This window comes from Neorhizobium sp. NPDC001467, assembly GCF_050275975.1.
In the GTDB taxonomy this organism is placed as follows: Bacteria; Pseudomonadota; Alphaproteobacteria; order Rhizobiales; family Rhizobiaceae; genus Neorhizobium.
In genome coordinates this window covers 1-114,272 of sequence record NZ_JBNNPS010000011.1, presented here as the reverse complement: position 1 = coordinate 114,272, position 114,272 = coordinate 1, and the positions used below count along the sequence as shown (strand labels likewise).

107 protein-coding genes, 2 tRNA genes and 2 riboswitches are annotated in these 114,272 nt (G+C 60.5%); of the genes, 52 read left to right on the top strand and 57 right to left on the bottom strand.

Annotated elements, in window-relative coordinates; genetic code table 11:
- Positions 1–237: 237 nt before the first annotated feature.
- Together uvrA and ACQKKX_RS18300 are read left to right on the top strand one after the other, a co-directional pair.
- The gene (uvrA, locus tag ACQKKX_RS18305; RefSeq protein ID WP_427572678.1) at positions 238–3,159 is read left to right on the top strand and encodes an excinuclease ABC subunit UvrA; all 2,922 of its coding nucleotides are present in this window, start codon (positions 238–240) and stop codon (positions 3,157–3,159) included.
- Positions 3,160–3,202: 43 nt separating this feature from the next.
- Positions 3,203–4,006, top strand: a complete 804-nt coding sequence (locus tag ACQKKX_RS18300) for a DUF72 domain-containing protein (RefSeq protein ID WP_427572677.1) — start codon at positions 3,203–3,205, stop codon at positions 4,004–4,006.
- Between the two features lie 9 nt (positions 4,007–4,015).
- Here ACQKKX_RS18300 and ACQKKX_RS18295 read toward each other — a convergent pair whose 3' ends face one another.
- Positions 4,016–5,491 (bottom strand): NAD(P)H-hydrate dehydratase, encoded by a 1,476-nt coding sequence (locus ACQKKX_RS18295; RefSeq protein WP_427572676.1) that lies wholly within the window; start codon positions 5,489–5,491, stop codon positions 4,016–4,018.
- Between the two features lie 328 nt (positions 5,492–5,819).
- Here ACQKKX_RS18295 and ACQKKX_RS18290 point away from each other — a divergent pair, with 328 nt between their 5' ends.
- The 4 genes from ACQKKX_RS18290 (at position 5,820) to hspQ (ending at position 9,106) form a co-directional block, all read left to right on the top strand.
- Complete coding sequence (locus ACQKKX_RS18290; RefSeq protein ID WP_427572675.1) at positions 5,820–6,158, top strand: P-II family nitrogen regulator; 339 nt, start codon at positions 5,820–5,822, stop codon at positions 6,156–6,158.
- Positions 6,159–6,218: 60 nt separating this feature from the next.
- Positions 6,219–7,628 (top strand): type I glutamate--ammonia ligase, encoded by a 1,410-nt coding sequence (gene glnA / locus ACQKKX_RS18285; protein WP_427572673.1) that lies wholly within the window; start codon positions 6,219–6,221, stop codon positions 7,626–7,628.
- 117 nt (positions 7,629–7,745) lie between these two features.
- Positions 7,746–8,666: a DMT family transporter gene (locus tag ACQKKX_RS18280; RefSeq protein ID WP_427572671.1), complete on the top strand. Its 921-nt coding sequence runs from the start codon at positions 7,746–7,748 to the stop codon at positions 8,664–8,666.
- Positions 8,667–8,776: 110 nt separating this feature from the next.
- Positions 8,777–9,106 carry a heat shock protein HspQ gene (gene hspQ, locus ACQKKX_RS18275; RefSeq protein WP_427572669.1) on the top strand — a complete coding sequence of 110 codons (330 nt, stop codon included), beginning with the start codon at positions 8,777–8,779 and terminating at the stop codon, positions 9,104–9,106.
- 87 nt (positions 9,107–9,193) lie between these two features.
- Here the strand turns inward: hspQ and ACQKKX_RS18270 are convergent, their stop codons facing one another.
- The 5 genes from ACQKKX_RS18270 to ACQKKX_RS18250 form a co-directional block, all read right to left on the bottom strand.
- The gene (locus tag ACQKKX_RS18270) at positions 9,194–10,222 is read right to left on the bottom strand and encodes a TAXI family TRAP transporter solute-binding subunit (RefSeq protein ID WP_427572667.1); all 1,029 of its coding nucleotides are present in this window, start codon (positions 10,220–10,222) and stop codon (positions 9,194–9,196) included.
- Positions 10,223–10,357: 135 nt separating this feature from the next.
- On the bottom strand, positions 10,358–11,380 hold the full coding sequence (locus ACQKKX_RS18265; protein ID WP_427572665.1) for a TAXI family TRAP transporter solute-binding subunit: 1,023 nt from the start codon (positions 11,378–11,380) through the stop codon (positions 10,358–10,360).
- A 222-nt stretch (positions 11,381–11,602) separates the two neighbouring features.
- Complete coding sequence (locus ACQKKX_RS18260) at positions 11,603–12,631, bottom strand: TAXI family TRAP transporter solute-binding subunit (RefSeq protein ID WP_427572663.1); 1,029 nt, start codon at positions 12,629–12,631, stop codon at positions 11,603–11,605.
- A 43-nt stretch (positions 12,632–12,674) separates the two neighbouring features.
- The gene (locus ACQKKX_RS18255; protein ID WP_427572661.1) at positions 12,675–13,568 is read right to left on the bottom strand and encodes a hypothetical protein; all 894 of its coding nucleotides are present in this window, start codon (positions 13,566–13,568) and stop codon (positions 12,675–12,677) included.
- Positions 13,569–14,024: 456 nt separating this feature from the next.
- Positions 14,025–14,663 (bottom strand): invasion associated locus B family protein, encoded by a 639-nt coding sequence (locus ACQKKX_RS18250; protein WP_427572659.1) that lies wholly within the window; start codon positions 14,661–14,663, stop codon positions 14,025–14,027.
- Between the two features lie 274 nt (positions 14,664–14,937).
- On the opposite strand from ACQKKX_RS18250, the gene ACQKKX_RS18245 reads away from it, so the two are divergent.
- Genes ACQKKX_RS18245 through ACQKKX_RS18235 form a run of 3 tightly spaced genes read left to right on the top strand, consistent with a single transcriptional unit; the run spans position 14,938 to position 18,415 of the window.
- Entirely contained in the window at positions 14,938–16,743 is a 1,806-nt protein-coding gene (locus tag ACQKKX_RS18245; protein ID WP_427572657.1) for an extracellular solute-binding protein, read from the top strand.
- A gap of 46 nt (positions 16,744–16,789) precedes the next feature.
- Complete coding sequence (locus ACQKKX_RS18240) at positions 16,790–17,461, top strand: DsbA family oxidoreductase (RefSeq protein ID WP_427572655.1); 672 nt, start codon at positions 16,790–16,792, stop codon at positions 17,459–17,461.
- A gap of 3 nt (positions 17,462–17,464) precedes the next feature.
- Positions 17,465–18,415 (top strand): DMT family transporter, encoded by a 951-nt coding sequence (locus ACQKKX_RS18235; protein WP_427572653.1) that lies wholly within the window; start codon positions 17,465–17,467, stop codon positions 18,413–18,415.
- 262 nt (positions 18,416–18,677) lie between these two features.
- Here the strand turns inward: ACQKKX_RS18235 and mfd are convergent, their stop codons facing one another.
- Positions 18,678–22,217 carry a transcription-repair coupling factor gene (gene mfd, locus ACQKKX_RS18230; RefSeq protein WP_427572652.1) on the bottom strand — a complete coding sequence of 1,180 codons (3,540 nt, stop codon included), beginning with the start codon at positions 22,215–22,217 and terminating at the stop codon, positions 18,678–18,680.
- Positions 22,214–22,543 (bottom strand): succinate dehydrogenase assembly factor 2, encoded by a 330-nt coding sequence (locus ACQKKX_RS18225; RefSeq protein ID WP_427572650.1) that lies wholly within the window; start codon positions 22,541–22,543, stop codon positions 22,214–22,216. The genes mfd and ACQKKX_RS18225 overlap by 4 nt, the downstream gene beginning before the upstream one ends.
- 92 nt (positions 22,544–22,635) lie before the next feature.
- Here ACQKKX_RS18225 and recG point away from each other — a divergent pair, with 92 nt between their 5' ends.
- Positions 22,636–24,741 (top strand): ATP-dependent DNA helicase RecG, encoded by a 2,106-nt coding sequence (gene recG / locus ACQKKX_RS18220; protein ID WP_427572649.1) that lies wholly within the window; start codon positions 22,636–22,638, stop codon positions 24,739–24,741.
- On the opposite strand, the gene ACQKKX_RS18215 is transcribed toward recG, so the two are convergent.
- The 9 genes from ACQKKX_RS18215 to pcsA form a co-directional block, all read right to left on the bottom strand.
- Complete coding sequence (locus ACQKKX_RS18215) at positions 24,719–25,417, bottom strand: DUF502 domain-containing protein (RefSeq protein WP_427572647.1); 699 nt, start codon at positions 25,415–25,417, stop codon at positions 24,719–24,721. The two genes, recG and ACQKKX_RS18215, sit on opposite strands and share 23 nt — an antisense overlap.
- A gap of 12 nt (positions 25,418–25,429) precedes the next feature.
- Entirely contained in the window at positions 25,430–25,933 is a 504-nt protein-coding gene (locus ACQKKX_RS18210) for a GNAT family N-acetyltransferase (RefSeq protein WP_427572645.1), read from the bottom strand.
- Complete coding sequence (gene glmS, locus ACQKKX_RS18205; RefSeq protein ID WP_427572643.1) at positions 25,930–27,756, bottom strand: glutamine--fructose-6-phosphate transaminase (isomerizing); 1,827 nt, start codon at positions 27,754–27,756, stop codon at positions 25,930–25,932. The genes ACQKKX_RS18210 and glmS overlap by 4 nt, the downstream gene beginning before the upstream one ends.
- Before the next feature lie 293 nt (positions 27,757–28,049).
- On the bottom strand, positions 28,050–29,408 hold the full coding sequence (glmU, locus tag ACQKKX_RS18200; RefSeq protein ID WP_427572641.1) for a bifunctional UDP-N-acetylglucosamine diphosphorylase/glucosamine-1-phosphate N-acetyltransferase GlmU: 1,359 nt from the start codon (positions 29,406–29,408) through the stop codon (positions 28,050–28,052).
- Positions 29,409–29,562: 154 nt separating this feature from the next.
- Positions 29,563–30,636, bottom strand: a complete 1,074-nt coding sequence (locus ACQKKX_RS18195) for a BMP family ABC transporter substrate-binding protein (RefSeq protein ID WP_427572639.1) — start codon at positions 30,634–30,636, stop codon at positions 29,563–29,565.
- A gap of 50 nt (positions 30,637–30,686) precedes the next feature.
- The gene (locus tag ACQKKX_RS18190) at positions 30,687–31,601 is read right to left on the bottom strand and encodes an ABC transporter permease (RefSeq protein WP_427572638.1); all 915 of its coding nucleotides are present in this window, start codon (positions 31,599–31,601) and stop codon (positions 30,687–30,689) included.
- A gap of 1 nt (position 31,602) precedes the next feature.
- Positions 31,603–32,688 (bottom strand): ABC transporter permease, encoded by a 1,086-nt coding sequence (locus tag ACQKKX_RS18185; RefSeq protein ID WP_427572637.1) that lies wholly within the window; start codon positions 32,686–32,688, stop codon positions 31,603–31,605.
- Positions 32,678–34,264 (bottom strand): ABC transporter ATP-binding protein, encoded by a 1,587-nt coding sequence (locus ACQKKX_RS18180; protein WP_427572635.1) that lies wholly within the window; start codon positions 34,262–34,264, stop codon positions 32,678–32,680. Before ACQKKX_RS18180 ends, ACQKKX_RS18185 begins: the two co-directional genes overlap by 11 nt.
- A gap of 147 nt (positions 34,265–34,411) precedes the next feature.
- Positions 34,412–35,164: a phosphatidylcholine synthase gene (pcsA, locus tag ACQKKX_RS18175; protein WP_427572706.1), complete on the bottom strand. Its 753-nt coding sequence runs from the start codon at positions 35,162–35,164 to the stop codon at positions 34,412–34,414.
- A gap of 139 nt (positions 35,165–35,303) precedes the next feature.
- Here pcsA and ACQKKX_RS18170 point away from each other — a divergent pair, with 139 nt between their 5' ends.
- Positions 35,304–36,515 (top strand): UbiH/UbiF family hydroxylase, encoded by a 1,212-nt coding sequence (locus ACQKKX_RS18170; RefSeq protein ID WP_427572634.1) that lies wholly within the window; start codon positions 35,304–35,306, stop codon positions 36,513–36,515.
- Positions 36,516–36,547: 32 nt separating this feature from the next.
- On the opposite strand, the gene ACQKKX_RS18165 is transcribed toward ACQKKX_RS18170, so the two are convergent.
- The 4 genes from ACQKKX_RS18165 to ACQKKX_RS18150 form a co-directional block, all read right to left on the bottom strand.
- Positions 36,548–37,306, bottom strand: coding sequence for a cytochrome c biogenesis CcdA family protein (locus ACQKKX_RS18165; RefSeq protein ID WP_427572632.1), 759 nt, complete (start codon positions 37,304–37,306; stop codon positions 36,548–36,550).
- 316 nt (positions 37,307–37,622) lie between these two features.
- Positions 37,623–38,144 carry a DUF3597 domain-containing protein gene (locus ACQKKX_RS18160; protein WP_427572631.1) on the bottom strand — a complete coding sequence of 174 codons (522 nt, stop codon included), beginning with the start codon at positions 38,142–38,144 and terminating at the stop codon, positions 37,623–37,625.
- A 209-nt stretch (positions 38,145–38,353) separates the two neighbouring features.
- Positions 38,354–38,429, bottom strand: a tRNA-Lys gene (locus ACQKKX_RS18155).
- A 102-nt stretch (positions 38,430–38,531) separates the two neighbouring features.
- Positions 38,532–38,792, bottom strand: a complete 261-nt coding sequence (locus ACQKKX_RS18150) for a DUF2171 domain-containing protein (protein WP_427572629.1) — start codon at positions 38,790–38,792, stop codon at positions 38,532–38,534.
- A 211-nt stretch (positions 38,793–39,003) separates the two neighbouring features.
- Here ACQKKX_RS18150 and ACQKKX_RS18145 point away from each other — a divergent pair, with 211 nt between their 5' ends.
- Genes ACQKKX_RS18145 through ACQKKX_RS18135 form a run of 3 tightly spaced genes read left to right on the top strand, consistent with a single transcriptional unit; the run spans position 39,004 to position 42,217 of the window.
- Positions 39,004–40,299 carry an efflux RND transporter periplasmic adaptor subunit gene (locus ACQKKX_RS18145; RefSeq protein ID WP_427572704.1) on the top strand — a complete coding sequence of 432 codons (1,296 nt, stop codon included), beginning with the start codon at positions 39,004–39,006 and terminating at the stop codon, positions 40,297–40,299.
- 6 nt (positions 40,300–40,305) lie between these two features.
- Positions 40,306–41,022: an ABC transporter ATP-binding protein gene (locus tag ACQKKX_RS18140; protein ID WP_427572627.1), complete on the top strand. Its 717-nt coding sequence runs from the start codon at positions 40,306–40,308 to the stop codon at positions 41,020–41,022.
- On the top strand, positions 41,012–42,217 hold the full coding sequence (locus tag ACQKKX_RS18135; RefSeq protein ID WP_427572625.1) for an ABC transporter permease: 1,206 nt from the start codon (positions 41,012–41,014) through the stop codon (positions 42,215–42,217). Before ACQKKX_RS18140 ends, ACQKKX_RS18135 begins: the two co-directional genes overlap by 11 nt.
- Positions 42,218–42,376: 159 nt before the next feature.
- Here ACQKKX_RS18135 and sufA read toward each other — a convergent pair whose 3' ends face one another.
- The 8 genes from sufA to ACQKKX_RS18095 form a co-directional block, all read right to left on the bottom strand.
- Positions 42,377–42,769: a Fe-S cluster assembly scaffold SufA gene (gene sufA / locus ACQKKX_RS18130; protein WP_427572624.1), complete on the bottom strand. Its 393-nt coding sequence runs from the start codon at positions 42,767–42,769 to the stop codon at positions 42,377–42,379.
- A gap of 73 nt (positions 42,770–42,842) precedes the next feature.
- Complete coding sequence (locus tag ACQKKX_RS18125) at positions 42,843–43,217, bottom strand: SUF system Fe-S cluster assembly protein (RefSeq protein ID WP_206825510.1); 375 nt, start codon at positions 43,215–43,217, stop codon at positions 42,843–42,845.
- Positions 43,218–43,232: 15 nt separating this feature from the next.
- Positions 43,233–44,471: a cysteine desulfurase gene (locus tag ACQKKX_RS18120; protein WP_427572703.1), complete on the bottom strand. Its 1,239-nt coding sequence runs from the start codon at positions 44,469–44,471 to the stop codon at positions 43,233–43,235.
- 181 nt (positions 44,472–44,652) lie between these two features.
- Positions 44,653–45,927: a Fe-S cluster assembly protein SufD gene (sufD, locus tag ACQKKX_RS18115; RefSeq protein ID WP_427572623.1), complete on the bottom strand. Its 1,275-nt coding sequence runs from the start codon at positions 45,925–45,927 to the stop codon at positions 44,653–44,655.
- 22 nt (positions 45,928–45,949) lie between these two features.
- On the bottom strand, positions 45,950–46,705 hold the full coding sequence (gene sufC / locus ACQKKX_RS18110; RefSeq protein WP_427572701.1) for a Fe-S cluster assembly ATPase SufC: 756 nt from the start codon (positions 46,703–46,705) through the stop codon (positions 45,950–45,952).
- Complete coding sequence (locus tag ACQKKX_RS18105) at positions 46,698–46,955, bottom strand: hypothetical protein (RefSeq protein WP_427572621.1); 258 nt, start codon at positions 46,953–46,955, stop codon at positions 46,698–46,700. Before ACQKKX_RS18105 ends, sufC begins: the two co-directional genes overlap by 8 nt.
- A gap of 3 nt (positions 46,956–46,958) precedes the next feature.
- Positions 46,959–48,428: a Fe-S cluster assembly protein SufB gene (sufB, locus tag ACQKKX_RS18100; RefSeq protein ID WP_427572620.1), complete on the bottom strand. Its 1,470-nt coding sequence runs from the start codon at positions 48,426–48,428 to the stop codon at positions 46,959–46,961.
- 180 nt (positions 48,429–48,608) lie between these two features.
- Positions 48,609–49,775, bottom strand: a complete 1,167-nt coding sequence (locus tag ACQKKX_RS18095; RefSeq protein WP_427572619.1) for a cysteine desulfurase family protein — start codon at positions 49,773–49,775, stop codon at positions 48,609–48,611.
- Between the two features lie 224 nt (positions 49,776–49,999).
- On the opposite strand from ACQKKX_RS18095, the gene ACQKKX_RS18090 reads away from it, so the two are divergent.
- The gene (locus ACQKKX_RS18090; protein ID WP_427572618.1) at positions 50,000–50,677 is read left to right on the top strand and encodes an alpha/beta hydrolase; all 678 of its coding nucleotides are present in this window, start codon (positions 50,000–50,002) and stop codon (positions 50,675–50,677) included.
- Positions 50,678–50,771: 94 nt separating this feature from the next.
- Here ACQKKX_RS18090 and ACQKKX_RS18085 read toward each other — a convergent pair whose 3' ends face one another.
- Together ACQKKX_RS18085 and ACQKKX_RS18080 are read right to left on the bottom strand one after the other, a co-directional pair.
- Positions 50,772–51,929, bottom strand: coding sequence for a diguanylate cyclase (locus ACQKKX_RS18085; RefSeq protein WP_427572617.1), 1,158 nt, complete (start codon positions 51,927–51,929; stop codon positions 50,772–50,774).
- 90 nt (positions 51,930–52,019) lie between these two features.
- Positions 52,020–53,147 (bottom strand): anhydro-N-acetylmuramic acid kinase, encoded by a 1,128-nt coding sequence (locus tag ACQKKX_RS18080; RefSeq protein ID WP_427572615.1) that lies wholly within the window; start codon positions 53,145–53,147, stop codon positions 52,020–52,022.
- A gap of 94 nt (positions 53,148–53,241) precedes the next feature.
- Here ACQKKX_RS18080 and tyrS point away from each other — a divergent pair, with 94 nt between their 5' ends.
- Positions 53,242–54,495 (top strand): tyrosine--tRNA ligase, encoded by a 1,254-nt coding sequence (tyrS, locus tag ACQKKX_RS18075; RefSeq protein WP_427572613.1) that lies wholly within the window; start codon positions 53,242–53,244, stop codon positions 54,493–54,495.
- A gap of 60 nt (positions 54,496–54,555) precedes the next feature.
- Here tyrS and ACQKKX_RS18070 read toward each other — a convergent pair whose 3' ends face one another.
- Positions 54,556–57,963, bottom strand: coding sequence for a DUF3971 domain-containing protein (locus tag ACQKKX_RS18070; RefSeq protein ID WP_427572611.1), 3,408 nt, complete (start codon positions 57,961–57,963; stop codon positions 54,556–54,558).
- Positions 57,964–58,077: 114 nt separating this feature from the next.
- On the opposite strand from ACQKKX_RS18070, the gene bcp reads away from it, so the two are divergent.
- The 11 genes from bcp to ACQKKX_RS18015 all read left to right on the top strand — a co-directional run bounded on the left by bcp (position 58,078) and on the right by ACQKKX_RS18015 (position 69,845).
- The gene (gene bcp, locus ACQKKX_RS18065) at positions 58,078–58,554 is read left to right on the top strand and encodes a thioredoxin-dependent thiol peroxidase (protein ID WP_427572699.1); all 477 of its coding nucleotides are present in this window, start codon (positions 58,078–58,080) and stop codon (positions 58,552–58,554) included.
- A gap of 24 nt (positions 58,555–58,578) precedes the next feature.
- Positions 58,579–59,430 carry a ferritin-like domain-containing protein gene (locus ACQKKX_RS18060; protein ID WP_427572610.1) on the top strand — a complete coding sequence of 284 codons (852 nt, stop codon included), beginning with the start codon at positions 58,579–58,581 and terminating at the stop codon, positions 59,428–59,430.
- 149 nt (positions 59,431–59,579) lie between these two features.
- Positions 59,580–60,959 (top strand): M23 family metallopeptidase, encoded by a 1,380-nt coding sequence (locus ACQKKX_RS18055; protein ID WP_427572608.1) that lies wholly within the window; start codon positions 59,580–59,582, stop codon positions 60,957–60,959.
- Between the two features lie 208 nt (positions 60,960–61,167).
- Positions 61,168–62,709, top strand: coding sequence for a DEAD/DEAH box helicase (locus tag ACQKKX_RS18050; protein ID WP_427572606.1), 1,542 nt, complete (start codon positions 61,168–61,170; stop codon positions 62,707–62,709).
- Between the two features lie 10 nt (positions 62,710–62,719).
- Positions 62,720–63,148 carry an NUDIX domain-containing protein gene (locus tag ACQKKX_RS18045; RefSeq protein WP_427572604.1) on the top strand — a complete coding sequence of 143 codons (429 nt, stop codon included), beginning with the start codon at positions 62,720–62,722 and terminating at the stop codon, positions 63,146–63,148.
- A gap of 118 nt (positions 63,149–63,266) precedes the next feature.
- Positions 63,267–63,671, top strand: a complete 405-nt coding sequence (locus ACQKKX_RS18040; protein WP_427572603.1) for a hypothetical protein — start codon at positions 63,267–63,269, stop codon at positions 63,669–63,671.
- Between the two features lie 79 nt (positions 63,672–63,750).
- Complete coding sequence (gene secD / locus ACQKKX_RS18035) at positions 63,751–66,294, top strand: protein translocase subunit SecD (protein WP_427572602.1); 2,544 nt, start codon at positions 63,751–63,753, stop codon at positions 66,292–66,294.
- 181 nt (positions 66,295–66,475) lie between these two features.
- Complete coding sequence (locus tag ACQKKX_RS18030; RefSeq protein ID WP_427572600.1) at positions 66,476–67,180, top strand: SDR family oxidoreductase; 705 nt, start codon at positions 66,476–66,478, stop codon at positions 67,178–67,180.
- 354 nt (positions 67,181–67,534) lie between these two features.
- Complete coding sequence (locus ACQKKX_RS18025) at positions 67,535–68,308, top strand: amino acid ABC transporter substrate-binding protein (protein WP_427572599.1); 774 nt, start codon at positions 67,535–67,537, stop codon at positions 68,306–68,308.
- Positions 68,309–68,412: 104 nt separating this feature from the next.
- On the top strand, positions 68,413–69,093 hold the full coding sequence (locus tag ACQKKX_RS18020) for an amino acid ABC transporter permease (protein ID WP_427572597.1): 681 nt from the start codon (positions 68,413–68,415) through the stop codon (positions 69,091–69,093).
- The gene (locus ACQKKX_RS18015; protein ID WP_427572595.1) at positions 69,090–69,845 is read left to right on the top strand and encodes an amino acid ABC transporter ATP-binding protein; all 756 of its coding nucleotides are present in this window, start codon (positions 69,090–69,092) and stop codon (positions 69,843–69,845) included. The genes ACQKKX_RS18020 and ACQKKX_RS18015 overlap by 4 nt, the downstream gene beginning before the upstream one ends.
- A 36-nt stretch (positions 69,846–69,881) precedes the next feature.
- On the opposite strand, the gene lipB is transcribed toward ACQKKX_RS18015, so the two are convergent.
- The gene (lipB, locus tag ACQKKX_RS18010) at positions 69,882–70,622 is read right to left on the bottom strand and encodes a lipoyl(octanoyl) transferase LipB (protein ID WP_427572594.1); all 741 of its coding nucleotides are present in this window, start codon (positions 70,620–70,622) and stop codon (positions 69,882–69,884) included.
- 189 nt (positions 70,623–70,811) lie between these two features.
- On the opposite strand from lipB, the gene ACQKKX_RS18005 reads away from it, so the two are divergent.
- The 10 genes from ACQKKX_RS18005 (at position 70,812) to fghA (ending at position 79,088) form a co-directional block, all read left to right on the top strand.
- A tRNA-Leu gene (locus ACQKKX_RS18005) sits at positions 70,812–70,896 on the top strand.
- Positions 70,897–71,082: 186 nt separating this feature from the next.
- Positions 71,083–72,006 (top strand): hypothetical protein, encoded by a 924-nt coding sequence (locus ACQKKX_RS18000; RefSeq protein ID WP_427572593.1) that lies wholly within the window; start codon positions 71,083–71,085, stop codon positions 72,004–72,006.
- Positions 72,007–72,079: 73 nt separating this feature from the next.
- Positions 72,080–73,000, top strand: coding sequence for a DMT family transporter (locus ACQKKX_RS17995; protein ID WP_427572591.1), 921 nt, complete (start codon positions 72,080–72,082; stop codon positions 72,998–73,000).
- A gap of 100 nt (positions 73,001–73,100) precedes the next feature.
- On the top strand, positions 73,101–73,817 hold the full coding sequence (locus ACQKKX_RS17990; RefSeq protein WP_427572590.1) for a hypothetical protein: 717 nt from the start codon (positions 73,101–73,103) through the stop codon (positions 73,815–73,817).
- Between the two features lie 128 nt (positions 73,818–73,945).
- Positions 73,946–75,229, top strand: a complete 1,284-nt coding sequence (locus tag ACQKKX_RS17985; protein WP_427572588.1) for a hypothetical protein — start codon at positions 73,946–73,948, stop codon at positions 75,227–75,229.
- A gap of 44 nt (positions 75,230–75,273) precedes the next feature.
- The gene (locus tag ACQKKX_RS17980; RefSeq protein ID WP_427572587.1) at positions 75,274–75,888 is read left to right on the top strand and encodes a GNAT family N-acetyltransferase; all 615 of its coding nucleotides are present in this window, start codon (positions 75,274–75,276) and stop codon (positions 75,886–75,888) included.
- 106 nt (positions 75,889–75,994) lie between these two features.
- Complete coding sequence (locus ACQKKX_RS17975) at positions 75,995–77,122, top strand: S-(hydroxymethyl)glutathione dehydrogenase/class III alcohol dehydrogenase (RefSeq protein ID WP_427572585.1); 1,128 nt, start codon at positions 75,995–75,997, stop codon at positions 77,120–77,122.
- 5 nt (positions 77,123–77,127) lie between these two features.
- Complete coding sequence (locus ACQKKX_RS17970; RefSeq protein ID WP_427572697.1) at positions 77,128–77,586, top strand: GNAT family N-acetyltransferase; 459 nt, start codon at positions 77,128–77,130, stop codon at positions 77,584–77,586.
- Positions 77,587–77,637: 51 nt separating this feature from the next.
- On the top strand, positions 77,638–78,090 hold the full coding sequence (locus ACQKKX_RS17965; protein WP_427572584.1) for a YaiI/YqxD family protein: 453 nt from the start codon (positions 77,638–77,640) through the stop codon (positions 78,088–78,090).
- A 164-nt stretch (positions 78,091–78,254) separates the two neighbouring features.
- Positions 78,255–79,088 carry an S-formylglutathione hydrolase gene (gene fghA / locus ACQKKX_RS17960; RefSeq protein ID WP_427572582.1) on the top strand — a complete coding sequence of 278 codons (834 nt, stop codon included), beginning with the start codon at positions 78,255–78,257 and terminating at the stop codon, positions 79,086–79,088.
- A 58-nt stretch (positions 79,089–79,146) separates the two neighbouring features.
- Here the strand turns inward: fghA and ACQKKX_RS17955 are convergent, their stop codons facing one another.
- From ACQKKX_RS17955 to crcB, 6 genes are all read right to left on the bottom strand, one after another.
- Positions 79,147–79,530 carry a DoxX family protein gene (locus ACQKKX_RS17955; protein ID WP_427572580.1) on the bottom strand — a complete coding sequence of 128 codons (384 nt, stop codon included), beginning with the start codon at positions 79,528–79,530 and terminating at the stop codon, positions 79,147–79,149.
- 120 nt (positions 79,531–79,650) lie between these two features.
- Positions 79,651–80,148: a hypothetical protein gene (locus tag ACQKKX_RS17950; protein WP_427572578.1), complete on the bottom strand. Its 498-nt coding sequence runs from the start codon at positions 80,146–80,148 to the stop codon at positions 79,651–79,653.
- Positions 80,149–80,207: 59 nt separating this feature from the next.
- Positions 80,208–81,014 (bottom strand): ATP12 family chaperone protein, encoded by an 807-nt coding sequence (locus tag ACQKKX_RS17945; protein ID WP_427572576.1) that lies wholly within the window; start codon positions 81,012–81,014, stop codon positions 80,208–80,210.
- Between the two features lie 7 nt (positions 81,015–81,021).
- Entirely contained in the window at positions 81,022–81,675 is a 654-nt protein-coding gene (locus ACQKKX_RS17940) for an HAD-IA family hydrolase (protein ID WP_427572574.1), read from the bottom strand.
- Entirely contained in the window at positions 81,672–82,661 is a 990-nt protein-coding gene (locus ACQKKX_RS17935; RefSeq protein ID WP_427572572.1) for an RluA family pseudouridine synthase, read from the bottom strand. Before ACQKKX_RS17935 ends, ACQKKX_RS17940 begins: the two co-directional genes overlap by 4 nt.
- 99 nt (positions 82,662–82,760) lie before the next feature.
- A complete protein-coding gene (gene crcB, locus ACQKKX_RS17930) occupies positions 82,761–83,138 on the bottom strand; it encodes a fluoride efflux transporter CrcB (protein WP_427572570.1) in 378 nt (125 codons plus the stop codon).
- Between the two features lie 115 nt (positions 83,139–83,253).
- Between crcB and ACQKKX_RS17925 the strand changes: the two genes are divergently transcribed.
- Positions 83,254–83,529 (top strand): hypothetical protein, encoded by a 276-nt coding sequence (locus ACQKKX_RS17925; RefSeq protein WP_427572568.1) that lies wholly within the window; start codon positions 83,254–83,256, stop codon positions 83,527–83,529.
- Positions 83,530–83,597: 68 nt separating this feature from the next.
- Here the strand turns inward: ACQKKX_RS17925 and ACQKKX_RS17920 are convergent, their stop codons facing one another.
- On the bottom strand, positions 83,598–83,855 hold the full coding sequence (locus ACQKKX_RS17920) for a hypothetical protein (protein WP_427572567.1): 258 nt from the start codon (positions 83,853–83,855) through the stop codon (positions 83,598–83,600).
- A 148-nt stretch (positions 83,856–84,003) separates the two neighbouring features.
- A riboswitch (glycine riboswitch) is annotated at positions 84,004–84,088 on the top strand.
- Between the two features lies 1 nt (position 84,089).
- Positions 84,090–84,176: riboswitch (glycine riboswitch) on the top strand.
- A 99-nt stretch (positions 84,177–84,275) separates the two neighbouring features.
- Between ACQKKX_RS17920 and gcvT the strand changes: the two genes are divergently transcribed.
- The 6 genes from gcvT to ACQKKX_RS17890 all read left to right on the top strand — a co-directional run bounded on the left by gcvT (position 84,276) and on the right by ACQKKX_RS17890 (position 90,921).
- Entirely contained in the window at positions 84,276–85,412 is a 1,137-nt protein-coding gene (gene gcvT, locus ACQKKX_RS17915) for a glycine cleavage system aminomethyltransferase GcvT (RefSeq protein WP_427572565.1), read from the top strand.
- Positions 85,413–85,492: 80 nt separating this feature from the next.
- Positions 85,493–85,855 carry a glycine cleavage system protein GcvH gene (gcvH, locus tag ACQKKX_RS17910; protein ID WP_427572563.1) on the top strand — a complete coding sequence of 121 codons (363 nt, stop codon included), beginning with the start codon at positions 85,493–85,495 and terminating at the stop codon, positions 85,853–85,855.
- A complete protein-coding gene (gene gcvP / locus ACQKKX_RS17905; protein WP_427572561.1) occupies positions 85,852–88,716 on the top strand; it encodes an aminomethyl-transferring glycine dehydrogenase in 2,865 nt (954 codons plus the stop codon). Before gcvH ends, gcvP begins: the two co-directional genes overlap by 4 nt.
- Before the next feature lie 440 nt (positions 88,717–89,156).
- The gene (locus ACQKKX_RS17900; RefSeq protein ID WP_427572560.1) at positions 89,157–89,366 is read left to right on the top strand and encodes a cold-shock protein; all 210 of its coding nucleotides are present in this window, start codon (positions 89,157–89,159) and stop codon (positions 89,364–89,366) included.
- 209 nt (positions 89,367–89,575) lie between these two features.
- Positions 89,576–89,827: a 30S ribosomal protein S21 gene (gene rpsU, locus ACQKKX_RS17895; RefSeq protein ID WP_427572695.1), complete on the top strand. Its 252-nt coding sequence runs from the start codon at positions 89,576–89,578 to the stop codon at positions 89,825–89,827.
- A 425-nt stretch (positions 89,828–90,252) separates the two neighbouring features.
- Positions 90,253–90,921 (top strand): DUF922 domain-containing Zn-dependent protease, encoded by a 669-nt coding sequence (locus ACQKKX_RS17890; RefSeq protein ID WP_427572694.1) that lies wholly within the window; start codon positions 90,253–90,255, stop codon positions 90,919–90,921.
- 4 nt (positions 90,922–90,925) lie between these two features.
- On the opposite strand, the gene dusA is transcribed toward ACQKKX_RS17890, so the two are convergent.
- Positions 90,926–91,963 (bottom strand): tRNA dihydrouridine(20/20a) synthase DusA, encoded by a 1,038-nt coding sequence (dusA, locus tag ACQKKX_RS17885; protein ID WP_427572558.1) that lies wholly within the window; start codon positions 91,961–91,963, stop codon positions 90,926–90,928.
- Between the two features lie 159 nt (positions 91,964–92,122).
- Between dusA and ACQKKX_RS17880 the strand changes: the two genes are divergently transcribed.
- From ACQKKX_RS17880 to ACQKKX_RS17870, 3 genes are all read left to right on the top strand, one after another.
- A complete protein-coding gene (locus tag ACQKKX_RS17880; RefSeq protein WP_427572557.1) occupies positions 92,123–92,809 on the top strand; it encodes a fumarylacetoacetate hydrolase family protein in 687 nt (228 codons plus the stop codon).
- A gap of 23 nt (positions 92,810–92,832) precedes the next feature.
- A complete protein-coding gene (locus ACQKKX_RS17875) occupies positions 92,833–93,360 on the top strand; it encodes a gamma carbonic anhydrase family protein (RefSeq protein WP_427572555.1) in 528 nt (175 codons plus the stop codon).
- Positions 93,361–93,507: 147 nt separating this feature from the next.
- Complete coding sequence (locus ACQKKX_RS17870) at positions 93,508–94,740, top strand: GGDEF domain-containing protein (RefSeq protein ID WP_427572554.1); 1,233 nt, start codon at positions 93,508–93,510, stop codon at positions 94,738–94,740.
- A gap of 6 nt (positions 94,741–94,746) precedes the next feature.
- On the opposite strand, the gene ACQKKX_RS17865 is transcribed toward ACQKKX_RS17870, so the two are convergent.
- From ACQKKX_RS17865 to ACQKKX_RS17855, 3 genes are read right to left on the bottom strand one after another with little or no spacing between them, the layout of a single operon-like run.
- A complete protein-coding gene (locus ACQKKX_RS17865) occupies positions 94,747–95,160 on the bottom strand; it encodes a Fur family transcriptional regulator (RefSeq protein ID WP_427572552.1) in 414 nt (137 codons plus the stop codon).
- A complete protein-coding gene (znuB, locus tag ACQKKX_RS17860) occupies positions 95,157–95,984 on the bottom strand; it encodes a zinc ABC transporter permease subunit ZnuB (RefSeq protein ID WP_427572550.1) in 828 nt (275 codons plus the stop codon). Before znuB ends, ACQKKX_RS17865 begins: the two co-directional genes overlap by 4 nt.
- Complete coding sequence (locus ACQKKX_RS17855; protein WP_427572548.1) at positions 95,977–96,927, bottom strand: ATP-binding cassette domain-containing protein; 951 nt, start codon at positions 96,925–96,927, stop codon at positions 95,977–95,979. The genes znuB and ACQKKX_RS17855 overlap by 8 nt, the downstream gene beginning before the upstream one ends.
- A gap of 178 nt (positions 96,928–97,105) precedes the next feature.
- Here ACQKKX_RS17855 and znuA point away from each other — a divergent pair, with 178 nt between their 5' ends.
- The gene (gene znuA / locus ACQKKX_RS17850; RefSeq protein ID WP_427572546.1) at positions 97,106–98,134 is read left to right on the top strand and encodes a zinc ABC transporter substrate-binding protein ZnuA; all 1,029 of its coding nucleotides are present in this window, start codon (positions 97,106–97,108) and stop codon (positions 98,132–98,134) included.
- A 97-nt stretch (positions 98,135–98,231) separates the two neighbouring features.
- Here znuA and ACQKKX_RS17845 read toward each other — a convergent pair whose 3' ends face one another.
- The 10 genes from ACQKKX_RS17845 to ACQKKX_RS17800 form a co-directional block, all read right to left on the bottom strand.
- Positions 98,232–98,579: an RcnB family protein gene (locus ACQKKX_RS17845; RefSeq protein WP_427572544.1), complete on the bottom strand. Its 348-nt coding sequence runs from the start codon at positions 98,577–98,579 to the stop codon at positions 98,232–98,234.
- Positions 98,580–98,744: 165 nt separating this feature from the next.
- Positions 98,745–99,779 (bottom strand): L-glyceraldehyde 3-phosphate reductase, encoded by a 1,035-nt coding sequence (mgrA, locus tag ACQKKX_RS17840; RefSeq protein ID WP_427572542.1) that lies wholly within the window; start codon positions 99,777–99,779, stop codon positions 98,745–98,747.
- A 115-nt stretch (positions 99,780–99,894) separates the two neighbouring features.
- The gene (gene gndA / locus ACQKKX_RS17835) at positions 99,895–101,331 is read right to left on the bottom strand and encodes an NADP-dependent phosphogluconate dehydrogenase (RefSeq protein WP_427572540.1); all 1,437 of its coding nucleotides are present in this window, start codon (positions 101,329–101,331) and stop codon (positions 99,895–99,897) included.
- A 196-nt stretch (positions 101,332–101,527) separates the two neighbouring features.
- The gene (locus ACQKKX_RS17830; RefSeq protein ID WP_427572538.1) at positions 101,528–102,466 is read right to left on the bottom strand and encodes a lipid A biosynthesis lauroyl acyltransferase; all 939 of its coding nucleotides are present in this window, start codon (positions 102,464–102,466) and stop codon (positions 101,528–101,530) included.
- 4 nt (positions 102,467–102,470) lie between these two features.
- Entirely contained in the window at positions 102,471–103,499 is a 1,029-nt protein-coding gene (locus ACQKKX_RS17825) for a zinc-binding dehydrogenase (protein ID WP_427572536.1), read from the bottom strand.
- Between the two features lie 179 nt (positions 103,500–103,678).
- On the bottom strand, positions 103,679–104,965 hold the full coding sequence (locus ACQKKX_RS17820; protein WP_427572534.1) for a beta-ketoacyl-ACP synthase: 1,287 nt from the start codon (positions 104,963–104,965) through the stop codon (positions 103,679–103,681).
- Positions 104,966–104,976: 11 nt separating this feature from the next.
- Positions 104,977–106,173, bottom strand: coding sequence for a beta-ketoacyl-ACP synthase (locus tag ACQKKX_RS17815; protein WP_427572532.1), 1,197 nt, complete (start codon positions 106,171–106,173; stop codon positions 104,977–104,979).
- Positions 106,174–106,204: 31 nt separating this feature from the next.
- A complete protein-coding gene (locus ACQKKX_RS17810; protein WP_427572531.1) occupies positions 106,205–106,678 on the bottom strand; it encodes a 3-hydroxyacyl-ACP dehydratase FabZ family protein in 474 nt (157 codons plus the stop codon).
- Positions 106,679–106,700: 22 nt separating this feature from the next.
- A complete protein-coding gene (locus tag ACQKKX_RS17805) occupies positions 106,701–106,985 on the bottom strand; it encodes an acyl carrier protein (RefSeq protein ID WP_112730324.1) in 285 nt (94 codons plus the stop codon).
- Positions 106,986–107,126: 141 nt separating this feature from the next.
- Entirely contained in the window at positions 107,127–108,086 is a 960-nt protein-coding gene (locus ACQKKX_RS17800; protein ID WP_427572530.1) for a nucleoside hydrolase, read from the bottom strand.
- Between the two features lie 146 nt (positions 108,087–108,232).
- Between ACQKKX_RS17800 and ACQKKX_RS17795 the strand changes: the two genes are divergently transcribed.
- Positions 108,233–109,051 (top strand): TSUP family transporter, encoded by an 819-nt coding sequence (locus ACQKKX_RS17795; RefSeq protein ID WP_427572528.1) that lies wholly within the window; start codon positions 108,233–108,235, stop codon positions 109,049–109,051.
- Here ACQKKX_RS17795 and cobU read toward each other — a convergent pair whose 3' ends face one another.
- Positions 109,052–109,579 (bottom strand): bifunctional adenosylcobinamide kinase/adenosylcobinamide-phosphate guanylyltransferase, encoded by a 528-nt coding sequence (gene cobU, locus ACQKKX_RS17790; protein WP_427572526.1) that lies wholly within the window; start codon positions 109,577–109,579, stop codon positions 109,052–109,054. It abuts the gene before it with no gap.
- A gap of 574 nt (positions 109,580–110,153) precedes the next feature.
- Between cobU and ACQKKX_RS17785 the strand changes: the two genes are divergently transcribed.
- Complete coding sequence (locus ACQKKX_RS17785; protein WP_427572524.1) at positions 110,154–111,149, top strand: glycine betaine ABC transporter substrate-binding protein; 996 nt, start codon at positions 110,154–110,156, stop codon at positions 111,147–111,149.
- 194 nt (positions 111,150–111,343) lie between these two features.
- Positions 111,344–111,694, top strand: a complete 351-nt coding sequence (locus tag ACQKKX_RS17780) for a hypothetical protein (protein WP_427572522.1) — start codon at positions 111,344–111,346, stop codon at positions 111,692–111,694.
- Positions 111,695–111,786: 92 nt separating this feature from the next.
- On the opposite strand, the gene ACQKKX_RS17775 is transcribed toward ACQKKX_RS17780, so the two are convergent.
- The gene (locus ACQKKX_RS17775) at positions 111,787–111,948 is read right to left on the bottom strand and encodes an entericidin (RefSeq protein ID WP_427572521.1); all 162 of its coding nucleotides are present in this window, start codon (positions 111,946–111,948) and stop codon (positions 111,787–111,789) included.
- Positions 111,949–112,107: 159 nt separating this feature from the next.
- Here ACQKKX_RS17775 and ACQKKX_RS17770 point away from each other — a divergent pair, with 159 nt between their 5' ends.
- Positions 112,108–112,887 (top strand): formyl transferase, encoded by a 780-nt coding sequence (locus ACQKKX_RS17770; RefSeq protein ID WP_427572519.1) that lies wholly within the window; start codon positions 112,108–112,110, stop codon positions 112,885–112,887.
- 12 nt (positions 112,888–112,899) lie between these two features.
- Here ACQKKX_RS17770 and ACQKKX_RS17765 read toward each other — a convergent pair whose 3' ends face one another.
- Positions 112,900–113,838 (bottom strand): LysR family transcriptional regulator, encoded by a 939-nt coding sequence (locus ACQKKX_RS17765; protein WP_427572517.1) that lies wholly within the window; start codon positions 113,836–113,838, stop codon positions 112,900–112,902.
- Positions 113,839–114,272: the final 434 nt, after the last annotated feature.

The window sequence follows — 114,272 nt, the reverse complement described above, 5'->3', positions numbered from 1 at the left end:
TCACCTTAGACTATCCGGGCGGTGCGATGCGACCTCGAGCACGGTAATCCACAAGCAAAAGTCGGAACCGGCAATTCGCGTTTCGGTCCCCTCAAAAATTGTTCTTTATTTGTTCTAGTTTATTCCTATAGTCAAGTCAACGGAATCGGGAACGACCTGCGCATGGTGTCGTTTCCACCTCGACACCTGAATTTCAGTCACTACATAGGGAGCCATCCCTCCCATCAGGCTTTGGCAATGAGCGAACTCAAGACGATCTCCATTCGTGGCGCGCGTGAACATAATCTCAAGGGTATCGATCTCGATCTGCCCCGAAACTCGCTGATCGTGATGACCGGCCTGTCCGGGTCGGGCAAGTCGTCTCTCGCCTTCGACACGATTTACGCTGAAGGCCAGCGGCGCTATGTCGAGAGCTTGTCGGCCTATGCCCGGCAGTTCCTCGAAATGATGCAGAAGCCGGATGTCGACCAGATCGACGGCCTGTCGCCCGCAATCTCGATCGAACAGAAGACGACCTCCCGCAACCCGCGCTCGACTGTCGGCACCGTGACCGAAATCTACGACTATATGCGCCTCCTGTTCGCGCGCGTCGGCACTCCCTATTCGCCCGCGACGGGCCTGCCGATCGAAAGTCAGACGGTCAGCCAGATGGTCGATCGCGTCCTCGATTTCGAGGAAGGCGCCCGCCTTTACATCCTTGCGCCGATGATCCGCGGTCGCAAGGGCGAGTACAAAAAGGAACTCGCCGAGCTGATGAAGAAGGGCTTTCAGCGCGTCAAGGTCGACGGCCAGTTCTACGAAATCGCCGACGTGCCGCCGCTCGACAAGAAGTACAAGCACGATATCGACGTCGTCGTCGACCGCTTGGTCGTGCGCGCCGATATTGCCGCCCGCCTGGCCGACAGTTTCGAGACTTCGCTGAAACTCGCCGACGGGCTGGCAATCGCGGAATTTGCCGACAAGCCGCTGCCCGCCAGCGAAACGGCGGCCGGCGGTTCGGCCAACAAGTCGCTCAACGAGACCCATGAGCGTGTGCTGTTTTCCGAAAAATTCGCCTGCCCGGTCTCCGGTTTCACCATCCCGGAAATAGAGCCGCGCCTTTTTTCGTTCAACAATCCCTTTGGCGCCTGCCCGACCTGCGACGGTCTCGGCTCGCAGCAGAAGGTGGACGAAAACCTGATCGTGCCGGAACCCGGTCGCACACTGAAGGACGGCGCCATTGCGCCATGGGCGAAATCCTCGTCGCCCTATTACAACCAGACGCTCGAAGGGCTGGGAAAGGTGTTCGGCTTCAAACTGTCCGATCGCTGGGAAAAGCTGTCCAGAGAGGCACAGAAAGCCATTCTGCAGGGCACCGAGGAGAAGATTGAATTCAGCTACGCCGACGGCGCCCGCTCCTACAAGACGACCAAGACATTCGAAGGCATCGTGCCGAACCTCGAGCGCCGCTGGAAAGAGACCGACAGTGCCTGGGCGCGTGAGGAGATCGAGCGCTATATGTCGGCAGCGCCCTGCCCGGCCTGCGCCGGCTATCGGCTCAAGCCCGAAGCCCTCGCGGTGAAGATCAACAAGCTGCATATAGGCCAGATCACCGAGATGTCGATCAAGACGGCGCGCGACTGGTTCTCCGCCCTGCCCGACCATCTGAACGCCAAGCAGAACGAGATTGCGGTCCGCATCCTCAAGGAAATTCGCGAGCGTCTGCAGTTTCTCAACGATGTCGGCCTTGATTATCTCAGTCTGTCACGTAATTCCGGCACTTTGTCGGGCGGCGAAAGCCAGCGCATCCGGCTGGCATCGCAGATCGGATCGGGCCTCACCGGCGTTCTTTATGTTCTCGACGAACCGTCGATCGGCCTGCACCAACGCGATAATGCCCGCCTGCTCGAAACGCTGAAACATCTTCGCGATATCGGCAATACCGTGATCGTCGTGGAGCATGACGAGGATGCGATCCTGACGGCCGACTATGTCGTCGACATCGGTCCCGCTGCCGGCATTCATGGCGGGACCGTCGTTGCCGAAGGCACGCCGAAGCAAGTCATGGCCAATCCGAAATCCCTCACCGGGAAATACCTGTCCGGCAAGCTCGGCGTGGCTGTACCTGCCGAGCGCCGCAAGCCCAAGAAGGGCAAGGAAATCAAGGTTGTCGGCGCGCGTGGCAACAACCTTAGGAATGTCACGGCGGCCGTTCCGCTCGGCGTCTTTACGGCCGTCACAGGCGTATCGGGTGGCGGCAAGTCCACCTTCCTCATCGAGACGCTGTACAAATCTGCGGCGCGCCGCGTCATGGGCGCGCGCGAAATTCCGGCCGAACATGACCGCATCGACGGTTTCGAACACATTGACAAGGTCATCGATATCGACCAGTCGCCGATCGGCCGCACACCGCGTTCGAATCCCGCCACCTATACTGGCGCCTTCACGCCGATCCGCGACTGGTTTGCCGGCCTGCCCGAAGCCAAGGCGCGCGGCTATGCGCCGGGCCGCTTCTCGTTCAACGTCAAGGGCGGTCGCTGCGAGGCCTGCCAGGGCGATGGCGTCATCAAGATCGAAATGCACTTTCTGCCCGACGTCTATGTCACCTGCGATGTCTGCCACGGCAAACGCTACAATCGCGAAACGCTGGACGTGCATTTTAAGGGCAAGTCAATCGCCGACGTTCTGGACATGACGGTCGAGGAAGGCGTGGAGTTCTTCTCTGCCGTTCCGGCCGTGCGCGACAAGCTGCAGGCGCTGTTCGATGTCGGCCTCGGTTACATCAAGGTCGGCCAGCAGGCGAACACGCTTTCGGGTGGCGAGGCGCAGCGCGTCAAGCTCGCCAAGGAATTGTCGAAGCGGTCGACCGGTCGCACGCTTTACATTCTCGACGAACCGACGACGGGCCTGCATTTTCATGATGTGGCGAAGCTGCTGGAAATGCTGCATGAACTGGTCAACCAGGGCAATTCCGTTGTTGTGATCGAACACAATCTCGAAGTCATCAAGACCGCCGACTGGGTGATCGACATCGGTCCCGAAGGGGGCACGGGCGGCGGCGAGATCGTCGCGCAGGGCACGCCGGAACAGGTGGTCAAGGAGAAGCGGTCCTATACCGGTCAGTTCCTGAAGGAACTGCTGGAACGACGGCCGGCCAGGAAGGTCGAAGCGGCGGAGTGATCCGCCGCGACGCACGTGCATTAGCTACTGTCTGGGGGATTTGATGGGCAAGAACGGCACGATACGCACCGGGATTGGTGGCTGGACCTTCGATGCATGGGAAGGCACGTTTTACCCCGAGAAGCTGGCGAAGAAACGCCAGCTGGAATATGCGTCCAGCAAGCTTTCTGTGATCGAGGTCAACGGAACCTATTACGGTTCGCAGAAACCGGAAACCTTTGCCAAATGGGCGTCGGAAGTGCCGGATGGGTTTATTTTTTCCCTCAAGGCCAGCCGGTTCACGACCAATCGCAAGGTTCTCGCCGAGGCGGGTGAATCGATCGATAAATTCCTCGGCCAAGGGCTGGTCGAGCTCGGCGATCATCTCGGGCCTCTGCTGTGGCAGTTTGCGCCTACCAAAAAGTTCGAGCCGCAGGATTTCGAAGCCTTCCTGAAACTGCTGCCGGACACGCTCGAAGGTCTGCCGTTGCGCCATGTCGTCGAAGTGCGCCACGAGAGTTTCAAAGTGCCGGAATTCGTCGCGCTGTTGGAGACGTACAACGTCGCTCCCGTCTGCGCCGACCATTTCGACTATCCCATGATTGCGGATGTTACTGCCGACTTCGTGTATGCGCGCCTGCAAAAGGGCTCGGACGATATTCCCACCTGTTACGACGATAGCGATATGAAGAAGTGGGCCGACCGGCTCAAGACCTGGGCTGCAGGCGCTGTGCCCGCCGATCTGCCGCTGGTCGATGACGGCCGCAAGGTGAAGAAGCAGCCGCGCGACGTTTTCGCCTTCTTCATCCACGAGGGCAAGGTGAATGCGCCTCAGGGCGCAATGGCTATGGCCGACCTTCTGAAATAGCGCTCATCCTTACGGCAGGGTGACGCGTGCATGCTCTGCCAGGTCCTCCGCCGTCATGCCAGGGCTGGCCCTGAGCGCTGTCTCGCCATGCATATGGACGGCAGCAGCCGCGGCCTCGAATGACGCAACGCCCTGCGCCAGGAGCGCGCCGATCATGCCGGCAAGGACATCGCCCGAACCGGCCGTGGCCAGCCATGAGGGCGCATTGTCATTGATATAGGTGCGCCCATCCGGGGCGGCGATCACGCTGTCGGCGCCCTTGTAGACGATCACGGCATGGGCGCGGCGTGCCGCCACCCTCGCCTTCTCCACCTTGCCCAACTCCTTGTCGGCGGCAATGTCGGGAAACAGGCGCGAAAATTCACCTTCATGCGGCGTCAGCACCAGGCGCGTGTCGCCGGTCGCGAAAAGCTCGAAGAGAACCTGCGGTTCGGCCCTAAAGGCGGTGATGCCGTCGGCGTCAAGCACCAGCGGCGTGTCTCTAAGTACGCCGACGAAATCGCGCGCCCGTTCGCCGACCCCAAATCCCGGACCCAGCACGCAGGCTCCGATCCTTGCCGTCCCAAGCCAGTCCTTCAAGGCTGTGGCATTTTCCACCGCACGCAACATCACCGCAGTCAGCGACGGAGCGTTGACGGCCATTGCGTCCAACGGCGCTGCTATCGTCACGAGCCCTGCGCCGCATTTCAGGCCAGCGCGCGCGGACAGGCGTGCGGCACCCGTATGTGAGGGGCCACCGGAAAACACCACCAGATGTCCGCGCTTGTACTTGTGGGTCTCGGTGGCCAGTCGCGGCAGATGTGGAATCCACAGTCTGGGGTCGTTTCGACGAAGATCGCCCGCCTGAGCCGCGACCACGCGGTGAGGCATGCCGATGTCGAAAACCGTCAATTCGCCGCACAATTCCCTTCCCGGCATCAGCAGGTGGCCGGGCTTTCTTGCCATGAAAGTTATCGTTTGCGCGGCAGAAAAAGCCGTTCCGAGCACGGATCCGGTAAGGCCGCATACGCCTGAAGGCAGGTCTACGGCAATCACAGGCGTGCCCGATCGGTTGACGGCGTCGATGACCGTCTGGACGTCGGGCGACAAGGCGCGCGACAGGCCTGCACCGAAAAGTGCGTCGACAACAACGTCGCCGGCAATGGGACGGTACTCAGACAGCGGTCTTGACGTTCCGGCAAAGGCAAGAGCGGCGCGGCGCGCATCGCCCTTCAGGTCATCGACACCTGCCGATGCATGAAGATCGACCGTCGCCCCGGCCTCCTGCAAAGCGCGTGCGGCGACATAACCGTCGCCGCCATTATTGCCGGGGCCGCACAGTACGACGAAGCGCAATGCTTGCGGATAGCGTTGCAGCGCCAGGGCCGCGACGGCCTGCCCGGCACGCTCCATCAACTGGTAGGACGGAATGCCGCCGGCTGCCGATGCTGCATCGGCCGCTGCCATTTCGTGCGGGGTTAGGATCAAAGTGTCGAGATCGGCCATGCCCTATGCTGCCCCGACTTGTAACAGGAAAACAACTGAAATTTGGTACGCCTCCTGCGCAATTAATGGGCATTTGCCTGTAGATAAGCGCTCCGATGCTGCGCATCGGCTGATGGCTTGCCCTTTCAGCTTTGAGCGGCGAAAGAGTGGCATCTGCCACGGGGACCGGCGAAGGCGAGACCTGCTCAGCAAGAACGCTCTTGGCGTACGCCGCCAGTTAAGGCTAGGATATTAAAGGCGTCAGGCCCTTGGATTGGCATGATACCTGCATTATCAAGGCATGGCGGGGAATGCCTGCTCCCAGGCAGAAGCGGAGAGATATTTTTTCATGAAGAAGATCGAAGCGATCATCAAGCCTTTCAAGCTCGACGAGGTGAAGGAAGCCCTTCAGGAGGTCGGCCTGCAAGGCATTACCGTGACGGAAGCGAAGGGGTTTGGCCGCCAGAAGGGCCATACCGAGCTTTACCGCGGGGCCGAATACGTGGTGGATTTCCTGCCGAAGGTGAAGGTCGAAGTTGTTCTGGGCGACGAGAACGTCGAAGCGGTCATCGATGCGATCCGCAATGCAGCCCAGACTGGACGCATCGGCGACGGCAAGATATTCGTCTCCAACGTGGAAGAAGTGGTCCGTATCCGTACCGGCGAGACCGGTATCGACGCGATCTGATAACGCCCGGTCCGACCAAGGACCGGCACCTCATCATTCTCACATCCAAGGAAAGATCCCATGACGACCGCAAGCGACATCATGAAACAGATCAAGGAAAACGACGTCAAGTTCGTGGACCTGCGCTTTACCGATCCCAAGGGCAAGCTGCAGCATGTCACCATGGACGTTGCCGCCGTGGACGAAGACATGTTCGCCGATGGCGTCATGTTCGACGGCTCCTCGATCGGCGGCTGGAAGGCCATCAACGAGTCGGACATGGTGCTGATGCCGGACCCGGCGACCGTTCATATGGATCCCTTCTTTGCCCAGTCGACCATGGTCGTGATCTGCGACATTCTCGATCCGGTTTCCGGCGAAGCCTATAATCGCGACCCGCGCGGCACCGCCAAGAAGGCCGAAGCCTATTTGAGGGCGTCAGGCGTGGGCGACACGGTTTACGTCGGTCCCGAGCCGGAATTTTTCGTGTTCGACGACGTCAAGTACAAGGCCGACCCTTACAATACCGGCTTCAAGCTCGACTCGTCTGAACTGCCCTCGAATGACGATACCGATTACGAAACCGGCAACCTCGGCCACCGTCCGCGCGTCAAAGGCGGTTATTTCCCGGTTCCGCCGATCGACAGCCTCCAGGACATGCGTTCCGAAATGCTGACCGTTCTGGCCGAAATGGGCGTCGTCGTCGAAAAGCACCATCACGAAGTCGCGGCTGCCCAGCACGAGCTCGGCGTCAAGTTCGACACACTGGTGCGCAATGCCGACAAGATACAGATCTACAAGTACGTCGTCCACCAGGTCGCCAACGCCTATGGCAAGACGGCGACCTTCATGCCGAAGCCGATTTTTGGCGATAACGGTTCGGGCATGCACGTGCACCAGTCGATCTGGAAGGACGGCAAGCCGACTTTCGCCGGCGACGAATATGCCGGCCTTTCGGAAAGCTGCCTCTATTACATCGGCGGCATCATCAAGCATGCCAAGGCGATCAACGCCTTCACCAACCCGACGACCAATTCCTACAAGCGTCTGGTCCCGGGTTATGAGGCGCCGGTCCTGCTTGCCTACTCGGCCCGTAACCGTTCGGCCTCCTGCCGCATTCCGTTCGGCACCGGCCCGAAGTCCAAGCGCGTGGAAGTGCGTTTCCCGGACCCGCTGGCCAACCCCTACCTCGCCTTTGCCGCCATGCTGATGGCCGGCCTCGACGGCATCAGGAACAAGATCCATCCGGGCAAGGCCATGGACAAGGATCTCTACGACCTGCCGCCTAAGGAGTTGAAGAAGATCCCGACGGTCTGCGCTTCGCTGCGCGAAGCGCTCGAAAACCTCGACCGCGACCGCAAGTTCCTGACCGCTGGCGGCGTCTTCGACGACGACCAGATCGATGCCTATATCGAACTGAAGATGGTCGAGGTGATGCGTTATGAAATGACCCCGCATCCGGTCGAATTCGACATGTACTATTCGGCGTGATCTGACCGACTTAATAGCGCGTGCGGCTCAGCTCGCATGCCGGCAACGGCGGGATGAAAGGTCCCGCCGTTTTCGTGTAACCATCCGGACTTCCTTCAATTTATTTGCCGGTGCAGCATGCCCGATCAGACAAAACCCGATGCGGCGCGCCCGCTTGACTGGGTCATTTTCGCACTGGTGCCGCTGTTCTTCTCGACAAATATCATTTTCGGCCGCGGCATTATCGGCGACGTCGCCCCCTATACGACCGCCTTCCTGCGCTGGACCGGCTCGACCCTGGTCACCCTGCCCTTCATTCTGGCGGACCGCCGCGCGGTCTGGACATTTGTCACCCGTCATCTCCTGCTTTGGTTGCTGCTCGGCGGCCTCGGCATGGGAGTATGCGGCGGCGTCGTTTACTGGTCGCTGAACTACACGACGGCTGCCAATGGCACGCTGATCTACACGACGTCGTCGCTGTTCATCATCCTGTTTCAATGGATGTTCGCAGGCCGCACCATCGGGTTGCGCGAACTGGTGGGCATGGCGATCGCGTTCGCGGGTGTCATGGTCATCGTGCTGCGCGGGGACCTCGCAGCGCTATTGCGGCTTCAGTTCAATATCGGCGATCTCGGTATCCTGGTCGCAGCCATTTCCTTCGCCGTCTACTCGATCCTGTTGCGACAACCCGCATTGCAAAAGCTGAAGCCTCTGTCGCTGTTCGGCGCCATTGCGCTTTCCGGCGCGTTGGTGCTTTTACCGGCCACGACGTACGAGGTCCTAACGGGCGCGCCATTGGCGGATGCGCCGATGGACTGGGCCAAGATCGCCGGCATGGTTGCCTTCGCTTCGCTTGCCGCATTCTATTGCTTCCAGCAGACGGTGCGTGTGTTCGGCCCGGCTCAGGCGGGCGTCACGCTCTATCTGATGCCGCCGGTTTCGATTGTCATGGCCATCGTCTTTCTTGGCGAAAGTTTTGCAGCCTATCATGCACTGGGCATTGTCTTCGTGCTCGGCGGTGTCATCCTGGCGACGGTGCCGGCAAAGAGCGCTTCGTAGGAAACGCCAGGCATTTCGGTATCCAGCGGGAGCCTTTTGGCCGCTGAGGCATTGCCCTTGCAGCGTAGGGACGGAGTGACCACATAATGCTGCGAAAGGAAGTTCGCGCCATGAAACAACGCAACGCAAAATTCACCATCGGCGAAGTCGTTCGCCATAAGGTTTTCCCGTTCCGGGGCGTCGTGTTCGATGTGGATGCCGAATTCGCAAACTCCGAAGAATGGTGGAACGCGATACCGGCAGATGTCCGCCCCGACCGGGACCAGCCCTTCTATCACCTGCTGGCTGAAAACGATGAGCAGGAATACGTGGCCTATGTTTCGGAACAGAACCTCGTCCATGACGAAAGCCCGGAGCCGCTGCGCAGCGACAAGGTCATGCGCATCTTCGACTGTAGTCCATCGGGAGAGTTGAAGCCGAAATCCATCCTCGCGCACTGATATCCCGTCATGCGCGAGGTGGGAAAGATGCAATGAGAGCCGGCGCGGAATATGCACCGGCTCCGGTCTGACAGGTTCGCCGACCTGTCAGTTTCGTAGGCGCTTGCCCAACAGGTCGAGATATTCCTGGTTCTGGGTGCTGTTCGAGGCCTGGCTGCAGGACACCTTGTAACTAGGGTCCAGTCCGCGCCGAACGCACATGCCGATTTCCCAGCCCTTGGGTATTTCTGTCAGGTCGACAGCCTTCCACTTCTGGTGGCCGGTGCGGCGCAGTTCGTCAATGTTGTCGACGATCAGGTTGGTGAAGTCCGCCACGGTCTTGCAGGCGTTCTGGTAATACGCGTTCTTTTCCGTTCCGTACTCATATGTCATCAGCAAGGTTTTGACGCTGACGGTCTGGACATCGGTTTTCTGAAACGGATAGGTGCCGCCCGCAAGCGTCGCTACCTTGTAGCTCGAACGCAGCACGTCGTCGGTAATCGGCACCAGATGGAAGTCTTCATCAAGCCGGCCGTCGCTGAGGAGCGCCAGCGGTGCGCCGCCAACCCGGACCATGGCGTCGATTTCGCCTTGCCGCAGCAGTTCCACCATGTCGTTGCCGGAGCCTCTGACACGTTCTCCGACCTGGATGCGCAGGATGTCGAACATCAACTGTGACGTCAGATAGGCCGAACCGTCAGCTTCGCCGACGCCGACCCGCTTGCCGCGCAGATCCTGAAGCGTACGAATGCCCCGTCTTGCGACCACATGGACTTCCGCGTCATAGAGCGGAAACATGATGCGCATGCCCTGGATGGCCTGGCGGACGTCGTTATTTTCGCCCTTGTAGCTGTTCAGATAGTTGAGGATGTCCGCATCGACGATACCGAATTGGGTATTGTGACGATTGCGCACGCCGAAGAAGTTTTCGAGCGAACCCTTGGAGCCGACGACATTCATCGGCATCGCGCATCGGTTACCGAGTTCGGCGATATCCTTGGCAATGGCAAGCTGGGTGCCACCGCCGCCGGACGCCATGATATTGCGGTCCGCCTCCGCCGCCCGCGCCCAACACGGTGCCAGCATGCTGCCGGCGACAGCTAGCGCAACGATACTCCACGATCCGTACTTCATCATCATCCCCTCCAGGTCAATGCGACGGTCGCGCCGTCGGCTTTGCATCCGTTCTTTCTGCGGCGACGTCACCGCCCTTTTCTTTTCCCATGTCCTTCGTTGCGGAGCCGTCCCAGTCCTTCTCCGCCATGAGCGCGCCTACCTTTGCAGACGTTCGCGCAGCAAGTGAAGATACTGCTGGTTGTCGCTGCCATTCGCAGATTGCGTGCACGAAACCTTGTAATTGGGATCGAGCCCCTTGCGCACGCACATGCCGATTTCCCAACCCTTCGGAATTTCGGTCAGATCGACATCCTTCCATTTCGGGTGACCGCTCTGGCGCAACTCGTCGATATGGTCGATGATGAGGCTGGTGAAGTCTGAAACGGCCTTGCACGACGTGTTGTAGTAGGCATTCTTCGCCGTACCGTATTCATAGGTCATCAGCAGGGTCTTCACTGCGACCGTCTGCACGTCCGTTTTCTGATACGGATACATCCCGCCAGGAATGGTCACGGACTTATAGCTTGCCTTCAGCAACTCGTCGGTGATCGGCACAAGGTGGAAGGAATTGTCGAGCCGCCGGTCGTTCAGCGCAGCGATCGGCGCGCCGGCAATGCGCATGATGGCATCAATCTCCCCGCTTCTCAACGCCTCGATCATTCTATCTGTCGAGCCCGTCAACCTTTCGGCGACCGGGATGCGCAGGATGTCGAACATCAGCTGCGAGGTGAGGTAGGCCGTGCTGTCTTTTTCGCCAACGCCGAGACGCTTTCCCCGCAAATCCTGCAGGCTGTTGATCCCCGCGCGCGCGATCACATGAACTTCCGCATCATAAAGCGGCAGCATCACACGCATGCCCTGGACCGAGTCGCGCACGTCGCTATTTTCGCCCTTATAGCTGTTCAGATAATTGAGCAGATCGGCATCGACGACACCGAACTGGGTGTTGTGGCGGTTGCGCACGCCAAAGAAGCTTTCAAGCGCGCCCTTGGATTCGACCACCGTCATCGGCATGCCGCAGGCATCCCCGAGCTTGGCAATATCATGGGCGATCAGACCTTGGGTCGAGCCGATGCCGGCCGCCATGATCTGACGTTCCGGTTCCTGTCCCGAGGCAAGACCGGGAGCAAGGGCGCACAGGCTGGTGAGTGCAAGGACGTGAAGTGCGGCGACTTTCATGAAAGGTCCTGATGTCAGTAGTGGCCGGCAATCTTGGCTCGGCCTAGGTTTGAAACGGGCGGCAGCTTCCAGATGCGGGCTAGCATGACGCCGTAATACGGTCTGCAATTGCGAATGGTTCGGAGAGACCTGGCGGCAACTGGCAGGCTGTGCTGAACAAGGTCAGTTCGGCCGGAGATCATGCCGGTTTTGCCGCCGAATGATCGACGCGCCGGACGCGCGTCAACGCTGCTTTAAACGCTCGTGAAGCAGATCGAGATACTGTTCGTTCTCCGCGCTTTCTGCCTGTTGCGCGCAGCTCACCTCGTAGGTGGGCTCCAGGCCCTTGCGCACGCAGGTGCCCACTTCCCAGCCCTTGGGAATTTCCGTCAGGTTGAGCGTCTTCCATTTCGGATGGTGACCGACCCGGCGCAACTCGTCGAGATTGCCGACGATAAGGTTGGTGAAATCGGCGACCGCCTTGCAGGAGTTCTTGTAATAGGCGTTCTTCTCCGAGCCGTATTCGTAGGTCATCAGCAGCGTCTTGCTGGCAATTGTCCGCACCCCTGCCGGCTGGAAGGAGTAGGTACCCGCGGGCAGGGTCACCGGCTTGTAGCTGGCATGCAGGACCTCATCCGTGATCGGCACCATGTGAAAGGAGCTGCCCAGACGCCCGTCCATGAACATAGGCATGGGCGCATTGCCGACCTTCAGCAGCGCATCGATTTCGCCCTGGCGCAGCAGTTCGATCATTTCGTCGGCCGACCCGGACACCCGCTCCGCCACCTTGATGTGGAGGATGTCTAGAATGAGCTGCGACGTCAGATAGGCCGTGCCGTCCTTCTGACCCACTCCGAGACGTTTCCCACGCAGGTCATGCAGGCTATTGATACCTTCGCGAGCAACGACATGCACTTCCGCATCATAGAGCGGCAGCATGATGCGCATCCCTTCGATGGCTTGACGCACGTCGGCATTGCTGCCGCGATAGGCGGAAAGATAGTTGAGAATATCGCTGTCAACGATGCCGAACTGCGTGTTGTGACGGTTCCTGACACCAAAGAAATTCTCGAGCGAACCGTGGGAGTCCAGAACATTGAGCGGCAGACCGCACCTGTCGCCGAGTTCGGCGATGTCGCGGGCAATCAGCGTCTGGCTGCCGCCCTCCATCGAGGCCATGATATTACGGTCGGCCTCCTGAGCCCCCGCGGCGCCGGAAAACAGACCGGTGACAACGGCGATCGCAATCGAATTAAAAGCTGCAAACTTCAAAATCATTCCCCCTTGGCCGTGACGCGGACCCGCGCCAGACCGATCAGCAGTCGCTGTCGAGATCCCTTACCAGGTTCCTGAGTGGTACGACCGGCACAGGCGTGCCGAACACGCGCTCGAGGCTGACGGATACACACGCCCCCGCGACCAGATCCCCTTTCAGGCCGCTGCGCTGCGATGCCGACAGTGTATCGAGCCCAGTCGCCCGACCGAGAGCGGTTTCGACCTCGCCATCCCTGCGAGGCATCTTGGCGGATTGAACACCGGTCGTATCTTCGGCCTCATCCCTGCGATCGGACAGCGCTGCACTCCGGCTCGCCGTATCCTCGATGATGCGCTGCAGGGCAACGGAATCATCCGTGGCGCGCGCTCGGCGCGGCTCGGCTGGAGAACTCGATGAAGGTTCCGCCTGGGGCTCTTGAGACGGCGTGTCAAAAGCCGGGTTTGCGGCCGGTGCGACGTATGAAAGCGCGGCCTGCCCCTGTTGGTCGAGATTCGAGACCGCAACCGAGGTCGCGGCCTTGCTCGCAGCCTGGGTTGCCGCCTGCCGCATCTCGCCCAGTTCGTTCGTCCGTTGCTCGACCGCCTGTTCCGCCTGCTGACGCAGCCGCGTTTCGTCGCTTACTTGGTCGCGAAGCGCCTCCACCTGCATCTGCAGTTCGGCTGCCTTGGCGACGGCTTCCCGCGCCTCGTTTTCCCACCGTCCCTTCTCGAGTGCGGCGCGGCTGTCCTCGCCGGTCTTCGCACTTTCACTGGCGACCGGCGCCGGTATCGCCAGCGCCGCAGTCTGCGATGGTGGCTGGGTGAGGAAACTCGCCACAGCCGCCCCCGCGATAAACGCGACCGGAACCGCAAGAGCCCAGGTAACCGCGCTGAAACCAAGGAAGCGGCTGGAACCGCCCTCTACTTCGTCTACTTCATCCCAACGAGTACGCAACTGGATAACCCTTTTCTAATCGGGCCGTTTTCTACCGATATGTTACTTATTCAGCAACTTCGAATTCCCGCAATTACGGCCAAAAGACTTATTAAGCGTAAACAGGGTTAGTGCGGCCCTGTTGTTTAGGGAACACTTAAAGTAAAGTCAGTAAAAATACGGAAACTCTTCGCGGAATAGTGAAATGAACTAAGGCGAAACAGCTTGAGGTTGCTATTAACATTACCATAACGATCAGCACGTTGACGCTACTACGTTTCTGTTGCGGCTGATATCGACTTTTCTGTGGCCGGGAGGAAAACTCGCCCGCGGGAAGACTGCGGTATCGGCCATGTTGGTGATGCGCCCGACCTGCCGGGAGCGCCCGATGGCGGAAGCCGCAAGAACAAAAAAGGGACGCCCGTATCGGACGTCCCTTCTGGATTTCGGTTGGTGTCGCAGCGGCGCTGCGAAAGCTTACTGACCCTGCTTGGCGGCGTTCTGCGCGTCCTCGAGCTTCTTGCGGGTTTCTTCTGCCTTCTTCTGCATGCCTTCCTGCAGGGACCGCTGGCTTTCGGCAACCTGCGATTCCGAGATGGCCGGACCATCGTAGACGCCGGTGAAGCCGGAAAGCGTGATCTTGATCGGGTTCGGAGCGCGACGGAAGTTGACGGAAGTGAACACGACTTCGGTGCCCTTCTTCAGCGCAGCGAGGTTGGCGTCCGTCAGCGGCGCTTCGGCGATGCACTTGTCCGGCAGGCAGACCGTGTAATCGAGCTTCTGACCCTTGCCGCCATCGATCTGCATGGTGATGCCCGGCGGCAGCAGGCGCGCGGTCGGAACCGAGACCTGCATGATCTTGCGGGTTTCCTTGCCCTGTAGCGTCATCAGACCGACAGCGGTGATGAGCTGGCCGTTCTGGGCGAGCTGGACGTTCTGTACGACACAAAGGTCGTTCTCGCCCTGCTTGGCGCAGGTCTTGTACCACTGACCGGGAGCCGGACCGCCGGCTGCCGGGGCCTGCTGAGCGGAAGCGGCAAAAGGCGCTGCAACCGTGCCGACCGTCAGAGCCAGAGCCGACAGGGCCCGCGTAATCTTGAGTGCGTTAAGCGTCATAACGAAATCCGTCTCCTGAAATCCGTCCGAGAGCGAAGAAGCCGCTCGATATCGGGTTGCCTTCCTGCGTTCACCTGTCGTTCAAATGAGGCATTTGAATGACCCTGCGGGTTGGAGCAACCTGTTACAATGCGGTTTCGACGATATCCAGTACCCGAGGTAACTTTCTTCGTGCCACCGCTTATCTGCGGCGGGTTTGATTTGGTTTCCGACGCATCAATGGTCTATTTTGCGCAGAATCAACACGACCGATCCCGCAATGAAAGCCGTCTGAATGCGCCGACCGTCAGCCCTTCTTCTCGCGTTCCTGTTTGCCGGGGCCGCCAGTGCAGAACCGCTTCACGGCATCGCCATGCACGGAAAGCCCGCCCTGCCCGCAAACTACGCGCATTTCCCCTACGTCAACCCCGACGTCAGGAAAGGCGGACGCATTGCATACGGTGTGGTGGGGACGTTCGATAGTCTCAACCCGTTCAACCTGAAGAGCATCCGCACGACAGCACGCGGCATGTGGGATCCCTCCTTCGGCAATCTCGTCTACGAATCGCTGATGACGCGGTCGGCCGACGAACCCTTCAGCCTTTACGGCTTCCTGGCCGAGAGCGTCGAGTGGGATGACGATCGCACCTTCGTACAATTCAATCTCGATCCTCGCGCCAGATGGTCGGACGGCGAGCCGGTCACGCAGGACGATGTAATCTTCTCGTTCGAACTGCTGCGCGATCGGGGTCGTATCCCGTTTTCGCAGCGCCTGGATACCGTCAGCAAGATGGAAAAGGTGGGCGAGCATGGCGTGCGCTTCACCTTCAACGACAAGGCGACCCGCGAAACGCCGCTTATTCTGGCGACGGCTACGCCGATCCTGCCCAAACACGCGATCAATGCGGAAACGTTCGAGCAATCGACGCTGCAGCCTCCCATAGGGTCGGGCCCCTACCGCGTCAAAGCCGTCTCGCCGGGAGAACGCATCGTCTATGAACGCAATCCCGATTATTGGGGCAGGGACATTCCCTCCAAAGTCGGTTTCGACAATTACGACCAGATCACCATCGAATATTTCCTTCAGGACAGTACGCTGTTTGAAGCCTTCAAGAAGGGAGTAATCGACATTTACCCTGACGGAAGCCCGACGCATTGGACGCGCGCGTATAATTTTCCAGCCGTGACCGACGGCCGCATCGTCAAGGATGCATTTGCGCCGCAACTGCCGACAGGCATGCTCGGTTTCGTCTTCAACATCCGCCGACCTCTGTTTTCCGATGTCCGGGTTCGTGCCGCGCTGTCGTTTGCCTTCGATTTCGAATGGGCCAACAAAAACCTCTTCGACGGAGCCTATACCCGCACCGAAAGCTTTTGGCAGAACTCGCAGCTATCGGCGCTCGCGACCCCGGCCGATGCGCGGGAACTGGCGCTGCTGGGCGAGGCGAAAGACCGCATCGAGCCGGAGATCCTGAACGGCACCTATCGCCTGCCCAAGACCGATGGCAGCGGCGGCGACCGAACGGTTCTGAAGAAGGCCGTCGATCTGCTGGGCACGGCCGGCTATACGATCCGTGACGGCCGCATGGTCGACGGCAACGGCCGTCCGCTTGCTTTCGAGGTGATGACGCAGACCCCTGACCAGGAAAAGCTGGCCATTGCCTATCAGCGCAGCCTGCGGCTGATCGGGGTCGCGATGACCATCCGGACCGTTGACGATTCGCAGTATCAGAGCCGGTCGCTCACATTCGACTACGACATGATCATCAAATCCTACCCGTCTTCGCTGTCGCCGGGCGTGGAGCAGTTGGGCCGCTGGAGCTCGGTTGCTGCGGGTGCCCAGGGTAGTTTCAACTATGCCGGAACGGCGGATGCCGATCTCGACCGGATCATGAGTGCGATGCGGCTTGCGCGCGACACCGAGGATTTTCAGGCCAGCGTGCGCGCTTTCGACCGCTTGCTCCTGTCGGGCCACTATCTCGTCCCGCTCTATCACGTGCCTCAGCAATGGGTGGCGCGGTGGAAACATATCGGACGCCCGGCAGCTTTGCCGCTATACGGCTATCAACTTTCCACATGGTGGGATGATCGCTTGAAGTGATTTCCTGTCGCCGCCCCGCGGCGGCCATCAAATGAAGGAGTTCCGGATGGAACGGCTCACGATTGACCTCATTTCGGATGTCGTCTGCCCGTGGTGTTACCTCGGCAAGGCGCGTCTTGAGCTTGCCATGGCGGAGGTACAAGGCGAGGTCGGCATCGACATCAACTGGCGTCCCTACCAGCTCAATCCGGACATCCCGTCCGAAGGGGTCGACCACCACAAATATCTGGCGGAAAAGCTGGGCGGCGAAGAGGCCGTCAAACAAGCCCATGAGCGCCTGGCGGCCTTCGGCAAGGAGGTCGGCATCAACTTCGACTTCGCCGCCATCAAGATCGGCCCGAACACGCTGGATGCGCACCGCCTCATCCACTGGGCAATGATGGAAGGACGCGAAATCCAGGACACGGTGGCGACCGCCCTCTTCAAGGCGAATTTCGAGGAAGGCAGGAACATCGGCGATCATGCCGTGCTGCTGGACATCGCCGAACAGGCGGGGCTGGACCGCAAAGTCATCGAAAACCTGCTCGGATCCCAAGCGGACAAGGATACGGTTCGGGCCGAGATCGCGGCGGCCAAGGACATGGGCGTGAGCGGCGTGCCCTTCTTCATCATCGACCAGCAATATGCGGTCAGTGGCGCGCAGACACCGGATGTGCTGGCAAACGCCTTTCGCGACATCGCAGCCGCCAAGGCTGAAGCCCGTAAAGCGATGAACTGAGCCATGCCGCCCGTCTCGTCCGACCACGCTCTCAAGGGCGTCATGATCGCCTTCCTGTCCTTCGCCGCCTTCGCGTTCAGCGATGCCAGCGTCAAACTGCTCGAAGGTACGCTGAGCCCTTACCAGGCCTCGTTCCTTGGCGCGATCTTCGGCGCCATCGCCCTGCCTTTCATCCTGAAGCCGGGCGATCGCTGGACCGACATCTTTGCCACCACCAACAGGCCGCTCTGGATCCTGCGTTTTGCAGCCCAGGCCGGCGGCACGATCGGTAGCGTTACCGCCTTTACCCACCTGTCGATGGCGGAAGCCTTTGCGCTGATCTTCCTCCTGCCGTCCTTCGTCACGATCATGTCGGTGCTGTTCCTCAAGGAAAAGGTCGGGTTCCGCCGCTGGGGCGCCGTCATCATTGGCTTTGCCGGCGTCATGATCGTTCTGCGTCCGGGGTTTCGCGAGCTATCGATCGGACATCTCGGAGCCGTTTTCGGTGGTTTGAGCGGCGCAATTTCCATCGTCATCTTCCGCGCCATGGGTCCGTCCGAGAAGAACGTGTCTCTCTATGGCGCCGGCCTGCTCGGCACGCTGATCGTCTGTGGTGCGCTTGCCATTCCAGGCTTCCAGATACCGACGACGATGCAATGGATCTGGCTTGCGGGTTACGGCGGGTTTGCGGCGATTGCCGCCATTCTTCTCATGCATGCGGCGGTCTATGCGCCAGCGACGCTCATCGGGCCGACGCAATATAGCCAGATGCTGTGGGCTGTTCTCTTCGGGTATCTCGTCTTCGGCGATCATATCGACCTGCCGATGATGGCCGGCATTGTTCTGATCGTCGGTTCGGGTCTGCTGACGCTGGTGCGTGAACGCGTGCGCGGTACGCCGCTACCGCCATCGATCGGCAGCGACGCGCAGGCTGCGGCGATGATCGCGCCGGAAGAGCCAAGCGAACAGAAGTAGGCGGAGACGAAAAATCCTCAGGCCTTGCGCCTGGGGGCAGCGTGATGACGAAGGTCAAAAACGTCGAAACGAGCCCCCAAGGCCTTGGGGCAGGTGACAAAACTGTAGCTCGCGGTTTTGGTCATCCTCGGGCTTGTCCCGAGGATCTAACCACGGGAGTGATATCAGACCGTTTCAGATCCTCGGGACAAGCCCGAGGATGACGGCGGAGTTTTACGGCCTCTGTCTGTAGTCTCCCCGGGTCGCAAAACCCGGGGATTTTTCATATCTTTGCCAGTTCCGCCATCTGGCTCATTACCTGGGCTGCGGTGGTCAGCCGCTTTTCCGGCGTCGGCAAGTCGCGGGTCAGGAACACGCTGTGATCCGGCCGGATCTTGGCCATAGTGCCCTGCTTGGCAATGAAACCGACGAGGTTGGCCGGGTTCGGGAACTGTTTGTCGCGGAACTGCAGAACGATACCCTTCGGCCCGGCATCCACCTTCTCCACATTGGCCTTGCGGCACAGCGACTTGATGTAGACGACCTTCAACAGGTTCTGCACTTCCTTCGGCATCGGGCCGAAACGATCGACCATTTCGGCCCCGAAACCGTCGATTTCGGCAAGCTCGGTCAATTCGCCGAGACGACGATAAAGCCCCATACGCAGATGCAGGTCAGGCACGTAATTGTCCGGGATCATCACGGTTATGCCGACGGAAATCTGCGGCGACCAACCGGTGTCGGTGATCTCGTCGTCACCCTTCACCTCGGCTACAGCCTCCTCCAGCATCTGTTGGTAAAGCTCGAAACCGACTTCCTTGATATGGCCGGACTGTTCTTCGCCGAGAAGGTTGCCGGCGCCGCGGATATCGAGATCGTGGCTCGCCAGCTGGAAACCGGCGCCTAAAGTATCGAGCGACTGCAGGACCTTGAGACGACGCTCGGCCATTGTAGTGAGCTGCTTGTTGACCGGCAGGGTGAACAGCGCAAAGGCGCGCACCTTTGAACGACCGACACGCCCTCGCAGCTGGTACAACTGGGCCAGACCGAACATGTCGGCACGGTGTACGATCAGCGTATTGGCGGTCGGCACGTCGAGACCGGATTCGACGATGGTGGTCGACAGAAGCACATCATATTTGCCGTCATAGAAGGCGTTCATGATGTCTTCGAGATCGCCCGCCGCCATCTGGCCATGCGCCACGGCCACCTTCAGTTCCGGCACGTCGGAGCGCAGGAAGGCTTCAATTTCCGGCAGGTCGGCCAGACGCGGGCAGACATAGAAACTCTGTCCCCCACGATAATGCTCACGCATCAAGGTTTCGCGGATGACCAGCGGGTCGAAGGGCGAGATGAAGGTGCGCACCGCCATGCGGTCGACCGGCGGCGTGGTGATCAGCGACAGTTCGCGCACCCCGGTCATGGCGAGCTGCAGCGTGCGCGGAATCGGCGTTGCCGACAGAGTCAGCACATGCACGTCGCTTTTCAGCTCCTTCAGGCGTTCCTTGTGCTTGACGCCAAAATGCTGCTCCTCGTCGATGATGAGAAGCGCCAGATTGGCGAACTGGATGCCGGCGCCGAGCAGCGCGTGCGTGCCGACGACGATATCGACCTTGCCGTCTGCGACATCCTTTTTGGTCTGCGCCAGTTCCTTAGCCGTAACGAGGCGTGAAGCCTGTGCCAGCTTGATCGGGAGGCCGCGAAAACGCTCGGAAAACGTCTTGAAATGCTGGCGAGCAAGAAGCGTGGTCGGCACGACGACCGCCACCTGCGCACCGTTCATGGCCGCGAAGAAGGCGGCGCGCAGCGCCACTTCCGTCTTGCCGAAACCGACGTCGCCGCAGACGAGGCGGTCCATCGGACGACCGGCGGCGAGATCTTCGCGCACGGATTCGATGGCGTTTTCCTGATCCTCGGTTTCGTCATAGGGGAAACGGGCCGCAAACTCGTCATAGAGCCCTTCCGGCGTCGCCAGAACCGGCGCACGGCGGGTAATACGGGTGGCGGCAATGCGGATAAGCGCATCGGCCATGTCGAGCAAACGTTTTTTCAGCTTGGCCTTGCGGGCCTGCCATGCGCCACCGCCCAGCTTGTCGAGCGAGGCTTCCGCCGCATCCGAGCCGTAGCGCGACAGGATGTCGATGTTTTCGACCGGCAGGAACAGCTTTGCCTGATCGGCATAATGCAGTTCCAGGCAGGCGCGCGGCGCACCCGCCGCCTCGATGGTGACGAGACCGACGAACTTGCCGATACCGTGTTCGGCATGCACGACCAGGGAGCCTTCATCGAGGCCGGCAACTTCGGTGAGGAAATCCGCCCCGCGTTTGCGGCGCTTGCCCCGGCGCACCATGCGGTCGCCCAGAATATCCTGCTCGCCGATAACGACGAGATCACCCGTCTCGAAACCAGCTTCAAGGCTCATCACGGCCGCAGCCGCCTCGCCCTTTTCCAGTTTCTTCAGATCGTCGAGCTTTTCGATCTGGCGAATGCGCTTGAGGCCGCGCTCGTCCAGCACCTGCAACAGACGGTCGAGCGAACCGGCCGACCAGCCGGTGACGAGAACCTTGTCGCCCTCGGCCCGCTTGTCCGCGATATGCTTGACGACGAGATCGAAAACGTTGGCGCGCGCGCCTTCGCCATCCTCGCCGCGATCCTGCGTTTCCGTTTGCGTCTCGGCCTGCGTTTTCGCCCAGCGCGGACCGGCATGCGCATCGAGCGCGATCACCTTCCGGCCTTCCGCATCCATCTCGTTGAACGGCGTCAGGCGGATGGCGCCCGCTTCGTCGAGACCGGCTGCAAAACCCTTGCCGTCGAGATAAAGCTGGCCCGGAGAAACGGGCTTGTAAGGCGTTGACTGGACGGCCGACCCTTTGCCCTTGCCCTGCACGCCGCTGTCGCGGCGGGCCTCGAAATAATCGATCACCAGCTTGGAGCGTTCGGTCGCCGCCTCGCGCGCCGTGTGGTCGTTGACGATGCGAAAACCTTTGAGATAGTCGAAGGCGGTTTCCAGCCGCTCGTAAAACAGCGGCAACCAGTGTTCCATACCGGCATAACGGCGGCCTTCGGACACGGCCTGATACAGAGCGTCGTCACGATTGGCAGCGCCGAACAGCGACAGATAGTTCTTGCGGAAACGGCTGATCGTATCGGGCGTCAGCGTCACCTCGCTCATCGGGTTCAAATCGAGAGACCGTGCCTGCCCCGTCGTGCGCTGGCTGGCCGGATCGAAGGAGCGGATGCTTTCCAGCGTATCGCCAAAAAAGTCGAGGCGAACCGGTTCTTCCGTCCCCGGAACGAAGACGTCGAGAATGCCGCCGCGCACCGCAAACTCACCGACTTCGCGCACGGTGGAGACACGGTCGAAACCGTTGCGCTCCAGTCGTGCGGCAATGTCGTCCATGCGGATCTGGTTGCCGGGTTTCGCCGAAAACGCCAGGCTCTCGATCACATCCGCCGGCGCGATCTTCTGCATCATCGCATTGACGGTGACGAGCACAATGGCCGGATGCGGCTTCCTGGCATGATTGATAAGGCCGGAAAGCGCCGCCAGACGGCGCGCCGACGTATCGGCACTTGGAGACACGCGGTCATAAGGCAGACAGTCCCAGGCCGGCAAAGTCAGTACCGGTATCTCCGGCGCAATAAAACCCAGCATCTGTTCGAGATCGGCCATGCGCTGACCGTCCGAAATGACATAGGCGACCGGCTGGCCGGCCCGCGCCATCTCCGCCAACACCAGCGGCTCGATGCCGGCCGGCACATTGCCGATGATTAAGGGTGTGGAGCTAGCGGCAATCTTTTTAGGATCAAAACCGGAAATCATCGAAACCCGTCACCCTTCGCATTGAGGCTTTCGCGCGTCACCAGATCGAAATCCGGACGATAGGAGGCGAGGCGTTCGAACAGCGGCGTCCGGTATCGTTCCGGAACCGGAACGGATCCAGTAATCCAGCTGTTCAGGTCCGCATCTTCTTCCGCCATGATGATCTCGAACGCGTCGAGTTCGGCATCGGACAGCGAGGAAATCTGCTCCTCGGCGAACTGCCCGAAGACGAGATCCATCTCGCGGATGCCGCGATGCCAGCAGCGATAGAGGATGCGCCGGCGGCGCGGGTCGAGATCAGCGCTGCTGCGCGTCAGTCCAGTCATGTCGGAAACCTTTGTTGCCGGCGTGATATAGGATGAAATTCCACCGATGTCAGCCTTGCCAAGGCGGCATTTTCCATCGCATTTAACGCCTCATGCGTCCCGCCATACTTGATCCGCTGTTTTCCCCTGTCTCAACGCTCGCGGGCGTCGGGCCTAAACTCGCCGAGATGATCGCCAAGGTGACCGGTCGCGAGGACGCCGATGACTGCCGCGTGGTCGATTTGCTGTTCCATGCCCCATTTTCGCTGATTGACCGGCGCAACCGGCCAGGCATCGCGCTGGCGCCGCAGGGCGCTATCGTCACCATCGAAGGCCGCGTCGATCGGCATACCCCGCCGCCGGCACGCACGAACCAGCCCTACCGGGTCTATCTGCATGACGAAACCGGCGAACTGGCGCTGACCTTCTTTCGCGCCAAGGGCAACTGGCTGGAAAAGACGCTGCCGATCGACGAACAGGTCATGGTCAGCGGAAAGGTCGACTGGTTCAACGGCCGTGCCTCGATGATCCATCCGGATTTCATGGTGAAGGCATCAGAAGCTGAAAACCTGCCGCTGGTCGAGCCGGTCTATCCGCTGACCGCCGGTCTGTCGCCGAAGACGTTACGTAAGGCGATCGACGGCGGCATATCGCGCCTGCCCGAATTTTCGGAATGGATCGACCTCAACCTCGCGCAGCGTCAGTCGTTTCCTTCCGTTGCGGATGCGTTTCGAGACTTGCACGATCCACGCGACGCGGCGGATATCGATCCGCAGGCGCCTGCCCGCCGGCGCCTTGCCTATGACGAATTTCTGGCTGGGCAGGTATCGCTGGCACTGGTGCGTCAGAAAATCCGCAAGGTTCCCGGCGTCCCGATCCGCGTGAAGGGTGACGTTGCGGCAAGAATCGTCGCCGCCCTACCCTTCGCGCTGACCGCCAGCCAGAAGAGCGCTGTCGAGGACATATTGAAAGACATGGCCGGTGAGGATCGCATGCTGCGTCTCCTTCAGGGCGATGTCGGTGCCGGCAAGACCCTGGTCGCGTTACTTTCCATGGCGGCCGCCGTCGAGAGCGGCGGACAGGCGGTGCTGATGGCGCCGACCGAAATTCTTGCCCGGCAGCATTTTGCGACGATCGCTAAATTGGCCGATGCCGCCGGCATTACAGTCGATATCCTGACCGGCCGCACCAAGGGCCGCGAGCGCGAAGCGATCACCGAGCGCATCGCATCCGGCGACGCGCAGATCATCATCGGCACGCATGCGCTGTTTCAGGATACGATCAGCTACCACAATCTGGCGCTGGCCGTGGTCGATGAACAACATCGTTTTGGGGTGCACCAGCGTCTGCGGCTGACGTCGAAAGGCATCTCGCCGCATATGCTGGTGATGACGGCGACGCCCATCCCGCGCACGCTGGTTCTCGCTGCCTTTGGCGACATGGATGTGTCAAAACTCACTGAAAAGCCCGCCGGGCGAAAACCGATCCAGACGGTGACCGTGCCGACGGAACGGATCGGCGACATTGTTGGCCGCCTCAGAAGCGCCGTGGCCGAGGGAAAGAAAGCCTACTGGATCTGCCCGCTGGTGGAAGAATCCGATGTCGTGGAACTCATGTCGGCGGAGGAACGTCATGCCGTCCTTGCACGCGAGCTCGGTAGCAAGAATGTCGGGCTTGTTCATGGTCGTATGTCGGGCGCGGAAAAGGATGCCGTCATGGCAGCCTTCAAAAGCGGCGAGATCCGGCTCCTCGTCGCCACAACGGTCGTTGAGGTCGGGGTCGATGTGCCGGATGCAACAATCATGGTCATCGAACATGCCGAACGGTTCGGCCTGGCGCAGTTGCACCAGTTGCGAGGCCGCGTCGGCCGTGGCGCCGATGCCTCCACCTGCATCCTTCTTTACAAGGGCCCACTCAGCGAAACCGGCCATGCACGGCTTTCCATCCTGCGCGACAGCGAAGATGGGTTTCTGATCGCGGAGGAAGACCTGAAATTGCGCGGTGAAGGCGAGCTTTTGGGCACCCGCCAGTCCGGCACGCCCGGCTTCAAGCTCGCCAGCCTCGAAGCCCATGCCGATCTTCTGGAAATCGCCCGCAAGGATGCGAGCTACCTTCTGGAACAGGATCCGGACCTGACCAGCAAACGCGGCGAAGCGATCCGCGTTCTTCTCTACCTGCACCGTCGCGACGAAGCGATCAGGTTCCTGCGGGCGGGATAGGTCCTGCGAGAACCGGCGTCTCCGCCATTTTCGGTGTCCATTCGGGCGCGATCAGGCCGCCGGAAATCAGAAGCCGCGCGCCTTCCTCCGGCGTCATGTCGAGCATGATGACCTTGCTTTTCGGCACGAACATCAGGAAACCCGCCGTCGGCACCGGCGTCGGCGGCAGAAAGACCCCGACCATTTCTTCGCCGTCCGCATTCAGCCTCGCGGCGATCTCGCCCTTCGCCTCGCCGGAAATGAAGACGAGCGCCCATGTGCCGGGAGCGGGAAATTCGATCAGCCCGCATTTCTTGAACGAGGTCGACTGCTCTTTCAGAACGGTCTCGAATATCTGTTTCAAGCTTTTGTAGAGGGTGCGCACCAGCGGCATACGCTGCAGAACCGACTCGCCGAAATTGACGATCGTACGGCCGATGAGGTTCTTGCCGAGAAAACCGATGATGGTGATGAACAGCACGGCGATGACAAGGCCGGTGCCGGGAATCGTGACATCGAAATAATACTGCGGATCGTAACGTTGGGGAATGTAGGGCGTCACCCAGCTGTCGGCCCAGTCGATGAAGGCAAAGGTCAGCCAGATAGTGATGGCCAAAGGTGCGCATATGATCAGGCCGGTGAGGAAATTGTTTCTCAGCCGACCGGCCAGCGAGAGTTTTTCGAGGGGATCGGTCATCGGGGCCTGATTTTATTCTGAAGCAACGCCAAAGGCAGCATGGAACGAAAGAATGCCGGATGGCACCTGCCCCCGCAAGGGCAGCGCCATCAAATATTCCCGAGGTAGGCCGGGACTGGTTAGGCCGATGTCGGTAAGGAAACCAAAACGGCGGTAATAAGCCGGCTTACCGAACACGACGCAGCCGGTCGCATCGCGATCTCTGATCGCTTCGAGACCATTGCGGATCAGATGGGTGCCGATGCCCTTCCCCTGATAGTGCGGCAGAACCGAAACAGGTCCGAGCGCATACCAGTCGGTCTCGCCGCTTGAAAATGTCACCGGCGAAAAGACGACGTGACCGATGACCACGCCTTCCGTCTCAGCAACCAGCGAGACCACCAGAGCACCGGCCTCCCGCAAACGCGCGATGATGGCAGGCTCGCTGCCATCACTATGCGCCATGCCGGCAAAAGCTTCCGTGGTGACGGCGGCAATCGCCGTTGCGTCACCCGGTTGCTCGGCGCGCAAAATCACTCGACGGTGACCGATTTTGCCAGATTGCGCGGCTGGTCGACGTCCGTGCCCATGAAGACGGCGGTGTGATAGGCGAGCAGCTGGATCGGCAGCGCATAGATCATCGGCGAAATCACTTCATCGACTTCCGGCAGCACGATCGTTGCCATGGTCGGCAGCTTGGTCGCTGCGGCACCCTTCTCATCAGTGATGAAGATGATCTTGCCGCCGCGTGCCGCCACTTCCTGCATGTTCGACACGGTCTTGTCGAAGAAGCGGTCGTAAGGCGCGATCACGATCACCGGCATATTTTCATCGATCAGAGCGATCGGGCCATGCTTGAGTTCGCCGGCGGCATAGCCCTCGGCGTGGATATAGGAGATTTCCTTGAGCTTGAGCGCGCCTTCGAGCGCCAGCGGATAGCTGGTGCCACGGCCGAGATAAAGCACGTCCTTGAAGCGGGACAGATCGCGTGACAGCGCCTCGATCTGCGGCTGCACGTCATTGAGCACGCGGCTCATGATGCGCGGCATCTCGATCAGGTGACCGATCATTTCCTTTTCGGCAGCCGCATCGATGGTGCCGCGCGCACGCGCCGCACCGATCGCGAGCGAGGCCAGGACCGCCAGCTGGCAGGTAAAGGCCTTGGTCGAGGCAACGCCGATTTCAGGACCGGCCAGGATCGGGAAGACCGCGTCGGATTCACGTGCGATCGTCGATTCCTGCACGTTGACGATGGCGCCGATCTTCAGCCCCTCATCCTTGGCATAACGCAGCGACGCCAGCGTATCGGCCGTCTCGCCCGACTGCGAGATGAACAGCGCCGCCTGCGTCGGCGACAGCGGCAGCTCGCGGTAACGGAACTCGGAAGCCACGTCGATCTCGACGGGCAGACGGGCATAGCGTTCGAACCAGTATTTGCCGACCAGACCGGCGAGAAAGGCTGTACCGCAAGCGGAAATCGCAAGGCCGGAGAGCTTTGAAAAATCGATCGCGCCCGCCTGCGGCTTCAGCGCACTGGCGGCGAAATCGACATAATGGCCGAGCGCATGCGAAATGATTTCGGGCTGCTCGTAGATTTCCTTTTCCATGAAGTGCCGATGGTTGCCCTTGTCCACGACATAGGCGGAGGCCTGGGAAATCTGGCTCTGACGTTTTACCGGCTTGCCGGCGTAATCGGTAACTTCCAGCTTGTCATGAGTGATAACGGCGCAATCGCCATCGACAAGATAGGTGATCTCGCTGGTAAAGGGCGAAAGCGCGATGGCGTCCGAGCCAAGGAACATTTCGCCATGACCATGGCCGATCGCCAGCGGCGGCCCGAAACGGGCCGAGAGGATCATATCCGGTGCATCCTTGAACATCACCACAAGTGCATAGGCGCCGTGTACGCGGTTCAGCATCTTCAACATGGCAGCGCGGTGGTCCAACCCTTCGCGCGTGTACCTGGCGAGAAGATGAGCGACGACTTCGGTATCCGTCTGGCTTTCGAACACGGCGCCTTCGGCGATCAGTTCGTCTTTCAGTTCGGAAAAGTTCTCGATAATGCCGTTATGAACAACGGCAACGCCTTCGACGAAATGCGGATGCGCATTCGGCACGTTCGGCACGCCATGGGTCGCCCAGCGCGTATGCGCGATACCGATATTGCCCGGTAGCGGAGCGCCATCCAGCGTCTTTTCGAGGTTGAACAGTTTGCCCTCTGCACGGCGGCGATCCATTACACCGTCATGAATGGTGGCGACACCGGCCGAATCGTAGCCGCGGTATTCGAGCCTGCGCAGCGCATCGACAAGACGCTCCGAAACCGGGCCTTTTCCAACGATCCCGACAATTCCACACATGCACGCTTTTCCTAAGGTTGATTGGACCGAGGGAATACCTAGCTGATCCAGTGGCTTACGCAATCCGGCAAATAGTCACTTTCGGTGTCGAAGCGTAACGGTTCACCGGCAATGTTTTCGATAGCGCGTTCGGATACGCCTAAACCGCCAGGCCAGAGGGATTACCTTGCCTGCACAACAAGGCCGGGTGCTGCTCCTGGCTTGATTTGAGTCGGATGGCCGTACAAGACAGAATGAAGAATATCAGGCGGTTACGGATACCCGTTCAACGTCCTGGCATGCTTCTGCCACGCTCATTGACCGCTCCGCGCCTTCTTCAGCGCCATCGCCCTTTCGCGCAGCAACACAGCCCGATCCGGCTTTACTTCCTGCCGCGCGCGACCGAGCGCCAGCGCGTCGGCGGGCACGTCTTCGGTAATGACGCTGCCTGATGCGACATAGGCGCTATCGCCGATCGCCACCGGCGCGACAAGGGAGGAATTGGAGCCGATAAACGCATTTGCGCCAATGCGCGTCTCGTGCTTGTTCACCCCATCGTAATTGCAGGTAATCGTGCCGGCGCCGATATTGGTATGGTCACCGACAAAGGCATCGCCGATATAGGTCAAATGATTGACCTTGGCGCCCTCGCCGATCTCCGCATTTTTCACCTCGCAGAAATTCCCGACCTTCGAGCCGGCGCCAAGATGGGCGCCCGGACGCAATCGCGCATAAGGACCGACCGTCGCTCCGGCCGCCACATGGGCGCCTTCCAGATGCGAGAACGCATGGATGATCGCGCCGCCTTCCACGGTGACGCCAGGGCCGAAGACGACATTCGGCTCGATCAGCGCATCCTGGCCGATCTCAGTGTCAAAAGAGAGAAAAACCGTTTCCGGCGCAATCATCGTCACGCCCGACACCATGATCTCGTGACGGCGCCGTTCCTGCCACAGCTTTTCAATAAAAGCGAGCTCGGCGCGGTTGTTACACCCGGTCAATTCACTTTCATGCGCATCGACGGCCACGACCTTGCCACCGGCAGCGCGGGCGATCTCAACGAGGTCGGTCAGATAATATTCGCCCTTGGCATTCTGGTTGTCGATGCGATCGAGCAGTTCCAGCGCCTTTTCGCCGTTGATCGCCATCAGCCCGCTATTGCACCATGTGACCTTGCGCTCTTCGTCGCTGGCATCCTTCTCCTCGCGGATGGCGATCAGTTCACCATTCTCCACAAGCAGACGACCATAACCGGTCGGCGTGTCGGTGTGAAAACCGATGACGACGATATCGGCGCCTTCCGCCAGTTTTTCGCGGGCCGCCGCAAATGGCGCAGGGGTAATGAGCGGCACGTCGCCATAGGCCACGACGACATCGTCGTAACCCCTTGCAATCGCATCGCGCGCGGCGAGCACGGCATGGCCGGTGCCAAGACGTTCCGTCTGCAGAAAGCTGGTAGTCGAAATGCCGTCGATACCCGCAGCCTTTTCAACTTTTTCAGCATCGCGGCCAAGCACCAGTGCCGCGTCACCCATGCCCGCGCCGACGACGGCCTGCATCACATGCGCGATCATAGGCCGGCCGGCGACCGGGTGCAGCACTTTCGACATCGATGATTTCATGCGTGTGCTGTCGCCCGCGGCGAGGATCACGGCCAGACATGTGCGGCTCATCTTGAAACTCCTTGGAATCGCTGACCCGTCCTTTAGCGAAAGGCCGGCTGAAACACTACCAACGGCTTGTAACGCGCTGAAATAGAAAGGGCACCCATTTTGTGGACGCCCTTTTCAAACCTGTCATGTCACCGGCCGGAGCCGAGGACTATCGTCACTTCGGCAGCTTGTCGTCCACGCCTTCGACGTAGAAGTTCATGCCGAGCAGAACGCCATCCTCGGCCTTTTCGCCGGCCTTCAGCCATTCCGAACCGTCTTGGCGGTTGATCGGGCCGGTGAACGGATGCAGTTCGCCAGACTTGATCTTGGCTTCGGTCTCCTCAGCCATTGCCTTCACGTCGTCCGGCATGTTGGTGTAGGGCGCCATGGTGAGGATGCCGTCCTTCAGGCCGTCCCAGATCTGTTCGGACTTCCAGGTGCCGTCCAGCATCGCCTTGGTCCGCTTGATGTAATAGGGACCCCAGGTGTCGACGATCGCCGTCAGTTGCGTCTTCGGGCCGGCCGCGATCATGTCGGAGGCCTGACCGAAGGCCATGATGCCGCGCTCGGCGGCCACCTGGATCGGCGCGGTCGTGTCGGTGTGTTGCGTCAGGATGTCGACGCCCTGGTCGACCAGCGCCTTGGCGGCATCGGCTTCCTTGCCCGGATCGGCCCAGGTATTGGCCCATACGACCTTGATCTTGAAATCAGGGTTGACCGACTTCGCCCCCAGTTCGAAGGCGTTGATGCCCATCACCACCTCCGGGATCGGGAAGGATGCGATGTAGCCGGCAAGGCCCTTCTTCGACATCTTGGCCGCGATCTGGCCCTGGATGTAACGACCTTCGTAGAAGCGCGAATTGTAGGTGGCGACGTTTTCAGCAGCCTTGAAACCGGTGGCGTGCTCGAACTTCACCTTCGGGAACTTTGCGGCAACCTTCATGGTCGCATCCATAAAGCCGAACGAAGTGGTGTAGATCATCGCGCAGTTGGAACGCGCCATGCGCTCGATGGCGCGCTCGGCATCCGGGCCTTCCGGCACGCTTTCGAGGAAGGCGGTCTCGATCTTGTCGCCCATCGCCTTTTCCAGCGCCATGCGGCCGATGTCGTGCGCCTGCGTCCAGCCACCATCGGTCTTCGGACCGACATAGATGAAACATACCTTGGACTTTTCCTGCGCCTGGGCAGCGCCGGACATGCCACCAATAACGGCGGCAGACGCAGCAAGTGCGATGATCAGCTTATTCATTTTCAACCCCTGTTGGCTTGAAGTTTTTGTTCGTTTGTTTTTGCGCGCTGTCATCGGTCCGGAACGAAAGGTTTTCCGAGCGAGGCCGGCGTGTTGATGAGTGTCGTGCGGCGATTATGCGAAATGATCACCAGAACGACAATAGTGGCGGCATAAGGAAGTGCCGAAAGGAATTGCGACGGAATGCCCACGCCGAAAGCCTGAGCATGCAGCTGGCCGATCGTCACGGCCCCGAAAAGATAACCGCCAGCGAGGATGCGCCACGGTCGCCACGAGGCAAACACGACGAGCGCCAACGCGATCCAGCCGCGCCCGGCCGACATGTTCTCCACCCATTGCGGCGTATAGACCAGCGACAGCTGCGCACCGGCCAGACCGGCACAGGCGCCGCCAAACAGAACGGCGAGATAACGCGTGCGCACCACACTGATGCCAAGCGCATGGGCGGAGCCGTGATTGTCACCGATGGCGCGCATTTTCAGGCCGGTGCGGCTCTTGAACAGGAACCAGTTGACGCCGATGATCAGCGCGATCGACAGGTAGAAGATCAGATCCTGCGCAAACAGGACGCGACCGATAAACGGAATGTCCGAAAGGACGGGAAAAACGATCGGCTGCAGCTTGGTGCCGGCAATGCCGACATAACTTTCACCCAACTGCCCAGAAACGCCGAGACCGAGAATGGTGAGAGCCAGACCCGTCGCCACCTGGTTGGTAACGAGCGTCAGCGTCAGGAAGCCGAAGAGCAGCGAAAACAGCGCACCACCGCCGATGCCGGCGAGAACACCGAGATAAGGTGAACCCGTGAGGTGTGCAGTCGCAAAGGCACAGACGGCACCCATGATCATCATGCCTTCGACGCCTAGGTTCAGAACCCCGGCGCGTTCGGTGACGAGTTCTCCCAGCGCGGCGATCACCAGCGGGGTTGCGGCAGTGATGACGGTCAACAGGATCGCTTCGAACATGTTACGCGTCCGCCTCTGTCTTGGATGGGGAGAACACCAGCCGGATGCGGTAGAGGATCAGCGTATCGCACGAGAGCACGAAGAACAGCAGAAGCCCCTGGAATACCCTGGAAATCTTGTCGGAAATGCCGATCGAGAGCTGCGCGGCCTCACCGCCGAGATAGGTCAGCGCCAGAACCAGACCCGAGGCTACGATACCGATCGGATTGAGACGGCCAAGGAAGGCAACGATTATGGCGGTAAAACCGTAACCCGGCGAAATCGACGGCTGCAGGTGGCCGATAGAGCCGGAGACTTCGGAAATGCCCGCAAGTCCGGCGAGGCCACCCGACAGCATCAGAGCAAACCACACCATCTTTTTCGAGGAAAACCCGGCAAACCGCCCCGCCCGTTCGGCCTGACCAAGAACCGAAACCTCAAAACCCTTCAGCATGAAGCGCATCATGAACCACAATGCGATGGCGGCGACGATGGCAAACACCGCGGCCCAGTGAGCGCGACCAGATTCCAGCAGTTCCGGCAGGATTGCTTCTGGCGCAAAGCTGATGGTTTTTGGGAAATTATAGCCTTGCGGATCGCGCCAGGGACCGCGCACCAGCCAGTCGAGAAACAGTTGCGCGATATAGACCAGCATTAGGCTGGTGAGGATCTCGTTGGTATTGAAGCGCGTCTTTAAAAGCGCCGGAATGCCTGCATACAGCGCGCCGCCAATCATTCCCGTGACGAGCATGGTTGGCAAAAGCAGCGGCGACTGCCATTCCGGCACGAGAACCGGCAGGATCGAGCCGGTAATGGCGCCGATGGTGAACTGCCCTTCCGCGCCGATATTCCAGTTGTTGGAGCGGTAACAGATCGACAGTCCAACCGCGATTAGGATCAGCGGTGCCGCCTTGATGACCAGTTCGTGCAGAGACCACACGTCCAGAAGCGGTTCGAGGAAGAAAGCGTAAAGCGTGGCCACGGGGTCCTTGCCCATCAGCCAGAACATCAGGCCGCCGAAAATCAGCGTCAGCACCAGCGCCAGGAACGGAGAAAAGACGGCAAAGGCGTTGGAGGCGCGCGCCCGGCGCTCGAGTTCAATGCGCATGCGCAGCCTCCCCGCCTTGCGCGCCATGCTGTGTGGAATCGTGAATGCCGCCCATCATCAGGCCTATGCGCTCAAGCGACAGTTCGTCGGCGGGATAGGCCTGTGACAGCCTGCCCTCGGAGATGACGGCAATCGAGGTGGCAACCTCGAAAATCTCGTCGAGATCCTGACTGATAACGACGACGGCCGAGCCGGATTTGGCAAGGTCGATCAGGGCCTGCCGGATACGGCTTGCTGCCCCGGCATCCACGCCCCAGGTCGGCTGATTGACGACGAGCAGTGCAGGCTGCCGGTCGAGTTCGCGTCCGACGATGAATTTCTGAAGGTTCCCCCCCGATAGCGAGGCCGCCGGCGGGTCCTCCCCGCTTTTGCGCACGTCCATGGCCTGACAGATGCGCGCCGTCGCGGCCTTGACGACCCGATGGCGGATCATTCTTGCAGAACCGCCGCCCAAAAAAGCCTTGCGGTCGGAATGGGCACGCGCGAGAAGCAGATTGTCGGAGAGCGACATCTGCGCGACGGCCGCATGGCCATGCCGCTCCTCCGGCACAAAACCGGCCCCCAGCAGACGCCGGCCATTGATGCTCGTGCGTCCCACGGACTGACCGCGGATCTTGATCGCTTCATGGTCGGCAAGCGGATATTCGCCCGAAAGCGCGTCGAAGAGTTCGCTTTGACCATTGCCGGCCACACCGGCAACCGCCAGGATCTCCCCGGCCCGCACCGTCATAGATACGTGCTTGAGCGAGACCGCGAATGGCGTGCGGCCCGCAACAGACATGTCAAGGACGGAGAGATAGGCGTCGCCGGTCGCCCCGAGCGCTTCGCGATGTACCGAGGCCACCTCGCTGCCGACCATCATGCGTGCCAGGGAGGCCGGCGTTTCCTGTTTCGGATCGCATGTCCCGGTCACCTTGCCGTGCCGCAGCACGGTCGCCCGATCGCAGATCCGCCGCACCTCGTCCAGCCGATGACTGATGTAGAGAACAGAACAGCCCTCGGACTTCAGCTTCATCAATGTCTCGAAAAGTCTCTCAGCCTCCTGCGGCGTCAGCACCGAAGTCGGCTCATCGAGGATGATCAGTTTCGGGTTCTGCAGCAGAGCCCGGACGATCTCGATCCGCTGGCGTTCACCGACGGAAAGATCGGCGACATGCATGTCGGGGTCGAGCGGCAGACCATAGGTTCGCGACAAGGCCGCTGCTTTTTCGGAAATGCTCGAAAGCGGGATCTTCGGATCCAGCGACAGCGCGATATTCTCGCCGACAGTCAACGCCTCGAAAAGCGAAAAGTGTTGGAAGACCATACCGATGCCAAGGTGTCTTGCCTCGCCAGGCGAAGAGATCTCGACCGGTTTTCCGCGCCATAGAATATGACCCATACTGGGCTGCAACACACCGAACAGCATCTTGACGAGCGTGGATTTGCCGGCACCGTTTTCGCCCAGCAGAGCGTGAATTTCGCCGGGCGCGATATCGAGATCGACGTCGTCGCAGGCAGCGAATGTGCCGAAAAGCTTGCTCAGCCCTCGAACCGAAAGAAGCGATGGCTCTCCCTGATCCTGCGATGAAACCACTCGATTCCCCTCGTCCACCTCTGGCGGTTGTTATCAAATCCGCTGCGCAGTCGGTGGCTCCGTGAAGACGTTTTCGTATCAACGCCTAAAAAACATTCAAGCTCTTTTTTCAGTCATGCACAACCGCAAACCGGCAGGCGCTTAGACCTATTCCTGCGCACCGAGCTTGGGAAACATCTGCAACACGCCGCCGATGAGGTAAAGGTAGAGGCCGGTAACGACCACGCCCCAGACCAGCCAGGCCGGGCTTTCGAAATGCAGGAGCAGCGCGTAACCGCTCAAAACACACCAGACCAGGAAAATTGCCAGATTGAGCGGTCGCAGCCGCCTGACGCGCACCGGATGCAGAAAATTGATCGGCAGGAAAGTGAGGAATACAGAGACGGCAACGATGATCATCGCGGTCGTGGCACTTGGCTGGATCACGAACAGGGTGAAGATCACCATGTTCCAGACCACCGGAAAGCCCGAGAAGAAATACTCGTCGGTCTTCATGCCGGTATCCGCATAGTAGATGGCGCTGGAAACCACGATCATGCCTGCCGCCACGAACGACCAGGGCTCGCCGATCATGCCGCTCTTGTAGAGCGCAAAAGCGGGTAGAAGAACGTAGGTGACATAGTCGATGATATTGTCGAGCATGTCTCCCGACCAGTTGGGCAGCACTTCGCGCACGCGCACCTTCCGCGCGATCGGACCGTCAATGCCATCGATGAAGAGCGCCAGGCCCAACCACCACCACATATCGACGAAGCGGCTTTCGGATGCGGCGACAACGCCTAGAAACGCGAAGAACGACCCGGATGCCGTCAGAATGTGAACCGAGAAAGCGCGGATTTCCGCGTAGGGAACCTTGCGGTAGTTGAAAATGCGGCGGATCAAAAGGTCTTCCCCACTCATCTGGTCAAGAGAGCGGTATGCGGCCAATCCGGCGCCATTGCAACCGCCTCGATGCCGGCCCGCTTCAAAGCGTCAAAATCGCTTATGGATAAGTGCCCACCGAAAGCTTAGATGAGGGCAAGCAACAAGGAGGTCTGCCATGGGTAATGTCGAGATAGCCGTCGTTGGGCACGGGTTGGCTGGAAGCGTGGCGGCGCTGGCTCTTGCCCGCAGCGGTCGCAAGGTCGCGCTGATTGGCCCGGCGAAGTCCGGCGATGACAAGCGTACGACCGCGCTGATGGATCAGTCCATCCGTTTCATGGACCGTCTCGGCCTGTGGCACCAGATCGAACCGTCTGCGGCGGGCCTCAAGACCATGCAGATCATCGACGGCACGCAGCGCCTGCTGCGCGCACCCCCGGCCCAGTTCCGCGCCGCCGAACTCGGCCTTGCCGCTTTCGGTTACAATATTCCGAACAGTGTGCTGTCTGAGGTTCTGGAACGGGCGATCGCGTCCGAAGCCAATATCGAGCGTCGCGACACGACGGTTGAAACGGCTGAACCATCCGCCGACCATGTCACGCTGACGCTCGGCGATGGAGAGATCCTGACGGCAGCCCTTGCCGTCGGCGCCGATGGCCGCAACTCGATCCTGCGCAATAGCGCGGGTATCGACATCCGCAAATGGGCCTATCCGCAGTCGGCCGTCGTTCTCAATTTCGCGCACGAACTGCCGCACGGCAATGTCTCCACGGAATTTCATACCGAGACCGGACCCTTTACCCAGGTACCCCTTCCCGGCCTCCGCTCGAGCCTCGTCTGGGTCGTGACGCCGCAAACCGCCGCGCGCCTCATGGCCCTGCCGCTCGACGAACTTTCGCTGGAGGTTGAGCGCCGCATGCAATCCATCCTCGGCAAGGTCGAGGTCGAAGCCGGCGCCCAGGGCTGGCCGCTTTCCGGCCTGATGGCGAAACGGTTCGGCCGCGGCCGCATCGCCCTGGTCGGCGAGGCTGCCCATGCTTTCCCGCCGATCGGCGCTCAGGGCTTCAACCTCTCTCTTCGCGATGTGATGGCGCTGGCCGATCTTGTCGGCAATGCCGACGGCAGCGCCATTGCCGCCGATACCGGCGACCGTTTCGAACGCCGCCGCCGGCCTGACATCATGACCCGTACTTTCGGTGTCGATCTGCTCAACCGCTCGCTTCTGTCGGACTTTCTGCCCATGCAGCTTGTCCGGGCCGGCGGTCTTCATCTCCTGTCCGGCATCGGTCCGTTGCGAAACCTGCTAATGCGCGAGGGCGTGGAACCCGGCCGCGGCCTGCGTGATCTCATGACCATGTTCAAACCGTCATGGATGCGCAAGCGCGCCTGAATGGTGACCGAGGCACCATGAGAGGTCGCGGTTTATCCGATCTGGCTGAGGATCGGGAAGGTCTGCTGGAACCAGATCGCCATGTCGGAAATGAAGCCGAGCAGAAAGGCGAGACCGGTCGCAACCAGCAAGCCACCCATCACCTTCTCCACGGTGCCGAGATGGCGGCGGAAACGGCTGAGGAAACGCATGAAGGCGCCGGAAAAGCCGGCGGCGATCCAGAACGGCACGGCAAGGCCGAGCGAATAGACGGAGAGCAGCGCAGCCCCCTCGCCCACCGTGTCCCGCGAGGCGGCGACGCCCAGAATGGTGCCCAGAATCGGACCGATGCATGGCGTCCAGCCGAAGGCGAAGGCGAGCCCCATGACATAGGCGCCGGACAAGGTGGCCGGCTTGCCACCGCTTTGGAACCGCGCCTCGCGCGCCAGCATGCCGATCCGGAAAAGCCCCAGAAAATTGAGGCCCATGATGATGATGATCACGCCCCCGATTTTTGACAGGACATCCAGATGCTGGCGCAGCAGAACGCCGATCGAGGATGCGCCAGCCCCGAGCGCCACGAAGACGGTTGCAAAACCCAGCGTGAAAAAGAAGGCCGAAAGCAGGATTGCCCGCTTGGTTTCGGGCCGCACGACAACCGGTCCATCTCTGCTGCCGCCGCGAAACTGCTCCACCGAAACGCCAGCCATGTAACAGAGATAGGGCGGCACCAGCGGCAGAACGCAAGGTGACAGAAACGACAGCGCGCCGGCGATCAGCGCGCTCATCAGGGAAATTTCGGCAATCGACACGCAATCGGCTCCAGAACGGAAATTCAGGTCTTCCTAGCCCCGGTGACGTCCGTTTGCCAATCACCTTTTGCGGCGCGTGCCGCCCCGCCAAAATACGTGGAATCGGGAACGGAGAGCCGAGGGCATGAACCCATAAGCCAGCCCGGCGTTCTGCGTAATCGGCTGCTGACCGCGCCCGACCCGGAATGAGCCCCAGCTAAGCGCAGTGCCGGCGTTCAACCGCGCATTCGCAGCGTGTCCGGCGCGTCGCTGGTGTCAAACGCAACAAGCCCGCACAAAGGCGGGCTTGTTTTGGAATGTCGGAGAGGGTTAAGCCTCAATCCAGGAGCTCGGCCGGGACCTTTCCGCCGTTTTCAGAAAGCTTCTTCAAGAGCGCCTTATGCAGCCAGGTGTTCATTTCGGCGGAACCATCCTTCTCGCCGGCATAGCCAAGTTCCGTGGCCAGTTCCTTGCGTTCGGCAAGGCTCGCATCCATGCCGAGGGCCTTCATCAGATCGACGATCGAGTGCTTCCAGTCGAGCTTCTGGCCGCTCTTGCTGACGGCAGCATCGAGGATCGGAGCAATGTCGACCTGGGTGCCCGCGGTCGTGGCAGATGGCGTCTGTGCGGTCGTGGCGGATGGCGTTTGTGCCGGTGCCGCGACAGCGGGTGAAGAGGCGCCGGCGGTCGCAGGCGTCACCGGCGCGGTGCCCCCTACCGGGGCCGAGTTTGTCACCGACGGTTCGCCGCCAGCCGTCGAAGGCGCGGAAGCCGATGGCGTCGCGGTCGCAGGCGTGGCGGGCGTCGCCGCCTGTGCATGTCCCCAGATGGCGTCCTTGATCTTGCTGAAAATGCTCATTGTTGTGTTTCCTCGTAACGTCCCGTCAAGATTGACGGCGTCGGACAACGAGTTTTTGGCAAGTTCCGTTCCGCGGCAGTTTGCGTGGGGTACACCAGCGAGACTTCGGCCCACGAGGGCCAATCGAAGAACCGGCTGACGAAGCCGGAAGTCGGAAATTTTGCCAAGAAACGATTTCGCCGGTAAGTATCTGCTTTTACAGAGGTTTTTGGTGAGAGCGCAGGGGTTCGAACCCTGGACCTACTGATTAAAAGTCAGTTGCTCTACCGGCTGAGCTACGCTCTCCCACAGGCGCGTCTGGCGGCGCCTCGAAAGTGGGCGGAACATAGGCAGACGAACCCGGGTGGTCAACCCGGGTTTTCTGCAAAAATGTCATCTGTCCCGGACTTAGTGAACGGATTTGCCGTTTTCTTCTTCCTCGAACAGGACGGCGGCATCGCCATTGGCGGAAAGACGCACGACATCGCCTTCGACCTCGGCCACCAGACCGAGTGAAACGAAATGGTGGTGGCCCTCATGCTGGCCTTCCCCCGCATCCTTCTTCGTCAGCTTGATTCGGTCGCCTTCGATCCGATCGACCGTCCCCACATGAGCGCCGTCAGCACCGATGACTTCGGCATGTTCCTTGATATCGCTTGCATTGATCATGACGATCTCCTTTTCGTTTGCGCGATGACAACGCAGAAATCGTCGGAAGGATGCATCGAGTTCCCGGCTCGTGTCGCGCGACCGATTCTTACCGAGAATTCATTAGGTTTCGCCGCATAGCTGTGTAAAGCCATAGCCGAAAACGGGCCTGCGCCTGGGCGACGGACGTCGTATCGGCGCGCAAAAGGCCACAAGGAGACGAGCGTTGAACATCGCCAACAAGCCGGACCCCGCTAACAAGGTCGTCACCACCCCAGATCTTGCCGCCATCCTTGCTCAGGCGGGCGGACGGAAAAGGGGCGCGCGCCGGTTTGTCTGGGCCTTCGCGCTGCTTCTCGTCATAGGCGGTGGATATGCAGCCTCCGGTTATTTTGCCGGCAGCGGCCCGCGTTACGAATACACGACCGAGGCACTGAAGACCGGAGCCCTAAACGTCGTCGTTACCGCAACCGGTTCCGTGCAACCGACCGATCAGGTCGATGTGTCGAGCGAACTCTCCGGCACGGTGCGCAAGGTCAACGTCACCTATAACAGCGCCGTGAAAGCCGGTGACGTGCTGCTGGAGCTCGATACCAACAAACAGGAAGCCGATGTGCAAAGCGCACGTGCGCAGCTCGCTTCCGCAAGGGCCAATGTGTTGAAGGCGGATGCCGAACTGGCGTCCGCGAAAGTATCGCTCGACCGTCTCACCAATCTCGTCAACAGCCGGATCTCCAGCCAGCAGGATCTCGATTCTGCGCGTTACGCCTACGAATCGGCTGAGGCCACCAAATCAGTCAACGAAGCCTCGGTCCTTTCCGCCGAGGCGAGCCTGCGCCTCGCCGAAGTCAATCTGTCCAAGCTTCAGGTCATCTCACCGATCGACGGTGTCGTCCTGACCCGCGATGTCGATCCCGGCGCCACGGTCGCTTCCTCGCTCAACGCGCCGGTTCTCTTCACCATCGCCGGCGACCTGAAGCGGATGGAACTGCAGGTCTCGGTCGATGAGGCGGATGTCGGTCAGGTCCGGGAGGGGCTGGACGCAACATTCTCCGTCGACGCTTATCCGAACCGGAAATTTCCGGCCCGGATCGAAAGCGTCCGTTTCGCCTCCGAAACCGTCAACAATGTCGTTACCTACAAGGCGATCCTGACGGTCGACAATGCGGATCTGGTGCTGCGCCCGGGCATGACCGCCACGGCGGACATCACGGTCGAATCGCTTGAGGACACGCTGCTCGTGCCCAACGCTGCCCTGCGCTACTCCCCGCCGGTGCAGCAGAGTGCGCGCGGAGGAAACCCGCTGACACGCCTGTTCAGCCCGCCCCGCCGACCGCGCGGCAACGGTCAGGGCGATACATCCGCTCAAGGAGATGGGAGCCGTGTCGTCTGGGTGCTGAGAGACCGCGCGCCGGCACGCGTGCGCGTGATGACCGGTGCCACCGACGGCCGGTTCACGGCGGTCAAATCCGGAGAACTGAAGGAAGGCGATCTCGTCATTACCGACGCCAGCGCCCGCAATGGCTGAATGCGCATGACAGTCGATCCGCTTATAGAGTTCAGGGACGTCTCGAAGTTCTACGGACGTGGGGAAGCGACGATCCGTGCGCTCGACCATATCGATCTGTCGATCCGCACCGGCGAATTCGTGGCCATCATGGGCCCGTCCGGTTCGGGCAAATCGACGGCCATGAACATTCTCGGCTGCCTCGATACGCCATCCTCCGGCGACTACGTTTTTCAGGGCGTATCCACTGCCGGTTTCGGCCGTGAGCAGCTGACGCTGCTGCGCCGTCACATGCTCGGCTTCGTCTTTCAGGGTTTTAACCTGCTCGCCCGCACGTCGGCGGTTGAAAATGTCGAGCTACCGCTCGTTTACCGCGGCATGGATGCCCGCCAGCGACGTCCGCTTGCCATGCGCGCGCTTGCGCAGGTGGGCTTGACCGGTCGCGAGGGCCACACGACGCAGGAACTTTCCGGTGGCCAGCAGCAACGGGTCGCCATTGCGCGCGCCATCGTTACCAGCCCGGCCGTGCTTCTGGCCGACGAGCCGACCGGTAATCTCGACACGCGCACCAGCATCGAAATCATCAATCTGTTGACCGGTCTCAACCGCGATCACGGCATCACCGTTATTATGGTGACCCATGAAGAAGATATCGCCGCCTACGCCAAGCGCCTGATGCGCTTTACCGACGGCCAGCTCGTTGCCGACGAGATGCAGGAAAGAGGCGCCGCCCATGTTCCTTGAAACGACGAAGCTTGCCTGGCGAGCCATCAGCCGCAATCTCCTGCGCTCTTTCCTGACCGTGCTCGGCGTTGTCATCGGCGTGGCGGCGGTCATCGCCATGGTCACGATCGGCAATGGCACGACGGCACAGGTCCGCCAGGAATTGTCGCGGCTCGGCACCAATACGCTGTTCGTGCGTCCTGGACAGTGGGGACCCGGTCGCGCCAGTTCGGAGGCGAAAAGGTTCGTTGATGCGGATGTGGAGGCTATGCGCAGCCAGATCGGTGGCCTGCGGGCCGTCGCCCCGGTCAATCGCGGCACGGCTACCGTGATTGCCGGCGGTGCGAACCATTCCACCAGCGTCATCGGGACGACCAACGACTATCTGATCGCCCAGGACTGGGACATGGCGCTTGGCCGAACCTTCGAACCGACCGAGGATCGCGGCAGCCAGGCGGCCTGCATCATCGGTGAAACCCTGCGCAAGGAACTGTTCGGATCCGCCAACCCGGTCGGTCAGACCATCCGGGTCAGCAATGTCGCCTGCCCCGTCGTCGGCGTTCTCGCCAGCAAGGGCCAATCTGGCATGGGCGACGACCAGGACGACACCGTCATCATGCCGCTGAAACTTCATCAGCGACGCATCGGCGGCACGACGACGATCAGTTCGATTACGCTTTCCGCGCAGGACGGCGTCTCGACGACCAAGGTACAGACCGATGTTCAAAACCTGCTGCGCGAACGCCGCCGCATCGCCATCGGCCGCGACGACGACTTTTCCGTCAACGACATGACCCAGATCGCCTCGGCAATGACGGGAACGACCGTGCTCCTGACCGGGCTACTTGGCGCGGTCGCTGCCGTCAGCCTTCTCGTCGGCGGTATCGGCATCATGAACATCATGCTCGTGTCGGTCACGGAGCGCACTCGGGAAATCGGCATCCGGTTGGCCATTGGCGCTGTCGAACGACAGGTGCTGACCCAGTTTCTGGTGGAGGCGGTCATGCTGTCGGTCTTCGGCGGCGCGACGGGCATCCTGACGGGCGTGGCGCTGGCCTATGGCGTCGTGACCTACATGAGCGTGCCATTTGTGCCGAGCCCCACGATCATCGCGCTCGCTTTCGCGTTTTCGGCAGCGATCGGCATGGTGTTCGGTTATTTTCCGGCCCGCCGTGCCGCCCAGCTCAACCCGATCGAAGCGCTGCGCCACGAATAGAAAAAGGGCCTCACGGCCCTCAGATTGATCAAAAACGTTCCGATTACTGACTTCGTCATCCTAGGGCTTCTCCCTAGATTCTAACCCCGCCAAAAATATCAGGGAGTTGCAGATCCTGTGCACAAGCCCGAGGATGAGCGAGGTGAAGTTTCCGTCTACTCAGACAGCTGACGCCTGACCTTCGCGGCTCTTTGCCAAAGCGGCGAGATCAGCCGCCTTCAACTCGACCGATTCGCCGCAGCCACAGGCAGACGTCTGGTTCGGGTTGACGAAGGTAAAGCCGGAGCGCATCTGGGTCTGCTCGAAATCCATCTGCGTGCCGAGCAGGTAGAGCACGGCCGAAGGCTCGATCCATACGCGCGCGCCGGAGAACTCGATCAGATCGTCCTTGGGGTTCGGCTCAGTCACGAGGTCGACGGTATATTCCATACCGGCGCAGCCACCTTTCTTGATCCCAACGCGAATACCCTTGGCATCCGGACCGGAATTGGAAACGATTGCGTTGACACGCGCCGCCGCCGCCTCGGTCATGGTCATCACTGCAAAGCCCATCGGCTCATTCTCCTTGCGCATCCGGGTTCAAGGCCCGGTGATTTGGCAAATGTAGTCTCAGCGCTCCAGCCGATCAATACCAGCCGACCGCCACCTGCGCCTCTTCCGACATGCGCTCCGGTGTCCATGGCGGATCAAAGGTCATCTCGACCTCGACGCCGGACACACCTTCGACGGCGCCGACCGCATTTTCCACCCAGCCCGGCATTTCGCCGGCCACCGGGCAACCCGGTGCCGTCAGCGTCATGGCGATCTTCACCATGCGGTCGTCTTCAATGTCGATCTTGTAGATCAGGCCGAGTTCAAAAATGTCGGCCGGGATTTCCGGGTCGTAGACGGTTTTCAGCGCAGCGATGATATCGTCCGACAGGCGTTCCAGCTCGTCTGCCGGAATGGCGGACTCGATGATGCCTTCACGGGCATCCCACTTTGGTATGTCTTGGTCCATGGCCTTCAAAAATCCTCAGGCAAAGAAACTGCGCGCATAGTCGAGCGCATCGGCAAGCGCATCCACTTCGGCGCGTGTATTATACATGCCGAACGATGCGCGACATGTGGAGGTGACGCCAAAGCGTTTCAACAGCGGCATGGCACAATGTGTGCCTGCCCGCACCGCCACGCCACGGCGGTCGATCACCATCGAAACATCATGGGCATGGATCCCGGCCAGCTCGAACGAAAAGATTGCGCCCTTGCCGGGTGCATTGCCGATGATTCGAAGCGAATTGATCGCTTGCAGACGCTCGGTCGCATAGGCGGTCAGGTCCGCCTCATGACGTGAAATCGCCTCGCGGCCGATCTTTTCCATATAGTCGAGCGCATAACCCAGTCCGATCGCCTGCACGATCGGCGGCGTTCCGGCTTCGAAACGATGCGGCGGATCGTTGTAGGTCACGAAATCCTCGGCCACATCGACGATCATTTCGCCGCCGCCCATGAACGGACGCATCTCCTTCAGCCGCTCTGTCTTGCCGTAGAGCACGCCGATGCCCGACGGACCGTAGAGCTTGTGGCCGGTCATCACGAACCAGTCGCAATCCAGGTCGCGCACGTCGATCGGCATATGCACGGCGCTCTGCGAACCATCGACCAGAACCGGAATACCGCGCTCATGGGCAATGCGGCAGATTTCCTTGATCGGAACCACCGTGCCAAGTGCATTCGACATATGGGTGATGGCGACGAGCTTGGTCTTCTCCGTCAGCGACTTTTCGAACGCCTCGATATGAAAGGCACCCTCGTCATCCACCGGTACCCAGACCAGCTGTGCTCCCTGGCGCTCGCGAATAAAATGCCACGGCACGATATTGGAGTGATGCTCCATGATCGAAATGACGATCTCGTCGCCGTCGCCGATCTTCGGCATGCCGTAACCGTAAGCGACCGTGTTGATCGCTTCGGTCGAGTTCTTGGTGAAAACAATCTCGTCGACCGAACCGGCATTCAGAAACCTGCGCACCTTTTCTCGCGCGGCCTCGTAGGCGTCGGTGGCCGCATTCGAAAGGAAATGCAGGCCGCGATGCACATTGGCGTATTCGTTGGAATAAGCGTGGCTGATTGCGTCGATCACCGATTGTGGTTTTTGGGCCGAAGCGCCGTTGTCCAGATAAATCAGCGGCTTGCCATGCACCATGGTCGACAGGATCGGGAAATCCCGCCTGATGGCATCGACGTCGTAAGTGGCTTGTGTGGTGTGGTCCATTGCAGACCCTTTCATCTCGTGCTCCTTCGAAGGAGCCGTGCAGAAGGCCTTAATACAGGAACAAGCACTCCCTCTTGTTCCGCGTCATCCTCGGGCTTGACCCGAGGATCCAATCACGTCGCACCCTGCTCTACCGTCGTGGATGCTCGGCACAAGGCCGAGCATGACGATGGAGAGAATATCAGGCGTGCCTTTCCAGCCAGACGGAGATGATGCCTTCCAGTGCTTCCACCAGAGCTTCGTCTTCCAGTTCCTCGACGATCTCGGCTACGAAAGCGTTGACCAGCATGGCGCGTGCCTTGTTTTCCGGAATGCCGCGAGCCTTCAGGTAATAGAGGTGGTTGTCGTCGATATCGGCAACCGTCGCACCATGGCCGCACACCACGTCATCGGCAAAGATCTCGAGTTCCGGCTTGGCCGAAAAATCGGCGTCGTCCGACAGCAACAGCGTGTTGCACGACATCTTTGCATCGGTCTTCTGGGCGTCGAGCGCGACCTTGATCATGCCCTGGAAAACGCCGCGGGCGCGATCGAAGACGACATTGCGGAACACTTCCGTCGAACTCGTATGCGGCACGTTATGTCCGAGCACCAGCGTCACGTCGGTATGGGTATCGCCACCCAGAAGGTTGACGCCGCGCAGGGTCAATTCGGCATTCTCGCCGGCCACATCGATGCGCAATTCCTGTCGCACCAGCTTGCCGCCGGCATTGATGACGAAGAGTTTCAGCTTGGCGTCGGCGCCAACGCGAATGCGGATCTGGCCAAGATGCGTGTCATCCGCGCCCTGCTGCTGGACGATGACCCAGGTGACGTCAGCGCCGTCTTCCAGCGAGATATCGCTGACCGACGATACGAAGGCCGCCCCTTCACCGGCAGCCGCATGACGTTCGATCACGGTTGCCGTGCTGTTGGCGCCGAAGCTGACAGGGAAGCGCGTATGAACCTGACCGCCGCCATGGATCGCCTGTATCTCGATCGGCGTCTCCAGATTTGTACCGGCCGGCACTTCCAAAACATAACCGTCCCGCACGAAGCTGCCGTTGATGCGGCCGATGGCATCGTCGGCATCGATGACGGAAAGGCCCGGCGCTGCCGTACCTTCCCGCAGCATGTCGGCAAAAGCGCCCACGACAACGCCGTCCACCGTTGCCTTGGCATCGACCTTGCCCTGCAGTGCCGCAAGGACCGGCGAGCCCGCAACAAAGGGCGCGCGCGCGTCGACGACGGCTGTACTGGCTTCCGACGGAACCGCACGCAGCAGAGCCTTGAGATCGGTATAATGCCAGGCCTCGATCCGACGGGTGGGCAGCCCCCTCGTCTTCAGGTCATCGAGCAGGCGGTCGCGTGCGCTGGCCACCGCGCCATTGCCCGGCATGTCGCCGAAGGACGATGCATAGGCCTCGATCAGCGCGCTTTCCGCCACGCTCAAGCGGGGTTGGGTCTGGGTATCCATTGTTTTTAAAACCTCCCGCCGATCAGGCTGCCGCGCCGATGATGTCGGCGTAACCGTTGGCTTCCAGCTCGAGCGCCAGGTTCTTGTCGCCGGAGCGGATAATCTGGCCCTTGTAGAGAACGTGGACGCTGTCCGGCACGATGTAATCGAGCAGACGCTGGTAGTGGGTGATGACGATCGTAGCGCGGTCCGGCGACTTCAGCGCGTTGACGCCATCCGCCACGATCTTCAGCGCGTCGATATCGAGGCCGGAATCGGTCTCGTCGAGCACGCAGAGCTGCGGCTGCAGCAGCGCCATCTGCAGGATTTCGGCGCGCTTCTTTTCGCCGCCGGAAAAACCGACGTTCAGCGGACGCTTCAGCATGTCCATGTTGATCTTCAGTTCGCCCGCCGATTCCTTGACGCGGCGCAAAAATTCCGGTGTCGTCAGTTCCTCTTCGCCACGCGCCTTGCGCTGTTCGTTCATCGCCACTTTCAGAAACTGCATGGTGGCGACGCCCGGAATTTCCACCGGGTACTGGAAGGCAAGGAACATGCCCTTGGAGGCGCGTTCTGCCGGGTCGAGTTCAAGAATGCTCTCGCCGTTATACAAGATGTCGCCCTCGGTGACTTCGTAGTCCTCGCGGCCCGAGAGGATGTAGGACAGGGTCGACTTGCCGGAACCATTCGGGCCCATGATGGCAGCGACTTCGCCGGCCTTCACGGTGAGGTTCAGGCCGCGGATGATTTCGGTGCCGTCTTCGGCGATACGGGCGTGCAGGTTCTTGATCTCAAGCATCTTTTTCATCTCTTGATTTGTTTTTTCTTCCGTAAAGGAAGCGATCCATCATTTTGTCGCCGACAAGCTCAGGCGCGGCCCAGATAATTATGAGTACGACGACAAGTGAAACAGCTCCGATGGATTTGGCCAAAGCCCAATCAGCTATCAGACCTGCAAGTCCAACAAAAAGCCCAATGCAGCAGTTGAACATGGTCAAGAGCATGACCTTCATACCTACCGTCATATCGGGCTTTTTGTCTCGGTCCATTCGTTACCCCACACTACCCTCGAGCGAGATGCCGATCAGCTTCTGCGCTTCCACCGCAAATTCCATCGGCAGTTCCTGAATGACTTCCTTGACGAAACCATTGACGATCAGCGCGATCGCCTCTTCCGTCGGAATGCCGCGCTGCAGGCAGTAGAACAACTGATCTTCGGAGATCTTCGAGGTGGTTGCCTCGTGTTCGAACTGCGCAGACGAGTTCTTCGCTTCGATATAGGGCACGGTGTGCGCGCCACAACGATCGCCGATCAGCAGCGAGTCGCACTGGGTGAAGTTGCGGGCATTGCTCGCCTTGCGGTGGGCTGAAACCTGGCCACGATAGGTGTTCTGCGAAACGCCGGCAGCGATACCCTTGGACACGATACGGCTCGACGTGTTCTTGCCGAGATGGATCATCTTGGTGCCACTGTCGATCTGCTGGTGGCCGTTGGAAACGGCGATCGAGTAGAACTCGCCGCGGCTCTCGTCACCGCGCAGGATGCAGGACGGGTATTTCCAGGTGATCGCCGAACCGGTTTCCACCTGTGTCCAGGAAATCTTGGAACGGTCGCCACGGCAATCGCCGCGCTTGGTGACGAAATTGTAAATGCCGCCCTTGCCTTCCTTGTCGCCCGGGAACCAGTTCTGAACGGTCGAATACTTGATTTCGGCATCGTCCAGAGCCACGAGCTCGACGACCGCCGCGTGCAGCTGGTTTTCGTCGCGCTGCGGTGCGGTGCAGCCTTCCAGATAGGAGACGTAGGCGCCTTCCTCGGCAATGATCAGCGTGCGCTCGAACTGGCCGGTGTTCTTCTCGTTGATGCGGAAATAGGTGGACAGTTCCATCGGGCAGCGAACGCCCTTCGGCACGAACACGAACGAACCGTCGGTGAACACGGCAGCATTCAGGGTCGCGTAGAAATTGTCGGTCGTGGATACGACGGAGCCAAGGTATTTCTTGATCAGCTCGGGATGCTCGCGGATGGCTTCCGAGATCGACATGAAGATCACGCCGGCCTTTTCGAGCTCCTTCTTGAACGTGGTCACGACCGAGACCGAATCGAACACGGCATCGACGGCCACCTTGGATTTCTGCACGCCGGCAAGAAGCTCCTGTTCGCGCAGCGGAATGCCAAGCTTTTCATAGGTGCGCAGCAGCTCCGGATCGACCTCGTCGAGCGACACCGGACCGGTGATGTTCTTCGGCGCGGCGTAGTAGTAGAGATCGTTGAAGTCGATCTTCGGATAATCGACGCGCGCCCATGTGGGCTCTTCCATGGTCAGCCAGCGGCGATAGGCGTCGAGACGCCATTCGAGCATCCAGTCCGGCTCCTGCTTCTTGGCGGAGATGAAACGGATAATGTCTTCAGACAGGCCCTTGGGTGCCTTGTCGACTTCGATGATCGTTTCGAAACCGTATTTGTACTGGTCGATATCGATCCCGCGGACCTGATCGATTGTTTCCTGAACGGCAGGCATCACATTCTCCAAATCTGGCCGGAATAAAGGGTCCGGCAGCTTGTCTTTATCTGGCGGAACTCCGCCCTCATGTAGGCGCCAGAAGGCGGTTTTAACACCTCCTGGCAAGTGCAAAATTCGCGTTTCCGCAAATCATTCTAAACTGACGCATCGCCTTCTCGGCGAGGACCCATGCTCGGCCTATGCTGCCTTGCCTGGAAGCCGCCGCCGGCCCGCCACCTTGGCAAATGCGGCGATGGCACGTTCGATATCGGCCTCGGTCGTGGTGGGCCCGAGCGACATGCGCAGTCCACCCAGCTTCGGATCTCGCCCCATCGCGGTCAGCACATGGCTTTCACCGACGCGCCCGGATGAACATGCCGATCCGGCCGAAAGCGCGATGCCTTCAAGGTCGAAACCGATCTGGCCTGTTTCCGATTTCAACTCCGGCAGGGTGAAAAAGCAGGTATTGGCCACCCGCTCCACATCGCTGCCGTGAACGATAACGTCGGGCGCAGCCGCGCGCATCCCTGCCTCCAGCCTGGCGCGCAGCGCGGATATCCGGCTGCTGCGCTCACCCAGTTCCTCAAGCGCAATCTGGGCGGCGGCCCCGAAACCGACGATCGCAAAAAAGTTCTCGGTGCCGGACCGGTGGCCCTTTTCCTGCCCACCGCCGCGGATCAGCGGTTTCGGCATCAGCACTTCGCCCCGGGTCACCAATGCACCGACACCCTTCGGCCCGCCAATCTTGTGCGACGAGAGGATCAGGAAATCCGTATCCAGCGCGTCGATGTCGAGCGGCAAACGCCCCGCCGCCTGGACGGCATCGACGACCATGAGGCCGCCATGCGCATGCGCCAGTTTCGCGACGTCGGCCACCGGCTGCACGATACCGGTCTCGTTGTTCACCAGCATGACGGCCACCATCGGGAGACCGGTTTCATGATCATGGGCGCAGAGCATCGCCTGCAACGCCGCCAGATCGACGATGCCGCTGCCGGTCACCGGTATCTCGCGCACCTTGTCGGCAGCAAAGCGTCCGCCCTCACGGACGGCCGGGTGCTCGATCGCCGAGACGTAGAGCGCGCCGATCGTCAGCGGCGCGCGGCCCATCCTGAAATCCGGGGTGAGAACGTGATTGGCGGCCTCGGTGGCGCCACTGGTAAAAATCACATGGGCCGGCTCGGCCCGCGCAAGCGATGCGACAGAGCGGCGCGCCTTTTCCAGCGCCGCGCGCGCCGCACGGCCTTCCTTATGCACGGAGGAAGCATTGCCCGGCAGCGACAGCGCATCCATCATGGCAAGACGCGCCTCGTCGCACAAAGGCGCGGTCGCGTTCCAGTCCAGATATGTGCGATCAAGCGCCATGACGTGCCATTGCCCGCTGCGGTTCAGTTTCTAGATAGGCAGTGTACGGCGCATTTTCCTTGAAATTTTCGCCGGCATTGCCGTATGAGACACCCAACCGGGGCCGTCTCGACGGAGGCCCCATTTTCGAATGGTTCTAAACTGTTTCTAGAAAAGCTGAGCGGCTTCGTCAAGTCAAAGCACGCTAAAACAGTTGACAACCTGCGACACTGACCGGAGTACCGATGCCCGAAGTCATTTTCAACGGCCCTGCCGGCCGCCTGGAAGGCCGCTACCAACCTTCCAAGGAAAAGAGCGCGCCGATTGCGATCATCCTGCACCCGCACCCCCAGTTCGGCGGCACGATGAACAACCAGATCGTCTACCAGCTCTTCTACATGTTCCAGAAGCGCGGTTTTACGACACTCCGGTTCAACTTCCGCTCGATCGGTCGCAGCCAGGGTGAATTCGATCACGGCGCCGGCGAACTTTCGGACGCAGCCTCCGCGCTCGACTGGGTGCAGAGCCTGCATCCCGATTCGAAAAGCTGTTGGGTCGCGGGTTATTCCTTCGGCGCCTGGATCGGCATGCAGCTCCTGATGCGTCGCCCGGAAATCGAAGGCTTCATGTCGATTGCGCCGCAGCCCAACATCTACGACTTCTCTTTCCTGGCACCCTGCCCCTCGTCTGGTCTCATCATCAATGGCGATTCGGACAAGGTCGCGCCGGAAAAGGATGTCAACGGTCTGGTCGAAAAGCTGAAGACCCAGAAGGGCATTCTCATCACCCACAAGACTGTCGAAGGTGCAAACCACTTCTTCAACGGCCAGGTGGAAACCCTGATGGGTGAATGCGAGGATTATCTCGACCGCCGCCTCAATGGTGAACTGGTGCCGGAACCGGCCGCCAAACGCATTCGCTGAACCACGGCAACTTCGTTAGAAACACGCACGGCCGCCTTCGGGGCGGCCGTTTGCGTTTGCCGTTCTTGAGAAAGCGGCACACCACGGAAGACGATTAGGCAGCCAAGTCGAGCGCCTGGTGCACACGATCACGGCCATCGCGTTTCGCGGCGTATAGCGCGGTATCGGCAGCCCGCAGCGCGGATTCCAGATCGCCGCTGGCCGGCAAGGCCGCCACGCCGAAACTGGCGGTGACCACAAAGCCACCGGGAAGGCCGGGAACCATCATCTTTCTGGCCCCCGCTCTCAACGTTTCGGCCACGGCCAGCGCGATTGCCGGTGCGGTGTCGGGAAGGAAGACGGCGAATTCCTCGCCGCCGATACGGCCGACAACGGCGGATGCGCCACCTTGCGCTCCGATCATCGTGCCGAAGGCGCTGATCACCATGTCGCCGGCGTGATGCCCATAGGTATCGTTGATGGCCTTGAAGCGATCAAGATCGCATAGAATGATGGAATGCTGGCGTCCGACCGATCTGTTTATCGACAGTTTGGCCGCTTTTTCAAAACCTCGCCGGTTGGCAAGGCCCGACAAGCTGTCACGCTCGGCGCGGCCGCGTTCGACGGCCATGATATCCAGCGTCAACACGGCAAGCAGCATCAGCCCGACGGCAACGATCAGCACGGCAGTGATGCTTTGCGACATGACGGCGTAGCTGGTCGATATATAGGCGTTCGGCCTATCGCCCGGCCCCATGATGGCCGCGAGTGCCGCTTTCAGAAGAAAATGCGCTCCGCTCAGTGCGAGAACGACGCCTAGCGTCCTATCTATCGCGGTGCGGCGCTCAGACAGGAAGACGGTGATCGCCGCGGAAAGAGTGACCAGCGCGTAGGGACCTTGATACATCAGCCCGTAACCCCACCACGACCGTGGCAGGTCGCGGACAACGAGATAGGCTGCCATGCCGGCGATTGATATTGCGACGGCAAACCACCTTGGAAAACGGCGATCGTAAAGAATTGCAACGCCCCAATGCAGCAGCACAAGTCCGGCCAGCACGGTCGCGAAGACGGCGATCGACCATGGTCGCGGATCATCCGCATAAGCGACGGCCAGTTCGGCGAGCATGGTCAGCGATGCGACAAGCAGGCCGGCGGAAAACAGCATGGCAGCCGAACGCCAGCGGCTGTACCGGGATACGACCGCGAACACGGCGCTGAAGCACAGGCCGATGACAAAATTCACCACCAGAAATATCGCGGCAGCAGACATGAAGGATCAATCAAGTGAGATGGACGGCAACGCCGTGAACATATTGCGGTGAACTGTAGGGTCGCAGTGAAAACAAAATGTTAAAGTGTCTCACGATTTGCCGGAAGCCCATGTGCCGCCACTGACCGGCTTTGCCACGCCTGTCGTGCCGGGGAACGTCAACGGCAGCCCACGCACGGCGCGAACTGCCAGATAGGCCCAGGCTTCAGCCTCCATCGATCCGCCATCGAAACCGGCCTGCTCCGCCGCGATCACGGTTGCGCCCTGTTTGGCTGCAAGATCGGCGAATTCCCGCATGATGACATCGTTCAGGCGTCCGCCACCGCACACGACATAGGTCTTGGGCTGCTCAGGCAAGAACGAGGCGGACTTCAGAATTGCGGCGGCCGTCACATGGGTCAGCGTGCGCGCGCCATCGGCGAGCGACACCTCGCCGAGGGCTGGCGGCAGAAAATCGCCGCGGTCAAGCGATCGGCGCACATTGGCGGAAAAGAACGGGCTTGCCAGATAACGATCCGCCAGAGCGGGAACGACCATGCCCGTCGCAGCGATACGGCCGCCCTTGTCGTAGCTGCCGCCACCATGCGCCTCCACCCACTGGTCGATCAGCATGTTGCCCGGCCCGCTATCGAAGGCCGAGAGCATGCCGTCGCGGCCGACAAAGGTCAGGTTGGAGATACCGCCGATATTGACGAACACGACCGGCGCGACGCAATCGGCGGGCAGATTTTCCGAAAGGGCCGCATGGTAGACGGGGACGAGCGGCGCCCCCTGCCCGCCGAATGTCATGTCATTGGCCCGCATGTCGTAGACGACGTCGATGCCGGTTTCCCGGGCCAGCAATGGGCCATCGCCGATCTGCACCGTTAGCCCCTCGTCCGGCCTGTGCAACACCGTCTGGCCGTGGAAACCGATGAGATCGATCTCCGCCGGACGCAGGCTGTTTCGGGCCAGAAACGATTTGACCGCAGCCGCATGGCAAAGCGTCAACACCCTTTCAGTCATGCCAAGATCGCCGGGACGCTGCGTCCGCTCGGTGATGGCCTTTGCCACCTCCAGCGCCGCTTTCCACCGCTCACGCAAATGGGGATCGTAGGGTACGTAGTAACTCGGACCACGCTCCACACGGTTTTCGCCGTCGGTGCGCAGGAGCGCCACATCGATACCGTCCATGGACGTGCCGCTCATCAGGCCGATCGCGGTTTTCATCTCAGTCATTGATGTCATCCAGAATCACTTTTGAAGTGATTATCCTAAAAAACGGTGCTAGGTGCCCTCTTGCAGATGAAACACATCCACGCAGAGTAAAGAGATGTCCAGGTTCAAATCCGATTTCCTTCGCACGCTCGATGAGCGCGGCTTCATTCACCAGATCTCCGACGAGGCAGGTCTCGACGAACTGTTCGCCAAGGAAACCGTGACCGCCTATATCGGCTATGACCCGACAGCCTCCAGTCTGCATGTCGGCCATCTGACCCAGATCATGATGTTGCATTGGCTGCAGGCAACCGGTCACCAGCCCATCTCGTTGATGGGCGGCGGCACCGGCATGGTCGGCGATCCCTCGTTCAAGGAGGAAGCCCGCAAGTTGATGACCGTCGACATGATCGAAGACAACATCACCTCGCTCAAGCATGTCTTCGCCAACTACCTCGATTACGACCGGCCGGTAAACCCCGCGCTGATGATCAACAATGCCGACTGGCTGCGGGGCATTAACTACCTCGAATTCCTGCGCGATGTCGGCCGCCACTTCTCGGTCAACCGCATGCTGTCCTTCGACAGCGTCAAGACGCGCCTGGATCGCGAACAGTCGTTGTCCTTCCTCGAATTCAACTACATGATCCTCCAGGCCTATGATTATGTCGAACTGAACCGGCGCACCGGCTGCCGCCTGCAGATGGGCGGTTCCGACCAGTGGGGCAACATCATCAACGGTATCGACCTGGGGCATCGCATGGGCACGCCGCAACTTTACGCGCTGACCTCACCGCTTTTGACGACATCTTCCGGTGCCAAGATGGGCAAGTCGGCCTCTGGCGCCGTATGGCTCAACAAGGACCTGCTGCCGGTCTACGATTTCTGGCAATACTGGCGCAACACCGAGGATGCCGACGTCATCCGCTTCGCAAAACTGTTCACGACGCTGCCGATGGCAGAGATCGAGAAGCTGGCCCAGCTCGGTGGCTCGGAGATCAACGAGGCCAAGAAAATTCTCGCGACCGAAGTGACCGCCATCCTGCACGGCCGGGCCGCAGCGGAAGAAGCCGCGGAAACCGCTCGCAAGACGTTCGAGGAAGGCGCGCTGTCCGACAATCTGCCGTCGATCGAGGTGGCCAGCGACGAACTCGGTGCCGGCATCGGCCTCCTGGCGCTCATCGTCCGGGCCGGTCTTGCAGCCTCGAACGGCGAAGCCCGCCGTCACGTCCAGGGCGGCGCAGTGCGCATCAACGATGCAGCAATAGCCGATGAGCGCAGGATCATCGGCACGGGCGATGTCACCGGCGACGGCGTGGTCAAGCTGTCGCTCGGCAAGAAGAAGCACATTCTTATCCGCCCGCTCTGAGATATCCGCGACACCGTTATGCAAAAGGCCGCTCCACGCGGCCTTTTTTGTGTTTTGACCTTACTGGAACTCGAAAATCTGGCGGAACACGCCCGGCGCGATGATCGACAACGGATTGACCGTCAGGTCAGGCTTTGAAAACTTGCCGGTCAGCTTGAAGGTGATGCCCAGCAGACCGCGGTCGCGTCCGTTGCCGAGAATAGCGCCGAACAGCGGCAGTTCGCCGAACAGGCGGTTGAGCCCGTAGGCCGGCATGAAGGTGCCGGTCATGTCCATGTTGCCGTTGGCGTCCTTCACCATTCCCTGGAAGGTCGCGCCGATATTTTCGCCGCGTACCAGCCCGTTATCCAGCGACATCGAACCGTTGCGATACATCAGGCGAGCGAAACCGCGCTGAAATTTCGACGAGCTGATATCGACATTGCCCTTTACCGCCGAATTGAGGCTGCGGCCGCCCTCGCCGCTGGGTGTCGTCACCATGGACTGCAGACGCTGTTCGTTGACGACGTTGAAATTGCGCACGTCGACCGTGCCATACCATTCGCTTTCGCCGCGACTGTCGAACTTGATGTTCAGCAATCCGCCACGCATGTGCGAATAAAGATCGGCAAACCGGGCAAGCGACCCGGCATCACCGCTTGTCAGCGAGATGATGTCGCGACCATTGCCGCTCTGAGTTTCGCCGACCACCGCCTGTCCATTATTGGTCACACCGGTCAGTTCGAGCCGCTCGATATCGCCTTTGCGAATGCTGAACTGCATGGCGACATTGCGGATGGCCTCGTCGTTGAAGCCGATCAGTCGCGAAAGCTTGAGCCTGACTGTTGTACCGCCGGTCGCATCCCCGCTGCTTCCTGAACCGGCGCTGCGCATACGGCTGATGATCGGTCGCAGATCGACCGTCTCACCGCTGACAGTGATGTCGTAAACGCCCTTGCTCTGTTTCAGATTGACCGCGAAACTGTCGGAGGGAGACAATTTCATGCTGGAAAAACTGGCTGCGGCCAGCGCCCCGCCGGACAGGCTTATATCACCCTTCGCGCCGAAACCCTCGCCGTCCAGAACGAATTTTTCGATATTCGTGCGGCCATCCGTCTGCGACAGTTCGAACGACGCCTTGGCAGGAATGCCGCCACCCTTCGTCCACCCGACATACGGAACCGAAAGGGACGCACGGCCGAGATCGAGTTTCACCCCCTGGCGCTTGTCGTCGATCCGCGACAGTTCCACCGCAATCGGTCCGTCGATGATTTCTGACAGACCTGGCGCCAGCTTCTCCCGCTGGGCATTGCTCAAGGAAGCGGTAATCAGCCGTTCGCGTGCGACCGGGTTTTCCTTGTCGATCGGCTCCACCAGCGCGATCTCGGCCGGCACCGTATCGATCTCACCCTTCGCCTGCAAACGGGCCGCCTTGGCGTCGATATCCAGCTTGCCGTCGACGCCGGTGATCCGATGGCCTTCCATCGGTTTGGCCAGATCAACATCGATAAGCGCCACCTGCGCCCTGAAATCCGGCTTCGGCGGATCCTGGTCGGCAATCAGGCCGAAGCGCGCCCGCACATTTGCCTTGGCATTGCCGGAAAAGTCACCGACCTCCAGTCCCGTACCGCGCAATCCGTTGACCGGACGGGCACTCGCCAGTTCGGCAAGCGCATCCGCCTTGCCGGCGACATTGATGTCGAGGTCGGCCATCAGCGGCTTGGCATAGGTATCGCCAATCGCAAATGTCCCGCCTGATACGTCGACAGTCCGGCCGGAAGCGAAGCTGGCATTCGCCTTGGCGATCGCGACGCCGAGCTTGCCGCCCTTGAGGTCGAAATGACCGGTCAGGTCCTCTAGCGGCGGAATGTCGCCCGGCAGAACCAGACGGTTTCCGGCCACGTCGAAACTGATCTGCAATTCGTCGTCGTCGAGATTGAGCGGAATGCCCGGCCCCTTCATGCGGCCCGCCGGAATGAAGACAGCAATCGAACCGTTGGTTATGTCGCCGCCGAACATGTTGGCCATCACCCAGTCGCGCGGCTTGCGCGCCATCCAGTAAGGCCACAGCTGCTTGACGGCGGCCACCTTCATCTGCGGCAATTGCGCGCCGAAACTGATTTCCGGAGAAACCTGCCCGTGCAGACTGAGTTTCAGCGATCCTGCCATCTGACCCATGGGACTGCTGACCTGCAACTGATCGATCTGCAATTCCCGTTCGCCGGAAAGATAGCGACCGCCCGCCTTGAGGTCGAACCTGACCTGGTCCTCGCCCGAATTTTCCGACTGGGTGCGCGCGCCGCTGACCAGAAGATCGAGCCCCACGCCCGGCCGCGTGTCCTGCGGATTGAGGCGATCGAGATCGATGACCGCGCCGCTGATCGGCAGCACGGTCGGTCCCAGACGCGCCTCGGAAGGCAGGATCTCGATCGACTGGCGTTCGAAATTGTAGGCGATATTGATTTGGGCGCCCGACAACGCCTGGCCGACGCCGTCGAAATAGAACATGCCGGGCCGTCCCTGCACTGTCGCCTTGATCCCCTGCGCGGTGGTCGCGGTCTGCCGCGTGGCTGAAATATCGAGGTCGAGCGAGCCTTCGAGGCCCTCGCGTGGGCTGCCGTCGGGAGCATGCTGGAGCAGGAACGGCGTGACTTCGACACCACTCACCCGACCCTGCAGGCCGGTCGTCACGTTATTGACGGCGGTCGCCTTGATATCCAGCTGCGCGACGCGCCCGTCGAGCTCGAGGGCGCCGGCTACGCGCACCAGCCCGTCCGGTGTGCGGGTCAGCTGAAGCGTTTCCACCTTCAGAACGGAAATCTCGCCATCACGCGCCGGCGGAAAGCGCACTTCGAACCCTGAAATCGTCATGGAACCGGTGCCGGTGCGCTCGATCAGGCCGCGTGCTTCATCAAGCCGCTGGAAAACCTGTTCCAGTGCGGGCGGCAGATCATCGACCCGGATATTTGCCGGATCGAGCGGATCGCCCGCCGGCAGGACGGCGGTATCGAGGCTGATGTTTTCTGCCTCCATATGCCGCACCGTCAGCGTTCCCGACAACAATGCCAGTGGATCGACGGCCATGCGCATGGCACCAAGCCTGGTCAGGTGCTTGCCCGTGGCGACCTCGACGAGATCGACATCGCGCGCTTCGAGCGCAATCCGCCAGGTGTGATCGATACGGATCGCCGTCGAGCCCACGGTCGCCTGATATCGCGGCCCGATGGCACCGTTCAGCGCCGAGCGTGCCTGGGTCGAAAGCGCGCCGTCGATCGTGCCGGTCTCGATGGCTGCCAGCGCCAACGCGATCGCGACGGCGACGAAGAGCATGAAAGACAGACAGAACCGCGTCAGCCGACGTGCCCGCCTGCGTTGCGGCGGCGGGCATTGTACGATGATCGGGTCATCCACCTGGGCCGAGGGCAGTTCGTGCAAGGCAACGACATCCTTGCGACCGAAACGCACCCTTTCTCCACGTATCTCCGCCATAATGCTCCGGAACGAATCGAAAATGCGCCCAGACCCCTGTTGGACGTAGACGCGGCCAATATATATCGAATGCGGCAACAATCACCCCTCCAGGGGGCGAAAGAAAGGAAAATCATGCCGGACCTGTCGACAGGAGCCAAAGCCCCGGAATTTACCCTCCCGCGGGACGGCGGCGGCATGGTTTCGCTCAGTGAACTGGCGGGAAAGATCGTTGTCCTCTACTTCTATCCGAAGGACGATACGCCCGGCTGCACCACGGAAGCGCTTGATTTTACAGCGCTCGCCCCGGCATTCGAGGAAATGGGAGCGGTCATCATCGGTATTTCACCCGATACCGTTGCCAAGCACGAAAAGTTTATCGCAAAACATTCGCTTTCGCTGATTCTTGCGTCAGATACCGACCAGGCCGTGGCAAATGCCTATGGCGTTTGGCGGGAAAAAAGCATGTATGGTCGGACATATATGGGCGTCGAGCGCTCCACCTTTCTGATCGGCCCAGATGGTATCCTGCGCCAGGTATGGCCAAAGGTGAAGGTCAAGGGTCACGCAGAAGAAGTGCTTGCCTCCGCACAAGCCTGTTCCGCAACGTAGGGCTGATCGGACCGGAGTGTCATGATGACATCGACGAACAGTGACCAAGCGGCCCTGGATCTCAAGCCTCGTTCCTTGCGCGGCGGCGCCACCGAGGCAATCCTTTCGGCTGATCTCGACCGCAAGACGCTTCTGGCGCAGGAAACGGCGACGCGCTGGTTCGAACGTCGCCTGTCGCTGCGCTCTCCCCTCGATCCGCCCTTGCCACTGCGCCCCGGCCGACCCGAAAAGCCTCAGCTCGTGCCGCCGCGCGCCGTTGAGAAGCGCTCACTGCATACGCTCAACGGCCGCATCGCGCTCCTGCATTCCGTCGCTCATATCGAGCTCAACGCCGTCGATTTGGCACTCGATATCGTCGCACGCTTCGCCAGTGAACCTGTGCCGAATTCGTTCTTTGACGGCTGGATGCAGGTTGCTTTTGAGGAAGCCAAGCATTTTCGCATGGTGAGATCCCGCCTCAACGATCTCGGCGCCGATTACGGCGACATGCCGGCGCATGACGGGTTGTGGCAGGCGGCTCATTCGACCCGCAACGATCTGACTGCCCGACTTGCGGTCGTGCCGCTCATCCTGGAGGCTCGCGGACTGGACGTGACGCCCTCGCTACAGGCAAAGATGCGAGAGACTGGCGATCACGACACCGCCGCCGTTCTCGATGTCATCTATAACGACGAGAAAGGTCACGTCGCGATCGGGGCAAAATGGTTCCGTTTCCTTTGCGCGCGTGAACGCAAGGATCCGGCTGCAACATTCAAGGACCTGGTACGGGCCAATTTTCGCGGCGCACTGAAGCCGCCCTTCAATGACGTCGCTCGTGCGGAAGCCGGTCTCACCCCGTCCTTCTATCGCTCCCTTACGTCCACAAGCCAATCCTAATAGGAAAAACCGGACAATGAGTTGGCTTTTGATGCCAATAGTTCCAGGTTAAACCGCCACCCCTACTGTAAAGCATTCATTAACCCTAACATCGTGTAATCGTCCCATGCCGAGCGGCCGTTAAACGAGTCGCTGTTTGGGAGACGACCGTGGCCGACACAGGTGAGAACAGAGTGTTTGGAAAGCGCGCGACGCAGCACGTTCTGATCCTGGCGTCCGGCGAGCGGGTCCGTCACATGGTGATCCGTCCGTGGATGACGGGCATGGCCATTGCAGTCACCGGAACTTTCGCGATCGGCTATCTCGCGGCCACCTCCTATCTCGTGCTGCGTGACGACCTGATCGGCGCGACAATGGCGCGACAGGCGAGGATCCAGCACGACTACGAAGACCGCATCTCTTCGCTGCGCGCCCAGCTCGACCGGGTGACGTCGCGCCAGCTTCTCGACCAGCAGCTTGTCGAACAGAAAGTGGAAAAACTGCTGCGCCAGCAGACCGCGCTGTTTTCGCGCAGCGGCAAGCTCGGCTCCCTGCTCGAACGGGCGCAGGACGCCGGCATTTCCGCCGCTCCCGCATCGTCGCAGGACGAAGACCTGATCGATGCCCGCGACACCCAAGCCGGCTTGACGACATCGTCGGTCGCAGCGCGCGGACCGGCACTCGCCTATGCCGCCGCGGGCGAAAACATTGCAGACCGCGCCGATCGCATATTCTCCAAGGTCACGCTGTCGCTGAAAGGCATCGAGACCGATCAGTTGAAGACGATCGAAAGCCTGACCGCCGATGCCTCGACCAAAGCCGAGACGATGGCCGACATCATGCGCCGCACGGGCGTAGAGATCGCCGATACGCGTACGCTGCCCCAGCCCCTTGAAAGGCCGTCGCTGCCAGCCGTCATACCCGACACCGCCGCTCCGAAGGCAGAGGTCCCGAAATCGGGCGTGCTCGAGAACGGCGAACTGCGGACAGGCGCGCTCAAGACCGGGGAGATTGCCGGCGGCGTGGGTGGTCCGTTTGTCGAGCCGATGAAGCTTGATCGTTTCAACGCCTCGCTCGACGAGCTCGACCTTGCGCTCAGCCGGCTCGAAACCGTACGCGAAACCGCTCTTGCTCTGCCCTACGGCAACCCCGCACCCGGACAGGGCGTAACCAGTCGATTTGGCAATCGCCCTGATCCCTTCCTTGGTCGCCTCGCTTTTCACGGCGGCATCGATTTCCAGGCGGAAACCGGGCTCCCGGTGAAGGCTACCGGGGCTGGCCGAGTGATTGCTGCCGGCTGGGCGTCCGGTTACGGCAATCTTGTCGAGATCGATCATGGCCAGGGCATCACGACCCGTTACGGACACATGTCGCGCATTCTGGTGCGCGAAGGCCAAACGGTGGCAGCCGGCGACACGGTCGGCCGCGCGGGCGCGACGGGGCGGGCCACCGGACCGCATGTCCACTACGAGGTTCGCCGCAATGGCGAGGCCGTCAATCCGGTCCATTTCCTCAATGCCGGCCTCAAGTTGACCACCTTCATGAACTGACGCTGGCTGCAGCCATTGACCGCCGCGCAAAGGCTTTCTCCGCACAACCGCGTGAATAGCCACCGTTTTATTCACTAAGATCGCCGCCTTATGGCCGCATTTCTTGACTTGACGTCTTTTTGATTTTATGTGGCGCGCATCGTCGGGCACGAATTAAGACCCGACTCACACGCGTTCGCACCGAACCGGAACGGGAAACAACCTCCCTTTGACGACATTTGCTGATCTTGGCCTGAGCCAGAAAGTTCTCTCCGCGGTTACCGACGCGGGCTACACCACGCCGACACCTATTCAGGCGGGCGCCATTCCGCCGGCCCTGCAGCGCCGCGACATCCTTGGAATCGCGCAGACCGGCACGGGCAAGACGGCGTCTTTCGTTCTGCCGATGCTGACCATTCTGGAAAAGGGTCGGGCCCGTGCCCGCATGCCGCGCACGCTGATTCTCGAGCCAACCCGTGAACTCGCAGCTCAGGTCGCCGAGAATTTCGAGAAATACGGCAAGAATCACAGGCTCAACGTCGCGCTCCTCATCGGTGGCGTTTCCTTCGAGGAACAGGATCGCAAACTGGAACGTGGTGCAGACGTTCTAATCTGTACGCCGGGCCGCCTGCTCGACCACTGCGAGCGCGGCAAGCTGTTGATGACCGGCGTCGAGGTCTTCGTCATCGACGAAGCCGACCGCATGCTCGACATGGGCTTCATCCCGGACATCGAACGAATCGCCAAGATGATCCCGTTCACCCGTCAGACCCTGTTCTTCTCGGCCACCATGCCGCCGGAAATCCAGAAACTGGCGGACCGCTTCCTGCAGAACCCGGAACGCATCGAGGTGGCAAAACCGTCCTCGACAGCGAAGACCGTGACGCAGCGCATCGTTGCATCGCATCACAAGGATTATGAGAAGCGCGCCGTGCTGCGCGATCTTATCAAGGCGCAGGATGACCTGAAGAACGCCATCATCTTCTGCAATCGCAAGAAGGATGTCGCCGACCTGTTCCGCTCGCTGGACCGGCACGGCTTTTCTGTCGGCGCCCTGCATGGCGACATGGATCAGCGTTCGCGCATGACGATGCTTGCCAACTTCAAGGATGGCAATATCCAGCTGCTCGTCGCCTCCGACGTCGCCGCGCGCGGTCTCGACATTCCGGATGTCAGCCACGTCTTCAATTTCGACGTGCCGATCCATGCTGAAGACTATGTCCACCGTATCGGCCGCACCGGTCGTGCCGGCCGCTCGGGCAAGGCGTTTACCCTCATCACCAAGGCCGACGGCAAGTATCTCGACGCCATCGAAAAGCTGATCAACGAAAAGATCGAGTGGCTTTCCGGTGATCTTTCGGAACTCGGCGCGCCGATGGAAAGTCATGAGAGCAGTCGCGGCGGTCGCGACAAGACCCGTGACAAGGGACGCGACCGGGGCCGTGGCGACAAGGATCGCGGCCGTGAACGCGGTGGCCGTGCGTCCACCGGTCATGCGGATGACATCAAGACCGCCGACAATGCGGGCCAGCCGCAGGACGTCGTTGCCGAAACCACAAGGATCCCAGCCGTGAACGCCGAGCAGAAGCAGGACACCCGCAGACACCAGAACGGGTCTCGCAATGCGCGGCCTTATCCGGCCAATGACGATCATAACCGCGACCGCGACAATCGCCGTCAGCGTCACCACCGCGATCACGACGACGGCCCGACCCCGGTCGGCTTTGGCGACGATATACCGGCCTTCATGCTGATCGCTGGCAAGGCCTGAACCGTTTCCCATGACGGCATCTCCCGGCCTTGATTTTCCAGGCGTCGGCTGCGGCCTCGTCATCCAGAATGCCGAAGGCAAGGTGCTGCTTTACCGGCGCGTCAAGGCGCCGGAAGCAGGCTACTGGAATATCGTCGGCGGCAAGGTCGATCAGATGGAGCATTCCTCTGAAGCAGCCCGCCGGGAAGCGCAGGAGGAAACCGGCCTCAGCATCGGTTCCGTCGAGTTCCTGTGTGCCGTCGAAGCCCTGGTCGAAGCAGACCGCCAACACTGGATTTCGCTGATCTATCTCACTCGGGAATTTTCCGGCGAACCGCAATTGGCGGAGCCGGACAAGCTTTCCGAGATGGGCTGGTTTGACCTGTCCGATCTGCCGCAACCGCTGTCGGTGTTTTCAGCAAAGGCTTTTGCCGCGCTCGCAAACAGCAGCCTCGCGTAAGATCGAGGGATTATGCCGCAAGCCTTGTGTTGCGGCATTGATTGACGATTGACCCCTTCTTACTCAAAAGTTAAACAGGCGCCGCACGAAGATGCCTCAAAGCACGAGCGGAGCTTGAATGCATAGGACGAGGAAGGCTGCACGGTCCTTTCGCGCGGATGGTTATGCCATCCTGACGCGCTGGCCGACGCTTGTCGTCTTTCTGCTGATCGCGGCCGTTTCCGGCGCCGGTTTCCAATCCGCGAATTCCATGTTGCAGCAATATCGCCAGCTGTTCGACAGTGAAGGCGGCGACAAAACGCTGCAGATCGCCAGTCGCGAACAGCCGCGCCTCGCCGTGGTTGTGGCCGTTTCGGAAAAGCAGAAAGCCGGCTGGCATGGGGTCGCCGACGGCATCCTTCCGTCTCCCCATGGCCTGACCCATCCTGTCAGCGTCTGGTGCACGACGACCGCCCCCGGCCAGCAGCAGCGAACACAGTTCACGGCCCTCGCCTCCGCGCGTGGCCCGCCCCGCCTTTCGTGACGATTGTATCGCACACGAACTGAAAACACGCGCTTCCTGAAGGCACTCACGGTGCCCTGCGCATAACAGGACCACACATATGAGAAATTCCCGCTGGCTGGTGGCGACCTATATCGCCATCATTTTCATCGGCACGCTGGTGGCGTTGCCCAACATCCTCTCGCCGGCCATGTTGGCGCGCCTGCCCTCGTGGCTTCCGCATACGCAGGTCTCGCTCGGCCTCGACCTTCGCGGCGGCTCGCACCTCGTGCTGGAAGTCGACCGCGCCGACCTGATCAACGAGCGCCTGCAGAGCCTAATGCAGGACAGCCGTCGAGTTTTGCGTGACGGACAGATCGAAACCTCGGCCATTCGCCGCACCGGCGACAGCATCACCGTCACATTGCGTGATCCGGCAAGTCGCGATCAGGCAGCCACCCAGCTGCGCACGCTCGCTAATCCAATCAGCCTGGCGACCGCCATTGGCCAAAGCGATCTCAATGTCGCCACCCCGCGCGACAACACGATCACGCTGAACTACACCGAGGCTGGCCTCAACCAGTATATCGCCAACGCCGTAGAGCAGAGCCTTGAGATCATTCGCCAGCGCGTCGACCAGGTCGGCGTTGCCGAGCCGACGATCCAGCGCGTCGGTTCGGACCGCGTTCTGGTCCAGCTCCCCGGTGAACAGGATCCCTCGCGCCTGCGCCAGCTGCTCGGCTCCACCGCCAAGATGAGCTTCCATCTTCTGGGCGCACAGGGCGAACCCGGCGTCACGATGATCCCGGACGAACAGGGCCAGCAATATCCGGTGCTCGACCGCGTCGAACTGTCGGGCGACCATTTGACAGATGCCCGCGCCGCCTTCGAACAGCAGACCCAGCGTCCGATCGTTTCCTTCCGCTTCGACAGTACCGGTGCTGCCCGGTTCGCGCAGATCACCCAGGCCAATGTCGGCAAGCCCTTCGCCATTGTCCTCGACAACAAGGTGCTGAGCGCGCCGGTCATCCAGACGCCGATCACCGGCGGCCAGGGCCAGATCTCGGGGAATTTCTCCGTACAGGAAGCCAACACGCTTGGCGCCCTGCTGCGCGCCGGCTCGCTCCCCGCCAAGCTGACCGTCATTGAAGAACGCACCGTCGGCGCCGATCTGGGCTCGGACGCGATCGAAATGGGCATCTTCACCGGCGTTATCGGCTTTGCGCTGGTCGTCGCCTTCATCTTCTTCCTTTACGGAAGCTGGGGGATCCTTGCCAACTTCGCGCTGGCAATCAACGTCATCCTGACGTTTGCAGGCCTGACGCTTATCGGATCGACGCTGACCTTGCCGGGCATCGCCGGTATCGTGCTCGGCATCGGCCTTGCTGTCGACGCCAACGTTCTCATCAACGAGCGCATCAAGGAAGAAACCCGCAAGGGCAAGAGCGCTTTTGCTGCCATCGATGCCGGCTTTGCCCGCGCCTATTCGACTATTGTCGACAGTAACGTCACGGCGCTGATCGCGACCGTGCTGCTGTTCTGGTTCGGCTCCGGCCCGGTTCGCGGTTTTGCCGTCACCATGGGTCTCGGCATCATGATCTCGATGTTCACGGCCGTTTCGGTCGTGCGCGTCCTGATGGTCGCCATCACAGCCCGCAAGAAACTGAAGACGATCAATATCAAGCCGCTCCTGCCGATCAACCTCGTCCCGGATGGCACCAATATCGCCTTCATGAAGGGCCGTTTCATCGGTATCGGCATCTCGGTCATCCTGTCGATCGCCTCGGTCGCGCTGTTCTTCAAGCCCGGCCTGAACTACGGCGTCGACTTCCAGGGCGGCATCCAGATGGAAGTCGTGACCCAGCAGGAAGCCGATCTGGCGAAGTTCCGCACGGGCCTCAACGAACTCGGCCTCGGGGACGTCGCGCTTCAGGAATTCGGCGCCAACAACCGGATCCTCGTTCGCGTCGAACGCCAGGAAGGCGGCGAGCAGGCCCAGACGGCCGCGGTCGAGAAGCTGAAGGCCGAAGTGACGAAGATCGATGCGACCGCCAAGGTGGAGCGCACCGAAGTCGTCGGCCCGAAAGTGTCGGGCGAACTGGCGATCGCCGGCTTCCTGTCGCTGACCCTCGCAGCGCTGGCCATGACCATCTATATCTGGGCACGGTTCGAATGGCCGTTCGCGGTCGGCGCGATGATCACCTTGATCCTCGACGTCACCAAGACGGTCGGCTTCTTCGCCATCACCGGTCTGGACTTCAACCTGACCGCCATCGCCGCGGTCCTGACGCTGGTCGGCTATTCGGTGAACGACAAGGTCGTCGTCTATGACCGCATGCGTGAGAACATGCGCCTCTATAAGAAGATGCCGCTGCGTGACCTGATCGACAAGTCGATCAACGAGACGCTCGCGCGAAGCCTCTACACCTCGGCCACAGCCTTCCTGTCGCTGTTGCCGATGGCGATCTGGGGCGGCAGCGCCGTCTCCAGCTTCGCCATCCCGATGGTATTCGGCATTGCGGTCGCAGCCCTTTCTTCCGTGTTCATCGCCGCGCCGATCCTGCTGTTCCTTGGCGACTGGCGCAAGCGCCACGGCAAGGCCATGATCGCCGACGAAACTGATGAAACAGAAACCGGCAAGGGCGTCATTCCCGCCAGGCCGTAAGATCGGCAGGGAAACGTCATCATCCGAAGGGCCGTCCGTAAGGGCGGCCCTTTTTTGCATTTTGCCCTTCAGTTTTTCTGCAAGCGCTGACAATCTTAGGCGCTCGCCCGACCGCAAAAGCGGTGCTAGGTTCCATCCGACATGCAGAGTGTGAACGGCACTTGGTGATGAGGAGAGACACATGGCGACGGAAAAGGTAGCAATCATCACCGCCGGCGGCAGTGGCATGGGGGCGGCAAGCGCCAAGCGTCTGGCTGCGGACGGTTTCAAGGTCGCCATCCTCTCCTCCTCCGGCAAGGGCGAGACGCTGGCTTCAGAACTGGGCGGCCTGGGCTTCACCGGCTCCAATCAATCGAATGGCGACCTTAACCGCCTCGTGGAGACGGTAATGGACAAATGGGGCCGCATCGATGTTCTGGTCAACAGCGCCGGGCACGGCCCGCGTGCTCAGATCATCGAGATCACCGACGATCAATGGCATACGGGCCTCGACGTTTATCTCATGAATGTCATCCGGCCGGTGCGCCTGGTAGCACCCATCATGCAGGCCCAGCAATCCGGCGCAATCGTCAATATCTCCACCGCCTGGGCATTCGAGCCGGCCGCAATGTTTCCCACATCGGCGGTGTTCCGGGCCGGTCTTGCGGCCTACACCAAGATTTTTGCAGACACCTATGCGGCCGACAATATCCGCATGAACAACGTCCTGCCCGGATGGATCGACAGCCTGCCGGCCACCGAAGAGCGCCGCCATAGCGTGCCGATGAAACGCTATGGCACCAGCGACGAGATCGCGGCGACTGTCGCCTTTCTTGCCTCAGAGGGTGCCGGGTACATCACCGGCCAGAACCTCAAGGTCGATGGTGGCTTGACGCGGTCGGTCTAAACAGCCGGGAACGCGTACGACGCGCGGCCATCGAGCCGCCGACATTACTGTTGCCGTCATCCCCGGGCTCGTCCCCGAGGATCTGACCACGCCAGCAATATCATTCCGCAGCAGATCCTCGGGACAAGCCCAAGGATGACGGCGGGTTGTTTTTTTGACTTCAACGGCAGCTGGTGGGTCCCTTTCTGCAGCCTCTTTCATGCAAGAATCTTAAGACGCGATGGAAATGAGCAAAATATTTTCACCTGCCTGATTTTTTTGCGCTTTCCTCTCCTGTAAACCGAAAAGTTTTCCTAGATAACACGCCATCGAACATTCCCGGCGCCTTTGCCGGATGACTGAAGAGGAAAGATCATGAACTGGCTGAAAACCATCACCGCCGTCGCCGTGCTTCAGGCCGTCGCCATCACGCCGTCGCTCGCCGGTGAGAACCTCGACCAGATCAAGGCCGCCGGCGTGATCAAGATCGGCACCGAGGGCACCTACGCGCCCTTCACTTTCCACGATGCCGCCAACAAGCTCGTCGGCTTCGACGTCGAAATCGGCGAGGCCGTCGCCCAGAAGCTCGGCGTCAAGGCCGAGTTCGTGGAAGGCAAGTGGGACGGCCTGATTGCCGGCCTCGACGTCAAGCGCTACGATGCTGTCATCAACCAGGTTGGCATCACAGAGGCCCGCAAACAGAAATACGCCTTCTCCGAGCCCTATATCGCCTCCAAGGCCGTGCTGATCGTTCGCGACAACAACGATGAGATCAAGTCGTTCGAAGACCTGAAGGGCAAGAAGTCGGCGCAGTCGCTCACCAGCAATTTTGGCAAGCTGGCCGAAGCCGCTGGCGCCGAACTGGTCGGCACCGATGGTTTCGACCAGTCGATCCAGCTGGTTCTCACCCGCCGCGCCGACGCAACCGTCAACGACAGCCTGTCTTTCCTCGATTTCAAGAAAAAGCAGCCAGAAGCACCGGTAAAGATCGTCGCCGAAAAGCCCGACGCCGATTACTCCGGCATCATCGTTCGCAAGGGCGATGACGAGCTGGTCGCCGCCATCAACAAGGCGATCGCCGACATCAAGACCGACGGCACCTACAAGGCGATTTCGGACAAGTATTTCGGCGCTGACGTTTCCAAGTAATTGACCTAGGTAAACGGTCTGTCGCGCCGACGAAAATTGCGTCATTATCCGTTTCGCACACGCCCGGCGATTTTCGCCGGGCGTCGTATTTTTGAGGTTTCGCCGTGCCGCACTGGCTTCAACTGATGCTGGATTCTCTGCCGACCCTGCTCTGGGCCGGTTTGAAATTCACCGTTCCGCTGACACTCCTGTCCTTCACGCTGGGTCTGGCGCTTGGCCTCCTGACGGCCGTCGCGCGCCTGTTCGGGCCGATGCCGGTCGCGGCCATCGCTCGTTTCTATGTCTGGATCATCCGCGGCACGCCGCTTCTCGTGCAGCTCTTCGTGATCTTTTACGGCCTGCCGAGCGTCGGCATTCTACTGGACGCCTTTCCGGCCGCCCTGATCGGCTTCACGCTCAATATCGGCGCCTATACGTCCGAGATCATACGCGCTGCCATTTCTTCGGTGCCCAAGGGCCAATGGGAAGCAGCCTATTCCACCGCCATGAACTGGTCCCAGGCCATGCGCCGAACCATCCTGCCGCAGGCCGGCCGTGTCTCGGTACCGCCGCTTGCCAACACGTTCATCTCGCTGGTGAAGGATACCTCGCTTGCCGCCGCTATCACCGTGCCGGAACTGTTTCAGTCGGCGCAAAGGATCGTTGCCACTACCTATGAGCCGCTGATCCTCTACATCGAGGCCGCCCTCATCTATCTGGTGATGAGTTCCGTGCTCTCTCATCTGCAATCGCGGCTGGAAGTCCGCTTTGCGCGTTACGGCGGCATGCTGGAGGCCAATCGATGATCGAGCTTTCCCATATCGAGAAGAGATTCGGCGATGCCGTTATTCTCAAGGACATTTCGCTGACCTTTCCCGAAGGCAGCGTGACCGCCCTTGTCGGCCCGTCCGGCGGCGGCAAGAGCACCCTGCTCCGCTGTATCAATCTCCTGGAACAGCCGACAGCCGGCGCCGTGCGCATCGGCAACGACGTCGCAACATTTTCTCCCGACAAGAAAGCCGCTTGGTCCTCGGTGCAGAAGCTGCGCAGCCAGACCGGCATGGTGTTCCAGAATTTCCAACTCTTCCCCCATCGCACCGCGATCGAGAACGTCATGGAAGGCTTGCTCGTCGTGCAGAAATGGCCACGGGAAAAGGCGAAGGCCCGCGCGATGGAACTGTTGGAAAAAGTCGGCATGGAACACAAGGCCGATGCCTGGCCTGCCAACCTTTCCGGCGGCCAGCAGCAGCGTGTAGCGATCGCCCGGGCGCTGGCGCCCTCGCCTAAGGTCCTGCTCTGCGACGAACCGACATCCGCGCTCGATCCGGAACTGTCGGCCGAGGTGATCGATGTACTGGGTACGCTGGCCAGGGAGGGTACCACCATGGTCATGGCCACGCACGACCTGCGCCTCGCCTCCCAGGTTGCCAATCTGGTGGTGTTTCTCGAAGCGGGTCAGGTCGTCGAAACCGGCGAGGCCGCACAGGTGTTCCGTAACCCGGCGCAGGAGCGCACGAAACGATTCGTTTCGTCTATCAACGCCGCGCAGACGCTTTGAACGATCTCGGCCCGGTTTCCTGCCGGGCCGGAAAGGTTACGGAGCGTACGTCAGTGGCGGCGTTTCCGAAACCGTGTCGCCGAAAACGCTTTCGAAAGCCTCGCGCAGACGGATATCCACGTCCGCCATCATTACCGGCAGACCGAGATCGACCAGACTGGTGACGCCGTAGCCGCTAATGCCGCATGGCACGATCCCGCCGAAATGGGAAAGATCGGGCTCAACGTTGAGTGCGAGCCCGTGAAAGCTCACCCAGCGGCGCAAGCGGATGCCGAAGGCGGCGATCTTGTCTTCCGCCACGCTACCGTCCGCCAGAACCGGCTTTTCCGGCCGCTTCACCCACACGCCAACGCGATCCTCTCGCCGCTCGCCGCGTACATTCATCGAATCGAGCGTACGGATGACGACCTCTTCGAGTGCTGCCACATAGGCGCGCACGTCCGGTCGCCGACGCTTGAGGTCGAGCATGACATAGGCCACGCGCTGTCCCGGACCGTGATAGGTGTATTCCCCGCCCCGACCGGTCGCAAACACCGGAAATCGGTCGGGTTCGATCAGATCGGTCGCTTGGGCGCTGGTTCCAGCCGTATAGAGCGACGGATGCTCGAGCAACCAGACGAGCTCGTCCGCTTCTCCCTGCGCGATCGCCGCCACTTCTCGCTCCATTTCGGCAACGGCTTCCTGATAACCGACGGGACAGTCGGAAATACGCCAGCGAACAGCGCGAGATCCTGATTGGGGCAACATCGAAAGATCGAGATCTGTACGCGTCGACATATTTTTATCCATTATTTTCGCGGCGTTGACAGGCATAACCCCTGTGCCGCCGGGAGTTTTGCCCTATCATCTCCATATAGGAATTTACAGGCGGATTTTATCTTCAAAAATCTGTCACGGTCCTCTTGTGCCCGCAAAATCCTTTTGCTAAATGCTCCCTCGCCGGCGCAAGTCGGCCTCTACCACGATGCGGTCGTGGCGGAATTGGTAGACGCGCAGCGTTGAGGTCGCTGTGGGGCAACCCGTGGAAGTTCGAGTCTTCTCGACCGCACCAAAATTAAGAAACCCCCGCAAGCCATATGGTTTGACGGGGTTTTTTAATGCTCTATTGTGAGCTGGGGCGGGTTTCGCGATATTGCCGCGATGCGACCAGCGGATGCTGGCCACCTTGTCCCAAAGCTGCAACTTTGCCGGCAGCATTTCGGAATACGGCAAAGGCCATTGATCGCTTGGGATTGTCATGCCTGCCACCAATGCCGCGCCTGCTCAGGATGGAACGACGCGTGAGGCGGCACGCAGCTATCAGCCGCATCAGCTGGCTGTCATGCCGCATTTTCGCGATGGTCAGGCCCTGACCGCGACCGAACTCCTGGAAGCGCACCGCCTTCTGCCCAAGCGCGTCAGATATGTCGCGGACATCCAGCGCTTCATGCTCAGCCACGCGGCCATGGCCCTGCATCTGGAACATACGCTTGATCCGGCAAAGCCCGGCATCACTGCGACCAATCTGCTGCGCTTCTTCGAGGACACCCCGGCCGCCAGCAAAAATACCGTGCTCGCCTTTCTGGTCGAGATGCGCCACTACAAGTTCGTCGAACCGGTGGACGAAGGCGATCGTCGCAGCCGCGCGTTTCGGGCGACGGCGGATACCGAGCAGCTAATCCGCTTTTATTTCGATACGCATGCCCGGGGGCTCGACCGCATGGATGGCGGCGGTCGGGCGGCCCTTCTTGCTGCGCATCCGCGCCTTCTGCATCTCGCCCAGCCGCAATTTGCACGCCTCCTCCTGCACAATTCGAAATGGCGCAATCCGCCGGAAACGATTGCCGGCTTCACCAAGTCCGACTCGGGCAGCAGCATCATCCATGATCTTGTGGCCCGCGTACCGCGCGGCGAACTCGGCAGCGAACCGATCCACATCGGTAATGTATCGGCAACGGAAATAGCCAAACGTTATGTCGTGTCGACCACTCACGCGGTACGATTGTTTGCACGGGCCAAGGCACAGGGGCTGATCGGCTGGCACGGCAATACCAATCGCGGCGAAGGCTGGATTTCGCCGGTTCTGGCGCACGACTATTACAGCTGGCAGGCGGAAAAATTCGCGGCCGTTTCTCAGGCCCTGCGCGCCGCCTGCGAAAGGGCCGGAATCGGTACGGCCTGACTTGCGCCCCCATCGCTTACGGTAGCGCGCATCCGCTGCTCCACAGAATGATCGCCGGATCAAAGGCCACACGATGACTTCACCGCCCGCCGATAATCCCGTGAAGGGCATGGCCCTGATGGCGAGCTGCATGCTCGTTCTGCCGATCATGGATGCGATCGCCAAGTTCATGGCCACGGTCGAGACCATGTCCCCGGCGCAGGTGACGTTCTACCGCTTCTTCTTCCAGTTCGCAGCGCTGTTGCCGGCAATGGTCTATGCCACGCGTGGCCGATGGGCGGTCAAGCGGCCATGGATGAACCTCTTGCGCGGCGCGGTCCACGGTGCGGCAAGCCTGATGTTCTTCGTCGCGGTCAAATACATGCCGCTCGCCGATGTCTTCGCCATCTATTTTGTCGAACCCTTCATGCTGACCTTGATGTCCGCCGTCTTTCTCGGCGACAGCGTCGGCTGGCGTCGCTGGACGGCGATTGCCGTTGGCTTTTCGGGCGCCATGATCGTCATTCAGCCGAGCTACGCGATCTTCGGCGCAACCGCCCTCTTGCCTATCGCCTGCGCCTTTCTCTTCACCATCTACCTTTTCATGAACCGGGCCTTGGGCGATGGCGACAGTCCTCTTGCGATGCAGACATTTGCGGGCCTCGGCGGCACGCTGTTCTGCGCGGCGGCACTCGCTCTCGGCAGCGGAATGGACGTCCAGAATTTCGAAATCGCCCTGCCGGCTTCGGGTCGCGGCATCGTCCTTCTCGCCCTCCTCGGCGCCATTTCCGGATACATTCATCTTGTCGTCGTCAGGGCGTTTCGCCTTGCGCCGCTATCGCTGCTCGCCCCGTTCCAGTATTTCGAAATCATTTCGGCAACCGTGCTCGGCTATGCGCTGTTCGACGAATTCCCGACTGTATCGAAATGGCTCGGCATCGCCATCATCGTTGCTTCGGGCTTGTTCATCATCTGGCGGGAGCGGGTCAGACTGGCACAGTCTCCGCCCTCATGAGACGCCGGTCGGACGAATTCGGTTAACTGCGCTTATTGTCGGCCTCTCAACCTCTGACGTTTATGCTCCATCTCAGTTTCATGATGAAACGGAGACAAAGATGAGCGACGGTCGCTTTTCTTTCCCGGCATGTGTCATCGCCGGGAAACGTCGACTCGATGTCGACGACCTTTTGATGCTGCGCAAACATGCGTTTTCCGACGGGATCAGGACAGAGGAAGACGTGCACCTGCTTCTGGCGATCCATCGCGCCTGCGACAGCTCCTGCACTGAATGGGATTGTTACCTCGTCGAAAGCATCGCGGCCTACGCGGTTCACGGCCAGAAACCGCGTGGCTGGCTCGATGAAGCCAATGCCGAGTGGCTGATTGCCACGCTTTCGGTCAATGGCGTCGTTGCCACGTCGCTGGAGCTCGAAATTCTCCTGCATGCCCTGGATATCGCAAGCTCGGCGCCCGAATGTCTGTCCGCCTTCATGCTGGACCAGATGCGCCTTGGACTGAACCGGAACGCCGGCTCGGCCTACAGCCTCAGCCGCCCCAACAGTCACCCGGGCGTCGATATCGACGATCTGCATTACCTCTGGCGCGTGCTGCGCAGCGCCTGCGACAATGGCCGCCTGACCCTTTCACCGCGAGAGCGTGACGTGCTGGTGGCCATCGACGCCATGGCCGAGCCGCGCGTGCACCACGCAGGCTGGAACGCATTGGCGGACACGTTGCAACTGCGACTGGCGACGCCGCACCCCGGTCCGCGAGCCCCCTGGTTGCGGGCGTCGCCCGACGCACTGCTGGACTCGGCGCATCAGGCGGCCTGAACCGATGAACCGATGAACCGAGCCAATCGATCAAATGCCTGCCTTCGCTTCAACTGGAGCGGAAGATTAAGGTGCTACTGGATGGTGCAACCGCGATAGCGCCTGCCGCGAGGCCGGAGTGACATGCCTTGACCACGACCGTCTCCATCATCCTTCTGGTATCGATCAACATTGGTCTTCTATGGCTGATGATGGCAGCGCCGCTTGGCCAGCGGACCATCACGCTTCGGCGCAGCTTCGCCCATGATCCCAGGCGTCTGTGGCAGGCCATGCGGCCACAAGGTAACCTCACCGACTGGAGCCCTGACGTGACCGCGGTGCGCCATGGGCCGGCACTCGGACTGACGGACGGACAGGTCGAATTGAGCATGCGCTATCCCGACCGGCGCGGACAACCCGTGCGGCGGCTGTGCGACCTGACGGAAAGCATAGCCGAAGATGGCGTCGTTAGCACCTCTTGCCGCATCATTGCCGACAGCACGCTTGCCAATAGTTTCTGGAGCCGGTTTCACGAAGAGCGCCGGATAGAGCCTGCGCCGGGCGGTGCGACGCTGACACTGAACATCAGCGATCATTATCGCGGCCTGGCATTCTATCTGTTCCGCTTCTTTGCCATGCGTCGCGAGATGACGGCCCTGGAAACGTGGCTCGACACTGGCAGGCGGCAAGAAGGCAGCCTGTTTACCCACCCGCTCACCCAGATCGCGCTGGCCGCCTTGTCGACGCTGATGCTCTGGCCCTTCTTCGGTCTCAACGGGAACGGCCTGGCAATCTCGATTTTGCTCACGCTCGTCATCATCCTGCACGAGCTCGGTCATATCGCGGCCTACCGCGCATTCGGGCATCAGCGGGTCATGCTGATATTCGTACCAATGTTGGGCGGTATCGCCATTGGCGGGCGCCCCTATCGCAGCCGGTTCGAGATCGCCACCTGCGCGATGATGGGGGCCGGCCTTTCGGCCTTTCTCGTTCCCGTCCTCGTGCTGGTCCACGCATCGTCCGGTTTGGAGGCGCGCATTCTACCGGTGGCCCTGCATTTGCCGTCGGCCGTCCTGCTGCTCATCCTCGGCGGCTTTAACCTCCTTAATCTTCTGCCGATGTCCCGCTTCGACGGCGGCCAGGTGATCCGGCAGGTCTTTCCTGGCCGGCTTCAGGTGCTTGCTAGCCTCGGGCTGACCTTAATCGTTCTCATGGTCGGCTACGAGATTGGCATTCCGGCTGCAGCACTCGTCGCCGGCCTTGCCGTCGTCACGCTCATCAGCCTGATCGGGTTCCGCACCAATATCCTGCGCGACGAACTCGACCCGATGTCGGCACCGGAACGGCTGATGGCAGGCTTTGGCCTTTACGCCGCCGTTACCATTCATTCCTATGCTGTCATTACTGCCTGCAAGATTCTTTTCCAGGAATGACTAGGCATTGACATCGAATATTGGTCCAATTCCAGCTGGTTCACATGAAAACAGATAATCCAATACTCCCGCTCGGTTACTCCGACATGCCAGCCGGCACGATCGCCACGGTCGTGACCTGCCTTGAGATGCGCGAGCGTCCGCAATTGCCCCTGATCTCCGCGGACGAAGCCTTGACCCTGCGTCACTGGCACCAGCCGAACCTGGACGAATACCGCGAACTTTTCCGCAATGTCGGTGCCCAGTGGCTTTGGTCGGGTCGCCTGATGATGAGCGACGAGAAGCTTTCCTCCATCCTCAACGATCCACGCGTTGCCGTGTATATCCTCAAGGATGCCGGTCGCCGCATCGGTCTTCTGGAGCTGGATTTCCGGCGCGAACACGAATGCGAGCTGGCCTATTTCGGCCTGGTCGAGGATTCGGTTGGCAAGGGTGCCGGACGCTTCCTGATGACGCATGCAATCGAAAAAGCATGGGCGCGACCGATCGATCGTTTCTGGGTTCACACATGCCATCTTGATTCGCCTGCCGCCTTGCCTTTCTACAAGCGATCCGGCTTCACGCCCTACAAGATCATGGTCGAAGTTCTTGATGACCCGCGTCGCACCGGTCTCGTTCCGGCCACGGCCGCACCGCAGGTTCCACTGATCAATCTCTGAGCAATCAGCAGATTGCGACCTGTCAAGCCTTGATCATGCGCGCGCTTGCGTGCTTTACCATGCCGGAATGCAAAGGGTTTCCGACAGATAGCGAGGGATTGACAGGATGGACGTTCGCGCCGCAGTTGCCATACAGGCCGGCAAGCCACTGGAAGTGATGACGGTCCAGCTCGAAGGCCCCAAAGCCGGCGAGGTGCTGATCGAGGTCAAGGCGACCGGGATCTGCCATACCGACGATTTCACCCTTTCCGGCGCGGATCCCGAAGGGCTGTTTCCGGCGATTCTCGGGCATGAAGGTGCGGGCGTCGTCGTCGATGTCGGCCCCGGTGTCACGTCAGTGAAGAAGGGCGATCACGTTATCCCGCTTTACACGCCTGAATGCCGCGAATGCTATTCCTGCACCAGCCGCAAGACAAACCTGTGCACCTCGATCCGCTCGACGCAGGGCCAGGGCGTCATGCCGGACGGAACGAGCCGCTTTTCGATCGGCAAGGACAAGATCCACCACTATATGGGCTGCTCGACCTTTTCCAACTACACGGTCTTGCCCGAGATTGCGGTTGCCAAGGTCAACCCCGAGGCACCCTTCGACAAGATCTGCTATATCGGCTGCGGCGTGACGACCGGCATCGGCGCGGTCATCAATACTGCCGAGGTCGAGATCGGCTCGACCGCGATCGTCTTCGGCCTGGGCGGCATTGGCCTCAACGTATTGCAGGGGCTTCGCCTCGCCGGGGCCGACATGATCATCGGCGTCGACACTAACCCGGATCGCAAGGCCTGGGGCGAAAAGTTCGGCATGACGCATTTCGTCAACCCGAAGGAAGTCGGCGACGATCTCGTCCCTTATCTCGTCAACCTGACAAAGCGCGGCAACGACCTGATTGGTGGTGCCGATTACACGTTCGATTGCACTGGCAACACCAAAGTCATGCGCCAGGCGCTGGAAAGCTCGCATCGCGGTTGGGGCAAGTCCGTCATCATCGGCGTTGCCGGAGCCGGCCAGGAAATCTCGACCCGTCCCTTCCAGCTGGTAACGGGCCGCAACTGGATGGGTACTGCCTTTGGCGGCGCGCGTGGTCGCACCGACGTGCCGAAAATCGTCGACTGGTATATGGACGGCAAGATCCACATCGATCCGATGATTACCCATACGATGCCGCTCGAGGATATCAACAAGGGGTTTGAACTGATGCATTCGGGCGAAAGCATCCGCGGCGTGGTGGTCTATTGACCAGCATGCCCGCCTACACAACAGACGTGCGGCGGCTGGAAGACTTCGCCGCAGTCGATCTGTACGCGATGCTGAAGATGCGCGTAGACGTGTTTGTCGTCGAGCAGGACTGCGCCTATCCCGAACTCGATGGCAACGATCTGGATTGCCTGCATCTTCGCCTGCTTGAAGGTACGGACCTTTTGGCTTGCGCCCGCCTTTGGCGGCCGTCGCCGGATGTCCTCCCGCGCATCGGTCGCGTTGCGGTCTCCCCCGGCCATCGGGGCAAGCGGGTCGGCGAAGCGCTGATGCGCGAGGCGATCGTCGAATGCGAAAACATCTACCCCGGTGAGGCGATCGAGATCTCGGCGCAGGCGCATCTGCAGAAATTCTACGGTTCGTTCGGCTTCGTGCGCACCTCGCAAGAGTATGTGGAAGATGGCATTCCGCATGTGGACATGGTGCGCCAACCCCCGCTGCGCTAACGGCACCGAAAAACAGCTAAAACCCGCATGAGAAACTCAGCGAGCGAGCCCATGCCGCAAATCTATGTCGATGCCGATGCCTGTCCGGTGAAGCCGGAGATCCTCAAAGTGGCTGAACGCCATGGCCTGGAAGTGACACTGGTCGCCAATTCGGGGCTTCGCCCCTCGCGCGATCCGATGGTGAAAATCGTCATCGTTTCGGCAAGCTTCGATGCCGCCGACGACTGGATCGCCGAACGCGCCGGGACGAACGACATCGTTATCACCGCCGACGTGCCGCTTGCCGTTCGCTGCGTCGCACGCGGCGCGCTCGTTACCGGTCCAACCGGTCGCGTTTTCGACGAAAGCAATATCGGGATGGCCAGCGCGATGCGCGATCTCGGCCAGCATCTGCGCGAAACCGGCGAAAGCAAGGGATATAATGCCGCCTTTTCGCCGCGCGACCGCTCCAGCTTCCTTGAGACGCTCGACAGATTGTGCAGGCGCGCCAAGGCGGCAAGCTGAAAAGGCGGGGCCCGGTGCTCCGCCGCGGCTGCCGCTGTCGGCTGACGCCAATGCAGACCCGTGAAGACTGGCGCGCCTTTCCTTTTCCGCTTGCGCCTGATAGCCGCGACGGTCGACGCTGTTACTCGGTTATCCATTATGAAACCCACACAAGGAGCCCGTTGATGAAGGTTCTCTCCCAGAACACCGCCTTTGGTGGCATGCAGGGCGTCTTCGCCCATCAGTCCGAAGCCTTGAAATGCGAGATGACCTTCGCCGTCTTCGTGCCGCCGCAGGCGATTACCGAGCCACGCCCTGTTCTCTGGTACCTCTCCGGCCTCACCTGCACCCATGCCAATGTCATGGAAAAGGGCGAATACCGGCGGCTCGCCGCCGAGCTCGGCCTCATCATCGTCTGCCCTGACACCAGCCCGCGAGGCAATGACGTCGCCGACGAGCTGACCAACTGGCAGATGGGCAAAGGCGCCGGCTTCTATCTCGACGCCACGCAGAAGCCCTGGGCCGAACACTACCAGATGTACACCTACATCACCGAGGAGCTGCCCAATTTTGCCAGCCAGCATTTTCGCATGGACATGACCCGTCAGGGCATTTTCGGCCATTCCATGGGCGGCCATGGCGCAATGACGATCGCGCTGAAGAATCCGGACCGCTTCAGAAGCTGCTCCGCCTTCGCACCGATCGTCGAACCGTCGACCGCGGACTGGTCTGCCCCGGCGCTTGAAAAATATCTCGGCCCCGATCAGGCCGCGTGGCGTGAATATGATGCCTGCGCGCTGGTCAGGGATGGCGCACGTTTTCCCGAATTCCTGATCGATCAGGGCAAGGCCGACAGCTTTCTGGAAAACGGCCTGCGTCCATGGCTGTTCGAAGACGCCGTCAAGGGGACCGATATCGGCCTGACGCTGCGCATGCATGAGCGCTACGACCACTCCTATTACTTTATTTCGACCTTCATGGACGACCACCTGCGCTGGCATGCCGAGCGTCTGGGCTGATCCCGGATCACCGTTCCGTATCGAAACGCCCGCGCGACCAGCACGGGCGTTCTGTTATTCAGCGCTTGTCAACAGACCAGGCACCTGGGCCGGAAAAGACGAAATACAGGAAAACGAAGCAGAACAGGATAGCGGCGTCGCCGCCGTTCATCGCCGGCCAGAAGGACTTGCCGGCGTGCCCCATAAAATAGGCAAAGGCCATCTGACCTGAAAGAATGAAGGCGACGGGCCGTGTGAAAAGACCAATCGCGATCAACAGACCGCCGAAGACTTCAAGAATACCCGCAAAGAGGATGAGCGGCGGCAGGGAGCCCTCGCCCATCGGCGCCGGAAAGCCGAACAGCTTCATCGTGCCATGTTCGATGAAGAGAAGTGCCGCCATGATGCGCAACACGGCAAGCGCCTGCGGGCGGTAACGCCCCAAACTGTCGAAAAACTGCATGTGATCCCACTCCTAAACAAGAATCGCCTCAAGGGCGCCCCGCCATAATCGGCAGGCGCAAATTTGAACGAAATTGCCGTGAGATCAATTGGTTTGGAAGGCGGTCGCGCCTTCGTGACTTCAGCCGCCGGAAAGCGCTGAGGCGATGGTGGTCGGGCGCCCACCATCAAGTTTGAATTCGGCAGCCACCCGGTCGGCGATCTTTGCCGCCAAAGCGTCTTGCACGTTCGTATCGCGGCCAAATACCGTTGCCGAAACCGTAAAGGTTGCGCTGGCGATCCGCTCACCGGTGCTGACCGATGTCGCGTCAACGGTCACCTTGGCCTCGTGGCGGTTTCCGAACAGGATCGGCAAACCCCCTGCCCGGATAATACGCACGGTCAGGATCGCACGCGGCAGCGACAGGCTGCGCACGGTCGCGCGAATGGCGGCATCGACGCGGCGGTCCGTGCCGGCGACAAGCGCTGCTGGAATATCCGGCTTGGCCGCCACGAAGGATCCGCGCACGTCATAGAACGGGCCGCTGGCGCGCGGATTTTCCACTGTTTTAATGCTGAACGCCATCAGCGGCAGCGTGGAGGCGGCAAGGATGAGAAGACGGCAGGCGGAGCGGAACATGGATACAGGGCCCGTATGACGACGCCCCAACATGATCCGCTGACACGGTTAGAATTCGGTTAAACGGCGGAAGCTTCCGGCGCCGAATTCAGAGCGACGACACTTAACGCGGCTGCTTTCATGTCTTCGTAGCGATGCGCACGGCGCGCCTCCGCCTCTTCATCGGTGCCCCAGTGCTCGATCGTCCAGTCCTCCTCGAGATGGGCGAGTGCCCAGGTCTCGTCCAAGGATAGCCGCCCTTCGGCGAAGGCGAGCGCAAGAATGGCCGAACCGGTGAGCGCGGTGATCGTGTGCAGTGCCGCAAGAGCAATAGGGCTTTGGTGATTGCGCAACCGCGCGCCAAACGCGGCGATTGCTGCTGGCGGCTGTTCCTGCGGCATGATGCCTTCGATCAGCACGAAGCGCGCGCCCAGTTCCTCGGCCGCCCAATCTAGGACAGGATCCCACAGTCTGCGCTGGCGCTCGACCAGACCCTCCGGCTCGTCGGCGCGATAGCAGAGCGCGTCGCTTGCAGAAAAACGCAGCATGTCCTCCACCACCGCCTGCGGATCGCTGGCGATGCCGTCGATCGCGGTATTGACGAGACGGGTAATTGGCATGGTCGCCGGATTAACCACCTCCGTCTGCGCATCCCATTCGCTCCGCAACAACTCAGCCAAAGCTGTCGTCGGCGCCACAAGCTGGTTTTTTGCCGGCGTCTTGACGGCGCGACCATCGAGATGGATGGCATGACCATCTTCGGAAGCGGCAACCGTCACATCCTTGTAAAACCGCTTCGGCAGCGGCTTTTGCATCTGGATCTGTGCCCGGCGCGTCGGATCTTCGTGGCTGAGTTCGATATTCGTGTCGGAAAGAATGTCGCGCATATAAACCTCAGCCGATCAGCGGCAGCAATTCGCGGGGATGGTGGACGATGTGGTCAGCGCCGGCAGCGATCAGTTCGGGCACGACGCAATAGCCCCAGGAAACGCCGATCGCGGTGGCACCTGCGGCCTTTGCCATCTGCATATCGTAAATGGCATCGCCGATGACAAGGGTGTCGGCAGGTTTGACGCCCATCACGTCACAGCATTCGGTCACCATGGCGGGATGCGGCTTTGAGGGGCAATCGTCGGCAGTACGACCAACGACGAAATATTGTCCGAACCCATGCGTCTCCATGACGAGATCGAGGCCACGACGGGATTTGCCCGTCACTGCACCGATCAATAGGTCATCGCGTGGCCCAATAGTGTCTATCAGTTCGCGTATACCGTCGAACAGCGGCTCCTTGAAATCGAGGTCGCCGCGCACGACGGAAAACAGTGATTTGTAATGTGCCATCATCGCCACGGCTTCTTCATCGGCATGCTGCTTGCCCTGCATGCGCGCAATGGCGATATCGAGCGTCAAGCCGATGATGGACTTGGTTTCCGCAAATGACGGCTCAGGCTTGCCGAAGGCGATAAAGGTTCGGCGCATGGTCTCGTGGATCAGACCGGCGCTATCGACCAGCGTGCCGTCGCAATCGAAAAGGACAAGCTTCATTCCTCGTCGTCCCGCGCACCGTTTTCCATGTCGAAACCGAGCAGGTTCCAGCTTTGAACCATATGCGGCGGCAGAGGCGCGGTCACCCACAGACGCCCGCCCGCGGGATGCGGGATGTCGATATGGCGCGCATGCAGATGCAGCTTCTTCTGTATCCCACCCGGGAACGGCCAGTTGATGTCGTCATCGAAATATTTCGGGTCGCCGATGATCGGATGCCCGATATGCAACGCATGCACGCGCAACTGGTGGGTACGGCCGGTATAGGGCTCCATTTCCAGCCAGGAAAGCGATTGCGCCGCTGTTTCCAGCACGCGGTAATAGGAGACCGCGTGGTCGGCGCCCTCCTCGCCATGTTTTGCGATGCGCATGCGGTCGCCATCCGGCGTTTGTTCCTTGACCAGCCAGGTCGAGAGCTTGTCGGAGCGCTTGCGCGGAACACCCTTCACCAGCGACCAGTAGGTCTTCTTGGTGTCGCGTTCGCGGAAAGCTGCCGTCAGTTTCTGTGCGGCGCCTCGTGTGCGCGCGATCACCAGCACGCCGGACGTGTCGCGGTCAAGACGATGCACCAGACGTGGCTTCTCGCCCTTCTGGTTGGTCCAGGCGTCCAGCATCTGGTCGATATGGCGCGTCACGCCTGAGCCGCCCTGCACGGCAAGCCCGGCGGGTTTGTTCAGCACGATCACCTTGTCGTCCTCATGCAGCACCATGCGCTGCAGAAGTTCGAAATCGCTGCCGTGTTTCAGATCCTTGCCGGCAATCGGCCCCTTCTTGGCATCCGTCTCCATCGGCGGCACGCGCACCACCTGGCCCGGCTGCACCCGCGTATCAGTCTTCACACGACCACCATCGACGCGCACCTGACCGGATCGCAGCAGCTTTTGCAGCGGCCCGAAACCGAGGCCCGGATAATGGATCTTGAACCAGCGGTCGAGGCGCATGCCCGCTTCGTCCGCCTCGACGGAGATATGCTCGATGCCTGCCATCGGAACTCTTTCTATTATTCTTGCGGCTCAAACGGCCTTTGTGCCAGCCTTTAGAGCATCAGACGGGCCTAACGGAAGTGCAAATCGACCGCGTCGCGCTCAAAACGCCATGCGGCCGATGATGAGGCCGACAAATGTGGCACCGATCGACAAAAGGACGCTGGCAAGGACATAAGCCAGCGCAGGCGCCAGCGATCCGCGTTCCACGAGACCGACAACGTCCAGCGAGAAGGACGAAAATGTGGTGAACCCGCCGCAAAGCCCGGTCACCAGCAGAAGCCGCATTTCCGCCGAACCGCCGAACCGCCGCAGGATCGTTTCGACAAAAAGGCCGATGGCCAGCGACCCCGCGACATTGATGAAGAGCGTTCCCCAGGGCAGGCCCGGGCCGAACAGGCGGACCGCCCCGACCCCGGCAAGGTATCGAAGCACCGAGCCGGCAGCTCCGCCGAGGGCCACGAGAAGCATGGAAATCACGTCAATATCCTGAAAAAACGCAGAGAAACGACGGTTCGCTAAAATGCGACACTGCCGCTTAAGTCGGAACCAAGGGGTCGAGCATACGTTTTCACCCTCAAGGAGTTCAAGCGTCATGTCCACCGTCATACCGGTCAATGCCAATTTTGCCGCCTATGCGTTGGAAAACGTGCGTGTGATCCATCACGTCGGCTCCAAGGAACAGGTCAAGCGCATCCAGAAGGATGCCGACCGAAACCTGCGCCGCGCCCAGAATGTCGGTGAGGTCGAGGAGCCGGGACTGATCCCGCCTGCCAACATCTCCGTGGATGTCATGATCTCCGAGCGCCAACCGCAGCAGCAAACAACGTTCCAGCACGTCGCCGCAGCCTATCGCGAGCTGGACGAATAGGTTTTCTGCTTCCTCTGTCGTCATTCGCGGGCCTGTCCCGAAAATGACGTAGAGCCGCCAGTTCCCCCTCAAAACACCGGCCGGTGGCAATTGCGCACGATCTCGCGACGACCTTCCCGATAATCTATCCGCAGATATTCGCATTCGTAAGCATATGTGTCGCGATAGGTCGTGCGCACCACCTGGTGCCTGTGCGGGCGAACGGTTTTGACACGCGGCGGCTCCTGCCAGCGCACCATGTCGGCGCCCTGTACATTGATCGGGGCCAGCGCCGGCAGGATGATGGCTGCGGCCAGGATGGCGGGAACGGTAAGGAGGCGTGACATTGGATTCCCCTTCGAAATGCTGAGAGTGGCAACGCCGCTTCAATGCCAAGAAACGGGCAGATGTTCCTTGCCGGTTGCGCCGCGACAAATAAATGGCCGCCTGCGACCTTTGCCCCTTGCCAAGCCCCTGGCTTCCTCGATAATGCAGCCGACCCGTAGGGAGAAGCCGCTTGAATGCGGTGCCGAAGGAGCAACCGCCCCGGAAACTCTCAGGCAAAAGGACCACGGGAAGACTGCAGGAACTCTGGAGAGAAGCAACCGTTTTGGCGGGGGCTCGCCGAAGGGATAACAATCTCAGGCGACAAGGACAGAGGGGGCTCGAAACCGGCGTAGGACACCTTCAGGGGAATCCGCGTCCTGATCTGAGCCGGCGTATGAGCTGACGTCTTTCAGCGCGCCAATAACCTGGAGGCGTCTTTTTTGGACGATCGATCCGTTCTGAAAACCACCCCGCTGCACGCTTTGCATGTTTCGCTCGGTGCGAAAATGGTCCCGTTTGCCGGTTACGACATGCCCGTCCAGTATCCGCTCGGCGTCATGAAGGAACACCTTCACACCCGTGCATCCGCCGGCCTGTTCGACGTGTCCCACATGGGCCAGGTCATCGTGAAGGCGAAATTCGGCGAATATGCCGATGCGGCGCTTGCGCTCGAAAAGCTGGTGCCGGTCGATATTCTCGGCCTTAAGGAAGGCCGGCAGCGTTACGGCTTCTTCACTGATGAGAAGGGCGGCATCCTCGATGACCTGATGATCACCAATCGCGGCGATCACCTTCTCGTCGTCGTCAATGCTGCCTGCAAGGATCAGGACGTTGCCCATATGAAGGCGAACCTGACGGATTGCGACGTCACCCTTCTAGAAGCCCGCGCGCTAATCGCCCTACAGGGTCCGCGCGCCGAAGCGGTGCTTGCAGAACTCTGGGCCGGCGTTTCCGCCATGAAGTTCATGGACGTTCGCGAAGTTCCGCTGCACGACGTGCCCTGCATCATCTCCCGCTCCGGGTATTCGGGCGAGGACGGTTTCGAGATCTCCGTACCGGAGGCCCACGCCGTCGACGTCGCCAACGCGCTCCTCGAACACCCGGATTGCGAAGCCATCGGCCTCGGTGCCCGTGACTCATTGCGCCTCGAAGCCGGCCTGTGCCTTTACGGAAACGATATCGACACCACCACCTCGCCGATCGAAGCCTCGCTCGAATGGGCGCTGCAAAAGGCCCGCAAGGCCGGTGGCGATCGCGAAGGCGGTTTTCCGGGCGCAGAGCGAATCTTAAGCGAACTCGCCAACGGCACCAGCCGCCGCCGCGTTGGTCTGAAGCCGGAAGGCAAGGCGCCGGTGCGCAGCCACGCCAAGCTTTATGCCGATGCTGAAGGCAAGACCGAACTCGGCGAAGTCACCTCGGGCACTTTTGGCCCAACCGTCGAAGGCCCGGTCGCCATGGGTTATTTGCCTGTGTCGCATACGACTGCGGGAACCACGGTTTATGCCGAAGTACGCGGTAAATATCTGGCCATGACGGTAGCCGCGCTGCCGTTCATTACCCCCACCTACAAACGCTAACACTTAATAAGAACGCAATTCCGGACGGGAAACCCCTTCGCACTTTTCCTGGAATTGCTTGAACCTCCGGAGAGAACAAAATGCTGAAATTCACCCCCGAACACGAATGGCTGAAACTAGAGGGCGATGTCGCCACCGTCGGCATCACGAGCCACGCCGCCGACCAGCTCGGCGATCTCGTTTTCGTTGAACTGCCGGAAGTCGGTGCCGAACTCACCAAGGACGGCAATGCCGCAACCGTCGAAAGCGTCAAGGCGGCATCGGATGTCTACTCGCCGCTCGATGGCGAAGTCGTCGAAGTCAACCAGGCGATCGTCGATGATCCGTCGCTGGTCAATTTCGACCCGCAGGCCGCCGCATGGTTCTTCAAGCTCAAGCTCAAGAACGTTTCCGATATCGACAGCCTGATGGACGAAGCCGCCTACAAGGACCTGATCGGATGAACGATTCCACCGATTTCCACTTCACGGATTACGATCCCTACGATTTCGCCAATCGCCGCCATATCGGTCCCTCGCCGTCCGAAATGGCAGCGATGCTCAAAGTCATCGGCTACAAGTCCCTTGACGGGCTGATAGAAGCCACGGTTCCGGCCTCCATCCGCCAGCAGACCCCGCTGGCATGGGGTGCCGCCCTGACTGAGCGCGAAGCACTCGACAAGCTGCGCGAGACCGCCAACAAAAACCAGGTCCTCACCTCGCTGATCGGACAGGGTTATTACGGTACCGTCACGCCTCCCGTCATCCAGCGCAACATCCTGGAAAACCCCGCCTGGTACACGGCCTACACGCCTTATCAGCCGGAGATCTCTCAGGGCCGCCTCGAAGCGCTCCTGAATTTCCAGACGATGATCTGCGACCTCACCGGTCTCGACGTCGCCAATGCATCGCTGCTCGATGAAGCGACTGCCGCCGCCGAAGCCATGGCGCTCTGCCAGCGTCAGGCAAAGTCGAAGGCAACGGCCTTCTTTGTCGATGCCGCCTGCCATCCGCAGACGATCGCGCTGATCGAAACCCGCGCAAAGCCGCTCGGCTGGTCGGTTATCATCGGTGATCCGATGACCGATCTCGATCCGGTCGACGTTTTTGGCGCGATCTTCCAGTATCCGGGCACGCAGGGCCATGTCCGTGATTTCTCCGGCCTCATCGCCCGCCTGCACCAGACCGGTGCCGTCGCAGCCGTCGCAGCCGACCTTCTGGCGCTGACGCTCCTGAAATCGCCCGGCGAAATGGGCGCCGATATCGCCATCGGCACCACCCAGCGTTTTGGCGTTCCGGTCGGTTACGGTGGCCCGCACGCCGCCTACATGTCGGTCAAGGATGCCCACAAGCGCGCCATGCCCGGCCGTCTCGTCGGTGTTTCGGTCGATGCCCGCGGCAACCGCGCCTATCGCCTCAGCTTGCAGACCCGCGAACAGCATATCCGCCGCGAAAAGGCGACGTCGAACATCTGCACCGCACAGGTTCTGCTCGCCGTCATGGCCTCCATGTACGGCGTCTTCCACGGCCCGCAGGGCCTGAAGGCGATCGCTCAGGCTGTCCACAAGAAGGCCGTGCTGATGGCCAAGGGCCTCGAAAAGCTCGGCTACAAAATCGAGCCGAAAAACTTCTTCGACACGATCACCGTCGACGTCGGCCACATGCAGGGCCTGATTTTGCGCGCAGCGGTGGCGGAAGGCGTCAACCTGCGCAAGATCGGCGAAACGAAGATCGGCATGTCGCTCGACGAGCGCGCACGGCCTGCCACGCTCGAAGCCGTCTGGCGTGCATTCGGCGGTGATTTCAAGGTCTCCGATTTCGAGGTCGACTACCGCCTGCCGAAGGATATGCTGCGCAAATCGGATTACATGACCCATCCGATCTTCCACATGAACCGTGCCGAAAGCGAGATGACCCGCTACATCCGCCGCCTGTCGGACCGCGACCTCGCGCTCGACCGGTCGATGATCCCGCTCGGTTCCTGCACGATGAAGCTGAACGCGACAGCGGAAATGCTGCCGATCACCTGGCCGGAATTTTCGGATATCCATCCGTTCGTTCCGCAGGATCAGGCGCTCGGTTACAAGGAAATGATCGACGATCTGTCGGCAAAACTCTGCCAGATCACCGGTTACGACGCCTTCTCCATGCAGCCGAATTCCGGCGCGCAGGGCGAATATGCGGGCCTTCTGACCATCCGCAACTACCACATTGCCAACGGCGATGCACATCGCGACGTCTGCCTCATCCCCACCTCCGCGCATGGCACCAATCCGGCCTCCGCGCAGATGGTCGGCATGAAGGTCGTGGTCGTGAAGGTGCGTGACAACGGCGATATCGACCTCGAGGATTTCCGTGCCAAGGCGGAACAGCATTCGGCAAACCTGTCGTGCTGCATGATCACCTACCCGTCCACGCACGGCGTGTTCGAGGAAACGGTCAAGGAAATCTGCGAGATCACCCATAAACACGGTGGTCAGGTCTATCTCGACGGCGCCAACATGAACGCCATGGTCGGCCTTGCCCGCCCCGGCGACATCGGCTCGGACGTGTCGCACTTGAACCTGCACAAGACCTTCTGCATCCCGCATGGCGGCGGTGGTCCCGGCATGGGCCCGATCGGCGTCAAGGCGCATCTGGCGGCTCATCTTCCGGGCCACCTGCAGTGGGATGGCCGCGAAGGTGCCGTTTCGGCGGCTCCGTTCGGCTCACCGTCGATCCTGCCGATCTCCTGGTCCTACACCCTGATGATGGGCGGCGAAGGCCTGACGCAGGCAACGAAGGTGGCGATTCTTAACGCCAACTATATCGCGGCCCGTCTCAAGGGTGCTTACGACGTGCTCTACAAGTCGGAAGCCGGGCGCGTGGCGCATGAATGCATCCTCGACACGCGCCCGCTCAACGCCTCTGCTGGCGTGACCGTGGACGATATCGCCAAGCGCTTGATCGATTGCGGCTTCCACGCCCCGACCATGAGTTTCCCGGTTGCCGGTACGCTGATGGTCGAACCGACCGAATCGGAGACCAAGGCTGAGCTCGACCGTTTCTGCGATGCCATGCTGGCGATCCGCGAGGAAGCCCGCGCCATCGAGGAAGGCCGCATGGACAAGCTCAACAACCCGCTGAAGAATGCGCCCCACACGGTGGAAGACCTGGTCGGCGAATGGGATCGTCCCTACTCCCGCGAACAGGCCTGCTACCCGCCGGGTGCTTTCCGCGTGGACAAATACTGGTCGCCGGTCAACCGCGTCGACAACGTTTATGGCGACCGCAATCTGATCTGCTCCTGCCCGCCGCTGGAAGACTATCAGGAAGCCGCCGAATAAACGGCGGATCGGTGAACGCATTGAAAGCCCGTCCCAGTGACGGGCTTTTTCTTGCATTTGAAGGCCGGTACCTATCCGCGGTGACGCCATCCCAAGGCCGCGTGGGTATCCACCCGTTTCCGCTGAGAAAACCGTTTCGAGGTCCCAGCCTGCAGCCGGGATGACCACGTCAGCATGTCGATCCCGGGAACAGCATCAGCGCTCGCCATTGCCCAGCTTGCTTGCCTCGATCAGAACCGACACGTCCCCAATTCAACCGCACGTATATTTTATCGTCATTATGGACTTGCCGCATGCCGTCAAACCGCTATCTTGAGTCGCATCGAACTTTGCTTGTGACTCGTCCGTAGCCTATCGCGGCACTACCGATCTCCTTCATCGTCGATCCAAACGCCGGTCAATTGCGACCGGTAACCCACAACGATTAGAGGAAGATCGTTATGAATACCGGCACTGTAAAATGGTTCAACAGCACCAAGGGTTACGGCTTCATCCAGCCGGATAACGGCGGCCAGGACGTTTTCGTCCACATCTCCGCCGTAGAGCGCGCCGGTCTGCGCGGCCTCAACGATGGCCAGAAGGTCACCTACGACATCGTTCAGGACAAGCGCTCGGGCAAGAGCTCGGCCGACAACCTGCAGGCCGCTTGACAAAATCCTGTCAAAGAGGCGGCTTGACCACGGAAGAACTGGCAAGTGCAGCACTTTGGCGCTACAAAGGTCGGGACCCGTCCCGGCCTTTCGTTTTTGTTGCCGGTTCCGCCCCGGGTTTCATCCCGTGAGCAGGTTTGCCACCAGTCGCATTTAAGCAGACACAAAAGAACGGCGGCGATCAGGTCCGCCATATAAAGGAGAATTTGTTGCAAGTACTCGTCAGGGACAACAACGTCGAACAGGCATTGCGCGTGCTGAAAAAGAAGCTGCAGCGCGAAGGCGTTTTCCGCGAAATGAAGGCTCGTCAGTCTTTCGAGAAGCCTTCGGAGAAGCGCGCACGTGAAAAGGCCGAGGCCATTCGGCGCTCCCGCAAGCTGGCCCGCAAGCAGGCACAGCGCGAAGGTCTGCTGCCGGCCCCGAAGAAGAAAGTGCCCGCGCGCGGCGGTGCTGCGCGCTGATAGATCGGCTGGCCGCGCGGCATACCTTGCCGCGGGCCGTCACATTGCGGTCTCGCGCGCCCTTCGCTTGTCTGCGGACCGGATCCGCGTTGATCGCATCCGATCGCCGACATGAGCGTCAAGATATCCGTTCCACCTGCCCCGTTCTTTCCAGCCTGAACTCTTTCAGGCGACAGTGATGTTTTGTGTATGATCTATGAGACATCCAAAGCAGTACGGCGACAAATAGCGCTTCCCGCATTTTGTCAGCGGCGGAAGACAGCGCAGATGCGCTTGCGCATGTCTGGCAATGACAACGAACGGATCGATAGCGCGCATCACTGAGCGGCTGGATCGTCCTGGCGCACGCAAACTATCCTCCCGTTGACACGACGCACCCTCCGGGCGACACACACAGCATGACGCACGCCGTTCGCTACGCCACCATGACTTTTGCCGCTCTCGTGACCCTTTGCGCCCCCGCCGGTGCGCAAGAGGTCCGTGACTGGAAGCCAACGGAACAGGTCAGGACCTACCCCGTCACCGGCAAGAGCGGCATCGCGCTCTATCAGTCGATCGGCGAACGTGGTCCGGCGGCCGGCGTCGGCCAAGCGATCGCGCACACGACGTTCAAGCTGCTTTGGACTCGCGATTATCGTCCGCAGCCGAACGGCGCCTGCATGCTGGCGGTGGCCCGTCCCAGCCTCACAATCATCTATACCATGCCCAAAGGCCCAGCCTCCCTGCCGGCCGATACCAAAACCCGCTGGACAAATTTTATCGAGGGCGTGGAAAAACACGAACGTGTTCACGGCCAGCATATCGTCGAGATGGTGGAAAAGATCCAGGCCTTTAGCCTCGGCCTGACGGCGGAAAACGATCCGAAATGTACCAAGGTGCGTGAGGTTCTTCAGACCAAGCTCAAGGAACTGTCGGACGAACAACGTCAGCGCGGCCGGGAGTTCGATGCGGTAGAACTGTCGCCCGGCGGTGCCGTGCACCAGCTCATTCTGGCGCTGGTCAATCCGCCAGGCGCGCCACCCATCGAAATGGTGCCGAAACCGACGCCGCTGCCGGGTATGCCATCGCTGCCCGGCGTCGCGCCGATGCGCTAAAACATTATTCGGCTGCGACAGCCTGCCGTTTCGGCCCGGCCTGCAGATCCACGGCGGCAAAAGCTTCGGCAATCACAGTCGTGTCCGCTCCTCGCTTAGTGGCCTCTGAAGACAGAATCTGGCGGAAACGCCGGGCGCCGGCATAACCCTGGAACAGACCCACCATATGCCGTGTTACATGGTTCAACCGGCCACCCGAAGCCATCACCGCATCGGCATAGGCCATCATCGTGTCACGCAGGGCCAGCCAGTTCACTTCCGGCGTATTGGTTCCGGAGGGACTCGAACCCCCAACCAAAAAATCCACCCCCGTCAGAAGGCCGGTATTGTGATAGGCGGCCCGCCCCAACATCACCCCGTCCATCACGGCCAGATGTTCGGCTGACTGTTCGAGGTCCAGAATCCCACCATTGATGCCGAGAAACACATCCGGGTTGTCCCGTTTCATGCGGTAGACGAGATCGTAATCGAGCGGCGGAATATCGCGATTTTCCTTCGGCGAAAGTCCCTGTAGCCAAGCTTTGCGCGCATGAATCCATATGGCATCGGCGCCCGCACCGATCATACGGGCCAGAAAGTCAGGCAGCACCATTTCCGGTAGCTGATCGTCCACGCCGATCCGGCATTTCACCGTTACCGGCACGGCGGCAACGGCCTTCATCGCGTCCACCAGCCTTGCCACCTGCCCTGCATCCCGCATCAGGCAGGCACCGAACGTGCCGGATTGAACGCGGTCGGAAGGACAACCGACATTGAGATTGATCTCGTCATAGCCGTAATCGGCAGCGATGCGGATCGCCTCCGCGAGCTTGACCGGATCGGACCCGCCCAACTGCAACGCGACAGGATGCTCCTGCGGACTGAACCCCAGCAGCCGGTCACGATGGCCGTGAATGATCGCATCCGCCACCACCATCTCGGTATAGAGAAGCGCGCGGCGCGACATCTGCCGATGCAGGAACCGGCAATGCCTGTCCGTCCAGTCGATCATCGGGGCAACGGCAAAGATTTTTTCGCCGCGTTTCAGCGAGTCAGCATACATGGCAGGTCCTTGAGGATATGCGGCCGCTCATACAGCAAAGACAAAACTTTGGCCAGTTCCACGGCCAGGACGAAAAGAGACTATGCTTGACCGGAAATATGCGAAACAAAGGCAGGGCCTCATCAGCGGCGAACATTTTTCACAGGAGGACTTCTCACCATGACCGCAACCGTCATCCCCATGCCAGCTCCCGTCCTCCTCGATGTCGATGGCACGACCGATAAGTTTCCGGTTCGCCGGGTCTATTGCGTCGGTCGCAACTATGCCGACCATGCCATCGAAATGGGCCATGATCCGTCCCGCGAGGCGCCGTTCTTTTTCCAGAAGAATGCGGACAACGCTTATAACGGTGCGACCTTTCCCTATCCGCCGCTATCCTCCAACGTGCATTTCGAAGTCGAACTGGTCATGGCGCTCAAGGCGGGCGGCAGCGACATCCGCGAAGAAGATGCCCTTGCCTGCGTTTATGGCTACGGCGTCGGGATCGACTTTACCCGCCGCGATCTTCAGGATCAGATGAAGAAGGCCGGTCGATCCTGGGAAGTCGCCAAGGCGTTCGAAAAGTCGGCGCCACTATCCCCGCTCGTCCCCGCAGACAGGGCCGGCCATCCGCAAGAGGGCGCGATATGGCTTGAAGTCAATGGCAGCCGCAAGCAGAATGGCGACATGAACCAGATGATCTGGAAACTGCCTGAAATCATCGTTGAATTGTCGAAGCAGTTCGAGCTCGCCGCCGGTGACATTATCATGACCGGCACACCGGCCGGCGTCGGTGCTGTCGTCAAGGGTGACAAGGTGGTCTGCGAAGCGGCCGGAATTGGTCGTCTGGAACTGACCGTCGTTTAACGCCCTCTTTGTGGAGAAGCCGCATGCCGCTTTACGCGCTCGGAGATTTCACCCCGGACACGCCCGCCGCCAATCGTTATTGGGTGGCGCCGGATGCGCATGTCATCGGCAAGGTTGCTCTGGGTGAAGATGTCGGCATCTGGTTCGGCGCGGTGCTGCGCGGCGATAACGAACTGATCTCGGTCGGCGCGCGCACCAATGTCCAGGAAGGCGCCATGCTCCATACCGACATGGGCTATCCTGCCACGATCGGCGAAGGCTGCACGATCGGCCACCACGCCATTATCCATGGCTGCACGATCGGCAACAATTCGCTGATCGGCATGGGCGCCACCATCCTCAATGGCGCCAGGATCGGCAACAATTGCCTTGTCGGCGCCAATGCGCTGGTCACCGAGGGGAAGGAGTTTCCCGATGGTTCGCTGATCGTTGGCTCACCCGCCCGCGCCGTCCGCGCCCTTGACGCGGATGCGATCGCGAAGCTGACGGTATCCGCCGACAATTACGTCAAAAACTGGCAGCGTTTTGCCGCCCAATTGCGACCGCTCTGACGATCAGGGAAACTGACGCTTCCCGAACTGGCCGGCGGGCGACCGTCAACACATCGTTCACACTGCCATGAAGGCTTTGCTTCACACCTGCTCTGTATATATCGTATTACGAATATACGGCCGATAGTGTGGCTGCCAGAGAACCCGATGAACGACATTCCCGATCCCGCACGAACCGCTGCTGCCGCGTTTCACGATCTCGTCGGACGCCATCTTGCGCGCTCGACCACACGTTTGCGTTTCGATGGGCCCGTCGAAGCTGTTTTCCAGAGCGATACCGCCAGCGAGCGCAATCGCCAGACAATCGTCGCGGGCCTGTTCGCGCTCGTATTCTTCAACGGCTTCCTCATCATCGATGCCATCACCCGCCCGGAAATTCTTGCCATGTCCATCGTTGTGAGGCTGGGCATCGTCACGCCGGTCTGCCTTGCCGCGCTTGCCTGGTTGCGCCGTACGCCGCCGCAATGGATCCGCGATGGCGTTCTCACCTGCTGCGCCGTTCTGATCGCGTTGGCATCGAATTATCTTCTATACATCGCCACTTCGCCGGAAGCGCATTACAGCGCCTTCAGCTTCGGCCTCATCGTCATCGGCGCCAATATCGTCCTTCATATTGGCTTCAACGCCGCCGTCGCGACGTCGATCGGCTGCTGCGTCGTGACCGCGCTCTTCCTCAATGCATCGCCGGACCTCAACTGGAGCGAACGCAATCTGCCCGTCTATTACATGGCAGCAATGGCAGTCATTACACTGGTCGCCAATTACAGGCTGGAGAAGAACCAGCGGCACGCCTATCTGCTGATGCTGCGCGAACGCCTGAACGGAGAAGAGATCCGAAGGGTGAACGAGCAGCTGAATGCCTATTCCTACACGGACGCGCTGACGGGCATCGCCAACCGTCGCCGTTTCGAACAGGTCTTGCAGTCGGCATGGGCGCAGGCCTGCGCGACGGATGAGACCCTGTCGCTGCTCGTCATCGATGTCGACCATTTCAAGCGGTATAACGACAGTTTCGGGCACCCCGCCGGCGATGCCTGCCTGCGGCAGGTGGCGCGCGCCATCGAAAGTCAGAGCCACAGCGAAAGTGACCTTTCCGCGCGCCTCGGCGGTGAGGAATTCGCCATGCTTCTGCGTCAGGCGGACATGGCGCAAGCGGAAACCACGGCCGCAGATATCCATCAAGCCATCGGCCAGCTTGCCATTGCGCATGGACGCTCCGACGGCAACGGCCATGTCACCGTCAGCATCGGCCTCGCTTCGGCGGCGCCGGCCCGAGACGGATCCACGGCGGGAACGCTGATCGAGGCAGCCGACCGGGCGTTGTACGAAGCCAAACGCCGCGGCCGCAACCGCACCTTCATCGCCGATCGCGCCGCCTGATGGGTTTCAGTGCATGCAGGCGTCACAAAGTCCGCGGATCTCTATCGTCGTCTTGGCCGGCTTGAACTTGCGCTCTTTCGCCCAGCCCGACAGCCGCTCGTCGATCGCATGATCGTGGAACTCGCTCACCTGTCCACAGCTTTCGCATATTGCAAAGGCGACGGTGCCATGGCCATGAGTGTGACCGCAGCAATTCGCATTGGTATGGGCGCAGGCCACGAACGAGTTGAGGCTTTCCAGACGGTGCGCAACACCCATTTCGATCAACTTGTCGAGCGCCCGGTAGACCTGTAGCGGTGCGCGAAAACCGCTGTCGCGCAACCTGTCGAGAATAGTATAAGCGCTGAGCGGCGCGTCCGAGCGCGTCAGCACGTCCAGCACGAGCGACTGGTTCTTGGTGAGGTTCAGCGTGCTTGTCATGAACGACCTCCGGAAATGGTGCCCTGCCCGGCATGGGCCCTTTGCCCGAACGGCAGAAGGCTGAACACAAAAAGGATCAAGGCCGCGACGACGATCGACGGGCCGGACGGCGTATCATAGGTCAGCGACCCGAACAGGCCGCCAACCACGGCGACCACACCGATCAGCGACGAGAGGATCGCCATGCCTTCGGGTGCCAACGAAAATCGCCGGGCGGTGGCGGCCGGAATGATCAACAGCGCCGTGATGAGCATGATGCCGACGATTTTCATGGCGATGGCGATGACCAGCGCCATCAGGAGCATGAACAGCAGCCGCGCCCGCTCCGGCTTCAAACCCTCGGCCTCGGCGATATCGGCACTGACGGTCGACGCGATCAGCGGCCGCCACAGCGCCACAAGTGCTGCCACCACGAACAGGCCGCCACCCCAGATCAGCGCGATATCGGCCGGCGTCACTGCCAGAATGTCGCCGAACAGAAAGGCGATCAGATCGATCCGCACCCAGGTCATGAAGGCGACCATGACGAGGCCGATGGCAAGGGTAGAATGCGACAGGATACCGAGCAGCGCGTCGGCGGAAAGAGCCTGCCGCTTCTGCAACAACAAAAGCAGCAGCGAGACGGCAACCGCCACGCAAAAGACGCTGACCAGAAGGTTGACGTCCAGCATCAGCGACAGCGCCACACCCAAAAGCGCGGAATGTGCGATCGTATCGCCGAAATAGGCCATCCGCCGCCATACGACGAAGCAGCCGAGCGGCCCGGTGGTCAGCGCCAGCCCGGTACCGGCAAGAAGGGCGCGCAGAAAAAAATCGTCAAGCACGGCGATGTCCCTTCTCACCGGCATGGGCGTGAACAGCCCTGCCAGCAACATCGTTTTCATGACCATGCCCTTCATGTCCATGGTCGTGAGGGCTGTGTGCCCCATCGTCCCTGTGCGCGTGGACCGCGTGATGGTGACCGTCGTGCGGGTGACAATGGTCCGTCACCGAACCGTCCTTGTGCTGCACACGACCATCGGGCAGATGCATGTGGTCGTGATGGTGGCTATAGACAGCAAGGCCGCCACCGACAGTGCCGAACAGGCGGCGATAATCGTCGCTGCGGCTGACGGCTTCCGGCGTGCCACGGCAGCAGACATGACCATTGAGGCAAATCACCGTATCGGTATCGGCCATTACCATATGCAGATCGTGCGAAATCAACAGGATACCGCAGCCGGTTCGGTTGCGAATGGTGCGGATCAGTTCATAGAGCGCGCTTTCCCCGGCAAAGTCTACACCCTGAACCGGCTCGTCAAGCACGAGAAGATCGGGATTGCGGGCAATGGCGCGGGCCAGCAGGGCGCGCTGGAACTCGCCACCGGAAAGATGGCGTACCTCGGCATCGACGAGATGCGGAATGCCGACTTCAGTCAGCGCCGCCATCAGGGCCGTATCCGTAAGCTTGCCCGTCAACCGCATGAGACGGCGGACGGAAAGCGGCATGGTCCAGTCGACGGCAAGCTTTTGCGGCACGTACCCAATGGTGAGGCCGCTCTTGCGGGTGACACGACCTTCATCCGCCCGCAACACGCCGATCGCCATCTTGGCGCTTGTGGATTTGCCGGCCCCGTTCGGGCCGATCAGTGTCACGATCTCGCCGCGGTTGATAGAAAGGTCGACGCCGCGCACCAGCCAGCGGCCGCTCCGGCGGATGCCCGCGCCGGCAAGCACAACCAATTCGTCCCCTGGCCGGCGCTCAGCAAACCCGGTCTGCATCAGCATGAAATACTTTCCTATCCAGTGTTGCCACCAGCTATGCCACACGTTATAGCATAACACAACGAACGTAATAACATTACATCGTTCTCAGTGATGTCTTTTGCAAGATCCTTTCCCGGGTCCCAAGCAGGGGAAACATTGAAACGCGCAGCCCCTCGTTTGAACGGGCAAGGAGAGACTTATGAAAGCAGTTATCACTCCCATCTTCGCCACGCTTGCGGCTTCCGCAGCGGCCCTGATGGCGGGCACTGCCTGCGCCGAGACTCCGGAAGTTGTCGTTTCGATCAAGCCGATCCATTCGCTGGTGGCTTCGATCATGAAAGGTGTCGGCGAGCCGAAACTGATCGTCGAAGGTGCTGCCTCGCCGCATACCTATACGATGAAACCGTCGAATGCGCGAGCCATCCAAAACGCCGATCTGGTTTTCTGGATGGGCCCCAACCTTGAGGCGTTTCTGGACAAGCCGCTGGATGCGCTTGCCGGTTCCAAGACCGTCATTGCCCTTTCCGATGCGCCGGACCTCGAAAAACTGCCATTCCGCGAAGGCGGGCCGTTCGAAGCGCATGACCACGGTCATGAAGGCCACGCGCATGACGATGAACATGCCGAAGCTCATGGCAATGCGCATGAGGGGGAAAAGCACGACGAGCACGGCAAGGCCGAACATGGCCACGCCCACGAGCATGGCGGCTTCGATGCTCATGTCTGGCTTGATCCCATGAACGCCAAGGTGATCGGTCGCGAGATCGCCAAGCAGCTGGTCGATGCCGATCCGGAACATGCCAAGCAGTATGAAGACAATGCCGCCAACTTGATGCGGAAGATAGACGAACTGGATACGACGATCAGAACGACGGTTGCGCCTGTGAAGGACAGGCCGTTCATCGTTTTCCATGATGCCTATCAGTATTTCGAAAAGCGCTATGACGTGAAGGTGGCCGGCTCGATCACTGTCAGCCCCGAAAGCATGCCGGGCGCAGACCGCATCAGCCAGATCCACAAGAAGGTGACGGATCTTGGCGCGACCTGCGTCTTCGCCGAACCGCAATTCACGCCGAAACTGGTCAATGTCGTTCTGGAAGGCACGCCAGCGAAGGCCGGCACGCTCGATCCGGAAGCAGCCACCCTCAAGGAAGGCCCGGACCTTTATTTCCAGTTGATGCGCGGCATCGCGGAATCAATGAAGACCTGCCTGTCCGGCGGGGGCTGATAGCGCATAAAAATACCGCCTCCTCGCGCATGGTGGAGACGGTTAGACCGGCAGGGAAAGAAGGCAATCCCTGCCGGTCGCTTTTTTTAGAAAATGATTACCGGCCGGCAATGATCGACGAAATCTGGCCCGAGGTAATGCCGATCAGCAGGAATTCGTTCTTGTCGGCACGAACCCAGCGATAACCACGCGGCGGAGCCGACAGGCGATAACGGCGGTAGTCACGCACTTCTGCCATATGGCGACGCTCGGCCGGGCTCAGACGATGGCCGCGGCTCCAGCGCTTTTTGACGACAGTACGCTCCTTGATCACCTTTTTGGTCACGACACGACGATCGTCGCGGCGGTCATCGTGGTGCGACGGCGCGGCGTTGGCGACCGACGAAAATGCGGCCGGGCTGAAAATGAAAGTGGCGGACAGGAGAACGGCTGCAAGCTTTTTCATGACGGTGTTTCCTCGTTGTCGATGAGGAGACCCTATGCCTCGAAGGATGAACCGAAAATGAACTCGAGATTACATTTTCGTAAGCATCGATAAGGGTTTGCAGCTACAGGCTAATGTGGAACATTGGAAGCTGGCCGACCCTTTAGACAGGGCCGGCCGCTTTTGTTAGGCTGGAAGTTCCGCTGATTTCGCCCAGAGATTGATGTCGGCCTCGCGGGCGTAGGTGTCGATCTCGACCAGTTCCTCGGGCGTAAAGTCCGGTTTGTCGAGCGCCTTGACGCAATCCACCACCTGTTCCGGACGGCTGGCACCGATCAGCGCCGTGGTCACCCGACCGCCGCGCAAGACCCACGCCAGCGCCATCTGCGCCAGCGTCTGGCCACGGCGCTCGGCAATGGCGTTGAGCGCATGCAGGTTGGCGACGTTCTTCTCGTTGAGAAAGGCCGGGCGCAGCGACTTGCCCTGCGCCGCGCGGCTGTCGTCCGGGATGCCGTCAAGATATTTCGACGTCAGCATGCCCTGCGCCAGCGGCGAGAACACGATCGAGCCGATACCAAGATCATCCAGCGTGTCGAGAAGCCCGTCCTCCTCGATCCAGCGGTTGATCATCGAGTAGCTCGGCTGGTGGATCAAAACCGGTGTACCCATCTGCTTGAGGATCTCGGCCGCCTCTCGCGTGCGCCTGGAATTGTAGGAGGAGATACCGACGTAAAGCGCTCTGCCCGAGCGGACGATATGATCGAGCGCACCGCAGGTCTCTTCCAATGGCGTATCCGGGTCGAACCGGTGCGAATAGAAGATATCGACATAGTCCAGTCCCATCCGCTTCAGGCTTTGGTCGCAAGACGAGATCAGATATTTGCGGCTACCCCATTCGCCATAGGGGCCCGGCCACATGTTGTAGCCGGCCTTGGAGGAGATAATGAGTTCGTCGCGGTAACCGGCAAAATCCTCGCGCAGGATCTGTCCGAATGCGGTCTCGGCACTGCCGGGCAGCGGGCCGTAATTGTTGGCAAGATCGAAATGGGTGATGCCAAGATCGAAAGCCTGACGGCAGATCGCAACCTTGCGCTCGCGCGGCGTATCATCGCCGAAATTGTGCCAGAGACCCAGCGAGATGGCCGGCAGCTTCAGGCCGGACCGTCCGCAGCGGTTATACTTCATCGTGTCATAGCGATTGTCAGCCGGTTTCCAGGCCATGTCGAATTCCTCCCATATGTTTCAGCTAATAGCCATGACCGGCGCCCCCATATCTTAGCGGCCGGTAAACGCAGAAAGGCCCGCCAAAAGACGGGCCTTTCGGAATGTCAGAAGATCAGGCGAAATCCGCCAGACCGCTGCCCCATGGGCCGTGGTGCTTGTCGACGCCATCGACGCGATCGAAGCCGTGCGCGCCAAAGAAGTCCCGCTGCGCCTGGATCAGGTTGGCGGTGCCGCGGCCACGACGATAGGCGTCGAAATAGGCGAGCGCCGAAGACAGGGCCGGTACCGACAGGCCGGACATGACCGCGGTCGAGACGACGCGGCGCAGCGATGCGTCGGTGTCGTTGACGAGCTTGGCGAAGGCAGGCGTGACGATCAGGTTGGCGACATCCGGGTCCTTGGTGAAGGCCGAAGTGATCTCGTCGAGGAACTGCGAACGGATGATGCAGCCGGCGCGCCAGATCTTGGCGATGGTCGGCATCGGCAGGTTCCAGTTGTATTCCCGGGATGCGCCCGCCATGACGGCAAAACCTTGCGCATAGGCAGCGACCTTGGCGGCAAGAAGTGCGTTTTCGAGATCGTCGAGGAAGCTGACGCCGTCGGTTGCAGGCATCGCCACCGTCTGCGGCAGTCCGAGGATCTTCTCGGCTGCTTCGCGTTCCGATTTCTGCGACGACAGAATGCGGCCGGCAACAGCGGCTTCGATGGCAGTGGCCGCAACGCCCATGTTTTGGGCTTCGATCACCGACCACTTGCCGGTGCCCTTCTGGCCGGCCTGGTCGACGATCACGTCCACCATCGGCTTGCCCGAAATCGGGTCGTTTGCGGCCAGCACCTTCTCGGTGATTTCGATCAGGTAGGAATTCAGCCGACCTTCGTTCCACTTGCCGAAGACCTGGCCAATTTCCGGGGCGGAAAGCTTCAGGCCATCGCGCAGGATGCCGTAGATCTCGGCGATCATCTGCATGTCGGCATATTCGATGCCGTTATGGATGGTCTTGACGAAATGGCCGGCGCCGTTTTCGCCGAGCCAGGCAACGCAGGCCTCGTCGTTGAACCTGGCGGAGATCGAGGTCAGGACCTTCTCGACCCGCGTCCAGCTTTCTTCCGTGCCGCCGACCATGATCGAGGGACCATGACGGGCCCCCTCTTCGCCGCCGGAGACGCCCATGCCGATAAAGGTCAGGCCGCTATCCTTGAGATTGTCGAAACGACGCATCGTATCGCGGAAATTCGCGTTGCCGGCGTCGATCATGATGTCGCCATTGGCCAGATGCGGCTTGAGCAGTTCCATCTGCTGATCGACCGGCTCCCCGGCCTTGATCATGATGATGATGGGACGTGGCGGGCGGATGGCGGCAACAAATTCTTCAAGTGTTTCGCAGGGAACGATGTTCTTCTGAAGCTCGCCTGCTTCGGCGTAAAATTTCTTGGTGACGTCCGGAGTGCGGTTGAAAACTGCGATACGGTTGCCTTTTTCGGCAATGTTGAGCGAGAGATTTGCGCCCATGACGCCAAGACCGATAAGACCGATTTCTGCCTGTTCCACGACAAAGCCTCCATTTACAAATCGATAGGTGTTTTGGCACTCAAACGACGCCGCGGCAAGGCCGGCCCGCTCTGAAACGATTAAATTTAAGTGACAGATCCGGCCGCAAAACCGGCGGGCAAACCGTTGCCCTCGGCCTCTTGCGCACTATGCTGCGCAAAGCAAAAACCTCGCAGCCGAGGTGCGAAATGGCAGTCTATTTGCGGCGCAAGCCCTTCTTTATGTTCCAGCGGTCGTGATACCACAGCCACTGTTCCGGATGCTCTCGCACCCAGCTTTCGACCTTGTCGTTGAGCATCTGTGCCGTGGCCTGCACGTCGACATTGCCGTTGACATCGCGCGGCACGTCGATGCGCGGTTCTATCTCCAGCCGGTATCGATTGCCGGGCAGCCGGATGCAGCGCGCCGGATAGACTTCCGCATCGAACTGCCGCACGAGCTTGGCCAGAAGCGGATTGGTCTGGACCGGCTGGCCGAAGAAGGACGTATGCAGACCCTTCCGGAATTTCTGATCCACCAGAACACCGACGCCGCCCCCCGCCTCCAGCTGGCGGGCGAGAGCAAAAGATGACCCGGCATGCGACGGCACGAGCTTACCCATGCGCGCCGAGCGGAACGAGAACACCTTTTCGGCGATGTAGGGGTTGTTCGGCGGACGAAAGAGCACCGTGACGGCCAGACCGAAGGCCGACCCCGCCACCGGCAGAAGTTCGAAATTGCCGGTATGGGCGGTAAACACGATGAAGGGCTTCGGATTGTCCCGAAGCTCAAGGAAAAGCGGAATGCCCGATACTTCGATACGACCGGGCTCCGCGCGTTCGGGATCGAAATCGAACAGCCGGTCGAGAAACACATATTCGGCCGCAAGCCGACCCATATGGCCCCAACTCCTGACCGCAATGTCCTGCAGCTCGGCCTTGTCCTTTTCAGGATAGGCGTTGCGCAGATTGGTCATCATCAGCCTGTGGCGAAAGGTGCGCGGTCCGATCTTGCGCACCAGCCAGTCGGCAAAATTGATCGCCGGATCGGCCGGGAAGATTTTCAGCAGGTTGAGAAAGCCGAAGGCGACCTGCGCCACCAGCCACTGCCGAAAATGCATGACCGCCAGAACGATCCGGGTAATGACCATCTTCACGGGATCAGTCCATCCGCAGAATGATCTTGCCGAACACCTGACGGCTTTCCATCCGCTCCAGCGCCTTGTCGATCGTATCGAACGTGACTTCGGTATCGATCACCGGATGCACGATGCCGCGCGCCATTTTCTGCATGGAATCGGCCATGTTTTCCATACGGCAACCAAACGAGCCGAGCAGTTTCAGCTGCTGCTGGAACAGCATCATCAGGTTGACTTCGGTCGAAACACCGGAGGTCGAACCGCAGGTAACCAGACGACCGCCGCGCTTCAAGCAGAACATCGAGGCGGCAAACGTGTCCTTGCCGACATGTTCGAACACGACATCGACGCCCTTTTTCTTGGTCAGCTTTCGCACGACGCCTTCAAAACGGTCCTTGCGGTAATTGATGACGTGATCGGCGCCGAGCGCCTTGGCGCCTTCGATCTTGTCGTCCGAGCCAACGGTGGTGATGACCGTGCAGCCGATCTTCTTGGCAAGCTGGATTGCCGCAGAGCCGATGCCGGAACCGCCGGCGTGGATCAGAATGGTTTCGCCCGACTGAAGTTTGGCATTGTCGAACAGCATGTGCTCGACGGTACCGAAGGTCACCGGAGCGAGGGCTGCGGCAACTGCGTCGATCCCCGGAGGAGCAGGGACGAGCTGGCGGGCCGGAATGTTCATCTTCTCCTGGGCAAATCCATCGAGATGGAAACCGTGCACGCCGCCGACATGTTCGCAGAGATTGTCGCGTCTTTCGGTGCAGTTCTTGCAGCGACCGCAGATGCGCGCACCATAGATCGAGACCAGATCGCCGGGCAGAACATTCGACACGCCGGGACCGATCGCCTCAACCACGCCCGATGCCTCAGCACCGATGGTTAGCGGCATCTTGCGCTTGGCAAACGCCATGCCGCGCCAGCCCCAGACGTCGATATGGTTCAGAGCAACCGCCTTCACGCGCAGCGTCACCTCACCCGGACCCGGCGCTTCCGGCTCAGGAATATCCACGGCTTCAAGCTTGCGGTCGTCGATGAGTTGCAGAGCGCGCATAATGTTTCGTTTCCTTCCGGATCGTGAGGCAAGCACTACGTTTAAATATGCGTCATGCTCGAGCCTGTCTCGAGCATCTGCCAACACTCAATGTATATATCGACGTCAGAAGATCCTCGGGACACCTTCGGGTTTAACCCGAAGGCGAGGATGACGTCTGTCTGTTTGGGAAGCAGGCCTTAGACCGGTTCAGCCGTCAAGACAAGGCTGGCGTTCTGGCCGCCAAAGCCGAAGGAGTTCGAGATGACTGCGGAAACCTGCGCATCGCGCTTGACGTTCGGCACCACATCCAGCGCGATCGTCGGATCGGGATTGGTGTAGTTGATCGTCGGCGGCAGCGTGCCGGTCAGCATGGTCTGCAGCGAGAACACCGCCTCGACAGCGCCGGCCGCCGTCAACGTATGGCCAATCATCGACTTGTTGGACGACAGCGGAATTTCCTTCAGACGATCCCCGAAGACGGCGAGCATAGACCCGTATTCCATCTTGTCGTTTTCCGGCGTGGAGGTACCGTGAGCGTTGACGTAGCCGATATCGGCTGCGGTCATGCCGGCATCCTCAAGCGCTGCGCGGATGGTGGCGATCGCCGGGCCGCCATCCGGCGACGAACGGGTGCGGTGAAAGCTGTCGGCCTTTTCGCCGAGGCCCTTTACCACCCCAAGCACCTTGGCACCGCGGGCAATGGCGGACTCCAACGATTCCAGAACCAGCGTTGCCGCACCTTCGGCAATGACGAAACCGTCGCGATCCTTCGAGAATGGCTTTGAAGCCTTTTCCGGCGGATCGTTCTGAGTTGAGAGCGCAGACAGAAGCGAGAAACGGATCAGGGCCTCGGCGCTGACGGAACCATCCGTAGCCGCCACCAGGGCCTTGTCGGTGCGACCCTGACGGATTGCCTCGACGCCAAGCTGGATCGCGGTTGCGCCGGAAGCACAGGCGGTCGACAACGTCACCGGCAGGCCGCGTGTCCCAAAACGGTAGGCCAGGCGCTCGGAGATCGAGCCGAACTGAACGGCTTCAAGGAAGGCCGGATCGGGACGTTCACGCATAGCCGTGAGGAAACGGTCATAGGCATCGGCTTCGCGTTCCGCCGGCGGCGCACGGTCGGCGAGTGCGAAACGATCGACCCATTCCGGCTCGACCGGCGGAGCGGCAAGAAACAGCGGCCCATCGAAATCGCCAGACAGACCGGCCTGTGCCAGTGCCTCGATGGTGGTTTCGCGGGCAAACGCATAGGAACGTTCGACCGAATTCGGCGCCGGGATATCGATGAAATCGACAGTGCCGCAGATGCGGGTCGAAAGCCCTTCGGTCGGGAAGCGGGTGATCTTGTGGATGCCCGACGTGCCGGAGGTCAAGGCAGCCCAATTATCCTGAAGACCCTGGCCGAGCGACGTAATGACGCCCATGCCTGTGACCGCAACGATCGGGCGGCCGAGATGATCCTTGAAGCGATTGTCGCTCATCACTTATCTCCTCACGCGTCCACCGACAGGGCGGCAAGCCCCTCGCCGCGCGTATAACCGACTGTCGTCACCACCGCCCGCTTCGCCGGCTTTGCCATTGGCTGTTCATTGTTGGCATCAAAGGCAGGAACGCTGGCTGCGCCATCAAGTGCGAGGGCTGCTAGCGCCAGTCCAAGCGGGAACTGTGCTTCCATGCCATGGCCAGTGATGCCAGCGTAACCGCGGATGGCCGCACCCGGCAGGGCCTCACCCAGAACAGTCTTCTCACGTGCCGAGAGCTCGACAACACCGCTGGCACCGGAGAATACGACGGTATCTTCGGGGGAACCGGCAAGACCAGCCATGCGCGACAGCCGCTTCTCCAGCTTGCCTTCGTCGCGATTGCCGCGGTCACCTTCGATACCGTCGATCACGGCGTAGATATGCGCCCCGCGCCTGGTCGCATGGGCACGCGATTCCAGCACCAGGAAGGCACCGACAGAGCCCATCATCATGCCGCCGCCATGGTCCGGTGAACGCGACCACAGTGGCTGCCATTCACCCGTGGCATGGGCACGAATGCCCTCGACGAGAAGCAGAATGTCTGCACGTTCGGCAACAAAAGCGCCGCCAGCGAGAGTATGCGTCGACTGGCCGGACTTGATGCGATGGAAAGCCGTCTCGATGGCCGAGATGCCGGCAGCTTCTTCGCCCATGAAGGTGCGCGAGGAGCCGGTGACCTTATGGACGATGGAAATATTGCCCGCGAGCAGATTGGAGAGCTGGGCCAGAAACAGCGTCGGACGCAGTTCGGTCGTCAGCTTTTCGTTGAGCAGCGCTTCGCGGTCGTTGCGCTTCAGGCCCTCATCGACGATCAACGTGTCGACCTTGATGTCGCGCTCACCGCCACCGGCCGCCACGATCATGTCCATCGAAGCACAAAGCTCTGCGTTTTCCTTGAGGCCCGCATCGTCGAGCGCGAGGCCGGCGGAAAACACACCGAGCCGCTGCCAGTTTTCCATCTGGCGCTGGTCGCGTTTCGTGATCTGGGTCGACCAGTCTATGTCCGGCAAGGGATGCACCGGATAAGGTGCAAAACGCTCTGTTTCGACGCGCGGTGCGATAGCTTCGGCGCCCGACATGACCGCAACATGCGGCTCCTTGCCCACGCCCAGGCAGCTTACGATACCGATACCGGTGATCACGACATCATTGTCAGACTTCATCATGTCCTCTTCCTCACCGGCACACCGGCAGGCTTCAAGCGTTCGCGGCAATTGCATCCATCAGGCCAACTTCCTCGGCCCGTTTGCGGACGATCGGCGCGAGCGGAATTTCGCTGAAGGGCATGGTGCGCAGCTTCAATTGCGCATCGCAGACCTTCTTGCCGTTGCTGGTAATCTTCGCCTTGGTCACGGCATAACCCGATCCCTCGTGCTCCAGAAACGCCTCGATATCGAGGACGGCATCCGGCTCGACGAAGGTGCGCAGCTTGGCGCCATCGACGGACATCAGGAACGGCATGGCGGCAAAATCCGTCGCGGCCAGAACCAGCATGCCGGATGCCTGCGCCATGGTCTCGATCAAAAGCACGCCCGGCACCAGAGGCATGCCGGGAAAATGGCCCTCGAACACGGGGCTGTTCGACGGCACGACCGAGCGGGCCGTCAGCGTGTTTGCTCCAAGATCGACCGTCTCGATGCGGTCGATCATCTGGAAATATTCAAGAAGCATCAAGGCTCAACAGCCGGGCAAATCAGCCCTTGGCTGCCCTCAGCTCGTCGATCTTGGCGCAGAGGTTCTTCAGAACGAAGTATTCTTCGGTCGAAACCTTGCCTTCGTTAACTTCCTGCGTCCACTGCTCGAGCGGGATCTTGATGCCGAATTCCTTGTCGATCGCAAAGACGATGTCGAGGAAATCGAGGCTATCGATTCCAAGGTCGTCGATCGTGTGGCTTTCCGGCGTAATCGTCGCGCGATCGATTTCGCTGGTTTCAGCAATGATGTCGGCAACTTTGTCGAATGTAGCGGTCACGCCCATGTCCTCATAGAGAATATTGTAATCAGCTTCCCACATAGGGAAATCATTTTGGAATGCCAATGGCAAGCATTGCCGCCATTGGCATTTGCACCGCACCTGTTGCCGAAACAACAGGTGCGGTGTCCAGTCCGGCACCGTCTATCAGGCGGCTTTGCCTTCCACAAGCACCGAGCGGATGAGACCAAGCACCGCATCCGCATCGATGCCGATGCAGGCGGACTGGCTCGGATGGCCGTCCCACTCGCCCGGCGGAAACGTTTTGACGTCCGGCTTCTGGATCGTCATGCCGTCGGCGATGCCGCCGCAGACGACCCGCATCGCACCACTGCGGGTTTTGAACAGGTCCGGGCGCACCACGTAGACACAGGCGCAGCTATCGTGAATGACCATGCCATCGCCGACACGGTGATTGTAGAAGTCGATATAAAACTGCGACAGATCGTTCAAAAGCGTCACATGCGCGCCGCCGGCCTTCGCAAGCTTGGCCAGATCGCTGCGCATCATCACAGTCTGCATGGTCACGTCGAGCCCGACGACTGTGACACGCCACGGCGCGGTCAGCACAAGATCGGCCGCTTCCGGATCGCCGTGAATATTGGCTTCGGCCGTCGGCGTCACATTGCCCGGCACGTCGAAGGCACCGCCCATGATGACCACGTCCTTGACCAGCGTCGCGATTTCGGGATCGGCTTTAAGCGCCAGCGCCAGGTTCGTCATGCGGCCGACGGCAACAAGCGTGATCTCGCCTGGATTGGCCCGCACGGTATCGATGATGAATTGATGGGCGGCACGCGGGTCGGCCTTTCGGCTTATCGTCTCGGGAATGGAGATATTGCCCAGCCCGTTATCGCCGTGAATGAAGGTCGGCCAGGGACCGTTGCGGCGCCCGGCATCGAATTTCTCGCCAAAACCCTGTGCGATCGGCGCCTCGATGCTCCAGGCTTGCGCCAGAAACAGGGCGTTGCGGGTGGTGATGTCGATCGGCGCATTGCCGACCGTGGTCGTGATGCCGACCAGATCGATCTCGGGATGGCGATGCAGGAAAAGCAGCGCCATCGCGTCGTCAACGCCCGGATCGGTATCGAAGATGACCTTGTGCATGAGAGGCATTCCATTTCCAAAAGGTGGGGCACCATAGCGCCGGATCGGGGATGTGCAATCCCGTCACACCGTCGCCATGAATTGATCCACCGTACCGTGCACAGGAATGTCACCATTGCACGCGTCCGGTTTCGATGCAAAAAGGCATGCGCACCTCATTACCCGCTCGCAAAGACAAAGCCTTGGATATCGCCTTAAACCTTCTCGTGCTCCTGTTTTTCGTGGCGGTCGTTGCCGGCTTTGTCGATTCCATTGCGGGCGGCGGCGGTCTCATCACCATCCCGTCGATGCTGATTGCCGGAATTCCGCCGCTTGATGCGCTCGGTACCAACAAGCTGCAAGGCATGTTCGGCGCGACGTCTGCAACGATTTCCTACGCCCGCCGTGGCCATGTTCAGCTGAAGGCGCAATTGCCTATGGCTTTGACGGCGCTGATCGGTGGTGCCGTCGGCGCATTGGTCGCCTCTGTTCTGCCCACCAAAATCCTGGGCTCGGCCATCCCATTCCTGCTGGTCGCCATCGGCCTGTTCTTCGCGCTGAAGCCCAATCTCTCCGATATCGACAGCCATCGCCGCATCACGCCCTTCGTCTTCGGCGCAACATTCATTCCGCTGATCGGCCTCTATGACGGCGTGTTCGGCCCTGGAGCCGGCTCGTTCTACATGCTGGGTTTCGTGCTGCTGGCTGGCTTCGGCATGCTCAAAGCAACCGCTCATACGAAACTGATCAATCTCGGCTCGAATATCGGCGGCTTCCTGATGTTTCTGGCTACCGGTTCGATCCTGTGGAAAGTCGGGATCGTGATGGGCGTCGGCCAGTTCATCGGCGCGCAGATCGGGTCCAGTCTCGCCATGCGTATCGGCGCGAAAATCATCAAGCCGCTGCTGGTGATTTCGTGCTTTGCCATGGCGACCAAGCTTCTCGCCGACCCTGCTCATCCTTTGCGGATTTGGCTGGGCTGGTAATCAGCCCTTCATCTTCAGCGGCAAACCGGCGGCGATGAAATAGACTTCGCTTGTCGCGGCCGCGACCTGCTGATGCAGCCGTCCGGCGTGATCGCGAAACGCTCGCGCCATCCGGTTCTCCGGCACGATGCCCAGACCGACCTCGTTGGAGACGATGATCAACCGGGCCTGCGCTTCTGCCACATGCGCGGTCAGCGCCTGCGCCTGCCGCCCAATCGTCGCCTCAGCCTCCATCATCATATTAGTCACCCACAAAGTCAGGCAATCGACAAGGATGACCCGTCCCGGCTGATCGAGATGTTTAAGATGCCCCACCACATCGAGCGGCGTTTCGTGGGTCTGCCAGCCCTTGCCGCGCTGTGTCCGATGCGCGTTGATGCGTTCCCGCATCTCGTCATCATAGGCCCGGCCGGTTGCGACATAATGGCGTTCCAACCCGCTGTCGAGCGCCAGTTTTTCGGCAAAAACCGATTTGCCCGAACGGGCGCCGCCCAGCACGAGGGCAGAACCGCGAGAAGGAACAATCATGTAGAATTCCACGAAAGGAGGCGGAAGATACCGCCGGAACGACGAGACACGAATGCGCGGACGATTCGTAGATAAAGAAGGCGTCCGCCCGGGTTGATCATATCCCTGCTCCGGCGGTCCAGTCATTCGAACCGAAGCAGACCCGTTCGCGACATGCGAACCGTCGGCGAACTTCGGCCGGAAGCCTGTTCCGTCTGTTATGCTGATAACGGGGACCGCGGGATGATTCCATCACTCTCCGCCGATCAGCACCCTCATGCTGCAATCGGCGTGCGCGGATGTCAATCCGCGACGTCGAGACGGTCCGGTACGCAAAACCAAATCCGGACCTGCTGGCGACGTGTCGCGAACGCAGTGATAGCGCCAGAGTCTTACCGGATCGTTAGCCGCTCACAGTTCGGCCGCCTTCTGCGCATTTTAATGCGAGCGATGGTTGGGGGGCCGCGCCGCATCGGGCAAAATCAAGTCCGGGATAATCGGGCCCTATCGGGCCTCACCTCTACCCTTGTGCATGCTGGCTACGGCTGTAATCTAGGAAATGCGGAGCATGCCTCAGGACGGAAGGTCCACACCGATGAAATCGATTCTCGCCATCGCAACGGGCGTCGGCCTTTACGCCCTGCCCTCTCTTGCCGAGGCCGAGGAATGCGGCGATGTTGCGATTGCCGAGATGAACTGGGCATCAGCCGGCATCGCGGCGCAGGTCGACAAGATCATTCTCGAGAGTGGCTATGGCTGTTCGGTCCAGATCGTGGCCGGCGACACGATACCGACCTTCAATGCCATGAACGGGCAAGGGCAACCCGATCTCGCCCCTGAATTCTGGATCAATTCGGTGCGCCAGCCGCTCGACCTCGCCGTCCAGGAGGGCCGGCTGATCCAGGGCGCGGAAATCCTGGCCGACGGGGCGGTCGAAGGCTGGTGGATTCCAAAATTCGTGGCCGATGCTCATCCCGACATCAAGACGGTTACCGATGCACTAAAGCATCCTGAACTTTTTCCGTCTCCGGCAAAGGAAAATAGGGCTGCGATCTACAATTGCCCGGCCGCATGGAGTTGCCAGGTTTCGACGGCCAATCTTTACCGGGCCGTTGGTGCCGAGGAAAAGGGTTTCGACCTTATCGCCGCTGACACGGCCGACGATCTCAACGCCTCGATCGCCCGCGCATTCGAGGAAGAGCGGGGATGGCTCGGCTATTACTGGGCACCGACGCCGATCATGGGGAAATATCCAATGGTCAAACTGTCGTTCGGCGTTCCGCATAACCGGCTCGACTGGGAAACGTGTACCGCGGTTGCGGCCTGCCCGAGCCCCAAGGTCAATTCCTATCCGATATCACAGGCCTTTACCGTTGCAACGCAGGGCTTCGCCTCGAAAGCCGGCGTGGCGCTCAATTACGTAAAGGCAAGAAAATGGACCAACGCCACCGTCAACAGCATCCTTGCCTGGCAGGAAGAACATCGCGGCTCGAATGAGGATGCCGCAAGATATTTTTTTCAAAATCACGAGGATGTCTGGAGCAAATGGGTGGAACCAGACGTCGCGGCCAAGATCAGGTCGCATCTTTAGGCATCTGCGACGGCAAGGGCATTTCGCCGGCCAAGATCTGACGCGTTACGATTCACGCCAACACTGAAGAAATGTCGTTACCGGATCGTGTGGTGGTCGCCACGACTTGAAAAGCTTAATGGCCTCAGTCAGAAACGCCCCAGGAATCATCAGGATGGCGTTTGCGCCATACGTCCAAAATTCAGGGGCACGACATGAGCAACATTTCTCCAATCGGCAGTCGCGAGACCATCGCGGACGGGCTGCAGAGTTTGACAGCGGAAAACCAGGCATGGCTCATGCTTCTGATGGAAAGCGCCAGCAATGACGATCTCATGCTGGATGGATTGTCCCTGTTTCTCGACCGCGCCAGCGAAGCGCGCCTCCTCAACACTTTGAAGCTGGAACAATGCGGGGAATGGTTGGGCAATGCTGCACCATCGCGTTTGCAGATCCGCTTGAGTGAAGCGGCGCGTTCCAGCCAGCACCCCGCCTACGGCGCCTTTCGCCAAGGCCTGGCGCGCTCGGGCGGCCTCGATCGCGCCTACCCGAAATCTCCTGTCTGAGCGTTAGCGAGCCAGCGACAGGACAAGCAGTCCCGAAACAGCAAAAGGCGGCTCGGCGAAACGCGCGGGCCGCCTTCATCATATCAGGCAGATTATCGGCGGGCAGCGCGATCAACGTCGCGGCCGGCAGACTGCGTTGCATCGACAGCGTTCGCCGTATCACGACCAACGCCGCGAATGGTGTTGCCGCAGGCGCTCAGGGTCAGCAGAGCTACGAGGGTGGCGCCGAGGACGGTCACTGTTCCGATTTTCATGTGGGAAGCTCCAAGAGATCAATTGGTTGCATATCGCGTCCCGGTAACGCACCATGCGGCAAAAGGTTCAACAAAAAGCCGTATTATTTCAAACTGACGTGATCGTAGCGCCTCGCGCCTGCCAAGCGCACGCAGTCTACGACACCCATGAGAACGCCGATGACCACGCTCGACAATTCGCCCACAGTGGTCGTCATGACGGCGGGCGGCGCCAATGCGCAGGTGATGATCAACGCCCTGGAAAGGCATTGGCCCGATCTCCATGTCATCCAGGAAACAGCTGAAAGCAAGGCTCTGATCATCCGGCGGCGGGCGCGAAGGTCAGGCTGGCTCAATGCCCTCGGCCAGCTCGGCACGATGGCGGCGTCACGTCTGGGCAAGAAGGCCGCAGCCCGGCGATCAGACGAGATATTGCAAACTTACGGACAATCGGCCGCCGTGAAGCCTGCCATTCCGGTTCATCGCGTCGACAGCCTCAACGACGCCGCATGCCACGCCCTGCTGTCGCGGCTCAAACCGCAGGCCATCCTGACGATTTCCTGCCGGCTGCTCTCCCGTTCGACGCTTGCCGCCTGCCCCTGCCCGGTCGTCAATTTTCACGCTGGCATCAATCCTGCCTATCGTGGCCAGATGGGTGGCTACTGGTCCCTTGTCGAGAATGACGCGGCGAACTTTGGAGCGACCGTTCACCTGGTCGACGCGGGAACCGATACGGGCTGCACCCTGTACGAACAGCGTCTGACACCGCAGGCGGGCGATTTCATCGCCACCTACCCGCTGCTCCTGACCGCAGCATCGACAGGCATCACCATCGCAGCAATCGATGATGTTCTGAAGGACCGCGTGAAGGTGCAGCCAATCCCGGGTCGTTCCGTCCTGCGTTTTCCGCCGCCCATCTGGATTTGGGCCTGGAACGGCCTGACCCGAGGCGTATGGTAGGGCCTGACGTACTCAGGCGGCTGCTGCGTCGAGCGTGCCGAAAGCCGCGCGGATCCCCTCCGCGACCGCCTTGGCCGGCGTCGAAAGCTGCGCACTGGTGAGGAGACGGATATCGAAGTTCATCAATTCGGGAAGCCCTTCCTTGGGCCCGAGAATCTGCATGTCCCCGGTGACGTAGGATCGCGGAAACGGCGCAATGGCGAGGTCCGATACCACCGCGGCACGCTGCGCCATCGTGTGGGCGCTGGCATAGGCGACGCGGTAGGGGCGCTTGTGCCTGTCCAGCTGCAACAGCGCATCCTGGCGCCAGACGCAGCCGTCTTCCCAGACGGATACTGGCAGCGGGTCGCGTAGATGGGCATTGCCGCATCTGGCGCCCGCCCAAACCAGTTTTTCGGTATGAATGACCTCACCCCCGGTCGGAAACGGTCGCGACGCACAGTTGATCAAGGTCAGGTCGAGCCGTTGCTCCTCAATGCGCCGACGCAGCAAGAGGCTCTGATCCACGGTCACATCCACCATGATGCCCGGGAAACTTTCACTAAAATCCTTCAGCAATTTCGGAAGCAATCGCTCGGCGATATCGTCGGGCGCGCCGAGCCGCACCACGCCGGCAAGTTCGGGCAGGATGAACCGCGACACCGCCTCGTTGGACAACGCCAGCATGCGACGGGCATAGGATAGCAGGACCTCGCCATGCTGCGTCAGGCTGACGGAGCGCGCGTCGCGGAGAAACAGCGTCGTTTTCAGCTGCTCCTCGAGCTTCTTGATCTGCATCGAAACCGCGGAAGGCGTCCTGAACACAGCCTCCGCCGCCGTCGAGAAATTGCCGGTTTCGGCAATCGCCACAAAGGTCCGCAGGACATCGTTATCCAGAAGTGGCAACGGAGATCGGGGAAGGATCGACATGGGACTAGCCTTCAATTTTTTTGAATTTATAAAGCATATCATTTCGTTTGATTGAACGTCAAGTCAGGCTGATACTGGCTTCGTTCCTTGGTAATCGGGCGCCGTGCAGGCATCACAACGCGCTCGCGCGCGTCCGGGAACTTTCTGCAGTCGAACCATAGGAGGCCATCATGGCCACGTTCGCATCGCATCATTATGGGCGCAGGGCTCACAAGCAGCCGCCCACTGCCGCCGTTTGGAGCTATGCCGTTGAGATGATCGTCAGGCTCCAGGCGTCCTGGCGGCGCCGCCGGACTGCGGTTGTCATCGAGGGACTTCCCTCTGACCTGCGCAAGGATATCGGCTGGCCGGCCGGCGACAGTTCGGCATCAAAACAGCTTTTCTTATGACTATCCGCGCTTCTTGTGAGAAAAAGAAGCGCCGGCTCGGGTAGCCGCCCGGCCGGCGATGGGGGATGGATCGGAGACGTGCAGGCC

Coding starts and splice junctions, on each gene's coding strand:
- uvrA (WP_427572678.1), top strand. CDS start 238: ATGAGCGAACTCAAGACGATCTCCATTCGTGGCGCGCGTGAACATAAT.
- ACQKKX_RS18300 (WP_427572677.1), top strand. CDS start 3,203: ATGGGCAAGAACGGCACGATACGCACCGGGATTGGTGGCTGGACCTTC.
- ACQKKX_RS18295 (WP_427572676.1), bottom strand. CDS start 5,491: ATGGCCGATCTCGACACTTTGATCCTAACCCCGCACGAAATGGCAGCG.
- ACQKKX_RS18290 (WP_427572675.1), top strand. CDS start 5,820: ATGAAGAAGATCGAAGCGATCATCAAGCCTTTCAAGCTCGACGAGGTG.
- glnA (WP_427572673.1), top strand. CDS start 6,219: ATGACGACCGCAAGCGACATCATGAAACAGATCAAGGAAAACGACGTC.
- ACQKKX_RS18280 (WP_427572671.1), top strand. CDS start 7,746: ATGCCCGATCAGACAAAACCCGATGCGGCGCGCCCGCTTGACTGGGTC.
- hspQ (WP_427572669.1), top strand. CDS start 8,777: ATGAAACAACGCAACGCAAAATTCACCATCGGCGAAGTCGTTCGCCAT.
- ACQKKX_RS18270 (WP_427572667.1), bottom strand. CDS start 10,222: ATGATGAAGTACGGATCGTGGAGTATCGTTGCGCTAGCTGTCGCCGGC.
- ACQKKX_RS18265 (WP_427572665.1), bottom strand. CDS start 11,380: ATGAAAGTCGCCGCACTTCACGTCCTTGCACTCACCAGCCTGTGCGCC.
- ACQKKX_RS18250 (WP_427572659.1), bottom strand. CDS start 14,663: ATGACGCTTAACGCACTCAAGATTACGCGGGCCCTGTCGGCTCTGGCT.
- ACQKKX_RS18245 (WP_427572657.1), top strand. CDS start 14,938: ATGCGCCGACCGTCAGCCCTTCTTCTCGCGTTCCTGTTTGCCGGGGCC.
- ACQKKX_RS18240 (WP_427572655.1), top strand. CDS start 16,790: ATGGAACGGCTCACGATTGACCTCATTTCGGATGTCGTCTGCCCGTGG.
- ACQKKX_RS18235 (WP_427572653.1), top strand. CDS start 17,465: ATGCCGCCCGTCTCGTCCGACCACGCTCTCAAGGGCGTCATGATCGCC.
- mfd (WP_427572652.1), bottom strand. CDS start 22,217: ATGATTTCCGGTTTTGATCCTAAAAAGATTGCCGCTAGCTCCACACCC.
- ACQKKX_RS18225 (WP_427572650.1), bottom strand. CDS start 22,543: ATGACTGGACTGACGCGCAGCAGCGCTGATCTCGACCCGCGCCGCCGG.
- recG (WP_427572649.1), top strand. CDS start 22,636: ATGCGTCCCGCCATACTTGATCCGCTGTTTTCCCCTGTCTCAACGCTC.
- ACQKKX_RS18215 (WP_427572647.1), bottom strand. CDS start 25,417: ATGACCGATCCCCTCGAAAAACTCTCGCTGGCCGGTCGGCTGAGAAAC.
- glmS (WP_427572643.1), bottom strand. CDS start 27,756: ATGTGTGGAATTGTCGGGATCGTTGGAAAAGGCCCGGTTTCGGAGCGT.
- glmU (WP_427572641.1), bottom strand. CDS start 29,408: ATGAGCCGCACATGTCTGGCCGTGATCCTCGCCGCGGGCGACAGCACA.
- ACQKKX_RS18195 (WP_427572639.1), bottom strand. CDS start 30,636: ATGAATAAGCTGATCATCGCACTTGCTGCGTCTGCCGCCGTTATTGGT.
- ACQKKX_RS18190 (WP_427572638.1), bottom strand. CDS start 31,601: ATGTTCGAAGCGATCCTGTTGACCGTCATCACTGCCGCAACCCCGCTG.
- ACQKKX_RS18185 (WP_427572637.1), bottom strand. CDS start 32,688: ATGCGCATTGAACTCGAGCGCCGGGCGCGCGCCTCCAACGCCTTTGCC.
- pcsA (WP_427572706.1), bottom strand. CDS start 35,164: ATGAGTGGGGAAGACCTTTTGATCCGCCGCATTTTCAACTACCGCAAG.
- ACQKKX_RS18170 (WP_427572634.1), top strand. CDS start 35,304: ATGGGTAATGTCGAGATAGCCGTCGTTGGGCACGGGTTGGCTGGAAGC.
- ACQKKX_RS18160 (WP_427572631.1), bottom strand. CDS start 38,144: ATGAGCATTTTCAGCAAGATCAAGGACGCCATCTGGGGACATGCACAG.
- ACQKKX_RS18150 (WP_427572629.1), bottom strand. CDS start 38,792: ATGATCAATGCAAGCGATATCAAGGAACATGCCGAAGTCATCGGTGCT.
- ACQKKX_RS18140 (WP_427572627.1), top strand. CDS start 40,306: ATGACAGTCGATCCGCTTATAGAGTTCAGGGACGTCTCGAAGTTCTAC.
- ACQKKX_RS18135 (WP_427572625.1), top strand. CDS start 41,012: ATGTTCCTTGAAACGACGAAGCTTGCCTGGCGAGCCATCAGCCGCAAT.
- sufA (WP_427572624.1), bottom strand. CDS start 42,769: ATGGGCTTTGCAGTGATGACCATGACCGAGGCGGCGGCGGCGCGTGTC.
- ACQKKX_RS18125 (WP_206825510.1), bottom strand. CDS start 43,217: ATGGACCAAGACATACCAAAGTGGGATGCCCGTGAAGGCATCATCGAG.
- ACQKKX_RS18120 (WP_427572703.1), bottom strand. CDS start 44,471: ATGGACCACACCACACAAGCCACTTACGACGTCGATGCCATCAGGCGG.
- sufD (WP_427572623.1), bottom strand. CDS start 45,927: ATGGATACCCAGACCCAACCCCGCTTGAGCGTGGCGGAAAGCGCGCTG.
- sufC (WP_427572701.1), bottom strand. CDS start 46,705: ATGCTTGAGATCAAGAACCTGCACGCCCGTATCGCCGAAGACGGCACC.
- ACQKKX_RS18105 (WP_427572621.1), bottom strand. CDS start 46,955: ATGGACCGAGACAAAAAGCCCGATATGACGGTAGGTATGAAGGTCATG.
- sufB (WP_427572620.1), bottom strand. CDS start 48,428: ATGCCTGCCGTTCAGGAAACAATCGATCAGGTCCGCGGGATCGATATC.
- ACQKKX_RS18095 (WP_427572619.1), bottom strand. CDS start 49,775: ATGGCGCTTGATCGCACATATCTGGACTGGAACGCGACCGCGCCTTTG.
- ACQKKX_RS18090 (WP_427572618.1), top strand. CDS start 50,000: ATGCCCGAAGTCATTTTCAACGGCCCTGCCGGCCGCCTGGAAGGCCGC.
- ACQKKX_RS18085 (WP_427572617.1), bottom strand. CDS start 51,929: ATGTCTGCTGCCGCGATATTTCTGGTGGTGAATTTTGTCATCGGCCTG.
- ACQKKX_RS18080 (WP_427572615.1), bottom strand. CDS start 53,147: ATGACTGAGATGAAAACCGCGATCGGCCTGATGAGCGGCACGTCCATG.
- tyrS (WP_427572613.1), top strand. CDS start 53,242: ATGTCCAGGTTCAAATCCGATTTCCTTCGCACGCTCGATGAGCGCGGC.
- ACQKKX_RS18070 (WP_427572611.1), bottom strand. CDS start 57,963: ATGGCGGAGATACGTGGAGAAAGGGTGCGTTTCGGTCGCAAGGATGTC.
- bcp (WP_427572699.1), top strand. CDS start 58,078: ATGCCGGACCTGTCGACAGGAGCCAAAGCCCCGGAATTTACCCTCCCG.
- ACQKKX_RS18060 (WP_427572610.1), top strand. CDS start 58,579: ATGACATCGACGAACAGTGACCAAGCGGCCCTGGATCTCAAGCCTCGT.
- ACQKKX_RS18045 (WP_427572604.1), top strand. CDS start 62,720: ATGACGGCATCTCCCGGCCTTGATTTTCCAGGCGTCGGCTGCGGCCTC.
- ACQKKX_RS18040 (WP_427572603.1), top strand. CDS start 63,267: ATGCATAGGACGAGGAAGGCTGCACGGTCCTTTCGCGCGGATGGTTAT.
- secD (WP_427572602.1), top strand. CDS start 63,751: ATGAGAAATTCCCGCTGGCTGGTGGCGACCTATATCGCCATCATTTTC.
- ACQKKX_RS18030 (WP_427572600.1), top strand. CDS start 66,476: ATGGCGACGGAAAAGGTAGCAATCATCACCGCCGGCGGCAGTGGCATG.
- ACQKKX_RS18025 (WP_427572599.1), top strand. CDS start 67,535: ATGAACTGGCTGAAAACCATCACCGCCGTCGCCGTGCTTCAGGCCGTC.
- ACQKKX_RS18015 (WP_427572595.1), top strand. CDS start 69,090: ATGATCGAGCTTTCCCATATCGAGAAGAGATTCGGCGATGCCGTTATT.
- lipB (WP_427572594.1), bottom strand. CDS start 70,622: ATGTCGACGCGTACAGATCTCGATCTTTCGATGTTGCCCCAATCAGGA.
- ACQKKX_RS18000 (WP_427572593.1), top strand. CDS start 71,083: ATGCCTGCCACCAATGCCGCGCCTGCTCAGGATGGAACGACGCGTGAG.
- ACQKKX_RS17995 (WP_427572591.1), top strand. CDS start 72,080: ATGACTTCACCGCCCGCCGATAATCCCGTGAAGGGCATGGCCCTGATG.
- ACQKKX_RS17990 (WP_427572590.1), top strand. CDS start 73,101: ATGAGCGACGGTCGCTTTTCTTTCCCGGCATGTGTCATCGCCGGGAAA.
- ACQKKX_RS17980 (WP_427572587.1), top strand. CDS start 75,274: ATGAAAACAGATAATCCAATACTCCCGCTCGGTTACTCCGACATGCCA.
- ACQKKX_RS17975 (WP_427572585.1), top strand. CDS start 75,995: ATGGACGTTCGCGCCGCAGTTGCCATACAGGCCGGCAAGCCACTGGAA.
- ACQKKX_RS17970 (WP_427572697.1), top strand. CDS start 77,128: ATGCCCGCCTACACAACAGACGTGCGGCGGCTGGAAGACTTCGCCGCA.
- ACQKKX_RS17965 (WP_427572584.1), top strand. CDS start 77,638: ATGCCGCAAATCTATGTCGATGCCGATGCCTGTCCGGTGAAGCCGGAG.
- fghA (WP_427572582.1), top strand. CDS start 78,255: ATGAAGGTTCTCTCCCAGAACACCGCCTTTGGTGGCATGCAGGGCGTC.
- ACQKKX_RS17955 (WP_427572580.1), bottom strand. CDS start 79,530: ATGCAGTTTTTCGACAGTTTGGGGCGTTACCGCCCGCAGGCGCTTGCC.
- ACQKKX_RS17950 (WP_427572578.1), bottom strand. CDS start 80,148: ATGTTCCGCTCCGCCTGCCGTCTTCTCATCCTTGCCGCCTCCACGCTG.
- ACQKKX_RS17945 (WP_427572576.1), bottom strand. CDS start 81,014: ATGCGCGACATTCTTTCCGACACGAATATCGAACTCAGCCACGAAGAT.
- ACQKKX_RS17940 (WP_427572574.1), bottom strand. CDS start 81,675: ATGAAGCTTGTCCTTTTCGATTGCGACGGCACGCTGGTCGATAGCGCC.
- ACQKKX_RS17935 (WP_427572572.1), bottom strand. CDS start 82,661: ATGGCAGGCATCGAGCATATCTCCGTCGAGGCGGACGAAGCGGGCATG.
- ACQKKX_RS17925 (WP_427572568.1), top strand. CDS start 83,254: ATGTCCACCGTCATACCGGTCAATGCCAATTTTGCCGCCTATGCGTTG.
- ACQKKX_RS17920 (WP_427572567.1), bottom strand. CDS start 83,855: ATGTCACGCCTCCTTACCGTTCCCGCCATCCTGGCCGCAGCCATCATC.
- gcvH (WP_427572563.1), top strand. CDS start 85,493: ATGCTGAAATTCACCCCCGAACACGAATGGCTGAAACTAGAGGGCGAT.
- gcvP (WP_427572561.1), top strand. CDS start 85,852: ATGAACGATTCCACCGATTTCCACTTCACGGATTACGATCCCTACGAT.
- ACQKKX_RS17900 (WP_427572560.1), top strand. CDS start 89,157: ATGAATACCGGCACTGTAAAATGGTTCAACAGCACCAAGGGTTACGGC.
- ACQKKX_RS17890 (WP_427572694.1), top strand. CDS start 90,253: ATGACTTTTGCCGCTCTCGTGACCCTTTGCGCCCCCGCCGGTGCGCAA.
- dusA (WP_427572558.1), bottom strand. CDS start 91,963: ATGTATGCTGACTCGCTGAAACGCGGCGAAAAAATCTTTGCCGTTGCC.
- ACQKKX_RS17880 (WP_427572557.1), top strand. CDS start 92,123: ATGACCGCAACCGTCATCCCCATGCCAGCTCCCGTCCTCCTCGATGTC.
- ACQKKX_RS17875 (WP_427572555.1), top strand. CDS start 92,833: ATGCCGCTTTACGCGCTCGGAGATTTCACCCCGGACACGCCCGCCGCC.
- ACQKKX_RS17870 (WP_427572554.1), top strand. CDS start 93,508: ATGAACGACATTCCCGATCCCGCACGAACCGCTGCTGCCGCGTTTCAC.
- ACQKKX_RS17865 (WP_427572552.1), bottom strand. CDS start 95,160: ATGACAAGCACGCTGAACCTCACCAAGAACCAGTCGCTCGTGCTGGAC.
- ACQKKX_RS17855 (WP_427572548.1), bottom strand. CDS start 96,927: ATGCTGATGCAGACCGGGTTTGCTGAGCGCCGGCCAGGGGACGAATTG.
- znuA (WP_427572546.1), top strand. CDS start 97,106: ATGAAAGCAGTTATCACTCCCATCTTCGCCACGCTTGCGGCTTCCGCA.
- ACQKKX_RS17845 (WP_427572544.1), bottom strand. CDS start 98,579: ATGAAAAAGCTTGCAGCCGTTCTCCTGTCCGCCACTTTCATTTTCAGC.
- mgrA (WP_427572542.1), bottom strand. CDS start 99,779: ATGGCCTGGAAACCGGCTGACAATCGCTATGACACGATGAAGTATAAC.
- ACQKKX_RS17825 (WP_427572536.1), bottom strand. CDS start 103,499: ATGCGCGCTCTGCAACTCATCGACGACCGCAAGCTTGAAGCCGTGGAT.
- ACQKKX_RS17820 (WP_427572534.1), bottom strand. CDS start 104,965: ATGAGCGACAATCGCTTCAAGGATCATCTCGGCCGCCCGATCGTTGCG.
- ACQKKX_RS17815 (WP_427572532.1), bottom strand. CDS start 106,173: ATGATGAAGTCTGACAATGATGTCGTGATCACCGGTATCGGTATCGTA.
- ACQKKX_RS17810 (WP_427572531.1), bottom strand. CDS start 106,678: ATGCTTCTTGAATATTTCCAGATGATCGACCGCATCGAGACGGTCGAT.
- ACQKKX_RS17805 (WP_112730324.1), bottom strand. CDS start 106,985: ATGGGCGTGACCGCTACATTCGACAAAGTTGCCGACATCATTGCTGAA.
- ACQKKX_RS17800 (WP_427572530.1), bottom strand. CDS start 108,086: ATGCACAAGGTCATCTTCGATACCGATCCGGGCGTTGACGACGCGATG.
- ACQKKX_RS17795 (WP_427572528.1), top strand. CDS start 108,233: ATGCGCACCTCATTACCCGCTCGCAAAGACAAAGCCTTGGATATCGCC.
- cobU (WP_427572526.1), bottom strand. CDS start 109,579: ATGATTGTTCCTTCTCGCGGTTCTGCCCTCGTGCTGGGCGGCGCCCGT.
- ACQKKX_RS17785 (WP_427572524.1), top strand. CDS start 110,154: ATGAAATCGATTCTCGCCATCGCAACGGGCGTCGGCCTTTACGCCCTG.
- ACQKKX_RS17780 (WP_427572522.1), top strand. CDS start 111,344: ATGAGCAACATTTCTCCAATCGGCAGTCGCGAGACCATCGCGGACGGG.
- ACQKKX_RS17775 (WP_427572521.1), bottom strand. CDS start 111,948: ATGAAAATCGGAACAGTGACCGTCCTCGGCGCCACCCTCGTAGCTCTG.
- ACQKKX_RS17770 (WP_427572519.1), top strand. CDS start 112,108: ATGACCACGCTCGACAATTCGCCCACAGTGGTCGTCATGACGGCGGGC.
- ACQKKX_RS17765 (WP_427572517.1), bottom strand. CDS start 113,838: ATGATATGCTTTATAAATTCAAAAAAATTGAAGGCTAGTCCCATGTCG.